General features: G+C 59.7%; 129 protein-coding genes, 1 tRNA gene, 1 other RNA gene, 1 pseudogene and 1 riboswitch (2 of these 133 running past the window's edge). Of the genes and pseudogenes, 78 read left to right on the forward strand and 54 right to left on the reverse strand.

Annotation, left to right across the window (positions count from 1 at the left end; translation table 11 throughout):
- The 5 genes from Q8M73_00990 to Q8M73_01010 all read left to right on the forward strand — a co-directional run.
- Positions 1-579: the final stretch of a sulfotransferase gene (locus tag Q8M73_00990; GenBank protein ID MDP2287127.1), read on the forward strand. The gene continues 588 nt to the left of window position 1, outside the view; the window shows 579 of its 1,167 coding nt (coding positions 589-1,167); the start codon falls outside the window, past its left edge; it ends in the stop codon at positions 577-579.
- A gap of 68 nt (positions 580-647) precedes the next feature.
- On the forward strand, positions 648-2,666 hold the full coding sequence (locus Q8M73_00995; GenBank protein MDP2287128.1) for a thioredoxin domain-containing protein: 2,019 nt from the start codon (positions 648-650) through the stop codon (positions 2,664-2,666).
- 9 nt (positions 2,667-2,675) lie between these two features.
- Entirely contained in the window at positions 2,676-3,437 is a 762-nt protein-coding gene (locus Q8M73_01000) for an isoprenyl transferase (protein ID MDP2287129.1), read from the forward strand.
- A 140-nt stretch (positions 3,438-3,577) separates the two neighbouring features.
- Complete coding sequence (locus Q8M73_01005; protein MDP2287130.1) at positions 3,578-4,906, forward strand: PhoH family protein; 1,329 nt, start codon at positions 3,578-3,580, stop codon at positions 4,904-4,906.
- Positions 4,907-5,118: 212 nt separating this feature from the next.
- Positions 5,119-5,757 carry a hypothetical protein gene (locus Q8M73_01010; GenBank protein ID MDP2287131.1) on the forward strand — a complete coding sequence of 213 codons (639 nt, stop codon included), beginning with the start codon at positions 5,119-5,121 and terminating at the stop codon, positions 5,755-5,757.
- A 23-nt stretch (positions 5,758-5,780) separates the two neighbouring features.
- Here Q8M73_01010 and Q8M73_01015 read toward each other — a convergent pair whose 3' ends face one another.
- Together Q8M73_01015 and glpX are read right to left on the reverse strand one after the other, a co-directional pair.
- Positions 5,781-7,445 carry a fumarate hydratase gene (locus tag Q8M73_01015; protein MDP2287132.1) on the reverse strand — a complete coding sequence of 555 codons (1,665 nt, stop codon included), beginning with the start codon at positions 7,443-7,445 and terminating at the stop codon, positions 5,781-5,783.
- Between the two features lie 63 nt (positions 7,446-7,508).
- Entirely contained in the window at positions 7,509-8,540 is a 1,032-nt protein-coding gene (gene glpX / locus Q8M73_01020) for a class II fructose-bisphosphatase (protein ID MDP2287133.1), read from the reverse strand.
- 79 nt (positions 8,541-8,619) lie between these two features.
- Here glpX and Q8M73_01025 point away from each other — a divergent pair, with 79 nt between their 5' ends.
- Complete coding sequence (locus Q8M73_01025) at positions 8,620-9,171, forward strand: DUF4245 domain-containing protein (GenBank protein ID MDP2287134.1); 552 nt, start codon at positions 8,620-8,622, stop codon at positions 9,169-9,171.
- On the opposite strand, the gene Q8M73_01030 is transcribed toward Q8M73_01025, so the two are convergent.
- Together Q8M73_01030 and xseA are read right to left on the reverse strand one after the other, a co-directional pair.
- Positions 9,149-9,361, reverse strand: a complete 213-nt coding sequence (locus Q8M73_01030) for an exodeoxyribonuclease VII small subunit (GenBank protein ID MDP2287135.1) — start codon at positions 9,359-9,361, stop codon at positions 9,149-9,151. The two genes, Q8M73_01025 and Q8M73_01030, sit on opposite strands and share 23 nt — an antisense overlap.
- Entirely contained in the window at positions 9,358-10,515 is a 1,158-nt protein-coding gene (xseA, locus tag Q8M73_01035; GenBank protein MDP2287136.1) for an exodeoxyribonuclease VII large subunit, read from the reverse strand. The genes Q8M73_01030 and xseA overlap by 4 nt, the downstream gene beginning before the upstream one ends.
- 67 nt (positions 10,516-10,582) lie before the next feature.
- Between xseA and Q8M73_01040 the strand changes: the two genes are divergently transcribed.
- Complete coding sequence (locus Q8M73_01040) at positions 10,583-11,542, forward strand: 4-hydroxy-3-methylbut-2-enyl diphosphate reductase (GenBank protein MDP2287137.1); 960 nt, start codon at positions 10,583-10,585, stop codon at positions 11,540-11,542.
- Here the strand turns inward: Q8M73_01040 and Q8M73_01045 are convergent.
- Positions 11,539-12,282, reverse strand: a complete 744-nt coding sequence (locus Q8M73_01045; protein MDP2287138.1) for a hypothetical protein — start codon at positions 12,280-12,282, stop codon at positions 11,539-11,541. The genes Q8M73_01040 and Q8M73_01045 overlap by 4 nt on opposite strands.
- 14 nt (positions 12,283-12,296) lie before the next feature.
- Complete coding sequence (locus Q8M73_01050) at positions 12,297-13,394, reverse strand: DNA recombination protein RmuC (protein ID MDP2287139.1); 1,098 nt, start codon at positions 13,392-13,394, stop codon at positions 12,297-12,299.
- Positions 13,395-13,450: 56 nt separating this feature from the next.
- On the opposite strand from Q8M73_01050, the gene ychF reads away from it, so the two are divergent.
- Positions 13,451-14,524: a redox-regulated ATPase YchF gene (gene ychF, locus Q8M73_01055; protein MDP2287140.1), complete on the forward strand. Its 1,074-nt coding sequence runs from the start codon at positions 13,451-13,453 to the stop codon at positions 14,522-14,524.
- Between the two features lie 3 nt (positions 14,525-14,527).
- On the opposite strand, the gene Q8M73_01060 is transcribed toward ychF, so the two are convergent.
- Positions 14,528-15,355, reverse strand: coding sequence for an SDR family oxidoreductase (locus tag Q8M73_01060; protein MDP2287141.1), 828 nt, complete (start codon positions 15,353-15,355; stop codon positions 14,528-14,530).
- A gap of 157 nt (positions 15,356-15,512) precedes the next feature.
- On the opposite strand from Q8M73_01060, the gene Q8M73_01065 reads away from it, so the two are divergent.
- Entirely contained in the window at positions 15,513-15,908 is a 396-nt protein-coding gene (locus Q8M73_01065; GenBank protein MDP2287142.1) for a VOC family protein, read from the forward strand.
- On the forward strand, positions 15,901-16,302 hold the full coding sequence (locus tag Q8M73_01070; GenBank protein ID MDP2287143.1) for an ACT domain-containing protein: 402 nt from the start codon (positions 15,901-15,903) through the stop codon (positions 16,300-16,302). The genes Q8M73_01065 and Q8M73_01070 overlap by 8 nt, the downstream gene beginning before the upstream one ends.
- Here the strand turns inward: Q8M73_01070 and Q8M73_01075 are convergent.
- Positions 16,299-16,625 (reverse strand): YnfA family protein, encoded by a 327-nt coding sequence (locus Q8M73_01075; GenBank protein MDP2287144.1) that lies wholly within the window; start codon positions 16,623-16,625, stop codon positions 16,299-16,301. The two genes, Q8M73_01070 and Q8M73_01075, sit on opposite strands and share 4 nt — an antisense overlap.
- Positions 16,622-17,062 (reverse strand): DUF3052 domain-containing protein, encoded by a 441-nt coding sequence (locus tag Q8M73_01080; GenBank protein MDP2287145.1) that lies wholly within the window; start codon positions 17,060-17,062, stop codon positions 16,622-16,624. Before Q8M73_01080 ends, Q8M73_01075 begins: the two co-directional genes overlap by 4 nt.
- Before the next feature lie 79 nt (positions 17,063-17,141).
- Here Q8M73_01080 and Q8M73_01085 point away from each other — a divergent pair, with 79 nt between their 5' ends.
- From Q8M73_01085 to typA, 3 genes are all read left to right on the forward strand, one after another.
- Positions 17,142-17,351, forward strand: a complete 210-nt coding sequence (locus tag Q8M73_01085; GenBank protein ID MDP2287146.1) for a DUF4287 domain-containing protein — start codon at positions 17,142-17,144, stop codon at positions 17,349-17,351.
- A gap of 120 nt (positions 17,352-17,471) precedes the next feature.
- Positions 17,472-17,996, forward strand: a complete 525-nt coding sequence (locus Q8M73_01090; protein ID MDP2287147.1) for a DUF1801 domain-containing protein — start codon at positions 17,472-17,474, stop codon at positions 17,994-17,996.
- A 64-nt stretch (positions 17,997-18,060) separates the two neighbouring features.
- The gene (gene typA / locus Q8M73_01095) at positions 18,061-19,920 is read left to right on the forward strand and encodes a translational GTPase TypA (GenBank protein ID MDP2287148.1); all 1,860 of its coding nucleotides are present in this window, start codon (positions 18,061-18,063) and stop codon (positions 19,918-19,920) included.
- On the opposite strand, the gene Q8M73_01100 is transcribed toward typA, so the two are convergent.
- On the reverse strand, positions 19,917-20,207 hold the full coding sequence (locus Q8M73_01100; protein MDP2287149.1) for a hypothetical protein: 291 nt from the start codon (positions 20,205-20,207) through the stop codon (positions 19,917-19,919). The two genes, typA and Q8M73_01100, sit on opposite strands and share 4 nt — an antisense overlap.
- 4 nt (positions 20,208-20,211) lie before the next feature.
- Entirely contained in the window at positions 20,212-22,341 is a 2,130-nt protein-coding gene (locus tag Q8M73_01105) for a prolyl oligopeptidase family serine peptidase (protein MDP2287150.1), read from the reverse strand.
- Positions 22,342-22,367: 26 nt separating this feature from the next.
- Between Q8M73_01105 and mshB the strand changes: the two genes are divergently transcribed.
- The 7 genes from mshB (at position 22,368) to Q8M73_01140 (ending at position 28,892) form a co-directional block, all read left to right on the forward strand.
- Positions 22,368-23,255, forward strand: coding sequence for an N-acetyl-1-D-myo-inositol-2-amino-2-deoxy-alpha-D-glucopyranoside deacetylase (gene mshB / locus Q8M73_01110; protein ID MDP2287151.1), 888 nt, complete (start codon positions 22,368-22,370; stop codon positions 23,253-23,255).
- On the forward strand, positions 23,252-23,650 hold the full coding sequence (locus tag Q8M73_01115) for a DUF6113 family protein (GenBank protein ID MDP2287152.1): 399 nt from the start codon (positions 23,252-23,254) through the stop codon (positions 23,648-23,650). Before mshB ends, Q8M73_01115 begins: the two co-directional genes overlap by 4 nt.
- A complete protein-coding gene (locus tag Q8M73_01120) occupies positions 23,643-24,143 on the forward strand; it encodes a flavin reductase family protein (protein ID MDP2287153.1) in 501 nt (166 codons plus the stop codon). Before Q8M73_01115 ends, Q8M73_01120 begins: the two co-directional genes overlap by 8 nt.
- 54 nt (positions 24,144-24,197) lie before the next feature.
- Entirely contained in the window at positions 24,198-26,051 is a 1,854-nt protein-coding gene (locus Q8M73_01125; GenBank protein ID MDP2287154.1) for a VanW family protein, read from the forward strand.
- Positions 26,052-26,118: 67 nt separating this feature from the next.
- Positions 26,119-26,445 carry a ferredoxin family protein gene (locus Q8M73_01130; protein MDP2287155.1) on the forward strand — a complete coding sequence of 109 codons (327 nt, stop codon included), beginning with the start codon at positions 26,119-26,121 and terminating at the stop codon, positions 26,443-26,445.
- Positions 26,446-26,447: 2 nt separating this feature from the next.
- Positions 26,448-27,533, forward strand: coding sequence for a succinyldiaminopimelate transaminase (gene dapC, locus Q8M73_01135; GenBank protein ID MDP2287156.1), 1,086 nt, complete (start codon positions 26,448-26,450; stop codon positions 27,531-27,533).
- Between the two features lie 75 nt (positions 27,534-27,608).
- Positions 27,609-28,892 carry a citrate synthase gene (locus Q8M73_01140; protein MDP2287157.1) on the forward strand — a complete coding sequence of 428 codons (1,284 nt, stop codon included), beginning with the start codon at positions 27,609-27,611 and terminating at the stop codon, positions 28,890-28,892.
- Positions 28,893-28,970: 78 nt separating this feature from the next.
- Here Q8M73_01140 and dapD read toward each other — a convergent pair whose 3' ends face one another.
- A complete protein-coding gene (dapD, locus tag Q8M73_01145) occupies positions 28,971-29,921 on the reverse strand; it encodes a 2,3,4,5-tetrahydropyridine-2,6-dicarboxylate N-succinyltransferase (protein ID MDP2287158.1) in 951 nt (316 codons plus the stop codon).
- Positions 29,922-29,939: 18 nt separating this feature from the next.
- Here dapD and dapE point away from each other — a divergent pair, with 18 nt between their 5' ends.
- Positions 29,940-31,001: a succinyl-diaminopimelate desuccinylase gene (gene dapE, locus Q8M73_01150; protein MDP2287159.1), complete on the forward strand. Its 1,062-nt coding sequence runs from the start codon at positions 29,940-29,942 to the stop codon at positions 30,999-31,001.
- On the opposite strand, the gene Q8M73_01155 is transcribed toward dapE, so the two are convergent.
- Positions 30,991-31,536, reverse strand: coding sequence for a YceI family protein (locus Q8M73_01155; protein ID MDP2287160.1), 546 nt, complete (start codon positions 31,534-31,536; stop codon positions 30,991-30,993). The genes dapE and Q8M73_01155 overlap by 11 nt on opposite strands.
- 105 nt (positions 31,537-31,641) lie before the next feature.
- On the opposite strand from Q8M73_01155, the gene Q8M73_01160 reads away from it, so the two are divergent.
- Positions 31,642-32,211 (forward strand): TIGR00730 family Rossman fold protein, encoded by a 570-nt coding sequence (locus tag Q8M73_01160; protein MDP2287161.1) that lies wholly within the window; start codon positions 31,642-31,644, stop codon positions 32,209-32,211.
- Here the strand turns inward: Q8M73_01160 and Q8M73_01165 are convergent.
- Positions 32,208-32,720: a hypothetical protein gene (locus tag Q8M73_01165; protein ID MDP2287162.1), complete on the reverse strand. Its 513-nt coding sequence runs from the start codon at positions 32,718-32,720 to the stop codon at positions 32,208-32,210. The two genes, Q8M73_01160 and Q8M73_01165, sit on opposite strands and share 4 nt — an antisense overlap.
- Positions 32,721-32,829: 109 nt before the next feature.
- Positions 32,830-33,708, reverse strand: a complete 879-nt coding sequence (folP, locus tag Q8M73_01170) for a dihydropteroate synthase (protein ID MDP2287163.1) — start codon at positions 33,706-33,708, stop codon at positions 32,830-32,832.
- Positions 33,709-33,776: 68 nt separating this feature from the next.
- Between folP and Q8M73_01175 the strand changes: the two genes are divergently transcribed.
- Genes Q8M73_01175 through Q8M73_01185 form a run of 3 tightly spaced genes read left to right on the forward strand, consistent with a single transcriptional unit; the run spans position 33,777 to position 34,704 of the window.
- Positions 33,777-34,010, forward strand: coding sequence for a DivIVA domain-containing protein (locus tag Q8M73_01175; protein MDP2287164.1), 234 nt, complete (start codon positions 33,777-33,779; stop codon positions 34,008-34,010).
- Entirely contained in the window at positions 34,003-34,476 is a 474-nt protein-coding gene (locus Q8M73_01180; GenBank protein ID MDP2287165.1) for an SRPBCC family protein, read from the forward strand. The genes Q8M73_01175 and Q8M73_01180 overlap by 8 nt, the downstream gene beginning before the upstream one ends.
- 60 nt (positions 34,477-34,536) lie before the next feature.
- On the forward strand, positions 34,537-34,704 hold the full coding sequence (locus Q8M73_01185; protein MDP2287166.1) for a DUF3117 domain-containing protein: 168 nt from the start codon (positions 34,537-34,539) through the stop codon (positions 34,702-34,704).
- A 57-nt stretch (positions 34,705-34,761) separates the two neighbouring features.
- Here the strand turns inward: Q8M73_01185 and Q8M73_01190 are convergent, their stop codons facing one another.
- Positions 34,762-35,307 carry an O-methyltransferase gene (locus Q8M73_01190; protein MDP2287167.1) on the reverse strand — a complete coding sequence of 182 codons (546 nt, stop codon included), beginning with the start codon at positions 35,305-35,307 and terminating at the stop codon, positions 34,762-34,764.
- A 194-nt stretch (positions 35,308-35,501) separates the two neighbouring features.
- Between Q8M73_01190 and Q8M73_01195 the strand changes: the two genes are divergently transcribed.
- Positions 35,502-36,659, forward strand: coding sequence for a trypsin-like peptidase domain-containing protein (locus Q8M73_01195; GenBank protein MDP2287168.1), 1,158 nt, complete (start codon positions 35,502-35,504; stop codon positions 36,657-36,659).
- A 19-nt stretch (positions 36,660-36,678) separates the two neighbouring features.
- Positions 36,679-36,996 carry a twin-arginine translocase TatA/TatE family subunit gene (locus Q8M73_01200; GenBank protein ID MDP2287169.1) on the forward strand — a complete coding sequence of 106 codons (318 nt, stop codon included), beginning with the start codon at positions 36,679-36,681 and terminating at the stop codon, positions 36,994-36,996.
- A gap of 6 nt (positions 36,997-37,002) precedes the next feature.
- On the opposite strand, the gene Q8M73_01205 is transcribed toward Q8M73_01200, so the two are convergent.
- The 4 genes from Q8M73_01205 to Q8M73_01220 all read right to left on the reverse strand — a co-directional run bounded on the left by Q8M73_01205 (position 37,003) and on the right by Q8M73_01220 (position 40,383).
- Positions 37,003-38,139, reverse strand: a complete 1,137-nt coding sequence (locus Q8M73_01205) for a P-loop NTPase (GenBank protein MDP2287170.1) — start codon at positions 38,137-38,139, stop codon at positions 37,003-37,005.
- 23 nt (positions 38,140-38,162) lie between these two features.
- On the reverse strand, positions 38,163-38,702 hold the full coding sequence (locus tag Q8M73_01210; protein ID MDP2287171.1) for a DUF1003 domain-containing protein: 540 nt from the start codon (positions 38,700-38,702) through the stop codon (positions 38,163-38,165).
- Entirely contained in the window at positions 38,695-39,942 is a 1,248-nt protein-coding gene (locus Q8M73_01215; protein ID MDP2287172.1) for a CBS domain-containing protein, read from the reverse strand. The genes Q8M73_01210 and Q8M73_01215 overlap by 8 nt, the downstream gene beginning before the upstream one ends.
- Positions 39,943-40,005: 63 nt before the next feature.
- Positions 40,006-40,383: an ATP-binding protein gene (locus tag Q8M73_01220; protein MDP2287173.1), complete on the reverse strand. Its 378-nt coding sequence runs from the start codon at positions 40,381-40,383 to the stop codon at positions 40,006-40,008.
- A 74-nt stretch (positions 40,384-40,457) separates the two neighbouring features.
- On the opposite strand from Q8M73_01220, the gene Q8M73_01225 reads away from it, so the two are divergent.
- Positions 40,458-41,216 (forward strand): ParA family protein, encoded by a 759-nt coding sequence (locus tag Q8M73_01225; GenBank protein ID MDP2287174.1) that lies wholly within the window; start codon positions 40,458-40,460, stop codon positions 41,214-41,216.
- Between the two features lie 178 nt (positions 41,217-41,394).
- On the opposite strand, the pseudogene Q8M73_01230 reads toward Q8M73_01225, so the two are convergent.
- Positions 41,395-42,621, reverse strand: a pseudogene (locus Q8M73_01230) (DEAD/DEAH box helicase).
- A 210-nt stretch (positions 42,622-42,831) separates the two neighbouring features.
- A complete protein-coding gene (locus Q8M73_01235; GenBank protein MDP2287175.1) occupies positions 42,832-43,053 on the reverse strand; it encodes a DUF3107 domain-containing protein in 222 nt (73 codons plus the stop codon).
- A gap of 70 nt (positions 43,054-43,123) precedes the next feature.
- On the opposite strand from Q8M73_01235, the gene Q8M73_01240 reads away from it, so the two are divergent.
- From Q8M73_01240 to Q8M73_01275, 8 genes are all read left to right on the forward strand, one after another.
- Positions 43,124-44,014: an alpha/beta hydrolase gene (locus tag Q8M73_01240; protein ID MDP2287176.1), complete on the forward strand. Its 891-nt coding sequence runs from the start codon at positions 43,124-43,126 to the stop codon at positions 44,012-44,014.
- 103 nt (positions 44,015-44,117) lie between these two features.
- Positions 44,118-45,371, forward strand: a complete 1,254-nt coding sequence (locus tag Q8M73_01245) for an ATPase, T2SS/T4P/T4SS family (protein MDP2287177.1) — start codon at positions 44,118-44,120, stop codon at positions 45,369-45,371.
- Positions 45,371-46,228, forward strand: coding sequence for a type II secretion system F family protein (locus tag Q8M73_01250; protein MDP2287178.1), 858 nt, complete (start codon positions 45,371-45,373; stop codon positions 46,226-46,228). Before Q8M73_01245 ends, Q8M73_01250 begins: the two co-directional genes overlap by 1 nt.
- On the forward strand, positions 46,225-47,130 hold the full coding sequence (locus Q8M73_01255) for a type II secretion system F family protein (GenBank protein ID MDP2287179.1): 906 nt from the start codon (positions 46,225-46,227) through the stop codon (positions 47,128-47,130). Before Q8M73_01250 ends, Q8M73_01255 begins: the two co-directional genes overlap by 4 nt.
- Before the next feature lie 13 nt (positions 47,131-47,143).
- Entirely contained in the window at positions 47,144-47,365 is a 222-nt protein-coding gene (locus Q8M73_01260; protein ID MDP2287180.1) for a hypothetical protein, read from the forward strand.
- A 24-nt stretch (positions 47,366-47,389) separates the two neighbouring features.
- On the forward strand, positions 47,390-47,761 hold the full coding sequence (locus Q8M73_01265; GenBank protein MDP2287181.1) for a TadE/TadG family type IV pilus assembly protein: 372 nt from the start codon (positions 47,390-47,392) through the stop codon (positions 47,759-47,761).
- Complete coding sequence (locus Q8M73_01270) at positions 47,758-48,201, forward strand: hypothetical protein (protein MDP2287182.1); 444 nt, start codon at positions 47,758-47,760, stop codon at positions 48,199-48,201. Before Q8M73_01265 ends, Q8M73_01270 begins: the two co-directional genes overlap by 4 nt.
- Entirely contained in the window at positions 48,198-48,641 is a 444-nt protein-coding gene (locus Q8M73_01275; GenBank protein ID MDP2287183.1) for a pilus assembly protein TadG-related protein, read from the forward strand. The genes Q8M73_01270 and Q8M73_01275 overlap by 4 nt, the downstream gene beginning before the upstream one ends.
- A gap of 19 nt (positions 48,642-48,660) precedes the next feature.
- Here the strand turns inward: Q8M73_01275 and Q8M73_01280 are convergent, their stop codons facing one another.
- Positions 48,661-49,470, reverse strand: coding sequence for a transglutaminase-like domain-containing protein (locus Q8M73_01280; GenBank protein MDP2287184.1), 810 nt, complete (start codon positions 49,468-49,470; stop codon positions 48,661-48,663).
- 100 nt (positions 49,471-49,570) lie between these two features.
- Here Q8M73_01280 and prfB point away from each other — a divergent pair, with 100 nt between their 5' ends.
- The 5 genes from prfB to ssrA all read left to right on the forward strand — a co-directional run bounded on the left by prfB (position 49,571) and on the right by ssrA (position 53,265).
- Positions 49,571-50,683 carry a peptide chain release factor 2 gene (gene prfB, locus Q8M73_01285; GenBank protein MDP2287185.1) on the forward strand — a complete coding sequence of 371 codons (1,113 nt, stop codon included), beginning with the start codon at positions 49,571-49,573 and terminating at the stop codon, positions 50,681-50,683.
- 26 nt (positions 50,684-50,709) lie between these two features.
- Entirely contained in the window at positions 50,710-51,399 is a 690-nt protein-coding gene (gene ftsE / locus Q8M73_01290) for a cell division ATP-binding protein FtsE (GenBank protein ID MDP2287186.1), read from the forward strand.
- A complete protein-coding gene (ftsX, locus tag Q8M73_01295) occupies positions 51,399-52,307 on the forward strand; it encodes a permease-like cell division protein FtsX (protein ID MDP2287187.1) in 909 nt (302 codons plus the stop codon). Before ftsE ends, ftsX begins: the two co-directional genes overlap by 1 nt.
- 19 nt (positions 52,308-52,326) lie before the next feature.
- A complete protein-coding gene (smpB, locus tag Q8M73_01300; GenBank protein ID MDP2287188.1) occupies positions 52,327-52,806 on the forward strand; it encodes an SsrA-binding protein SmpB in 480 nt (159 codons plus the stop codon).
- Positions 52,807-52,897: 91 nt separating this feature from the next.
- Positions 52,898-53,265: a transfer-messenger RNA gene (ssrA, locus tag Q8M73_01305) on the forward strand.
- Between the two features lie 411 nt (positions 53,266-53,676).
- On the opposite strand, the gene Q8M73_01310 is transcribed toward ssrA, so the two are convergent.
- From Q8M73_01310 to Q8M73_01325, 4 genes are read right to left on the reverse strand one after another with little or no spacing between them, the layout of a single operon-like run.
- Complete coding sequence (locus Q8M73_01310; GenBank protein MDP2287189.1) at positions 53,677-54,207, reverse strand: hypothetical protein; 531 nt, start codon at positions 54,205-54,207, stop codon at positions 53,677-53,679.
- A gap of 34 nt (positions 54,208-54,241) precedes the next feature.
- The gene (locus tag Q8M73_01315) at positions 54,242-54,988 is read right to left on the reverse strand and encodes a dihydrofolate reductase family protein (protein MDP2287190.1); all 747 of its coding nucleotides are present in this window, start codon (positions 54,986-54,988) and stop codon (positions 54,242-54,244) included.
- Positions 54,988-55,494, reverse strand: coding sequence for an SRPBCC family protein (locus Q8M73_01320; GenBank protein MDP2287191.1), 507 nt, complete (start codon positions 55,492-55,494; stop codon positions 54,988-54,990). The genes Q8M73_01315 and Q8M73_01320 overlap by 1 nt, the downstream gene beginning before the upstream one ends.
- Positions 55,495-55,497: 3 nt before the next feature.
- Complete coding sequence (locus Q8M73_01325) at positions 55,498-55,839, reverse strand: metalloregulator ArsR/SmtB family transcription factor (GenBank protein MDP2287192.1); 342 nt, start codon at positions 55,837-55,839, stop codon at positions 55,498-55,500.
- 132 nt (positions 55,840-55,971) lie between these two features.
- On the opposite strand from Q8M73_01325, the gene Q8M73_01330 reads away from it, so the two are divergent.
- On the forward strand, positions 55,972-56,454 hold the full coding sequence (locus Q8M73_01330) for a hypothetical protein (protein ID MDP2287193.1): 483 nt from the start codon (positions 55,972-55,974) through the stop codon (positions 56,452-56,454).
- On the opposite strand, the gene Q8M73_01335 is transcribed toward Q8M73_01330, so the two are convergent.
- Positions 56,442-57,995, reverse strand: coding sequence for an Ig-like domain repeat protein (locus tag Q8M73_01335; protein MDP2287194.1), 1,554 nt, complete (start codon positions 57,993-57,995; stop codon positions 56,442-56,444). The genes Q8M73_01330 and Q8M73_01335 overlap by 13 nt on opposite strands.
- A gap of 296 nt (positions 57,996-58,291) precedes the next feature.
- Between Q8M73_01335 and Q8M73_01340 the strand changes: the two genes are divergently transcribed.
- The 4 genes from Q8M73_01340 (at position 58,292) to Q8M73_01355 (ending at position 62,672) form a co-directional block, all read left to right on the forward strand.
- Positions 58,292-58,888: a class I SAM-dependent methyltransferase gene (locus Q8M73_01340; protein ID MDP2287195.1), complete on the forward strand. Its 597-nt coding sequence runs from the start codon at positions 58,292-58,294 to the stop codon at positions 58,886-58,888.
- A 99-nt stretch (positions 58,889-58,987) separates the two neighbouring features.
- Positions 58,988-59,455 (forward strand): VOC family protein, encoded by a 468-nt coding sequence (locus Q8M73_01345; GenBank protein ID MDP2287196.1) that lies wholly within the window; start codon positions 58,988-58,990, stop codon positions 59,453-59,455.
- 41 nt (positions 59,456-59,496) lie between these two features.
- On the forward strand, positions 59,497-60,228 hold the full coding sequence (locus tag Q8M73_01350) for an ion channel (GenBank protein MDP2287197.1): 732 nt from the start codon (positions 59,497-59,499) through the stop codon (positions 60,226-60,228).
- Entirely contained in the window at positions 60,225-62,672 is a 2,448-nt protein-coding gene (locus Q8M73_01355) for a lysylphosphatidylglycerol synthase transmembrane domain-containing protein (GenBank protein ID MDP2287198.1), read from the forward strand. Before Q8M73_01350 ends, Q8M73_01355 begins: the two co-directional genes overlap by 4 nt.
- A gap of 57 nt (positions 62,673-62,729) precedes the next feature.
- Here the strand turns inward: Q8M73_01355 and Q8M73_01360 are convergent, their stop codons facing one another.
- Entirely contained in the window at positions 62,730-64,166 is a 1,437-nt protein-coding gene (locus tag Q8M73_01360) for an MFS transporter (protein MDP2287199.1), read from the reverse strand.
- Positions 64,167-64,255: 89 nt separating this feature from the next.
- Complete coding sequence (locus Q8M73_01365; GenBank protein MDP2287200.1) at positions 64,256-64,513, reverse strand: hypothetical protein; 258 nt, start codon at positions 64,511-64,513, stop codon at positions 64,256-64,258.
- Positions 64,514-64,647: 134 nt separating this feature from the next.
- Here Q8M73_01365 and Q8M73_01370 point away from each other — a divergent pair, with 134 nt between their 5' ends.
- The gene (locus Q8M73_01370) at positions 64,648-66,867 is read left to right on the forward strand and encodes a bifunctional diguanylate cyclase/phosphodiesterase (GenBank protein MDP2287201.1); all 2,220 of its coding nucleotides are present in this window, start codon (positions 64,648-64,650) and stop codon (positions 66,865-66,867) included.
- Here Q8M73_01370 and Q8M73_01375 read toward each other — a convergent pair.
- Both Q8M73_01375 and Q8M73_01380 read right to left on the reverse strand, forming a co-directional pair.
- Positions 66,848-67,633 (reverse strand): hypothetical protein, encoded by a 786-nt coding sequence (locus tag Q8M73_01375; GenBank protein MDP2287202.1) that lies wholly within the window; start codon positions 67,631-67,633, stop codon positions 66,848-66,850. The two genes, Q8M73_01370 and Q8M73_01375, sit on opposite strands and share 20 nt — an antisense overlap.
- Positions 67,634-67,645: 12 nt before the next feature.
- Entirely contained in the window at positions 67,646-68,017 is a 372-nt protein-coding gene (locus Q8M73_01380; protein ID MDP2287203.1) for an S-adenosylmethionine decarboxylase, read from the reverse strand.
- Positions 68,018-68,330: 313 nt separating this feature from the next.
- Here Q8M73_01380 and Q8M73_01385 point away from each other — a divergent pair, with 313 nt between their 5' ends.
- Entirely contained in the window at positions 68,331-69,341 is a 1,011-nt protein-coding gene (locus Q8M73_01385) for a DUF2889 domain-containing protein (protein ID MDP2287204.1), read from the forward strand.
- Positions 69,342-69,345: 4 nt separating this feature from the next.
- On the opposite strand, the gene Q8M73_01390 is transcribed toward Q8M73_01385, so the two are convergent.
- The 3 genes from Q8M73_01390 to trmB are packed head-to-tail and all read right to left on the reverse strand — an operon-like array spanning position 69,346 to position 71,944.
- Positions 69,346-70,251 (reverse strand): acyl-CoA thioesterase II, encoded by a 906-nt coding sequence (locus tag Q8M73_01390; protein ID MDP2287205.1) that lies wholly within the window; start codon positions 70,249-70,251, stop codon positions 69,346-69,348.
- Between the two features lie 50 nt (positions 70,252-70,301).
- Positions 70,302-71,240 carry an aldo/keto reductase gene (locus Q8M73_01395; protein ID MDP2287206.1) on the reverse strand — a complete coding sequence of 313 codons (939 nt, stop codon included), beginning with the start codon at positions 71,238-71,240 and terminating at the stop codon, positions 70,302-70,304.
- A 23-nt stretch (positions 71,241-71,263) separates the two neighbouring features.
- A complete protein-coding gene (gene trmB, locus Q8M73_01400) occupies positions 71,264-71,944 on the reverse strand; it encodes a tRNA (guanosine(46)-N7)-methyltransferase TrmB (protein ID MDP2287207.1) in 681 nt (226 codons plus the stop codon).
- A 106-nt stretch (positions 71,945-72,050) separates the two neighbouring features.
- Between trmB and Q8M73_01405 the strand changes: the two genes are divergently transcribed.
- The 3 genes from Q8M73_01405 to Q8M73_01415 all read left to right on the forward strand — a co-directional run bounded on the left by Q8M73_01405 (position 72,051) and on the right by Q8M73_01415 (position 75,737).
- A complete protein-coding gene (locus tag Q8M73_01405) occupies positions 72,051-73,199 on the forward strand; it encodes an aminotransferase class I/II-fold pyridoxal phosphate-dependent enzyme (GenBank protein MDP2287208.1) in 1,149 nt (382 codons plus the stop codon).
- The gene (locus Q8M73_01410; GenBank protein ID MDP2287209.1) at positions 73,196-73,768 is read left to right on the forward strand and encodes a hypothetical protein; all 573 of its coding nucleotides are present in this window, start codon (positions 73,196-73,198) and stop codon (positions 73,766-73,768) included. The genes Q8M73_01405 and Q8M73_01410 overlap by 4 nt, the downstream gene beginning before the upstream one ends.
- A gap of 142 nt (positions 73,769-73,910) precedes the next feature.
- Positions 73,911-75,737 (forward strand): phosphoenolpyruvate carboxykinase (GTP), encoded by a 1,827-nt coding sequence (locus tag Q8M73_01415; protein ID MDP2287210.1) that lies wholly within the window; start codon positions 73,911-73,913, stop codon positions 75,735-75,737.
- A gap of 16 nt (positions 75,738-75,753) precedes the next feature.
- Here Q8M73_01415 and argF read toward each other — a convergent pair whose 3' ends face one another.
- Positions 75,754-76,782, reverse strand: a complete 1,029-nt coding sequence (gene argF / locus Q8M73_01420; GenBank protein ID MDP2287211.1) for an ornithine carbamoyltransferase — start codon at positions 76,780-76,782, stop codon at positions 75,754-75,756.
- A gap of 49 nt (positions 76,783-76,831) precedes the next feature.
- On the opposite strand from argF, the gene Q8M73_01425 reads away from it, so the two are divergent.
- From Q8M73_01425 to Q8M73_01440, 4 genes are all read left to right on the forward strand, one after another.
- Positions 76,832-77,092: a DUF3039 domain-containing protein gene (locus Q8M73_01425; GenBank protein ID MDP2287212.1), complete on the forward strand. Its 261-nt coding sequence runs from the start codon at positions 76,832-76,834 to the stop codon at positions 77,090-77,092.
- 34 nt (positions 77,093-77,126) lie between these two features.
- Positions 77,127-77,984: a transporter substrate-binding domain-containing protein gene (locus tag Q8M73_01430; protein MDP2287213.1), complete on the forward strand. Its 858-nt coding sequence runs from the start codon at positions 77,127-77,129 to the stop codon at positions 77,982-77,984.
- Between the two features lie 120 nt (positions 77,985-78,104).
- Positions 78,105-78,692, forward strand: coding sequence for a DUF308 domain-containing protein (locus Q8M73_01435; protein ID MDP2287214.1), 588 nt, complete (start codon positions 78,105-78,107; stop codon positions 78,690-78,692).
- Positions 78,693-78,743: 51 nt separating this feature from the next.
- Positions 78,744-79,391, forward strand: coding sequence for a helix-turn-helix domain-containing protein (locus Q8M73_01440; GenBank protein MDP2287215.1), 648 nt, complete (start codon positions 78,744-78,746; stop codon positions 79,389-79,391).
- A 1-nt stretch (position 79,392) separates the two neighbouring features.
- Here the strand turns inward: Q8M73_01440 and Q8M73_01445 are convergent, their stop codons facing one another.
- The gene (locus Q8M73_01445; GenBank protein ID MDP2287216.1) at positions 79,393-80,583 is read right to left on the reverse strand and encodes a D-alanyl-D-alanine carboxypeptidase; all 1,191 of its coding nucleotides are present in this window, start codon (positions 80,581-80,583) and stop codon (positions 79,393-79,395) included.
- Positions 80,584-80,768: 185 nt separating this feature from the next.
- On the opposite strand from Q8M73_01445, the gene Q8M73_01450 reads away from it, so the two are divergent.
- The 6 genes from Q8M73_01450 to Q8M73_01475 all read left to right on the forward strand — a co-directional run bounded on the left by Q8M73_01450 (position 80,769) and on the right by Q8M73_01475 (position 85,228).
- Entirely contained in the window at positions 80,769-82,592 is a 1,824-nt protein-coding gene (locus Q8M73_01450) for a glycosyl hydrolase family 18 protein (GenBank protein MDP2287217.1), read from the forward strand.
- 43 nt (positions 82,593-82,635) lie between these two features.
- Complete coding sequence (clpS, locus tag Q8M73_01455; GenBank protein ID MDP2287218.1) at positions 82,636-82,920, forward strand: ATP-dependent Clp protease adapter ClpS; 285 nt, start codon at positions 82,636-82,638, stop codon at positions 82,918-82,920.
- Entirely contained in the window at positions 82,920-83,465 is a 546-nt protein-coding gene (locus Q8M73_01460; GenBank protein ID MDP2287219.1) for a DUF2017 domain-containing protein, read from the forward strand. The genes clpS and Q8M73_01460 overlap by 1 nt, the downstream gene beginning before the upstream one ends.
- Positions 83,466-83,475: 10 nt before the next feature.
- Complete coding sequence (locus Q8M73_01465; GenBank protein ID MDP2287220.1) at positions 83,476-83,913, forward strand: M67 family metallopeptidase; 438 nt, start codon at positions 83,476-83,478, stop codon at positions 83,911-83,913.
- An 82-nt stretch (positions 83,914-83,995) separates the two neighbouring features.
- Positions 83,996-84,268 (forward strand): MoaD/ThiS family protein, encoded by a 273-nt coding sequence (locus tag Q8M73_01470; GenBank protein MDP2287221.1) that lies wholly within the window; start codon positions 83,996-83,998, stop codon positions 84,266-84,268.
- Between the two features lie 12 nt (positions 84,269-84,280).
- Complete coding sequence (locus Q8M73_01475; GenBank protein ID MDP2287222.1) at positions 84,281-85,228, forward strand: cysteine synthase; 948 nt, start codon at positions 84,281-84,283, stop codon at positions 85,226-85,228.
- A gap of 50 nt (positions 85,229-85,278) precedes the next feature.
- Here the strand turns inward: Q8M73_01475 and Q8M73_01480 are convergent, their stop codons facing one another.
- Positions 85,279-85,692: a hypothetical protein gene (locus tag Q8M73_01480; protein ID MDP2287223.1), complete on the reverse strand. Its 414-nt coding sequence runs from the start codon at positions 85,690-85,692 to the stop codon at positions 85,279-85,281.
- Between the two features lie 109 nt (positions 85,693-85,801).
- On the opposite strand from Q8M73_01480, the gene murI reads away from it, so the two are divergent.
- The 4 genes from murI (at position 85,802) to Q8M73_01500 (ending at position 88,779) form a co-directional block, all read left to right on the forward strand.
- Positions 85,802-86,596 (forward strand): glutamate racemase, encoded by a 795-nt coding sequence (murI, locus tag Q8M73_01485; GenBank protein MDP2287224.1) that lies wholly within the window; start codon positions 85,802-85,804, stop codon positions 86,594-86,596.
- 41 nt (positions 86,597-86,637) lie between these two features.
- Positions 86,638-87,375, forward strand: coding sequence for a ribonuclease PH (gene rph, locus Q8M73_01490; GenBank protein ID MDP2287225.1), 738 nt, complete (start codon positions 86,638-86,640; stop codon positions 87,373-87,375).
- 6 nt (positions 87,376-87,381) lie between these two features.
- Positions 87,382-88,002 (forward strand): RdgB/HAM1 family non-canonical purine NTP pyrophosphatase, encoded by a 621-nt coding sequence (rdgB, locus tag Q8M73_01495; protein MDP2287226.1) that lies wholly within the window; start codon positions 87,382-87,384, stop codon positions 88,000-88,002.
- Positions 88,003-88,068: 66 nt separating this feature from the next.
- Positions 88,069-88,779: a response regulator transcription factor gene (locus Q8M73_01500; protein ID MDP2287227.1), complete on the forward strand. Its 711-nt coding sequence runs from the start codon at positions 88,069-88,071 to the stop codon at positions 88,777-88,779.
- A 37-nt stretch (positions 88,780-88,816) separates the two neighbouring features.
- On the opposite strand, the gene Q8M73_01505 is transcribed toward Q8M73_01500, so the two are convergent.
- The 6 genes from Q8M73_01505 to Q8M73_01530 all read right to left on the reverse strand — a co-directional run bounded on the left by Q8M73_01505 (position 88,817) and on the right by Q8M73_01530 (position 94,170).
- On the reverse strand, positions 88,817-90,334 hold the full coding sequence (locus Q8M73_01505) for a GAF domain-containing protein (GenBank protein ID MDP2287228.1): 1,518 nt from the start codon (positions 90,332-90,334) through the stop codon (positions 88,817-88,819).
- A 36-nt stretch (positions 90,335-90,370) separates the two neighbouring features.
- Positions 90,371-90,451 (reverse strand) — tRNA-Leu (locus Q8M73_01510).
- Between the two features lie 551 nt (positions 90,452-91,002).
- Positions 91,003-91,467: a thioredoxin-dependent thiol peroxidase gene (gene bcp / locus Q8M73_01515; GenBank protein MDP2287229.1), complete on the reverse strand. Its 465-nt coding sequence runs from the start codon at positions 91,465-91,467 to the stop codon at positions 91,003-91,005.
- Positions 91,468-91,507: 40 nt separating this feature from the next.
- Positions 91,508-92,386: a metal ABC transporter permease gene (locus Q8M73_01520; protein ID MDP2287230.1), complete on the reverse strand. Its 879-nt coding sequence runs from the start codon at positions 92,384-92,386 to the stop codon at positions 91,508-91,510.
- On the reverse strand, positions 92,387-93,172 hold the full coding sequence (locus tag Q8M73_01525; protein MDP2287231.1) for a metal ABC transporter ATP-binding protein: 786 nt from the start codon (positions 93,170-93,172) through the stop codon (positions 92,387-92,389).
- Entirely contained in the window at positions 93,169-94,170 is a 1,002-nt protein-coding gene (locus Q8M73_01530; protein ID MDP2287232.1) for a metal ABC transporter substrate-binding protein, read from the reverse strand. Before Q8M73_01530 ends, Q8M73_01525 begins: the two co-directional genes overlap by 4 nt.
- 110 nt (positions 94,171-94,280) lie before the next feature.
- On the opposite strand from Q8M73_01530, the gene Q8M73_01535 reads away from it, so the two are divergent.
- The 3 genes from Q8M73_01535 (at position 94,281) to Q8M73_01545 (ending at position 96,290) form a co-directional block, all read left to right on the forward strand.
- Positions 94,281-94,550, forward strand: a complete 270-nt coding sequence (locus Q8M73_01535) for a hypothetical protein (GenBank protein ID MDP2287233.1) — start codon at positions 94,281-94,283, stop codon at positions 94,548-94,550.
- A gap of 71 nt (positions 94,551-94,621) precedes the next feature.
- A riboswitch (SAM riboswitch) is annotated at positions 94,622-94,744 on the forward strand.
- Positions 94,738-96,018, forward strand: a complete 1,281-nt coding sequence (gene thrC / locus Q8M73_01540; protein MDP2287234.1) for a threonine synthase — start codon at positions 94,738-94,740, stop codon at positions 96,016-96,018. (Overlaps the previous riboswitch by 7 nt.)
- The gene (locus Q8M73_01545) at positions 96,015-96,290 is read left to right on the forward strand and encodes a MoaD/ThiS family protein (protein MDP2287235.1); all 276 of its coding nucleotides are present in this window, start codon (positions 96,015-96,017) and stop codon (positions 96,288-96,290) included. The genes thrC and Q8M73_01545 overlap by 4 nt, the downstream gene beginning before the upstream one ends.
- On the opposite strand, the gene Q8M73_01550 is transcribed toward Q8M73_01545, so the two are convergent.
- The 8 genes from Q8M73_01550 to Q8M73_01585 all read right to left on the reverse strand — a co-directional run bounded on the left by Q8M73_01550 (position 96,291) and on the right by Q8M73_01585 (position 101,735).
- Positions 96,291-96,809, reverse strand: a complete 519-nt coding sequence (locus Q8M73_01550) for a copper resistance protein CopC (GenBank protein MDP2287236.1) — start codon at positions 96,807-96,809, stop codon at positions 96,291-96,293.
- Positions 96,802-97,449 (reverse strand): copper resistance protein CopC, encoded by a 648-nt coding sequence (locus Q8M73_01555; GenBank protein ID MDP2287237.1) that lies wholly within the window; start codon positions 97,447-97,449, stop codon positions 96,802-96,804. Before Q8M73_01555 ends, Q8M73_01550 begins: the two co-directional genes overlap by 8 nt.
- A gap of 14 nt (positions 97,450-97,463) precedes the next feature.
- Positions 97,464-98,192 (reverse strand): DUF1775 domain-containing protein, encoded by a 729-nt coding sequence (locus tag Q8M73_01560; GenBank protein MDP2287238.1) that lies wholly within the window; start codon positions 98,190-98,192, stop codon positions 97,464-97,466.
- Positions 98,193-98,254: 62 nt separating this feature from the next.
- Positions 98,255-98,794 (reverse strand): hypothetical protein, encoded by a 540-nt coding sequence (locus tag Q8M73_01565; protein ID MDP2287239.1) that lies wholly within the window; start codon positions 98,792-98,794, stop codon positions 98,255-98,257.
- A 34-nt stretch (positions 98,795-98,828) separates the two neighbouring features.
- Positions 98,829-99,278 carry a Fur family transcriptional regulator gene (locus tag Q8M73_01570; GenBank protein ID MDP2287240.1) on the reverse strand — a complete coding sequence of 150 codons (450 nt, stop codon included), beginning with the start codon at positions 99,276-99,278 and terminating at the stop codon, positions 98,829-98,831.
- A 266-nt stretch (positions 99,279-99,544) separates the two neighbouring features.
- Positions 99,545-100,036, reverse strand: coding sequence for a molybdopterin-binding protein (locus Q8M73_01575; protein MDP2287241.1), 492 nt, complete (start codon positions 100,034-100,036; stop codon positions 99,545-99,547).
- Positions 100,033-100,509, reverse strand: coding sequence for a cyclic pyranopterin monophosphate synthase MoaC (moaC, locus tag Q8M73_01580; GenBank protein ID MDP2287242.1), 477 nt, complete (start codon positions 100,507-100,509; stop codon positions 100,033-100,035). The genes Q8M73_01575 and moaC overlap by 4 nt, the downstream gene beginning before the upstream one ends.
- Positions 100,506-101,735 (reverse strand): molybdopterin molybdotransferase MoeA, encoded by a 1,230-nt coding sequence (locus Q8M73_01585; protein MDP2287243.1) that lies wholly within the window; start codon positions 101,733-101,735, stop codon positions 100,506-100,508. Before Q8M73_01585 ends, moaC begins: the two co-directional genes overlap by 4 nt.
- A 55-nt stretch (positions 101,736-101,790) precedes the next feature.
- Here Q8M73_01585 and Q8M73_01590 point away from each other — a divergent pair, with 55 nt between their 5' ends.
- Entirely contained in the window at positions 101,791-102,051 is a 261-nt protein-coding gene (locus Q8M73_01590) for a MoaD/ThiS family protein (GenBank protein ID MDP2287244.1), read from the forward strand.
- A gap of 4 nt (positions 102,052-102,055) precedes the next feature.
- On the opposite strand, the gene moaA is transcribed toward Q8M73_01590, so the two are convergent.
- Positions 102,056-103,078, reverse strand: coding sequence for a GTP 3',8-cyclase MoaA (moaA, locus tag Q8M73_01595; GenBank protein ID MDP2287245.1), 1,023 nt, complete (start codon positions 103,076-103,078; stop codon positions 102,056-102,058).
- On the reverse strand, positions 103,060-103,500 hold the full coding sequence (locus tag Q8M73_01600) for a molybdenum cofactor biosynthesis protein MoaE (GenBank protein ID MDP2287246.1): 441 nt from the start codon (positions 103,498-103,500) through the stop codon (positions 103,060-103,062). Before Q8M73_01600 ends, moaA begins: the two co-directional genes overlap by 19 nt.
- Before the next feature lie 59 nt (positions 103,501-103,559).
- On the opposite strand from Q8M73_01600, the gene Q8M73_01605 reads away from it, so the two are divergent.
- The 9 genes from Q8M73_01605 to Q8M73_01645 form a co-directional block, all read left to right on the forward strand.
- A complete protein-coding gene (locus Q8M73_01605) occupies positions 103,560-103,700 on the forward strand; it encodes a hypothetical protein (GenBank protein MDP2287247.1) in 141 nt (46 codons plus the stop codon).
- Between the two features lie 45 nt (positions 103,701-103,745).
- Positions 103,746-105,068 carry an adenosylmethionine--8-amino-7-oxononanoate transaminase gene (locus tag Q8M73_01610; GenBank protein MDP2287248.1) on the forward strand — a complete coding sequence of 441 codons (1,323 nt, stop codon included), beginning with the start codon at positions 103,746-103,748 and terminating at the stop codon, positions 105,066-105,068.
- The gene (locus Q8M73_01615; protein ID MDP2287249.1) at positions 105,065-106,192 is read left to right on the forward strand and encodes an 8-amino-7-oxononanoate synthase; all 1,128 of its coding nucleotides are present in this window, start codon (positions 105,065-105,067) and stop codon (positions 106,190-106,192) included. The genes Q8M73_01610 and Q8M73_01615 overlap by 4 nt, the downstream gene beginning before the upstream one ends.
- Complete coding sequence (gene bioD / locus Q8M73_01620; GenBank protein MDP2287250.1) at positions 106,189-106,932, forward strand: dethiobiotin synthase; 744 nt, start codon at positions 106,189-106,191, stop codon at positions 106,930-106,932. Before Q8M73_01615 ends, bioD begins: the two co-directional genes overlap by 4 nt.
- A 19-nt stretch (positions 106,933-106,951) precedes the next feature.
- On the forward strand, positions 106,952-107,965 hold the full coding sequence (gene bioB, locus Q8M73_01625; protein MDP2287251.1) for a biotin synthase BioB: 1,014 nt from the start codon (positions 106,952-106,954) through the stop codon (positions 107,963-107,965).
- Between the two features lie 195 nt (positions 107,966-108,160).
- Entirely contained in the window at positions 108,161-109,432 is a 1,272-nt protein-coding gene (locus Q8M73_01630; GenBank protein MDP2287252.1) for a cytochrome P450, read from the forward strand.
- 70 nt (positions 109,433-109,502) lie between these two features.
- Positions 109,503-109,895 carry a TOBE domain-containing protein gene (locus Q8M73_01635; GenBank protein ID MDP2287253.1) on the forward strand — a complete coding sequence of 131 codons (393 nt, stop codon included), beginning with the start codon at positions 109,503-109,505 and terminating at the stop codon, positions 109,893-109,895.
- Positions 109,892-110,677: a molybdate ABC transporter substrate-binding protein gene (modA, locus tag Q8M73_01640; GenBank protein MDP2287254.1), complete on the forward strand. Its 786-nt coding sequence runs from the start codon at positions 109,892-109,894 to the stop codon at positions 110,675-110,677. The genes Q8M73_01635 and modA overlap by 4 nt, the downstream gene beginning before the upstream one ends.
- On the forward strand, positions 110,674-111,064 hold the 5' end (the start) of the coding sequence (locus Q8M73_01645) for an ABC transporter permease (protein ID MDP2287255.1). Its footprint extends 413 nt past the window's final position; 391 of the gene's 804 nt are visible here — the first part of the coding sequence; the start codon lies at positions 110,674-110,676; its stop codon lies beyond the right edge, outside the window. The genes modA and Q8M73_01645 overlap by 4 nt, the downstream gene beginning before the upstream one ends.

Below are 111,064 nucleotides of genomic sequence, written 5' to 3' on the forward strand. Positions count from 1 at the left end.
CAGGATGGCTACACCGGGCAGCGTCTGTGGATCGACAGCACACCGCTGAACATCGCCAACGCGGACCGGATCGCCCGGCTGCTGCCCGAGGCGCGATTTGTTCACATGGTCCGCGACGGACGGGACACCGCCGTGTCCATCACCCGGCAGCGCTGGGGACCAAACGAGCCCTTCGAGGCACTGAGGTGGTGGAGCGATCGCCTGGTGCATGCCTGGGAAGGATCCCGAGACCTGCCTCCCAGCTCCCTGCTGACCCTGCGACTGGAGGATCTTGTCGTCCACGATCGCGAGGCGAGCCTGGGCCGACTCAGCGACTTCCTCGGTCTGAGTGTGGCCGAGCGCATGCGCTCGTTCTTCGATACGCGCATGCCCGCCGACAAGGTGCGGGTCGGCTCATGGCGAAGCGCTGTGCCCGACCCGAACGCGTTCCAGCGAGAGTACGAACGACTCGTGGCGAGGATGCTTCACGCAGGGGTCCCAGCCGCGCTCCTGAGTGCGGGGGACGACCTCGGCGAGGAACCGCGCCCGTCCCCGCCAGCCTGCATGCACGAGGCGCCCCGCTCATCAGGACAGTCCTAGCCCAGGATCCCCGCAGTCGCGGGCCTACTGCCTCAGCCGGATCCAGTGATCCGCGAGAGGATGATGAGGTGCCCAACAGACTCGCGGCTGCGACCTCGCCCTATCTCCAGCAGCACGCGGAGAATCCGGTCGACTGGCAGGAGTGGTCACCTGAGGCATTCGACGAGGCTCGTCGTCGCGATGTGCCGGTGTTCCTGTCGGTGGGCTACTCGGCCTGCCACTGGTGCCACGTCATGGCGCATGAATCCTTTGAAGACGTCGATGTCGCCAAGGTCATCAATGATCGATTTGTAGCGATCAAAGTCGACCGCGAGGAGAGGCCAGATGTTGATGCGGTGTATATGCAGGCAACCCTGGCGTTGACTGGCAGTGGGGGCTGGCCGATGACGGTCTTCCTTGACCATGACCAGCAGCCATTCTTCGCCGGCACCTACTTTCCGCGGCACGCTCGAAGTGGGATGCCTGGGTTTGTTGATGTGCTGACGGCCCTCGATGAGGCGTGGACTCAGCGACGAAGTGATGTGCTTGATGTTGCTGGCCGCGTCGTCAGCGCGCTGCAGCAGCGGGTTGCGCCCTCTGGACAGGAGTTTCCCGGTTCGCAGGTGCTGACCGATGCCGTCACCCGACTGCGATCTGACTTCGATCTCGCCTACGGCGGATTCGGTGGGGCGCCGAAGTTCCCCCCATCAATGATTCTTGAGTTTCTCTTGCGCGAGGCTGCGCGAACGAACAACGCTGAGGCCTTGCTGATGGCCGAGCACACCCTTGACGCAATGGCACGTGGCGGCATGTACGACCAACTCGCTGGCGGTTTCGCTCGTTACTCAGTTGATGCGGCCTGGGCCGTACCTCACTTCGAGAAGATGCTGTACGACAACGCCCTGCTCCTGCGCGTCTATCTGCATTGGTATCGACTGACAGGTTCGGTCACCGCTGAACGCATTGTTCGAGAGACCGCAGAGTTCATGATCAATGAACTGATGACACCAGAAGGCGGCTTTGCATCGGCGCTTGACGCAGATACCGAAGGCGAAGAAGGCCGCTTCTATGTGTGGAAGCCAGTCGAATTGAACGCGGTGCTTGGCCAGGACGACGCAGCGTGGGTTGCGCAGCTCTTGCATGTCACAACGAGCGGAAACTTCGAGCATGACTCGTCGACTCTGCAGTTGCTCTCCGACCCAGACGATAGCGAGCGATGGCAGCGTCTTCGCGAACAATTGCGAGCCCATCGAGACAAGCGCGAGCGTCCTGGTCGCGACGACAAAGTGGTTGCCTCCTGGAACGGGCTGGCGATTGCGGCCTTGGCTGAAGCCGGAGCACTTCTGGAGGAATCCTCATGGGTTGAGGCTGCCTACAGCGCTGCGGACCTTCTCCTTGCGGTTCACCTGGGGGCGCATGGGGATGATCGTTTGAGTCGCACCTCACGCGATGGCATCGCAGGTGAGAACTACGGCGTGCTCGACGATTACGGCGGCGTTGCTGAAGGATTTCTCGCGCTATACCAAGTCAGCGGAGACGACACCTGGCTGACTTTGGCCGGAATGCTGCTCGATGTTGCAATCCAGCATTTTCGCGACGATCAGGGCGGCTTCTTCGATACGTCAGATGATGCGGCAGCCTTGGTCAATCGCCCGCGGGATCCAGCAGACGGTGCCGAACCTTCTGGCTGGTTCTCGGTCGCGAATGCCTGTGTGACCTACGCCGCGATCACAGGTGTTGCCCAATACCGTGAGATCGCTGAGCTCGCCTTGGCGATCGTGAGTGATCTCGCGCCACGCGCGCCGCGAGCCTGTGGTTGGGGATTGGCAGCAGTTTCGGCCCTGCTGGACGGACCCGTGGAGATCGCGATCATTGGTGATCCCCAGGATCCACGAACCCGTGGATTACGTCGGATCGCTCTTGCTGCAACAGCGCCAGGGGCAGTGATCGCCCTTGGTGAAGAGGGAAGCCAGACTCCGCTTCTGCGTGATCGAACCCTGATCGACGGCAGGCCCGCGGCATACGTCTGTCGTGGTTTCACATGCGATCTGCCCACGACGGAAATAGGGGTCCTCGCAAGTCAGGTGGGCACGCGTCTCGGGGAGTAGCCTGCGCCTGTGGGGTTATCAGACATCGTCTATGGCATCTATGAGCGGCACCTCAGGTCGCAGATAGAGGCCGATCAGGTACCTCGACATGTCGGCGTGATCCTTGACGGCAATCGTCGTTGGGCTGAAGCCCAGGGCTCGTCCTCCTCAGTTGGCCATCGAGCTGGAGCGGCCAAGATCGAGGAGTTCCTGGGCTGGTGCGAGGACGCCGGTGTTGAGCTCATCACCCTCTGGCTGCTGTCAACAGACAACTTGAACCGACCTGCTGGTGAGCTCACCGCGTTGATGGGCATCATCGAAGAAACCGTCACTGATCTGATGGCCCGGGCCAGATGGCGACTGCACCCAGTGGGCGCTTTGGATTTGCTGCCTGACAGCACAGCCCGACTTCTGAAAGAAGCCGAAGAGGCCACGTGCGATGCCTCCGGTCCGATGGTGAACATTGCGGTCGGCTACGGCGGTCGTCGCGAGGTTGTTGATGCCGTGCGCTCGCTGCTTCAAGAGCACTCTGGGCAGGGAACTTCCTTGGATGAGTTGGCACAGTTCATTGATGTCGAGCACATTGCCGAGCATCTTTACACCAAGGGTCAGCCGGATCCGGACCTTGTGATCAGAACCTCTGGCGAGCAACGGCTCTCGGGATTCCTGCTTTGGCAAAGCGCCCACTCGGAGTTCTATTTCTGCGAGGCCTACTGGCCAGACTTCAGACACGTGGACTTCTTGCGTGCGCTTCGTGCCTACGGTGATCGGCATCGGCGCTTCGGCGCCTGACGTTTACCTCGCCGAAACCTAGCGAACGGCGTGGCGTCTCCTGATCCAGACTCATCAGTTCTAGCGTCGTAGGCACGCGTTCGCAACCGCGGACGTGTTACCGCGCCGGGCCACGGTGGTGGCCCGTTATGGAGGCCTTCGTGCCCGTGTCTTCTCGCTCAGATGTGAACGCTGACTCCCGCACCTACGTTCTGGACACTTCTGTCCTGCTCTCTGATCCGACCGCGCTGCGGTCATTTGCGGAGCATGCGGTCGTCCTTCCACTCGTGGTGATCAAGGAACTTGAAGACAAACGGCACGACCCGGTCCTGGGCTATAACGCCCGCACAGTGCTGCGAGCCCTTGAGGCACTGCGCAAAGAGCCTGGCGCGGATCTGCGCAAGGGAATTGTCGTCAATTCGCACGGCGGAACAGTGCGCATTGAGATCAATCACGTTGATACTTCACACCTGCCTGATGCAATCCGCGCCGAGCGCAGCAATGACACGCGCATCCTGTCGGTAGCCGAAGGCCTCCGCCGTGATGGTCACCATGTGGTGGTCGTGTCCAAGGACCTCCCGATGCGCCTGCTTGCCCATGGCGCCCTTGGGATTCCCGCGGAGGAGTACCGAAATGAGCAGGTCCAGGATTCGGGCTACACCGGCTTGGTCGAGATCGAGGCCAATCGTGAGGATGTCGATGATCTGTACCAGCACGGCAGCATCGAGCTGTTCGATCACGACCTGCCTGTCAACACCGGCGTAGTCCTGGTCTCACCGACCTCTTCAGGCTTAGCCCGAGTCACAGTCGACAAGCGCCTGGAGCAGGTCCGTGGCGACCTGGAGGCCTTCGGGATTCATGGCCGATCAGCCGAGCAGCGCATTGCGCTGTCGCATCTGCTCGATCCTGAGATCGGCGTGGTCTCGCTTGGCGGCGCGGCGGGTACCGGCAAGTCTGTGCTGGCATTGGCGGCTGCATTGGAACTGGTGTTGGAGCGCCGGGAAGCCAAGAGGATCGTGGTCTTCCGCCCGGTGTTCGCTGTCGGTGGTCAGGAGATCGGATTCCTGCCCGGCACGGAGGCCGAAAAAATGTCCCCGTTCTCTGCCGCCACAAAGGATGCTCTCGATGCAATTGCCAGCGAGAACATCATCGACGAGATCACGGATCGCGGAATTCTGGAAGTGCTGCCGCTTACCTACGTGCGTGGCCGCACACTGACCGACACGATTGTCATCTTGGACGAAGCGCAGAACCTTGAGCGCTCCACCATCCTCACGGCGATCTCGCGTCTGGGCAAGAACAGCCGGGTCTTCCTGACACACGACGTGGCTCAGCGCGACAACTTGCGAGTGGGTCGGCACGATGGCATCGCTGCTGTTGTTGAACGACTCAAGGGCGAGTCCCTATTTGCGCACGTCACCTTGACCAAGTCAGAGCGCAGTCCGATTGCGGCTCTGGCGACACGACTGATTGACGACGGAATTCTCTAAAGTCGAACTTGAGGGTGGTGGACACCCTGTGGATAGACATGTGATGCCCGCCACCTGAGAGTGTTTGCCATGCGCGACTCGCCCGGTATTTCATGAGGCATTGAGTTATCCACAGGTTGGACGTGAGAAGCACCACGTCGAGTGTGGGTGACAGATCGGGCAACACAAGGCACCGTATTGTGAGGTATCCGACTGCGGAGGAGGTGATGTGCGTGCGCAAGGTCAGCCTTGTTGTATTCGCCGTCGCTTTGTCTGCTGTTGTTGCCAGCCCGGTATTTGCTGCGGGCGATCCGCCGCCCGTCCTGCACGGCGAGGCCGCAAAGCCGACTGTTGCTGTACCAACGCAAGCACCGGTTCCTGCTCCGGTTGCCACTGTTGCAGCAACGCCGACTCCAAGCGCAGCACCAAGCAGCGCAGCCCCAGCGCCGGCACCGGTAATTGATGAAGCCAGTCAGCGTGCCCTCGAGATCACCTACGCAAAGGGCGATGCGAAAGCGACCGACATGCACGGTGTGCAGGACAGTCTTTACCGCGGCAAGTGGTTCAACGCCAAGGATGAGGACAGGCGCCGATGCATCGTCAAGCGTGAGACCGGTGGCAATTACGAGTCAGTCAGTTCCGGCGGCACCTACCGCGGGGCCTATCAAATGAATCGGGCGCTGGCTGTTGGCGCAACTTGGATGATGCAGGCGGAAGTTCAAAAGGAACTGGGTGACGAGCCGGCGGCCTTGGTGCCAGAGCTACGCAAGGCACCCACCCAAAGTTGGAACCGCTACTGGCAGGACCGCGCTTTCTGGACTATCTGGCGCAATGGCGCCGGTGCCGGGCACTGGCGCGGAGCGGGCTGCTAGTTACTCCTACTTCTGCGCTCCAGTTACTTCGGAGCTCCAACCGGAATCCGGCTGATCAATGGTTTCATCGTCTCGGCAAAGAAATCGTTGCCCTTGTCATCGACAACGACGAAGGCCGGGAAGTCCACAATCTCGATCTTCCAGACCGCTTCCATTCCCAACTCAGGAAAGTCCAGCACCTCAACCTTGGTGATGTTGTCCTGAGCAAGCCTTGCCGCTGGTCCACCGATTGATCCGAGGTAGAAGCCGCCATTGGCCTGGCAGGCGTTGGTGACAGCTTGGCTGCGGTTGCCCTTGGCCAGCATGACCAGCGAGCCTCCGGCCTTTTGGAACTGGTCGACATAGCTGTCCATCCGGCCAGCAGTGGTGGGACCGAAAGAGCCTGAGGCGTAGCCCTCAGGGGTCTTGGCTGGCCCCGCGTAGTAGACCGCGTGATTGCGGAAGTACTCCGGCATCGGCTCGCCTCGATCCAGCATTGCCTTGATGCGTGCGTGCGCCAAGTCACGAGCCACGATGAGGGACCCCGTCAGGGATACCCGAGTTTTTACTGGGAGCTTTGACAGCTGCTCGCGAATGTCGGACATCGGCTGGCTGAGGTCGATGGCGACGACGTCGTCGTCGAGATGCTCATCGGTCACCTCCGGCAGGTACTTGGCAGGCTCGCGCTCGAGTTGTTCAAGGAAGACGCCCTCGGCGGTGATCTTGGCCTTGGCCTGGCGGTCAGCTGAACAGGAGACTGCGATGGCGACTGGAAGTGAAGCACCGTGCCGTGGCAGGCGAATGACTCGCACGTCATGACAGAAGTACTTGCCGCCAAATTGGGCGCCAATGCCGAACTCCTGTGTCTGCTTCCAGATCTCCTGTTCCATCTCCAAGTCACGGAAGCCGTGGCCGTCGGGGGATCCGTGCACTGGTAGACCATCGAGGTAGCGAGCACTGGCGTACTTCGCGGTCTTCAGCGCGTACTCCGCGCTGGTTCCGCCGACGACAACGGCCAAGTGGTACGGCGGGCAGGCAGCCGTACCCAGGCTGCGCAGGCTCTCATCAAGAAATGCGCGGAACGATGAGGGATTCAACAGCGCCGCGGTCTGCTGGTAGAGGTAGCTCTTGTTCGCGCTGCCGCCACCCTTGGCCATGAAGAGGAACTCGTACTCGGCTTCGTGACCGGCATGCGTGTTGGCATAGATCTCGATCTGCGCCGGCAGGTTTGTGCCGGTGTTGCGCTCTTCCCACATGTTCAGGGGCGCCATCTGCGAGTAGCGCAGGTTCAACTTCTCGTAGGCGTCGAAGATGCCGTGGGCCAGGTGCTCCTCGTCCTGGCCAGTGGTCCATACGTGCTGGCCTTTCTTGGCACTGACGATTGCGGTGCCGGTGTCCTGACACATGGGCAGTACTCCGCCAGCCGAGATGTTGGCGTTCTTCAGTAGGTCCAGTGCGACGAAGCGATCATTTGGGCTTGCCTCGGGATCGTCCAAAATGGTCGCCAGTTGCGCCAGATGCCCGGGGCGCAAGAGGTGCGAGATATCGCGCAGGGCCTCGTAGGCAAGCAATCGCAGGGCTGAGGGCTCGACTTGCAGGATTGTGCGTCCAGCGACGGTCGTCGTGCTCACTCCCTCGGTCGTGACAAGTCGATAGGGGGTGTGGTCCTCGCCGAGTGGAAGCAGTTCCTGGTAGTGAAATTCAGCCATGCTTGCAGCGTAGACGCGGTACTGCTCTGGGTCATCAGGAATGCAGAGTGACCCCTGACACCGTCAGTCGAGGTCAGGCTGGCCAGTACCGGGACTTTCAAAGTCCACTGCCGAGTACTGGCTGAGCTTGGCCAGACTGTGCTCGCTCTTGACTTCACGAATGGTGCCGCTCTTTCCGCGCATTACGATCGAATGCGTTGATGGACCGGCAGGCAGATAGCGGACTCCGCGAAGCAGTTCGCCATCGGTGATACCGGTGGCGCAGAAGAAGATGTTCTCGCCGGTGACGAGGTCATCGGTGCGCAGCACGCGGTTGAGATCGTGTCCGGCATCCAGCGCCTTGCGTCGCTCGTCGTCATCAAGTGGCCAGAGCTTGGCCTGAATCTCGCCCCCCATGCAGACAATGGCGCATGCAGTGATGATGCCTTCGGGAGTGCCACCGATACCGGCAAGCATGTCGACCCCAGTGCCTGCACGCGCGGCCATGATGGCACCAGCGACGTCACCGTCGGAGATGAACTTGATGCGGGCACCTGCATCGCGGACGTCGGCTATCAACTGCTTGTGACGCGGACGATCCAGGATGCAGACCGTGAGATCGGCGACCTGCTCTCCCTTCGCGCGAGCCAGTTGCCCAAGGTTCCAGGCGATGGGGGCGCCGATGTCGATGATTCCGGCACCTTCTGGTCCCACGACCAGCTTGTCCATATAGAAGACCGCGCTTGGGTCATACATGGCGCCGCGCTCAGCCACCGCGATGACCGATATGGCATTGGGCATGCCATTGGCCGCCAAGGTGGTGCCATCGATCGGATCCACCGCGACGTCTGCCTCGGCTCCGTGACCATCGCCTACACGCTCGCCGTTGAAAAGCATGGGGGCGTCGTCCTTCTCGCCCTCGCCAATGACCACGACACCGTTCATGGCGACGCTGCCAATCAGGGCTCGCATGGCGTTGACGGCAGCGCCGTCAGCGCCGTTCTTGTCTCCGCGTCCCACCCAGCGGGCCGCTGCCATGGCTGCGGCCTCGGTCACCCGTACGAGCTCGAGTGCGAGGTTGCGGTCGGGTACTTCTTGTCTGCTTGCCGTCGTCATGGCTGCGCCTCCTGCACGGAGCCTAATGAGCGAGCGGCCCTGGTGATCAACGCACACATGAATAGGTCATCATGAGTAGGTGACGACGACCACGCCAACTCCGACTGGGCGTCCGAATGCTCGGATGTTGCAGACCGTTGGAGACATGGTTCGTTCCATAGTTGTGGTGCTGGCCGCTGTAGCAGTGATCTTGATCCTCACTCACCGGGCTTCGCCGGATCCGGTTCGAGAGGTGTCGATCATCGATCCCCTGACCTTGGCCAACATCAGTGCTGACTATCCGATTCTGGTGCCTGAAGGCCAAGACGGCTATCGCCTGACCAGTGCTCGCTGGGAGACCACCGAGCCGGGTGTTTGGCATCTGGGTTACGTCACACCTGAGACCAACTACGTGCAGGTGGAGCAGTCAGCAAGCAAAGAGCTTGACTTCGTCAGCGATCAACTGGGTGGCACGACAAGGGCTGGCACGAAACTCATTGATGGTGACGAGTGGAACGCCTATGCCGGCTCAGGCAAGGCCGCACTCGTGCGCACCAGCGATGGCGTGACCACTGCGGTGACAGGCACGGCCCCAATGGCTGAGCTGATCGCCGTTGCTGATTCGCTCGCTACTCCTGCTGAGACTCGCTAGCGCCTTCGAGTTGCTCGCGAGCCGTGCTCAGCCACTTCTGGCAATGAGCCGCAAGGAGTTCTCCTCGTTCCCAAAGGGCCAGTGACGCCTCAAGAGTGTGTCCACCAGCTTCGAGTGCCTGCACTACTTCAGCGAGTTCATCGCGCGCCTGCTCAAAGGAGAGAGTGGAGACGTCGGCTGGCTTACTCATGATTCCTCCGCTGGGGTCTGACGTACCTCGACATTGAAACTGCCCTTTGCCACTCGTATGCGGAGTTCCTGGCCGGCTGTCACTTCGTTTGCATCTCGAATGATCTCGATCCTGGCACTGGTGACAATCGCATAACCGCGATCCAGGGTTGCTGCAGGTGAAAGCGCGCGAACGCGGGCCGCAAGATGCTCCACATCTCGACCGGCGCTTTCGATCTGATTGGCCACTCGCGTACGGACGCGACGCAGCAGGTCTTCAGCGAGCGAACTCTCGCGGTCGAGTCGAGTGCGCAGAACCGACGAAGACCGCGCCTGCAAAGCGCTGACGATTCCAAATTGCTCCTGCCATGACGGCACGATGCGCTTGGCGGCGTCGGTTGGAGTAGAGGCGCGGAAGTCGGCGACCAGATCCAGCAGAGGTGCGTCCTGTTCGTGGCCAATCGCAGAGACCACCGGAGTGATACAGGCAGCAACTGCGCGTACCAGCGACTCATTGCTGAAGGGCAGGAGATCTTCAACACTGCCGCCTCCGCGAGCAATGACGATCACATCGACGTCTGCGATGGCGTCAAGGTCTTGCACCGCCTCGGTGACTGCAGCGACCGCCTGCGCTCCTTGCACCGCTACCTCGCGCACTTCAAAGGGGATGCCTGGCCAGCGATCCGCAACATTGACCAGCACGTCATGCATGGCTGCGCTGTTGCGCCCACACACCAGGCCGATACGACGGGGCAGGAAAGGCAAGGGCTTCTTGCGCTCAGGGGAGAAGACGCCTTCGGCCGCAAGGAGTGCGCGCAGACGTTCGAGTTGTTCAAGCAGAGTGCCAAGGCCGACAGGGCGGATCTCTTTGGCGCGGAACTGCAGACTGCCTCGCCCTGTCCAGTACTCCGGTTTGGCGTGGACCAGGATTCGCTGGCCTTGTTCCAGAGGCGGAGTAACCCCGCCAATCAGCGCGGCGTCAGCCACGACCGTAAGTGACATATCAACGTCTGGATCGCGCAGAACCAAGTAGATGTTGCGTGCTCCGGGTCGAGGGCGCAGCTCGGCGATCTGGCCATCAATCCACACGCCGCCGAGTCGACCTATCCACTCGCCAACCATCCGCGAGACTGTCCGGACCGGAGCTGGCTGCTCTGGGGAGGATTCGAAGGCCATTGCCGCAGCGTATGCGCCCATCAGCAGCGAATGTGTACCCAGCAGCGGACACACCTACGATGGGAGCATGTCAAGCCAAAAGCGGGTCCTGCTGGCTGCGCCGCGAGGCTATTGCGCAGGCGTAGACCGCGCAGTGACCACGGTCGAAAATGCGCTGCACACCTATGGTGCGCCGGTCTATGTCCGTAAAGAGATCGTGCACAACCAATACGTCGTCCAGTCTCTGCGTGATCGCGGCGCCATTTTTGTTGAAGAACTCGATGAGGTGCCTGAGGGTGGCACAGTGGTGTTCTCCGCGCACGGGGTTGCCCCCACGGTGCACGTGGATGCAGCAGAACGCGGTTTGAAGGCAATCGATGCGACCTGTCCCTTGGTCACCAAGGTTCATGCCGAGGCACGCCGCTTTGCTGCCGAAGGATACGAGATTCTCTTGATCGGTCATGAAGGTCATGAAGAGGTTGTCGGCACAACGGGCGAAGCGCCCGAGGTGATCACGCTGGTCCAGGACCCTGCTGCTGCGGCCAGTATTGAAGTATCCAAGCCAGACAAATTGATCTGGCTTTCGCAGACGACTCTGTCAGTTGACGAGACTCTCGAGACTGTTGGAGTTCTGCAATCGCGTTTTCCCGGTTTGGAGAGTCCGCCCAGCGACGACATCTGTTATGCGACGCAGAACCGCCAAGCCGCAGTGAAAGCGATATCGCCGGACTGCGATGTTGTCATCGTGGTTGGTTCGGGTAACTCATCGAATTCCGTGCGCTTGGTTGAAGTTGCTCTCGAGGCAGGTGCGAACGCGTCGTACCGCGTTGATGGGGCTCATGAGCTTCTGCCCGAGTGGTTCAACGATGTAGCTGTTGTGGGCTTGACCAGTGGAGCGTCAGTGCCCGAGATCTTGGTGCGCGATGTGCTGAGTTGGCTCGCTGAGCGCGGGTTCAACGATGTCGAGGAAGTGACCACCACGGTCGAGAAGCTGGTGTTCGCGCTGCCGCCAGAGCTGCGCCGCGACATGAAGGCTGTTCAGTCTTAACGACGTGAACGAACGACAGCAATAGCCAGGCAAACCAAGGTAGTGCCGATTACCCAGAACCAGTTGTCGGCCAAGGTGAAGAAGCTGTTATTGACCCAGGCAAGAACCGCGCCGCCCGCGCGACTCTGACCGAGTTGCCCGACAGTGATCGCTGCGATACCGAAGGCAATTGGTGGGGCGATCACACTCACAGTGACTTCACTTGCGCGAACGCGCACTGCGCAGTAGATCGAACTCAGCAAGAACCCAACACCGGTGATCCAGCCCAGACCTGCGCCACTGACTATGGAATCAATCAGGCCAGCGATCAGGGTTGCTCCGATGACGATGACATAGACAGCAGAAGGAGTCAGCCCTGGTTCTTGGCGTTGGCGTTGAGCCATTTCAGCCAGCTCCTCTGGTATCTGGCCTGGAGATGCGACGATGACCGGCGCAGCCCTTGGTGCAATCGGATCAGCTTCAGCGGCAACAGCGACCGGCGACTCGGACTGCAGGGTCATGGTGCGCAGTTGGGCGGCCTCAGACGCACTCAGGGCGACCAAGGTGTCGGAATCGGCAGCTGCGCCTCTGCTGCGAAACAAGCGTCCGGTGCCGCTGCTCGTTGCCGGCAGCCTTGGAGCTTCGGGCTCAGGAGTGGGCTCAAGCGGGGGGGTGGGCTCGGATGCAGCCTCGGCCGGGCGAAACAGAGCCCGGAAGTCATCGTCCTGGGCTGGATCGTTGAACCCAGGGCTGCCTGTCACGGTTCTTACGGTACTCAACCGACGTCCATATTCAGTTCAGGTGCGCTCAGTGGTCGCGTTGTGGTGTGCAGCATCGTCGGCGGTACCAGTGGGGTGTCGCTCGTGCCGAGATCACTGAACTGTCGAGCAGTCACAAGAACTCGGGACTCAAAGGAGCCAACGGCCTTGTTGTAATGGCCAACGGCCGCGTCCAAGGAGGTGCCGACTCGAGCGAAGTGCGCCGCCATGGTGGCCAGGCGATGGTGCAATTCGACACCGAGCACGCGGATCTCCTCGGCGTGCTCGGCCAGGCTCTCTTGCCGCCAAGTCAAGGAGACGGTGCGCAGAAGCGCGAACAAGGTGGTGGGAGTTGCCGGTACGACCGAGCGCTCGAAGGCGTAGTCGAGTAAGTCAGGCCGTGCCTGCAGTGCGGTTTCGAGCAATGCCTCGGAGGGTAGAAACATCACCACAAACTCAGCAGTGCTCGGTACGAGGCGTTGGTAGTCGCGAGACTTCAGCGAGTCCACATGGCGAACGAGCGCATCGGCATGCTGCTGCAGTCGCAACTGCACCGTGGCCTCATCGACCGCCTGCTCGGCTTCAAGAAAGGCCGCCAGCGGCACCTTGGCATCAATGACCACGCAGCGGCCACCTGCCAATTGGATGATCATGTCTGGACGGCCCACAGTGTCCGCGGAACCGAAGCTGGCTTGCTCGACGAAGTCGACGCGATTCAGTAGTCCGGATGACTCGACCAGGCGACGCAATTGCATTTCACCCCATCGACCGCGTGCGCCGGAACGGCTGAGTACCTCGGCCAATCGCGAGGCCTCCCGGCGGACATCGTCAGTAGAGCGCTGCAGGACCTGCACCTGGCTCTCCCAGGTAGTGGTCAAGGTGGTGCGAAGTTCAGTCTGCGCCTGCACGTTCATGCGCTCGTGCCGCTCAACTTGAGCAGCCAGCGCCTGCAGAGATTCAGTGACAGGTGACAGGGCTTGATTGACGCCAGCTTCCTGATTGAGCTGGTGCTGAGCGCGCTGCCGCATCAACGCCGCGGTGATCGCAGCGCCGACGAAGGCGCCGATTGCCAGGAGGAACAGGACCGATACGAGGGGAAGATCGCTTGTCGCCATGGCCGGACCATGGCACGCCCATCTGACATTTCGGCGGTCTGACAGGATGACCCGCCGTGGCCCTCACCATCGGAATCGTCGGACTGCCCAATGTCGGCAAGTCAACGCTCTTTAATGCCCTGACCAAGAACGACGTGCTCGCGGCGAACTACCCGTTCGCAACGATTGAGCCCAACACTGGAGTGGTGGGGGTTCCCGATCCACGCTTGGAGGTGCTCGCGGGCATTTTCGGCTCCGAAAAGATCCTGCCCGCCACCGTGACCTTTGTCGACATCGCCGGCATCGTGAAGGGTGCGAGTGAGGGTGCAGGCCTTGGCAACAAGTTCTTGGCGAACATCCGTGAGTCAGATGCCATCTGCCAGGTGCTGCGAGCATTCATCGACGAGGACGTTGTCCACGTTGAGGGTCGGGTGTCACCCGAAGAGGACATGGCCACCATCAACACTGAGCTGATCCTGGCCGACATGCAGACTCTGGAGAAGGCAATCCCTCGTCTTCAGAAGGAAGCTCGCACCGACAAATCGCGCAGTGTGATTGTGCAGGCCGCTGAAGAAGCGATGGTCATCCTTGACGAAGGCAGCACGCTGTTTCAGTCCAAGGTTGACGTAGAGCCCTTGCGCGAGCTGTTCCTCATGACTGCCAAGCCTTTCGTCTATGTCATCAATGTTGATGAAGACGAACTGGGTGACGAAGAGTTCAAGGAGCGGATGCGACGCCTTGTGGCGCCGGCAGAAGCCGTGTTCCTTGACGCCAAGTTGGAAGCCGAACTCAGTGAGCTCGAAGACGATGAGGCGATGGAACTGCTCAGCTCGGTTGGGCAGGAAGAGTCCGGTCTCAATGCGCTTGCGCGCGTTGGCTTCGCAACACTAGGACTGCAGACCTATCTGACTGCGGGGCCCAAGGAGTCACGTGCCTGGACGATCCCCAAGGGTGCAACGGCACCGGAAGCAGCAGGCGTGATTCACACCGACTTCCAAAAGGGATTCATCAAGGCTGAGATCGTCTCCTTTGAAGACCTCGTTGCAACTGGGTCGATGGCTGAGGCAAAGGCCAAGGGCAAAGTGCGGATGGAAGGCAAGGACTACGTCATGGTCGACGGCGACGTGGTGGAGTTCCGCTTCAACGTCTGAGTCCTAGTCGTTCGGGTCAGTCGTGTACCGGTGCATCGTCATTGCGATGGTCTGAGTGGTTCCCGCATCTACCGCCAGTTCAGTAGCCGTGATCCAACGGGATTCGTCAGATGCGAAGAACGAGACAGCCCAGGCGATGTCCCAGGGGTTTCCTTCAGTGCCAAGCATTCCCGCGCGGCGACGCAATTGACGGAAATCCTCTCCACCACCTGAACCCATTGGACTGTAGATGTGTCCAGGGAGGATGGTGTTGACCCGGATGCCCTCGCGTCCGTGCATGAGGGCAAGGTCACGGGTCATTGCCTGCACGGCACCTTTGGATGCCCCGTATGCGGAAGACCCCGTGGCCCGGATGCCCGCAATCGATGAGATGTTGACGATGGATCCGCCACCGGCCTCCTGCAATGCAGGAAGAGCCGCGCGAGTCATGTGCACAACGCCAAACATGTTGACCTCAATCACCTGTCGCCAGGCAGCAAGATCACCATCAAGGATTTGGCCGCCGTTGCCGACAATGGCGGCGTTGTTGACGAGTGTTGTGAGCGAACCGTAGGTATCCACGATCTGACGAACAGCTTCAACACAGGATTCTGGATCGGTGACATCTGCCTGAAGGACAGTCGCTTCGCCGCCGACTTCCTTGATCAAGTCGAAGGTGTGTTGAGCGCGGTCGGGGGAGAAGTCCAAAATGCCGACCTTCGCACCCTGAGCGGCGAGCAGGATCGCAGTGGTTGCTCCGAGCCCGAGAAACTCTCCTTCACCCCCACCGCCTGTGACGACAGCGACTGACCCAGCAAGCCGTTGGGGATTGACTTTCGTGGGCAGAATCATGAGCCACCTCTCGCGCCAGCATTGTGATCATTGAATTGTCTGCTTGCGGGGCCGCTTGGACGGTAGCAGCGGGCGTGCCAAGAGGTGCGGCAAATTGTGCGAATGCAACAGATTTTGAGGTTGCTGTTGCAAATAGGATTTGTGGATCAAATCTCGCATGCACCTCCACGCTGTCACTGTCCTTGTCGATGACTACGACTCGGCCATACGTCACTACGTCGACGATCTTGGCTTTGTCCTGCTTGAGGATTCTGCGCTCAGTCCGTCAAAGCGCTGGGTGCGGGTGGCTCCGAGCGCTGACAGTGGCAGCTGCTTGCTGCTGGCGCAGGCCTCGAATGCCGAGCAGCAGGCAATGATCGGTCGTCAAGGCGCAGGCCGCGTGCAGTTCTTCCTTCACGTTGCTGACTTCGATGCTGAGTTCGCCAGAATGCGCGAATGCGGGATCGAGTTCATCGGCGAACCTCGAATTGAGGAGTACGGGAAGGTGATTGTGTTTTCCGATCGCTATGGAACCCTGTGGGATCTCGTGCAGCCGTTTGACCAGCATGACTGAACTGGCTGAACTTCCAGGCGAACTGTTTGTCTACAAGTTCGCTTCACTGGCGACGGTGCCGTTCGACTCGTTGGTTGCTATCGGGCAGTCCACCTTCTGGAATCTCGCAGCGACTCCGGATGAAGTCTCACTTGTGGCACCGGCGCTTGTGGTTGGCGACGATGTGCCTGTTGTTGGTCCTTGGATCGGCTTTCGGGTCTTGGGCAATCTGGACTTCGCGCTGACCGGAATCCTGGCAGCGCTCACCTTGCCATTGGCTGCTGCCGGGGTCAGTGTGTTCTCGGTGTCGACCTATGACACGGACTATCTCCTGGTGAAGTCGGCAACCCGGTCGGCAGCAATCGCAGCCTGGATGGATGCAGGTATTTCATGTGAGAGCTCCCAACCGGACTAGCGTGGGCCGTACATGATGACGCCGACGCCGACGAGGCAGATGGCAGCACCAATCAAGTCATAGCGATCGGGAGTGAAGCGATCGAAGACAATCGCCCAGGCCAGCGACCCGGCAATGAAGACACCGCCATAGGCGGCGAGCACCCGGCCGAAGTTGGGATCTGGTTGCAGTGATGCCATGAAGCCGTAGAAACCAAGCGACACCACACCAAGGCCTACCCAGATAAGGCCCTTGCCTTCCCGCACTCCCTGCCAGATCAACCAGGCGCCACCAATCTCGGTGATGGCTGCGAGCACGAACAGCGCTATGGACCGAGCAATCATGCTGGCCCGATTCGGAGTTCTTTGCGGATGACACATCTCAATGCCGACCAGGTGGCGTCGATCGCGCAGGTCTTCACGTCGACCGGGCCCGTTGGCAGCACCACTTCACGTATGACGTCCTCAGTGATGCTCGTCGGTCGTCCGCTGGTTTTCTTGGGCCGGGCCAGCCACAAGGCGCGGTTGGGGAACGCGGCCTTGTGAAGTCGGAGGATCTCTGTCTCCAGTGCCGCGCGCTGTTCGTAGAAGGCGAGCACCAGATCTGTTGACGCTGAGATTTGCTTGGCCAGTGGTACACCAGCGGGAATCGGATCAAGGAGTGAAGTGACATCCGCGGGGGCGTGGAGCGCGGCAACACGGGAGCCTGACTTGATGCCGAGTTTCGTCGCCAGCGGAGCAACTGAATAGCCGGCCATGATGAAAGTCAGGCTATCGGGCAATACTGCGCCTGCCGTGAACGCGAAGGGAAATGCTGCCCGAATCCTTGGCTAGTGCCGTGAGGTGCGCAAGAATTCCGCCGTGGCTGAAAAGGTGCAGGGGCCCAAGTCCTACTTCCCGTCGATTGAGAAGAAGTACGGACAGCCGATCGACTACTGGATGACACAGTTGGACTCAGTAAAGGATCACAAGCACATGGATCAAGTGAACTGGCTCAAGAGGGAGTTCGGCATGGGCCACGGGCATGCCAATGCAGTCGTGGCTGTCTACCGGCAGGAACGCGGGCTCTAGGAGATCTCATGCTTGCTCGCAATGCGTATTCTCGCGACTTCGTCAACGCTCACAAGGTGAGTGTCGACGCCCTGGTGCAGGGGTTCCGCGACCTCGTGAAGTACTTGCAGTAGGAGCACGATGACTGTCGCTGAAGTCGATGCATACATCGAGGCGTTCGACGCGCCGCAGCAGAAAGCACTCAATGCGCTGCGAGATGTGATCCTGCAATACCTGCCCGATGCTGAGCAGGGGATGTCGTACTCGATGCCTGCCTTTCGCGTGAAGGGCAAGGTCATTGCCGGCATGGCTGGCTACAAGGCCTTCGTCTCGTACTACCCGCACAGCGGGTCTGTCATCGAGCAGGTGCCGGAGGCAGCCAAATATGAGGGAACCCCGGGATCCCTGCATTTCCCGCTCAACAAGGCGATCCCTAAAAGGCTGGTGAAGCAGCTCATCGAGGTCAAGCTCGCCATGACGTTCACAGCCCCGGCTGATTTCTGGCTTGAGCAGGGCTTGGGTGCGCCAGCCCGACGGGCACTGGCTAGCGCGGGGATTCATGGCATGAAGGAATTGCGCAAGGCCGACTTGGGGGAGATTGCCGAACTTCACGGGATCGGGCCCAATGCCCTTGAGGTGCTGACCAAACTGAAGCAAGGCAAGTAGCGATTCGTTGAGGGGCGAGCTCGTGGATTCGTCGCTCAGCGCTGCATACCCGTAAGGTCTCTGGGTGCAGAGCAGAGAAGATCTTCGTAACGTCGCCATCATCGCCCACGTCGACCACGGCAAGACCACCCTTGTGGATGCGATGCTGTGGCAGTCCGGTGCCTTCCGCGAAAACCAGGATGTCAACGACCGAGTCATGGACTCGATGGACCTTGAGCGCGAAAAGGGCATCACGATCCTCGCGAAGAACACCTCGGTTCACTACACCGGAGACGGCGCCCCTGAGGGCGGTGTCACCTTCAACATCATCGACACCCCCGGTCACGCGGACTTCGGCGGCGAGGTCGAGCGTGGTTTGGAAATGGTCGACGGTGTCGTGCTGCTTGTGGACGCGTCCGAAGGACCGCTGCCTCAGACCCGCTTTGTGCTGCGCAAGGCGCTTGAGAAGCGACTGCCAGTCGTGCTGGTCATCAACAAGGTCGATCGCCCTGACGCGCGCATTGGCGCAGTTGTGGACGAGGCCTATGAGCTCTTCCTCGATCTTGACGCTACCGAAGAGCAGATCGACTTCCCCATCATCTACACCAGCGCCAAGGCTGGACGCGCCTCGCTTACTCGTCCAGAAGATGGCGGCATGCCAGAGGAAGAAAACCTTGAGCCGCTGTTCAAGCAGCTCCTGGCCACCGTTCCGGCTCCTAAGTACGACCCGGAGAAGCCGCTGCAAGCTCATGTGACCAACCTTGACGCTTCTCCCTACCTCGGCCGCCTGGCCTTGTGCCGGGTGCATCAGGGCTACATCAAGAAGGGCCAGCAGGTCGCTTGGATGAAGACCGATGGCACCACTGAGCGCGCCAAGGTTGTCGAACTACTGATGACCAAGAACCTCACGCGGGTTCCAGTCGACAGCGCCGGACCAGGCGACATCATCGCCGTAGCTGGCATTCCTGAGATCACCATTGGTGAGACTCTGGCCGACCCAGAGAACCCCGTTGCCCTTCCGGTGATCACTGTTGACGAGCCATCGATTTCGATGACGATCGGCATCAATACCGCTCCGCTTTCGGGCAAGAGCGGCAAGAAGCTCACTGCCAGCATGGTCAAGCAGCGCCTCGAAGCCGAACTGGTCGGCAACGTGTCCATTCGCATGCAGGCCACTGAGCGCCCCGACACCTGGGAGATCCAGGGCCGTGGCGAGCTGCAGTTGGCGATCCTCGTGGAAATGATGCGTCGCGAGGACTTCGAACTGACCGTGGGAAAGCCACAGGTCGTCACCAAGATCATCGACGGCAAGATCAACGAACCAATGGAGAAGCTCAGCATCGACATTCCTGAGGACTATCTCGGTGTTGTCACACAGCTGATGGCTTTGCGCAAGGGCCGCATGGAGCAGATGGTCAATCACGGAACCGGCTGGGTCCGCATGGACTACATCGTGCCTGCACGAGGCCTCATTGGCTTCCGTACCGAGTTCCTCACCGAGACTCGTGGCACTGGCTTGCTCCACCACATCTTTGATCGCTACGAGCCATGGCACGGTGAGTTGCGGACGCGACCAACCGGCTCACTTGTGGCTGACCGCAGTGGTCCCACCACGGGCTTCGCGCTTGCCAACCTGCAGGAGCGCGGCACGCTGTTTGTCGGACCAGGTACGGAGGTCTATGAAGGCATGGTCGTCGGCGAGAACTCCCGCTCTGAGGACATGGATGTGAATCCGACCAAGGAGAAGAAGCTGACGAACATGCGTCAGTCGTCAAGCGATGTCCTGGTGCCGCTGATTCCGCACAAGGCCTTGTCACTTGAACAGGCACTTGAGTTCTGCCGTGAAGATGAGTGCGTAGAGATCACCCCTGCCAACGTGCGCATTCGCAAGGTGCTGCTGACCCAGGCTGATCGCTCTAAGGCTGGTCGCAAGCCCAAGGGCTAAGCCTTCGAGTACTCCACGATGCGTTCCACATCCCACATGTGATGGTGGGCGTCGTGTGATGCCGCTCGAATGACGTCGGCCGTAGTCATCCGACCCACGGTGGCGTGGTTCAGCACGACATGCCCGGTCAGTGCTGCGTTGACGGATTCCTGACACAACTCTGCTGCTGTGCTGAATCGTCTCGGAGAATCTGCGACAAGGCCCATCGCCTCTTCAGATGTGATCGACCAGTCGAACCCACATTGCTGGCACGGATCTCCGTATCGTGCTGGAGCCCAAGACTCCACGGTGTTATGCCGTGAGGTGCTCGCGGAAGAAGTCGATCTCCAGCCGAAGAAGATTCTCGGCAACAATCTCTTGCGGGGTCATATGTGTGACTCCCGTGAGCGGCACCACAGCGTGTGGCCTGCCGGCAGCCAGCAGGGCGCTTGAGAGTTGCAAGGTGTGGGCTACATGCACGTTGTCATCTGCAAGCCCATGCAGCATCAGCAGTGGGCGAGTCAGCTGATGAGCTCGCAGCAGCAGTGACGTGCGGTCATACGCACCGGGGTTGGTGTCTGGATGCCCGAGATAGCGCTCGGTGTACGCGGTGTCGTACAGCTTCCAATCGGTCACGGGTGCACCGGCGACCGCTGCCTTGAACACATCTGGTCGATCAAGCACCGCGAGTGCTGCCAGATAGCCGCCGAAGGACCAGCCTCGAATACCAACGCGAGTGCTGTCGAGATCCTCATGACCGGCTACCAGTGCTTCAAGGGCCTGCACTTGATCTGCGAGTGGGTACGTGGCCAGGTCATCGAGCACCGCCCGCTCCCACTTCGGTCCGCGGCCTGGACTGCCGTGTCCGTCTGCAACGATCACAGCAAAGCCTTGATCAGCGATCCACTGTTCGGTCGTGAACGCTGCCGCATTGCGCATGACGCGCTGTCCATGCGGACCGCCGTACGGCGACATGATCACGGGCAGCTTGCCGCTGCCGGTCACGTGACCTTTGGGCCAAAGGATGCACGCCTGAAGCCGGTCCTGGCCTACTTCGGCGTATTCCAAATGCAGGTCGACCTTCGGAATCTCTGCGAAGTTGCCCACCTCATGTGTGAGGGCTCCATATGTCACACGAAAGGCCGTGCGCGCGGCAAGAGGATCAGCCTCAGTTATGACGGCTGTGGATCCCTCGAAGGACCCACTTGACCATTTCTGCTCGTCTGTGAGGGCAGCAACCTCTCCGGTGGCATAGGTGAGGCGGTAGATGGCAAGACAGGCAGCGGCAGGCGAGGCGCTGAAGATCGCGCCAACTGAGTCGTGTGAGACCAGCCCGCGCAGCTGCAAGCTCACGGGAGTGATGAAGGCGCCGGCCTTGCACAGTCGGTAGGTATCCGTTGCGTCGTCGGCGACGATCTCCAGCAGCTCGTTGGATTCATTGATAGCCGGCACACCCGGCATCACATCGATCCACGCAGGGTCCGTGCGCGATTGAATCTCGATCAACTCATGAGTCTGGAGATCAACGCGGCAGATGCTGACCGTGCGTTGGTCCCTACTGAGCAGCTCAACGATGGTGCCAGTACTGCCCGGATTCACTGACGCGAGATAGGGGTAGGTGTCTGCATCCCAACTGAGCTGTATCGATGCACCCGATGGGCTGATCAACCACAACTCGGTGGTCGCATTAGTGGTGCCGGCTGCCGGATAGCGCATGGCATGCGCGGCTTGCGTTGGATGCGCGGGATCTGAGATCCACCATTCCAGAACGGCAGAGTCATCGGCTCGTTCAACCAGCAAAGTCCCTGGCTGCTCGTTCAACCACCAATGCCCACGGTAACGAGACAGTTCTTCAGCGGCGATGTAGTCCGCCAGACCCCAAGTCTCGTTGGGAGAGGTGGATACGGCGACGCATGTTGCACCGGCTTCGAGCTTGGCAAGGTCAACGACATACAGCGAGCCCTCGTGGACGTAGGCCGCGAATTTTCCCGCTCCATCGATGCGTGGATCGACGACTGGTCCGGGTGAGGGCAAGGTCGTCAGTTCTCCGCTGCTCAGGTCAACGAGATACGGCACACCGGATACCGGGAAGACTGCGTGTGTGCCCGTCGCATTCACGCTGAACGCTGTGATTCCCCCGGTGACTTCGCGCATCCGCTCACGTCGGGTGCGCTCGGCCTCGGGAAGATCGGCCTCGCTGTCAAAGGGCAGGTCAAGACGAACATCGACAATGCATCGCTCACTGAGTTTCTGCCCAAGTTCAACGCTCCATAGCGATCCTGCGGCGTCTGATCCCGACGCGCTGCGAATGAACAGCACGCGCGACTGGGTGATGTGGAAATTGCGAGGACGACCAAGTTGGAATCCACGGGTGCGAGCACGCTGGCGCGGATAGGACTCGATTTCGCTCTGGGCTTGCGGGGAGGGTGCACTGTTTGTCACAAGCCTCATGCTGCCGCATGTACCGTCTGCATGTGACTCGCAGACTCCTCTTGGTCCATGCGCATCCTGATGACGAGTGCATTGGCACCGGAGGCAGCATGGCCAAGTACGCCGCCGAGGGTGCTGAGGTGACTCTCGTGACGTGCACCCTGGGTGAGGAGGGCGAAATCCTGATTCCCGATGTCGCTCATCTGGCCGCAGACAAGGAAGATCGGCTGGGCGAGCACCGCCAGCAGGAGTTGGCGGCGTCCATGGCTGCCCTGGGCATCACGGATTGGCGCCTGCTGGGTGGTCCTGGTCACTTCCGCGATTCGGGGATGATCGGCACGCCCCCAAATGACAACCCGGCCAGTTTCTGGCGAGCGGACCTGCTCGAGGCGGCACTTGAGTTGGTCAAGGTAATCCGCGAGGTTCGACCGCAGGTGGTCGTGACCTATGACGACTTCGGCGGCTACGGGCACCCAGATCACCTTCAGGCCCACCGCGTGACCCATTACGCCGTGGCCTTGGCCAGCATTGCTGGCTTCCATCCTGAGCTAGGCGAGGCGTGGCGGATTTCCAAGTTCTACTGGACGGCGATGTCACGCCGCAATGTGCGGGCGGGGATCATCGCGCTACGCGCGGCTGGTCACACCGATGGCTTTGCTGAGATGGATCCGGACGACCTGCCGCCTTTCGTCACCGATGACGATCTGATTACCACTGAGATCGATGCGAGCGACTATGTCATCCGCAAATTCGATGCCCTTCGTGCGCATGCGACCCAAATCAGCACCTCAGGAGGCTTTCTCGCGCTCGCTGACAGCGCAGGACTTGAGATGTTTGCTCACGAGTACTTTCGTCTGGTTGCCGGCGATCCAGGCGAGTTGGTCGACGGCCGCGAGCGAGACTTGTTCGCCGGAGTCGATGCGTGATCCGCACGCTTCAGTTTGTAGGGGTCTTCCTGGTGGGCCTGCTTGTTGGTGTGATCGGAGCCTTCATCCAAGCCGATCGAATCATCGTTTCTGTCCCATGGGGTCTGCTGGTCATCCCTTGGGGAATGGTGTTCGTCGTTCTCGTGCTGGTCGCGGTGATCAGAGGGGCAACCTGGCTCGTGGAAAGCCGTTGGGGTGGTTCGGTGCTGCTCAGCGGATGGATCATCGCCACGATCGTGATGGCAGCAGAGTCACCTTCAGGTGATGTGGCCTTGTCCGGTGGCGGACGCCAGTGGGTGTATCTGCTTGGGGGCGTCATCTTGGGCACTGCTGCAGCAACATTCCCAGTGATCCACGAACGGGTGGAGCCCGGATTCGAGCCCATCAATGCGTGAGCTGGAGCTCCACGCACAATCCTTACGAACGGTGGCTGGTCGCTACGCCACGGGAGTGGCTGTCGTTTCTGCTGTCGCAGGTGGCGTGGATCATGCGATGACCACCAACTCCTTCGCATCCTTGTCGCTGGACCCACTGCTGGTGCTGTTCTGCGTTGAGCGGTCCTCGCGCTTCCATGAGGCCCTGAAGCTCACAGACAGCTTTGCGGTATCCGTGCTCCCAGAGAGCGCCGTTCACTTCGCCCGCTGGTTCTCGCTGCGAGGCCGGCCCCTTACCGACCAATTCGCCGACGTTCCGCACGAGCGCAGCGAGCGGGGAGTGCCATTGGTCACAGGCGCGCTTGGCTGGATCGAATGCGAGATTGATTCGATGGTCAGCGCCGGAGACCATGACATCGTCATCGGGGCTGTCCACAAGCTCAGGATTGCCGAGGAAGAAGCAGTACCCCTGCTGTTCTGGAAGGGCCGCTTTCTCGGCTTGCCGAGTTCCTGATCAGTCGTCGCTTACGATCGGACCACTATCCATTGAGTCCCGGAGGTTACGTTCGTGAGTGAGCAGAGCCACTGGCAGTGGCCAGTGGGGTCTACTCGCCGGTGGATCCTGATCGGACTTGGGACGGTTGGCGTACTTCTCGCCGCCTATGTCGGTGCCGTGCTGCTAGCGGGTTCAGGCATCTCTCGTGGCACTTCGGTCCTGGGTGTTGAAATCGGCGGCATGTCCACGGCGGAGGCCACGGCCGCATTGGACAAGGGCCTGGCCACTTACCAGACGACGCCAATCAACGTGAAGAGCGCTAAGCGGAACTTCGCTGTGCTGCCCGCAGACGCGGGGCTGAGGTTGAACACTTCCGCGACGGTGGCGCAAGCCTCATCACGCACTTGGAACCCACTTGCGATCTTCACCGGCTTGTTCGCAACTCGCGAGATTCAGCCGGTCGTTGACGTTGATCAGGACAGCTTGACCGCACAGGTCGACGCGATTGCAACAGTGATTGACAGTCCACCGGTGGAACCGATGATCGACATGAAGGGCTTGAGGCCCGTTGCGATTCCCGGCGAGGCTGGTCGCGAGATCGACGATGCTGCAGCAGCCTCGGCAATCGTCAATGCATTCGCTTCAGGTGCTACTTCCGTGACCGTGGCACCGGTTGCTGCAAATCCCACAGTGTCTGATGACTCACTCGCTGCGGCGAAAGACGTTGCTGCGCAAGCGGTGAGCGCCCCCGTGCTCGTGCAGGTTGACGGCATTTCGGCGCGACTGGGACCGCGAGCAATCGCACGCTCGTTGACTTTTGCTGCGCAGGGCGGTGAGTTGCAGCCGATCCTGGATGGTGCCGTGCTGCACAAGGCGATTGCCGAGCAGATCGCTACTGTCGAGACGCCTGGGCGTGACGCGACCTTCGTCATTGAGAACGGCTCACCTGTCATCGTGCCGAGCAAGGTCGGCAAAGGAGTTTCCGATGAAGAGCTCTCCACAGCGGTCGGCGAGGTCATTGACAGAAATCCTCCTGATCGCACCGCCACTGTGACCGTCGGCGTTCGCGAACCGCAGCTCACCACTGAACAAGCACAGCAGCTTGGAGTGAAGGAACGTCTTTCGACCTTCACTCAGGCCTTTCCCTACGCCGCATACCGCAAGCAGAACATTGGCGAAGCGGCGCGCCGCATCAATGGCACCGTCGTGATGCCGGGCGAGACCTATTCAATGAACGAGACCATCAAGGAACGCACAGCGGAGAACGGCTACACCGTTGGCTTCGTGATCGGGCCAGGCGGCGTCTTCGCCGAAGAACTCGGCGGCGGAGTGTCAACTGCAGTGACAGCGACTTGGACGGCGGCCTTCTATGCCGGCATGGAGCCGGTGCAGGTTATTGCCCACTCCATCTTCATCTCGCGCTACAAGGCGGGTCTGGAAGCCACGGTCGCTTGGGGAATCTTTGACATGAAGTTCAAGAATCCCTATCCCAACGCCGTCTATCTCCAGGCTTCAGCCGGTTCGACTTCGATCACCGTCTCGATCTGGGGCACCCCTGAATACAGTGACATCAAGGCTGAGTCAGGGCCACGCACCAACATCGTGCCGTTCAAGACGATCTACGACCAGTCCCCGACCTGCCTGGGACAAGGCGGCATGGAGGGCTTCGATATCGATGTCGATCGGGTCTTCTACAAGGATGGTGTTGAAGTGAAGCGCGAGACGATCCACACCAAGTACAAGCCCTCGCCAGCGGTGATCTGTGGCAAGGAGAAGAAGCCCGGCACCACCTTCAAGCCAAGCCCTTCGCCGAGCGCCTCAGGGTCAAAGAAGCCCACCAAGAGCCCGAGCCCGACGCCCGGAACAGGAGATGGTGCGCCGGCAATTCCGGGAGTTACGTCACGTTCTGGCCCTTTGAGCCGGTAGTCGGTTCGAAGCACTCTGCGGGTTGTGTAAGTTTGGCTGCGCTCACCCCGTTGAACTGGAGGCTTAGGTGACCTACGTCATCGCACTGCCATGTGTCGATCTCAAGGACAAGGCATGCATTGAAGAATGTCCGGTTGACTGCATTTATGAAGGCGATCGGATGCTCTACATCCAAGCCGATGAATGCGTTGACTGTGGTGCCTGTGAGCCTGTGTGTCCGGTAGAGGCCATCTACTACGAGGACGATGTGCCCGAGGAATGGACCGCATATACCCAGGCCAATGTCGACTTCTTCGTTGAACTTGGTTCGCCAGGAGGTGCCGCAAAACTTGGCCCTCAGACCTTTGATGTCCCGATGGTGACTGCCCTGCCTCCTCAGGAGCACGAAGAATAGACATGGGAAGGGCTCATAAGCTCCCGGACTTCCCTTGGGATCTCTTGGCCCCTTATTCGCGTCAAGCCGCTACTCATCCGCTTGGGATCGTTGATCTGTCAGTAGGAACTCCCGTTGATCCAACGCCCGCAATAATCCAGCAGGCCTTGATCGATGCAGCAAATGCCCCGGGCTATCCCACTGCGCACGGCACTCTTGAGGTGCGGGCCTCCTGTGCCGCGTGGATGCAACGAATTCTTGGCGCAGACGTGGACCCGCAGTCGATTCTTCCGACGATCGGTTCCAAAGAAGCCGTTGCCTGGCTGCCAACCCTGCTTGGGCTGGGCGCCGATGATCACATTGTCATTCCACGCGTGGCCTATCCCACGTACGCGGTCGGTGGAGCGCTCAGTGGGGCGAGAGTCACGGCTACCGACCAACCCGAGTCGATCTTCGACGCCGCGTTGATTTGGCTCAACACCCCAGCCAACCCCACTGGTCACGTCCTGAGCGCTGAACGCATGAAGTCCATCGTCGATCACGCGCGAAAGATCGGCGCCATCGTCGCAAGCGATGAGTGCTACTACGAACTGGCGTGGGATGCCCAACCTGTGTCAGTCCTGCACCCTTCGGTATGCGGACCCAGTCATGACGGCGTACTGGCCCTGCATTCTCTATCGAAGCGATCCAATTTCGCTGGCTACCGGTTTGGCTTCATCGCGGGTGACCCGGCATTGGTGAAGCAATTGCTGGAAGTGCGCAAGCACGGGGGGTTGATGGTCCCGGCGCCAGTGCAGCATGCGGCTGCTGTCGCCTATGCGGATGATGCCCATGTGCTCGTGCAGCATGAGCGTTATGGCAGGCGACGCCAGATGCTCAAAGCCGCCCTCATCGAAGCCGGATTTGTGGTTGACGACAGCGCTGCGGGCTTGTATCTCTGGACCACTCGTGGTGAGCCCTGCTGGCAGACCGTTGCCTGGTTTGCTGAGCGCGGGGTGCTCGTCACTCCTGGCGACTTTTATGGCCAAGCAGGTGCCCATCATGTGAGAATTGCACTGACTGCCACCGACGAGGCGATAGCCCAAGTCCCAGCCCGGTTGGCCTTGTGACTCTCCCCACTGTGCACCGGGATAGCGCAGCATGAACAGCAGTCTGTAGTGTCGGCTCGCCGAGAAGGAGAAGACGTGTCTGAATACGCAGTGAAGTACCCAGGTGGCGAGCTCGACCTCCCAGAGGTCACGTCAACCGTAGGTGAACCTGGTTTGAACATCGCCCCCTTCATGAAGACCACAGGTCATGTGACCTTTGACATCGGATTCCTCAATACCGCAGCCTGTTCGTCGGCCATCACCTTCATTGATGGCGATGCCGGCATCCTGCGTTATCGCGGATATCCGATCGAGCAGCTCGCCGAACAGTCAACGTTCCTGGAGACCGCCTACCTCCTCATCTACGGAGAACTGCCTACGGCGGCGGCGCTTGCTGAATTTGAAGCCGAGATCAACAAGTACCTCGTCGTGCCTGAGGGCCTCAAGGCTCTCTATGCGGGCTTCCCTCGCGATGCGCATCCGATGTCGATTCTGTCTGCGGCTGTCTCCGCTTTGTCGACCTACTACCAGGATGAATTGGACCCCTTCGAAAAGGATCAGGTCGAAATCTCAACCTTCCGACTTCTTGGTGCGCTTCCCACCATCGCCGCGTACGCCTACAAGCATTCCCTTGGCGAGAAGTTCGTTGATCCCGATCCATCACTTGGGTACGTCGCAAACTTCCTGACGATGACTTTCGGCACTGCTGGTGAGGACTACACCCTCAACCCAGCCGTTGTCAGCGCGGTTGACACGCTCCTGCTGCTGCATGCAGATCACGAGCAGAACTGCTCAACGTCGACTGTGCGCATGGTCGGCTCGGCCAACGCCAATGTCTACGCATCCGTGTCAGCCGGAGTGAACGCGCTCTTTGGTCCATTGCACGGCGGTGCCAACCAAGCTGTCATGGAGATGCTGCAGGAGATCGCAGACTCCGGCGGTGATGTTGCTGAGTTCGTGCGCAAGGTCAAGAACCGTGAAGACGGTGTGAAGCTCATGGGCTTTGGCCACCGTGTCTACAAGAGCTATGACCCTCGCGCTGCGATCGTCAAAGGCCATGTCGATTCGGTGCTCGCTGCGCTGGGTGTTCATGACCCACTGCTCAGCATTGCCCGCCAGCTGGAAGAGACCGCTCTGGCAGACGACTTCTTCGTCTCGCGCAAGCTCTACCCGAATGTGGACTTCTATACCGGAATCCTCTACAAGGCGATGGGCTTCCCCACGGACATGTTCACAGTGATGTTCGCCCTTGGGCGTCTCCCGGGGTGGGTTTCGCAGTGGCGCGAAATGATTGAGGACACCGACACCAAGATCGGTCGGCCCCGTCAGGTCTACATCGGCTCCGATGTCCGCGACTACACGCCACTAGCTGCCCGCTAGGTAGCAGCCTCAAGAACTTCCTAAAGAAGAAGACCGCCCAATGGGCGGTCTTCTTCATGTATGGCCAAAGGTGCTTCCTCAGTCGTTGGCGTGCAGTGCGGCGTTCAGCCCGCCCCACGAGCCGGTGCGAGAGACCACCTCGATTGCTCCCGACTGCGAATTGCGGCGGAAGAGCAGATTGTCAGCACCCGAGACCTCGCGGGCCTTGGCAACAGATCCATCAGGCATGGTCACCTTGGAGCCCGCAGTGACGTAGAGCCCGGCCTCCACAATGGAGTTGTTGCCCAGGCTCAACCCGACCCCGGCATTAGCGCCTATCAGGCTGCCCGCGCCGATGGTGACGACTTCCTTGCCGCCGCCAGACAGAGTGCCCATGATTGACGCGCCACCACCGACATCGGATCCTTCGCCAACGATGACACCCGCAGACACTCGTCCTTCAATCATCGACGTGCCTAGAGTTCCCGCGTTGAAGTTGATGAAGCCTTCATGCATGACCGTCGTGCCGGATCCGACGTGGGCTCCAAGGCGGACCCGATCAGCATCGGCGATGCGCACTCCGCTGGGTACGACGTAGTCGACCATGCGTGGAAACTTGTCGACTCCATAGACAGTGACGTGCTGGCCCTTGGTGCGCGCGCGCAAACGTGTCTCATTCAGACGATCAACGGGGACGGGGCCCAGCGAGGTCCAGGCCACGTTGTTCAATAGTCCGAAGACGCCATCGAGGTTGATGGTCCGCGGGCGCACGAGTCGGTGTGACAGCAGGTGCAGCCGAAGAAACACATCAGCGGTGTTCACTGGTGGGGCGGCAAGATCGGCAATTGTCGTCAGGATCGTCTGAACGTGTACGCCACGAATTGCATCGTCATTGATCGCGCTTGCCAGGCCGCTCACATCGGTGGGTAGCGCCGTCAATGCTGGCGCTGGGTACCAGACGTCCAGGATCTCGTCGCCGACCACGGTGGCAAGGCCTATGGCCGACGCAGGACCAGTGACGGCGGACAGATCAACAGTTGAGGATGACATGGCGACTACCGTATCCGTGTGCCCGCCTTGGATCTGTCAACAGATGTCGTCGCCCTTGCCGCTGCGATCATCGACGTGCCTTCACAGTCGCATGATGAAGCAGAACTCGCGGATCTTGTTGAGTCGGCCCTTGCTGATTGCGCACATCTGAATCTTCTCCGTCTTGGCAACACCATTGTGGCTCGCACTGAACTGGGGCGATCAGATCGAGTGCTGATTGGCGGGCACCTGGACACGGTGCCAAGCGCCGGAAGGCTGCAGCATCGTTTCGAAGGCGATCGTCTTTATGGGCTTGGCGCTTGCGATATGAAGGGTGGGCTGGCGATTGCGCTGGCCCTGGCCGCCAATGTGTCCGAGCCGGTGCGCGACGTGACGTACGTGTTCTATGAGTGTGAAGAAGTTGCCTCGCAGTTCAATGGTCTGCAGAAGGTCGTGAACGCAAGACCTGAGTTGCTTGACGCATCGCTTGCAATCTTGATGGAGCCATCCAATGCCGGGATCGAGGCAGGGTGCCAAGGCACCTTGCGAGCAGAGATTCGGCTCAGCGGTATTCGCTCGCACAGCGCTCGTTCCTGGATGGGCGTCAACGCCGTGCATGCGGCAGGAGAAGTGCTCGCCCGCTTGCAGAACTACCAGGCTCGTGAGCCAGATGTGGACGGCCTTCGCTTTCACGAAGGCCTGAATGCTGTCGGCATCAAGGGCGGAATCGCCGGTAACGTGATTCCCGACGAATGCGTCGTGACCGTCAACTATCGCTTCGCGCCGGATCGCTCATTGGACGAGGCAAAGGGCCATGTGGAGTCAGTGTTCGAAGGCTTTGATGTGCAGTTCGTCGACGAGGCCGATGCGGCCCGGCCAGGCCTGGATCTGCCGGCTGCTGCTGCGTTCGTTGACGCGATAGGCGTTACCCCACAGCCAAAATACGGCTGGACGGATGTCGCGCGCTTCACCGCGCTCGGAACCCCGGCCCTGAATTTTGGACCGGGGGATCCGAGCATCGCCCACGCAGTGGATGAGTGGGTGTCGGTTGCGCAGTTGCGCAGTTGCCATGAGCGACTGCTGCGGTGGCTTACTGCTTGACGGCCTCAACGTCGAGATTGAGCTTGACCTTCTCGCCGACAAGTACGCCGCCGGCCTCAAGCGCGACATTCCACACCAGGCCGAAGTCCTTACGGGTGATCTCGGTCTGGCCTTCGAAGCCGATACGGGTGCCGCCCCATGGATCCTTGCTCACACCGATCAGTTCAAACTCGACGTCAATGCTCTTTGTGACACTGCCGATGGTGAGGTCACCGGTGACGACGAAGGTGTCAGATCCCTTGATGTTGACCCCAGTCGACTTGAAACTCAGCGTCGGGTTGGCCTCCACGTTCAAGAAGTCAGCACTCTTCAGATGCGCGTCGCGGTCAGCGTTCTGGGTGGTCAGGCTTGCGGACTGCACAAGCAGCTCGGCTGAGGAGCTCTCGGGAACTTCGCCGTCCAGCGTGAAGGAGCCGGTGAACTCAGTGAAGTTGCCTCGGACCTTGGCCACCATTGCGTGGCGGGCTGAGAATCCAATGGTCGTGTGCGTCGGGTCGATGACCCAGGTTCCGGTGGTTGCGCTGAAGTCTGTCATGACTGCCTTTCAAGGTTGGCGGAGAAAGTTGAACGTTCAAGCAATTAGTTGAAGGTACAACTAAAAATGGATTCCTGCAAATCGGCCTGCCCATAGGCTTGAGGAATGCCCTCCGTCTGCGTGTATTGCGCCTCAAGCCCGCAGATTCCAGACCAATATGTCCAGTTGGCGGCCGAGGTGGGTCGTGAGATCGCCGCACGATCGTGGACTTTGGTTTCAGGTGGTGGGTCCCAATCGATGATGGGGGCGGTGGCTCAGGCAACTCGCCGTGGTGGTGCTCGCACGATTGGGGTGATTCCGCAGGCTCTAGTCGACTATGAGGTTGCCGACCACGATTCTGATGAATTGATCGTGACGTCAACAATGCGCGAGCGCAAGGCGATCATGGACGACCGAGCCGACGCCTTCCTGGCCTTGCCTGGTGGCATCGGCACTCTGGAGGAGCTGATGGAGGTGTGGACCTCTCGGCACCTGCGCATGCATGACAAACCGGTGGTGGTCCTTGACCCTTGGGGTGATTTTGCGCTGCTGCGCGCACAAGTCGCCCACTGGCAGGGACTTGGTTTTGTGAAGGAGCATGCAGTGGCCCAGTTAGTGTGGACGACCTCAGTTCACCAGGCTTGTGACGCGATCGAGTCCTCCTGGGCCACTGCTGATTTCTTTGCTCAGCCCTAAGAGCCTGATGTCTTTGCAGCCAGTGGTGTGCCTGTGCGAATGGTCTCTGCCGTGATTGATGTCCCGCTCTTGATGCCATGAATGTTGGCGGTGTCTCCCACCTTCAGTTCAGCAATCGTCGCAGCCTTGCCTGCAACCAGAATCTGGGTCGTGCTGCTCACAGCGAAGTTCGCGCTGTAGCCATCTGCAGCCTTGACCGTGATTGAGGCTGAACTCACTGCGGTCACGGTTCCTGAGATGCCAACTCGCGTCTGAAATGACCCATCGGCAAGTTTCACCACGAGTTCACTGTGCACTGGCGCTCCGCGCCCTCCTCGCTCTGGACCGCCAGGCCCACCGTGGCCTCGATTGCCTCGCGGGCCTTCATGTGCATTCTGTGCTGAACTCGCACTCTGATCCTTGCTCGATACAGCATTCGCGGACTGTGCAATGCCGACCGCTCCCACGCTGGCGAGTGCGCCAAGTGCGAGTCCTGCAGCAACACGGGTGAGGTGCTTGTTGCGGTTCATGTGAACTCCTATTCCTTGTGCAGTCGAGAGATCTGCTCCGGGAGAAGAAGAACAATGCAATGTTGGGAGAGCGCTGCGGACGTGTATGGAGGCCGTAAAACCTCAGGTACTAGGCGAGTCCGCGCCGGGCCAAGCGCGGTCGCTGCGCTCCAGCGATTGCTCTTTCCATGTCCAGAGTTTGTCGCGTTACCGAAACATCATGCACGCGATACATCCGAGCACCGAGCAGCGAAGAGATTGCCGTTGTGGCCAGAGTGCCGAACAGGCGATCATTAGGGTCGGTGAGCCCTAGCGCCTCGCCTACAAAGTCCTTTCGCGACAACGAGACCAACACTGGCCAGCCTGTCTCGACCATCTCAGCCAGTCGGCGAGTCGCCTCCAGTGAATGTGCGGTGTTCTTGCCGAAGTCATGGCCAGGATCAATCAGGATCCGATCTGGCCGAACGCCAAGTTCGACGGCACGCTCGGCAAGGCCACAGGTGTAGTCAACGATCGTTGCCATCACGTCGGTGTACTGAATGCGATGCGGCCGAGTGCGGGGTTGCTGGCCTCCAGCGTGCGTGCAGACGAGTCCGACGTCATACTCCGCTGCGACCTCGGCAAGAGCAGGGTCGACTCCGCCCCATGCGTCGTTGAGAAGATCGGCGCCCTCCTGGCAGACAGCTCGTCCCACTTCTGCGCGCCAGGTATCAACGCTGATGACAACATCCGGAAAGGCTGAGCGCACCTGGCCGACAAATGCCGCCGTCCGCTGAATCTCTTCGAAGGGGTCAACTTCCTCGCCTGGCCCGGCTTTCACTCCGCCGATATCAATGACTTGGGCCCCAGCCTCGACGGCCGTAGTGACAGCTGCCATTGCGTCATGGTCGGCGAAGGTTGAGCCGCCCTTGAAGAAGGAGTCCTTGGTGCGATTGACGATCGCCATGATTGCGCGGTCCTGGATATCGATGTGCTGAGCGCCCAGAATGAGTGGGCCAGGATTCGGCATGAGACCAGCCTGACATCTCAGCCTTGGCCAGGCGTCCATGGGTCTCCCACTCGTGGTGAGATAGTCCTATGACCGCCGTGTTTCTTGCCATCGCTGTGATCGTTGGGATCGCGCTGCTCCTTGTTGGTCGCCAAGGTGGGCTGCCGGAAGCTGTCGTTGATCTTCGGCCAGAAGGTGACGCCCAGGATCCGCGTTTCGATGTGGTGCTTCGCGGATATCGAATGGACGAGGTCGATGCCGCAATCCAAGAACTGCGAGCCGAGAACGAACGATTACGACAGGAGCACACACGCTTTGAGTGAAGTACGAGCCAGCGTTGATATTCAGGCGCCAGTAGATGTGGTCTTTGCGGCGTTCACTGATTGGCCCTCGCAAGGGGAGTGGATGCTTGGCACCCGAGTCGATGTCGTCGTGGGCGACGGTCGATCGCTCGGCTCAGAACTGAGCGCATTCACTGGAGTTCATCTGGGGTTTCCCCTTGGGTTTCTCGACACCATGACCATCACACGCTGGGATGCCCCGTATCGAGTTGACGTTGTGCACACCGGACGTTTTGTGCGCGGCACGGGCGTGATGGAGGTCGTGGCTCTGTCCGACGGTCGTTCGCGATTTCTGTGGAGTGAAGATCTTGACCTGCCGCTTGGCTTCGTCGGCAAGCTGGGTTGGCCTGTAGTGCGCCCGGCTTTCGTCGCCGGAGTGAACCATTCGCTGCGCAAACTTGGCGCGCTGATTGAGCAAGGAATCCTGCCAAAGGCCCCAAAACCCTGACCGGTGGTGCGCTGGCGCACTCGAAGCGGAATAATGGGTCCCCAGACGAAAGGGGACGCGATGGCCGCGATGAAGCCACGAACGGGCGATGGCCCGCTCGAGGTCACCAAGGAGGGGCGTGGCTATGTCATGCGCGTACCACTTGAGGGCGGTGGTCGGCTCGTAGTAGAGCTCAACGCCGAAGAAGCCAAGAATCTCGGTAACAGCCTGCTTGCAGTCTTTGCCTGAATCAACAAAAGAAAAGGGCTGAGGATTTCCTCAGCCCTTTTGCTTTGCCCGGTGCAGTTACTCAGCGACCTTGATGGCTATCAGCAAGCCCGAACCCACCGTGAGCAGGGCTGGGATCCAGTTGTCATCGTCGCGAAGAGCGTGTGCCACATCGCGCAAGGCCACGGCCTCAGGGTTGCGGCTCGACGAATCGCCGATACTTCCCTCGGTCAGCATGCTGTCGAAGGCCACCAGACCTCCGTCGCGCAGGAGCCGCTTGGCAAGGACGAGGGCGGCCGGGTACTCGGTTCGATCGCCATCGATGAACACCAGGTCGTAGGCGCCCTCTGTGAGGCGTGGGAGCACGTCGAGCGCGCGTCCTGTGATGAGGCGGGCCCGAATATGGTCGTACCCGAGATTGTTCAAGGTCTCGCGAGCAAGTCGCTGAACCTCGGCTTCATTGTCAATTGACGTGAGCACGCCCTCGGCTGACATTCCGGACAGAAGTGCAGCGCCCGAGACACCGGCGCCGGTGCCTACCTCAACAACGCTCTCAGCGTTGATTGCCTTGGCCAGCACGCGCAAGGTGTGCGCTGTTGACGGCGCGACGGGACTGCATCCCAATTCGCCAGCCTTGTCGCGAGCAGCGCGAATCTGCTCGGATTCATCGAGCCATTCATCGGCGTAGTTCCAAGATGCCTTCGATGGCAGGGGGGACGATGTGATGGCGCACCTCCACGGGTGTGAGAATTGGCTGCAGCCTAACGCGTCTACGCTCGAAGCTGTCTGACCAACCATCGAGCGAGGAGTCTGCACCCATGTCGACCGAGTCTGGCACCCAACCGGTTGCAGAGTCCCTTCCCGAGCCCCCGACCTTCGTGCCGATCGTGGCCAAGCGTGGACTCGGCGTGGCCGGCACCGTGCTCGTTGCAGCTCTCACGGCTGCAGTCGTCGGCCTTGGCGCAGGCGTCGGGGGCTACTTCATTGGGACTCAGGCCGACAACACGACGACTTCCACAGCCTCGTCCATTGCTCTGCCACAGGCCCCGGCTGAACTCTCGCCGCCAGCTGCGGGTTCAGTGGCTGAAGTCGTGGCTGCCGTGCTGCCATCAGTGGTCTCGATAGTGGTTGAAGGAGAATCCAGATCTGGAAGTGGCTCCGGCTTTGTACTGCGCTCAGATGGGTACATCCTCACCAACAACCATGTTGTTGGACTCCTCGGCGATGGCGGCAAGTTGGGCGTCGTCTTCAACGATGGCACCAAGGCATCTGGCGAGGTCGTGGGGACGAACCCGGCTTATGACCTCGCGGTTGTCAAAGTCAGTCGCAAAGACCTTCCGTCAGTCACACTTGGCAATTCAGATGCCGTGCACGTCGGGGATTCAGTTATCGCCATCGGCGCTCCGCTTGGGCTCGCAGGCACGGTGACCGCGGGAATCGTCAGCGCCATCAATCGGCCGGTGACCACCGGGGGTGACGGTGAAGCCTCGTTCATCAATGCCATCCAAACTGACGCAGCCATCAATCCAGGAAATTCAGGTGGACCGCTGTTGAACTCCAGCGGACAGGTGACCGGCATCAATTCAGCGATCGCCACGATGGCGTCCACTGGAGACAGTGGCAGCATTGGGCTTGGCTTTGCTATTCCGGTGAACTCGGCCAAGCGCATAGCTGAGGAAATCATCGCCACGGGTGACTCGCGCACGCCAGTGATTGGTGTTTCTCTTGACATCAACTTCTCAGGGGTCGGTGCGAAGCTCAGCAAGGTCACGGCATCCAGCGCGGCTGCGGCTGCTGGTCTGGAAGTGGGTGACGTCATCACCGCCGTCAATGGGCGAGCTATTCGCGATGCGACCGAGCTTGTTGTGGCGATTCGCGACAATGCTCCGGGTGAGAAGATCACCGTCTCGTATGAGCGCGACAGTGATCCGAGGACTGCGACCGTCACTCTTGGCTCGGCATCAGGCAAGGGCTGAGCAGGGTTAGGCTAGAAACGTGTTCGATATTGGCATTGGCGAGATTCTCATGCTTGGGGTCATCGGTCTGCTGATTTTCGGGCCTGATCGACTTCCCAAAGCTGCAGCTGACGGCGCCAGATTCCTCAAGCAGATTCGTACGATGGCGTCCACTGCCAAGCAGGATCTCGCTGATTCAGCCGGGCTGGATATCAACGAGGCGATGGACACAGTGAAGGGTCTGGCTGACCTTCATCCAAAACGGCTGGCCAGCACGATCATGCGCGAAGAGCCAGCGACCAAGCCGGCGCCGAAAAGCTCAGATTCGCGCCCCAGTTTCGACCCCGACGCCACCTAGACGCTTTTAGCGCCCTGCAGGCGTCAGACCCAGTGACATTCCTGCAAGACCGCGTGGCCGCATGCCAAGGCGTTCGGCAATCGCGCGCAGAGCGATCGATGCCGGCGCATCGGGATGGCTGAGCACCAGTGGTCGACCATCGTCGCCGCCCTCGCGGAGCGCGACATCGAACGGGATCTGACCAAGAAGTGGAACTTCAGTGCCGAGCACCTTGCCGATCTGATGAGCCACGAGCTGTCCGCCACCGGCACCGAAGAGATCAATCGGCTCTCCGCAGTGGGGGCAGGGAAAACTGCTCATGTTCTCGATGACGCCGACGACCTTTTGGTGTGTCTGTTCGGCCAAGGTGCCGGCACGCACTGCAACGTCGGCAGCAGCCATCTGAGGTGTGGTCACGATGACAAGTTCCGCCCCAGGCAGCAACTGCGCGGTGGAGATGGCGATATCGCCGGTGCCTGGTGGCAGGTCCAGCAGCAGAACCTCCAAGTCCCCCCACCACACATCTGCAAGAAATTGCTCGAGGGCCCGATGCAGCATCGGACCTCTGAAAGCCACGGGCTGGGTGACGCCACCGGGCTTGAATGCCAGCATCGAAATCACCCGGACGCCGTAGCCGGTGGGCGGCATGATCATGCCTTCGACCATCGTCGGTGCGTCGAGTGCATCAAGCATGCGTGGGATCGAGTGTCCGTAGACATCTGCGTCAACCAGGCCAACGGACAATCCCATGTCGACCATGGCGGCTGCCAGGTTTGCCGTCACAGATGACTTGCCGACTCCACCCTTGCCCGAAGCGATGGCGTAGACGCGGGTGGTGGAACCGGGCTTGTTGAAGATGATCTCGCGGGCATCGGCGCCGCGAAGCAGAGTCTTCAGGCCGGCCCGTTGTTCGTCGCTCATCACGTCGAGTTCAACTGCAACACTGGTGACGCCGGCAATGGCGGAAACAGCGAGTGTCACGCGCTCGGTGATGGTGTCCTTCATAGGACAGCCGGAAACCGTCAGGAAGATGCCGATCTTGGTGGCACCGCTGGAATCGGCCTCTACAGACTTGACCATGCCGAGCTCGGTGATGGGACGGTGGATCTCCGGGTCCTGCACAGTGGCAAGGGCAGCGTGAATCGCCTCAAGATTGGGTTGCATAGACATGATGCTAGGCGGGTCGATCAGCGCTCGCGCTTGCGGTCCCGCGGCTTGGGTCGCTCTTCGAGGTCCATGGAGTCGATGTGATCGCGCAAATCCGAGACCATGTCGCGCAGTTCGCCTCTGATGTAGTCACGAGTGGCCACCTCGCCCAAAGCCAGGCGCAAGGCGGCGATCTCGCGCGCCAGGTAGTCGCTGTCGGCTAGGAGCCGCTCAGTTCGCAGTCGGTCTTCCTGGTACTGCACCCGGTCGCGGTCGGACTGACGATTCTGAGCCAGCAGGATCAGAGGAGCCGCGTATGAGGCCTGCAAGGACAGCAGCAAGGTCAAGAAGATGAAGGGGAATGGGTCGACATGCCAGTCCTCTGGCCCGATCGTGTTGATCAGCACCCATAGAGCGATCGCCACGGACATCCAGGCGATGAATCTCCACGAGCCGATGTATCGAGCGACCTTTTCTGACACTGCCCCGAAGCGCTCCGGGTCGTAGTTGCCGCGCAGCGACATTCCGCGCTCCATCGGCTGATCGATGCCGCGAATCTTGCGCGAGGGACGGCTAACCATGCTCATCCCCGTCGTTCTCGCGCCAATCCTCAGGCAGCATGTGGTCGATCACGTCGTCAACGGTCACAGCACCCAGCAGATGGCCGTTCTGATCCACCACGGGCAGCGCAACAAGGTTGTAGGCAGCAAATGTGCGCGTGACCTCACTGAGCGGGGCCTCAGGGTGTACTGGCACCAAGTCGGAGTCGACCAGCGAGGACACCAGGGTTGCTGGCGGCTCGCGCAGCAGTCGCTGAAAATGACATGTCCCGAGATAGCGCCCGGTGGGCGTCTCAGTTGGACTTCGTGTGACGTACACCTGTGAGGCCAAGGCCGGTGAAACATCGGGGTTGCGGATCTGTGCCAGTGCATCAGCGACCGTGGCGTCGGGAGAAAGCACAACTGGCTCGGTGGTCATCATGCCGCCGGCGCTGAGTTCGTCGTAGGAGAGCAGACGCCGGATGTCCTCGGCCTCTTCGGGCTCCATGCGGCGCAGAAGGTCCGCCGCGCGCTCGGGCGGCAGCTCCGACAGCAAGTCAGCCGCATCGTCTGGATCCATGTCCTCCAGCACATCGGCGGCGCGTTCGACATCGAGTAGCTGTACGAGTTCTACGCGGTCGTCCTCGGGGAGCTCTTCCAGGACGTCTGCGAGGCGATCGTCATCAAGTTCGCGCGCGACCTCCAGGCGTCGCTTGGACGACAGTTCGTGCAGAAGTGCTGCGATGTCTGCGGCTCGCAGAGTGCCGATGCTGGCGATCATCGCGCTTGCACCCTGATCGACATTCGACAGCGACAGTCCGCTGACTTCCTGCCAGCTGACGACTTTGCGTTCACCACGGCGACGGAAGCCGCTGGATCCGAGCTGGATGAAGAGTTGGGTCACGCTCCAGTCATGGGTGCGATCGAGCTCCACGCCCACGTCGACGATTGACACCTGCTCACCAGTGGCAAGCAGATCGACATTGCGATCCAGCAGCTCTGCCGTCAGGAGGGTCTCATTGGGACGCTTCTCGAATCGGCGCAGATTCACCACGCCCGTCACAATGATTTGGTTCGCATCGATCGAAGTGACCTTGGAGATCGGCACGAAGATCCTTCGGCGGGCCTGAACCTCAACGACGAGACCAGTCAGTCGCGGTGCAGCAGTCGTGCGCAGGACGATGATGCTGTCGCGCACCTTGCCGAGCTGTTCGCCATTGGGGTCGAATACCCGTACCCCCGCTAGGCGGGCGAGGAATACCCGCGTTGCGCTTGTCGTCACCCAGACAGGTTACCGTCGAAAGCACTGCGGCCTGTTCAGGCGCGGACCCGCACTTGGCGCGGCTTACGAGCTGACACGAGCAATGCGCGCCCAGACGAGGGTCTGATCTGCAGTGGTCTGCCAGCCCCAACTCTGCGCTAGCGAGTCGACCATGCGCAGTCCTCTACCCGCGATTCGCAGTTCAAGGGCCCAAGCGCGCGGAGGCATGGCCAGGCTGACACTTCCCCGTTGCTGCACGCTGATGCTCAGCCACTGCGTCGAGCAACTTCCACTCAGGGTCACTGGTCCCTTGCCATCGCGAATGGCATTCGTGCACAACTCATTGGCCATGATGACGATCGATTCAGGATCGACTCCCTGTGCCACACACCAAGCCTCGAGCGCGTTGCGGGCGGGTCGCAGCGCCGAGGGCTCATGTTCCAGCTCGTGCACAAAACGCATGCTTTTCAGAGTAGCCACTGTCCGCGGGTGGAGGGATCAATGCCGAGCCTGCAGCGTGGCGACACAATATGGCCATGGCCCGGGTCCTTGCATTTGCAAATCAGAAGGGCGGAGTCGGAAAGACCACTTCAGTCGTGACCGTGGCAGCAGCGATGGCCGAGATGGGTCGGCGTGTTCTCGTCGTTGATCTCGATGCCCAAGCGTGCGCGACTTTCAGTCTGGGCATCGATCCCGAGGATCTTCAACGTGATGTCCGTGGAGTGCTCGTCAACGGAGCCGAAGCGACTCAAGCGCTGATCCGGACCGACGATGGAGTTGATCTGCTGCCTGCAAGCATCGGACTCGCCGACGCTGATGCGGCGCTGGCTTCGACCAAAGGTCGCGAGCTCGCAGTGCGCAACGCGCTCAAGCCACTGCAGTCTGAATACGACTGGATTCTTCTGGATTGCGCGCCGTCACTTGGCATCGTCACCATCGGCGCCTTGATCGCGGCCAATGCCGTCGCCATCCCGCTGCAATGCGAAACGCTCTCTCATCGTGGGGTGGGCCAGTTGCTGCAGACCATTGAAGAAGTGCGCAACTACGTCAATCCGAAATTGAAGATCGCCGGCATCATTCCGACGCAATACGACGGGCGAACCCTGCATGCGCGGGCAGTGCTCAGCGATCTGCCCGAGCGATATCACGTCAATGTCCTGCCGGCGATTCACCGATCCATCAGGTTCGCCGAGGCGCCAGCAGTTGGTCGCACGGTCCTTTCGACGGCACCAAACAGCGTTGGTGCGCGTGACTACCGAGCGCTAGCCCAGGCTCTGGTGGATCAGGCGAACTGAATCACTCGGGCTTTACTGCAGGCTTGCCGCTGCGCGTACGTCGGCGTTGACGGGCCTTGCTCTCAGCCTTGAGTGCGGGATCGTCAGTTTTCGCAGTTGCGGCCGGCTTTGAGTGGCTGCGCTGCTCATGCTTGCGTGGCTTGTCCTGATGCTGCGAGCGAGAAGGCTGACTGGATTGCTTCGGCTTCTTGCCTGTCTCGCCAATGTCTTCCACATTCTCTGCGCCCAGACCTTCGCGAGTGCGCCCGGCCTTGGGCAAGGTGCCAGTGGTGCCAGCCGGAATGTTCAGACCAGTGAAGATGTGATCGCTCGTTGAGTAGGTCTCGATCGGATCCTTGAACGGCAGTTTCAAAGCGCGATCAATCATCTGCCAGCGAGCGATGTCTTCCCAGTCAACCAAGGTGACGGCAACGCCGGAATTGCCGGCACGACCTGTGCGCCCAATTCGATGCAGGTAGGTCTTCTCATCGTCAGGGCATTCGAAGTTGATGACGTGAGTGACGTTGTCCACGTCGATGCCCCGTGCAGCCACATCGGTGGCCACGAGGATGTCGACCTTGCCATTGCGGAAGGCGCGCAGGGCTTGCTCGCGCGCTCCTTGGCCAAGGTCACCGTGCACACTGCCGACAGCAAATCCACGCTCGGTGAGGTCGTCGGCGATCTTCTGAGCTTTGCGCTTTGTGCGGGTGAAGATCATCGCCAATTGACGGCTCTCGGCCTGCAGGATCCGCGCAACGATTTCAATCTTGTCCAGGGGATGAGCGCGCCAGACATGCTGCTCGATGGCGTCAACTGTCGCGCTCTCGTCGCCTGGATCGCTTGCGCGAATGTGCGTGGGTTGTGTCATGTACCGGCGCGCGAGATTGACGATCTGGCCCGGCATCGTTGCCGAGAACAGCATGGTCTGTCGCTTTGCGGGCACAGCAGAAACGATGCGCTCAACGTCAGGCAGGAAGCCCATGTCGAGCATCTCGTCAGCCTCGTCAAGTACGAGAACACGCACGGCGCTCAGATCAAGGTCGCGCCGGTTGGAAAGGTCGATGATTCGTCCGGGGGTACCGACGACGACGTCAATGCCGTTCTTCAACGCTTCGATCTGCGGCTCATAGGCACGGCCGCCGTACACAGCGAGCACGCGAACACCGCGCAGGCGCCCAGCGCGCTCGAGGTCGGTGGCAACCTGAAGTCCGAGCTCACGCGTGGGACAGATGACCAAGGCCTGTGGGCGATCGCGGTCACCTTCGAGATCAACGCGCTGCAGCAGCGGGATGCCAAAGCCGAGTGTCTTGCCCGTGCCGGTCTTGGCCTGACCGATGATGTCGCGACCTTCAAAGGCCATGGACAGGCACATCTCCTGAATCGGAAATGCGCGCTCTATTCCATCCTCAAGGAGCGCAGCGACGATCGTGGGATCCGTACCGAGCTCTGCAAACGTGGGTGCATGTGTCGGATCAACAGTTGATGAGGTACTCAGGGTGACTCCCAGGGTCTACTCGTGTGACGGAAGACCAATTGCCCTTATCGACACGATGAATGCCAAGTGTAGCCATGCGGGCTCCAGGAGCCCTTGGCTGAGCGGGAGTGCTGGTAGGGCTCGATTTCTCAGGCCATGGCTCTAGTGGCCGAAGCCGACCTTGCGGCTGGTGCCCGGCCCGATTTCTATGTAGGCGATCTTCTCAGCCGGAACGAGAACGGTGCGTCCCTTGTCATCGGTCAACTTGAGCACTCCACCGCTGGCAATGGCCGCGTCAACGAGCTTGGCAACATCGGCGGGCTTGTCTTCGCTGTCGAGGGCGATCTCGCGTGATGAGTAGGTGACGCCGATCTTGATCTCCATGTATTGCCCCTCTTGTTCAGTGCTCAGGTGCACATCGTGTCAGTCTGGACATTCTCGCTAACCTTGCGGGGTGTCAGCATTACTGCCGCCGTGGCCAGCAACGGACGTATTCCTCCAAGGGCGAACCTTGAGCGTGCGGCATGCCCCAAGCGCGAAGGCCGGTGCCGCGACCGCCGTCTATGTCCATGGGCTCGGTGGCGCATCGACAAACTGGACCGACCTCATGGGCTTGCTCCAGGGCGAAGTGGAGGGCTGGGCCCCTGACCTCAATGGCTTCGGCCAGTCGCCACCGCCTCGAGACGGCGACTATTCCCCGCTCGGCCATGCCAAGGCAGTGGCGCAATTCATTGATGAGGAACTCGGCGGCCGCGAAGTCCACCTCTTTGGCAACTCACTTGGCGGAGCCGCGTCCCTGCAATTGGCAGCCCGACGCCCTGAACTCGTCAAGTCCCTCACACTCATCTCTCCAGCCTTGCCAGAGGTTCGGCCCAATAGGACGAACATCGTTCTGCCATTGTTGGGAATCCCGGGCCTGGGTGAGTCGCTGTCCGCACGCTCGGCCAAGGTCGATGTGGCAACGCGAGTGCAGACGACCTTCAAGACATGCTTCGCCGATCCAAGCTGCGTTCCGCCGGAGCGATTTGAGGAAGCAGTGGAAGCCGCGACTGCCTATGGAGCCTTGCCCTATTCGAGCGATGCATTTCTGCAGTCGCTACGTGGTCTGCTGAAGACCTATTTGGATCCGGGCCCTCGGCGACCATGGAAGCTCGCAGAGCTTGTGCAGGCCAAGACCTTGCTGATCTATGGCCGTCAGGATCTGCTCGTCAATCCGCACGGTGCAGTGAAGAGCACCAAGCATTTCAAGCACGCGCAGGTGATGGTGCTATCGGACTCAGGACATGTATCGCAGTTGGAGCATCCGCAGATCGTCGCGGATGCATGGATCAAGCGTTTCGGCTAATCCGTTATCCCCAACGTGCAGGTTATGCACAGCTTGTCTTCTTCAGCTTCGTCTGAATGTTCTCTCGACCTACCGTTGATGAAGTTGTCCAACGGGGGGTCAGATGCCATCGCTAGCGCAGGTGCGCGAAGACATGGAAGCTCGGGTTCGCCTGGCGATTCAGGATTCAGGTTTGGATCCGATGACACGACCGACGGAGTTTCGAGACTTTCTTGATGACCTGGCTTCCGAGGTCTGGATCCATCACGGAGGACAGGCCGGGTCCGATGAGCACATTGGTATCGCTCGCGATCTACATCAGGCGATTGCCGGCTTCGGGCCGCTTCAGCAGTTCTTTGATGACCCCACGGTAGAAGAAGTCTGGCTGAATGAACCCGGGCGCATCTTCATCGCTCGCAACGGAAAGTCAGAACTGACAACAGTTGTTCTGTCTGACCGTGAGGTGCGTGATCTCGTCGAACGCATGCTGCGCGCATCCGGACGTCGCATTGATATTTCAAGCCCGTTCGTCGATGCCATCCTGCCCGATGGCAGTCGTCTGCATGTGGTGATACCAGACATCACACGCCGTCATTGGTCAGTCAACATCCGACGATTCGTGCTCCGTCCCTCTCGGGTGCACGATCTTGTCCGCCTAGGCAGTTTGAGTGACCAGGCCGCTGTCTTTCTCCACGCGGCCGTTGCCTCGGGGCTGAACATCGTGGTTGCCGGTGGAACACAGGCAGGTAAGACAACTTTGCTCAATGCCCTGCTCGGCTCACTTGACACTGGCGAACGCATCGTGAGTTGCGAGGAGGTCTTCGAACTGCGCCTTGCCCATGTGGATTGGGTCGCGATGCAAACTCGCGATGTGAGTCTTGATGGCACCGGCGAAGTCTCACTTCGAAGGTTGATTCGGGAGGCTTTACGGATGCGTCCGACGCGGATCGTCGTCGGTGAGGTGCGCCAAGGTGAAGCTCTTGACTTGCTCATAGCGATGAACAGCGGCATGCCCGCAATGGCAACTGTTCACGCCAACAGTGCTCGGGATGCAGTGTTGAAACTCTGCACCTTGCCGCTTCTGTCCGGACAGAACATTCCCGCGGATTTCGTAGTCCCCACTGTTGCCAGTTCTGTTGATCTTGTGATTCACGCGGCAAGCCAGCGCGATGGCAGGCGGCGCATCACAGAGATTGTTGGCCTGTCGGGACGCATCGAGAATGGCGTAGTCGAACTGGCCGAGATCTTCGCGACCGGGAGATCCGGTCTGGAGCGACGCTCCGGCTTTCCCCCTCATGCTGATCGATTTGCAAATGCTGGCTTCGACCTTGCGGCACTGCTTGCCCCATCGCCAGCGCACTCTGAGCGAGCAGCCTGATGGGCGCCCTTGTCGGGCTCGGCATGGCAGTCGGAGTCATCTTCATGCTCACCTCATTGCGTAGGCATCCGCAATCGCAGCGCGCGACTTCTCGGACTCTTGGCCTGGATCGCTTGGCTCAGCAATCAGGTATTGCGCAACTCAGTGGTTCGCGCCTCCTGCTCGTGTGTATTTCGGTCGGCCTCGTTTGCCTCGTGCTCACCTTGCTCGTGACCGCCCTGCCAGTCGTGGCTCTACTGGCGGGTACAGCGAGCGCAAGCATGCCCATCGCGCTGATCAAGCGCAGGGTTCGGATCCGTCAGCGCGAGCTCAGAAAGGTGTGGCCCGATGCCATTGATGCCTTGCTGGCCTCGGTCCGCGCGGGCTATTCCTTGCCGGAGTCAGTCTGTGCTTTGGCAGACGAAGGTCCCAGTGCGCTGAGGGCCGCTTTCGCCGAATTCGCGGGCAATTATCGAGTGGCCGGATCCTTCGAAGAGTCACTTCATGTCTTGACAGACGAACTCGCCGACCCGATTGCCGATCGAGTCGCAGCGGCGCTCGTTGTCGCGCATCACGTTGGTGGTCACGATTTGGGCAGCGTGCTGCGCACGCTGAGCTCCTTGCTGCGCGAGGACGCTCGCGTACGAGGGGAGCTGGAGGCAAGGCAAAGCTGGACGATCAACGCCGCGCGCCTCGCCGTTGCGGCGCCGTGGCTCACCCTGGCAATGCTTGCTACCCGCCCTGCGGCCTTGCACTCATATCGCAGTCTTCAGGGCGCCGTCGTACTGCTCTGTGCAGCGGCACTGTCGATCCTGGCGTACCGAATCATGATCTGGATCGGTCGGCTGCCGGACGAACGTCGATTGGTGGACTCGTGAATTCGGTTGCTGCTGGCGCGGTACTGGGCCTGCTCGCCGCGCTTGGATTTGCCTTGGTGGTCTCACGCGCGCTTGCGTTTCGACCCCCCTCGATGCTTGAGCGCATTGCTCCCTTTGTGCCGACGACACCGCACCTGCGTGCTCGTGTGCGAAGGGCGCCTGGCGTCGGGCAAGTCCTAGTCGCACTCGTGCGCCCCATGCTGGAGTTTCGTGGGCCCAAGGCATCGCTCGAGCACAGACTTGCGCGCGCAGGCTTGCCGAGTGGTGATCGATATCGCTTCGAGCAGGCCGGAGCTATCGGTATGTGCTCTGCTGCCGGTGCCGTGGTGGGCTTCATCTGCGCTGCTCGCGGTGCCTCTCCCATCTGTCTGCCACTGTTCCTTGTCTCGGGCGCAATTGCAGGTGTGATCTGGGCAGATCGTCGCCTCGCGCAGCACATTGGACGACGCCAAGAGCAGATAGCCCGGGAATTGCCGGCGGTGGCTGAGCTCCTGGCTTTCGCGGCAGCAGCCGGTGAATCACCAGCGGCCGCGATCCAACGAGTGTGTCGGACTCTTGGTGGCGAACTCACCGCGGAGCTTCAGCGCAGTCTTGGCGACGTGCGAGGCGGTCAAGCCCTCGATCTGGCCTTGCGTGATCTGGCTCTTCGAGTCGGCAGCCCTGAGGTGGAGCGGTTCATCGATGCATTTGTCATCGCAATGGAGCGCGGCTCGCCCTTGGCTGATGTCCTGCGTGCGCAGGCATCTGACGTGCGAGCTGCCGATCGTCGCGCTCTGATGGAGAAGGCCGGACGCAAAGAAGTGGCGATGCTCATTCCAGTGGTCTTTTTGATCCTGCCGACGGTGGTGTTGATCGCGGTGTTTCCAGGTGTGCAAGGCCTCCAGCTCGTCGTTCGTTCCTAGTGAAGGAGAAATCATGCTGAGCAAACTGCCCCACAGGTGGCGGAAGTCGCTGTCCCCAATGCGCCACTGGGCGAGAGGGCTGAGGTCAAGAAGTGGTGACCGCGGAGATGTTCCGGGCTGGGTGCTGGTGGCCGTGATGACCGCAGGCTTGGTGACAGCGATCTGGTTGGTTGCCGACGATGCGTTGACGTCGGTCTTTGATCGAGCCATGTCGAGCATCTCTGGCCATTCATAGCCCATGGCGAGACTTCCCAAGCGCATGAGTGGCGAACGTGGAAATGCGGTCGTCGAATTCGCGCTCGTCGCCCCAATGCTCATTGCTGTTGCACTCGCCGTAATGCAGCTGGCACTCACATTTCATGTCCGCTCGACACTCACGGCCGCTGCGGCCGAGGGGGCACGAGTCGCAGCATTGGCCGGTTCGCAACTCTCTACAGGCGAGCGGCGAGCGCGTGAACTCCTTGACGGCAATCTCGCTGCCAGTGTGGTGACCAGCGTTCATGCGACGCGCGTTGTTGAGCACGGCATTGTGATGACAAGAATCCAAATAGGGGCGCGGCTGCCCTTGCTAGGAATGCTGGGCCCGGAGTCGATGTCCGTCACCGCCCATGCCCTGCAGGAGCACACGTGAAGCGTGAGCTATCAACCGACAACGGATCGGCCATCTTGGAATTCCTGATCATTGGGGTGCTAGTACTGGTTCCGTTGCTCTACGTCCTACTGACAGCGCTGCGTATTGAATCCGCAGTGATGGCCTCAACTCAAGCTGTGCGCGAAGCTGGCCGGGCATTCATGATGTCGGACTCACTGCTCGAGGCAAAGCAGAATGCACAGACGGCTGCTCGGTTGGCAATGTCGGATCAGGGCTTTGAACTTCCGACAACCGCGCTGAGCATCACTTGCAGCGGAAGCTGCCTGTCGCCATCGTCTTCGACTCATGTGCGACTTGAGTGGCTCGTGGACCTGCCTTGGCTCCCAACCGCACTTGGAAGTCAGGAGTTGGGTTACCCCATCACGGTTGACTCCGAATTGCGAATGGACAGTTATCGATCGGATGTGGGCATTTCGTGACGTCCTTTCGCGCGAAGGATCGCGAAGCAGGCAGCACATTGATTCTGGGGATTGGACTCGTCGGCATCTGCTTGCTTGCGGTGGCCGTTGCGACAGACGCGGGCAATGTCTTTCTCCAGCACAGGCAACTGTTCGCGCTTGCCGATGCAGCTGCGCTGGCAGGGGCTCAGGCGATCGACTTGCAGGAGTACTACGCCAAGGGCGCCCAAGAAGCCACGCGCTTGGAAGCGGCAACAGTCGTTGCTCGCGCCCGCGCCTACGTTCAACGGGAGCAGGAGGCTGTCAGCATTCCCGGCTTGCATATCGATTCTGTTCGCAGCAACGGAGATGACGTGGTGGTGGAGCTCAGCGCCCCCGTGCGCCTCGCCTTCTTCACACTCATCGGAGACGACGTCATACGCGTGTCTTCAAAGGCACGGCTTGACTTCCGCGGCGACTAGCCAGAGGCCTGTGCCTGCTCTAGGTGATGGACAGATGCTGGTGCACGTCGTCACTGGGCAGCATGCCGTCGATAGTGGCAGTGACGGTGGAGTAGAGCAGGTCAGCCTGCCCACCGTACGTTGAGAGAAATGCCGTGTCTCCAGCATCGCGACCTGTGCAGATCCGCACGAAACTCGAGCGGGGCGCCAATAGCGTGGCATCGCTCACGAGCCAGGTGTCGTCCACGGCAGCCTCGACTACGGCGTGGAAATCCATGGGATGAAGCCCGGGGGAGTAGACGGCGGCCAGTCGCGCTGGCACATCCAGTGCTCGAAGCATGGCGATCACCAGGTGCGCATAGTCCCGGCAGACTCCCTGCCTCTTGAGCATCGTCTCCACCGATCCGTCGGTCGGCCCGCTGCTGCCCTCGACGTAGCTCAGGCGCGTGCCGACCCACGACGAAACGCCTTCGAGCAACTCACGAGCATCTGTGATGCCGGCGAACTCTGCCTGGGCAATGGGTGCCAGGCGATCTGATTCGGCGTACCGACTTGGTCGGCGGTACACAATCCGCTCAGCATCTGTGACTTTGCGAACGCGCGCTCTGCCCGTCACGGTCGCCTGATAGTTGACTTCAACTCGGCCTGGCGTCGGGTAGCAGACGTGGACTCGTCCCAAGCCCGCGATGTCGATCTCCTCAACAGCTACCGGAACACCGTCGCTGGTGATCTGCAGGGTCTCTGTGAGGTCGAGAAACTCATTTGACGGAGCCACCTGGAGGCTCAAGCGCACTGGCTCCAGAACAGACAAAGCCAATTCGCAGGACACGCGTCGAATTGGCTCACTCACGAAGCGAAGTATCCAGTACTGCGGAGCGTCCGCTGACCGTGGAAGGTCACCAAGGTGATCCTGTACCCGACTCATGCCCCGGCGCGTAGTGTTCTCACCCGTGACTTCTATCGAATCTGCCGAGCGCCTAGCGGAACTGGCGAACACTCTTGGCAGCATCGAGACTGTCTTGGATCTGCCCGCCTTACGCACGAGCATCGCCGCGCTTGAAGCCGAAGCCTCCGTGCCCGATCTGTGGGATGACCAAGAGAAGGCGCAAGCCATCACTTCGCGACTGTCATTTCAACAAGGAGAACTTCGCAAGGTCGAAGCCCTTCGCCAGCGTTTGGACGACGTGCCCATCCTGCTTGAGCTCGCTGAGGATGAGGGCGATGAGGCGTCGACAGAAGAAGCCCTGAAGGAACTTGAATCGCTGCAGAAGGCGATTGCTGAGCTCGAAGTGCGAACGCTGCTCTCGGGTGAATACGACGCACGCGATGCTCTCGTGACGATCAGGGCAGAGGCGGGCGGCGTTGACGCCGCGGACTGGGCCGAGATGCTGTTGCGCATGTACACGCGCTACTGCGAACGCCACAACTGGTCCTACGAGATCTATGACACCTCGTACGCCGAAGAGGCTGGCATCAAGTCAGCCACGTTCGCAGTGAAGGCGCCCTACGCCTACGGCACACTCTCAGTCGAGCAGGGCACGCACCGGCTGGTTCGCATCTCGCCCTTCGACAACCAGGGACGTCGCCAGACCTCCTTCGCTGGTGTCGAAGTCATTCCTGTCGTTGCGCCGGCCGAAACAGCCGAGATCCCAGACGACGACCTGCGCGTAGACGTCTATCGCTCCAGTGGCCCCGGCGGTCAGGGAGTCAACACCACAGACTCCGCAGTCCGCCTGACCCACATTCCAACGGGCATCGTGGTGTCCTGCCAGAACGAGCGCTCCCAGATCCAGAACAAGGCCACCGCGATGGTCGTCCTGCAGGCCAAGCTGCTTGAGCGCCAGCGTCAGGAGGATCGCGCCAAGATGGACGCCCTCAAGGGCGACAACTCCGGTTCGTGGGGAAATCAGATGCGTTCCTATGTTCTGCACCCCTACCAAATGGTCAAGGACCTGCGTACTGAGACCGAAACCGGCAACACGGCGGCTGTCCTTGACGGCGAGATCGATGACTTCGTGGAGTCCGGTATTCGGTGGCGCAAGCAGCAAGCATCCGCGGCGTAATCGCCAATGCCACTTACACTCTCTAAGTGATTCTTTTCGACCACGTGACCAAGCTGTATCCGACCCAGCAGCGTCCGGCCCTGGAGGAAGTCTCCGTAGAGATAGAAAAGGGAGAATTCGTCTTTCTCGTGGGTCCTTCGGGCTCGGGCAAGTCGACCTTTCTGCGGCTCATCCTGCGCGAGGAGCGTCCTACTCAGGGCTCGGTCTGGGTTGCCGGCAAGGAGCTCGGCCACCTGTCGAATTGGAAGATCCCCTACTTCCGCCGTCAGATCGGCACCGTGTTCCAGGATTTCCGCCTGCTGCCGAACAAGACGGTCACCGAGAATGTGGCCTTTGCCCTGGAAGTCATCGGCAAGCCCAAGGCCCACATCAACAAGGTGGTGCCTGAGGTGCTTGAGGTCGTCGGGCTTGAGGGCAAGGAGAACCGCCGTCCAGATGAGCTCTCCGGTGGCGAGCAGCAGCGCGTTGCAATCGCCCGAGCTTTCGTCAACCGCCCCATGCTCCTGATTGCCGACGAACCAACGGGCAACCTCGACCCCGGTACCTCGGTTGGCATCATGCAGTTGCTGGACCGACTCAATCGGCTGGGCACCACCGTGGTGATGTCCACCCATGACAGCGCCATCGTTGACCAGATGCGTCGCCGCGTCATCGAGCTCGAGGGCGGTCATCTCGTTCGCGACCAGTCACGTGGCGTGTACGGATACGCCCAGTAATGCGCGCAACGTTCGTCGCTAGCGAGGTCGGCCATGGGCTTCGCCGCAATCTGACGATGACCTTGGCCGTGGTGATCACTGTCGCCGTTTCACTCGGACTTTTCGGCGGCGCCTTGCTGCTTCGCGCGCAGGTGTCCACGATGAAGGACTTCTGGTACGACAAGGTCGAGGTCTCGATCTTCCTGTGCAGCAGGGGCAGTGACGCCGCATCGTGTTCTGGCGGCGCAGTAACTGACGCGCAGCGCGATCAGATCAAGACCGACCTTGAATCACTGAAGCCACTCGTCGACACGATCTTCTATGAGTCGCAGGCCGATGCCTACAAGCATTTCCAAGAGCAGTTCGCGAACTCGCCGATCGCTGACAATGTGCGCCAAAGCGCATTGCCTGAGTCATTTCGCGTGAAGCTCTCTGACCCCACAAAGTATGAGGTCGTCGCCTCTGCATTCGCCGGACGTCCAGGTGTTGAGCAGGTCAATGATCAACGGCAGATCCTCGACAAGTTCTTCCGATTACTGGGTGGCCTGCAGGCGATCGCCCTTGCGATTGCCGTTCTGATGCTTGTCGTCACTGTTCTGCTCATCGTCAACACCATGCGTGTGGCCGCATTCAGCAGACGACGCGAAACCAGCATCATGAGGCTGGTGGGTGCATCCAACTTCTATATCCAGTTGCCGTTCCTGCTCGAAGCGGCGTTCGCTGCGGCGGCCGGTGCCATTCTGGCAATTCTTGCGCTCGTATTGACCAAGGGCATTCTGGTTGACGAGGTCATCGCTCCGTCCTTCCAGTTCACGTCATTTGTTGGCTGGGACGCGGTCATGTGGATCGCGCCAGTCATGCTCATCACAGGCATCCTGCTTGCAGGTTCTGCGGCATTCTTTACGCTGCGCAAGTACCTCCGAGTCTGACCAGGAACGAGAAACAGCCATGGCCCGCGAACAAGGGCGAAAGTTAGTCGCGCAGAACAAGAAGGCGCGGCACGACTACGCAATCGAAGATGTCTTCGAGGCAGGCATGGTGTTGACCGGCACCGAAGTGAAATCGCTTCGCGCAGGCCGCGCCAGCCTGACCGACGGCTTCGCCAGTATCGAAGATGGCGAGCTGTGGCTGCGCGGCGTGCACATTCCCGAATACTCCTTGGGCACGTGGACCAACCATGAACCGCGTCGTGCCCGCAAGTTGCTGATGCGTAAAGAAGAGATTCGACGCATCGTGAACAAGACGAAGGAATCAGGGCTGACCCTGATTCCACTTTCGCTCTATTTCAAGGATGGCTACGCCAAGGTTGAGATCGCGCTGGCACGCGGACGTAAGTCCTATGACAAGCGGCAGGCAATCGCCGAACGTGAGTCCAAGCGCGAAGCCACCAAGGCGATTGGCCGAGTGGCCAAGGGCCGGTTCGACTAGTCGAGATTCCTGCACTGGAAGTTCGTCATGTTGACACCTGGGATTACCATGGACGTGAGCTCCGGCTCGTTGCTGCTGTACAACTCAATATGGGGGTGACAGGTTTCGACGGACAGATGTTTTGACCGGTGAAGCGTGTCGAGAATCAAGGTGATCTCGTTAAGAATCCTTGAAAAATATAACTGCCAATAAAACGCAGTCTGCAGACGCTTACGCCCTCGCGGCATAAGTACATATCTGCCGTCAGCCCGATGTGTCCCCGAATCGGATGCTGACGTCGCTAGGGGACTCACCAAATGTGCCGGTCACGGGTGCAGGAGGAAAGCCAAACAGTGACTGGACCGCCCGGAGTAGTGCCGCACGAAGCACCGGGGTCAAGACAGCGATAGCGCGGCTACACACGTAGAAGAACGGAAAGGGCCTGCCTGGACCCGGGTTCGATTCCCGGCACCTCCACAAAGGCTTGCTCGCACTCCGGTGTTGGGTATGCCGACAATTGCCCGCCAAGGGTTTGCTCTTGGCGGGTTTTGTCACGTCTAGGGGTTGAATTCCGTTCACGACCACGACCACGAGAACGTGAGGCGCGAGTTGCTCGTGGTGAGCAATTCACGCGGCCCGATGCGTCAGCAGTCGGCCTCGATAATTGTCGAGTTCAGGGCGGCCCGACCCTCCGGATATGGAATTCGACCCATTCTGATACGCCTTCTCGTCAGATCAAGACGAATAGGGCATTCAGCGGCTATCTCTCGGCAGATCGTCAACTACGGCTCTCGATCGCGTCAGCCAAGCTCGCTAGGACGTCCGTACATGCAATTGCTTTGCCGGCGTTCACCGTGCGAGTCGCTGCCTCAGCGCGAATGGGTCAGGCAGTTACGGGGTTCGAGCGGCCTCTTGGTCCACGCCTTCATCGAGGTGATCGGCGGACATCATCATCAGTTCGAGCAGCGCCTTGACGTCCAGATTGCCCAGGCGCTTGGCCTCGAGCTCCAAGCTGGAGTTCGTCTCGGTGTCGGTCAGGGTGATGTTCAGAGTGACGACGGTCTGCTGGAGTTCTACGTGCAGGGTGCGACGCTCGAACTTGATCATCGGCTGGAGCTTGTCCCAACCGCCGAAGTCGCTCTGCTTGTCACGGCCTAGGACGTAGACCGTCGTCGGTGAGATGGCCAGCACGAAGGACTGAGGGAGCTCCTTGAGGTTGGAGAAGATCTTGCCGCCCGCGTAGGCGCCAGCCATGGCGGCCACGCCTTGGAAGTCGCTGCCGAATCCAATGGCGCTTCCGGCGGCGATACCTACGGCTGCGGCCTTCGTCACTCCGCGTGGATAGACGAGGGCCACATCGAGGATCTCGTCGTTGGGGATGAGGGCCTGGACTGCTGCACGGGCCTTGTCTTCACGGGACATGGGCTCTCCGATCTGGGCTGAGGGTGGGCCAAACTTAGGCCACGGGGTCGCCCTCGGCGACCACGGACCCGCTCGGAGCGCATCCGTGCGCACATATTCCCCGGTACCTGTACCCGCACCCCTGAATGGGACACCGTCGACTAGACGTCGGCCTGGCTGAACTCCTACTTGGAGAACTGAAGACGTTCGCAACCTCTTCTTTCAGATCCACCGATCGCAGCTGTGTCAGGGCCACGCGGGCATCATCCACACCCTCGAACAGGCGGATTCCTGAGCCGAACAGCACAGGTGACAGCGCAATTGAGAACTCGTCTACCGAGCCCGCGTTGAGGTACTCCAAGATTGATTCGCCGCCACCCGCGACGCGGACGTCCCGATCGCCTGCGGCCTCGCGAGCCTGATTGAGGGTGCTCTCAATGCCGTCGTTGACGAAATGGTAGGTGGTCCCACCCGCTCGCTCCCAAGGGTCACGCTTCTCGTGCGTCAAAACAAAGACCGGCGTGTGGAACGGCGCATCCCCAGGCCAGGAGTGCTCGCCAGTTTCGAACATGCGCTTGCCCATCACGCTTGCGCCGGTGCGCTCAAATGTCTCCTGAGCGATGTTGTTGTCGAGCCCTTCCTCGCCGCCTTCGCCCAACTTGAGGTTCTCTCGGAAGAACTTCTGCGGGAATGCCCACTGCTGCAATTCCATCCACTGCTGTCCCATCAATTCGTGGGGGGACTCAGGGGCGATAAAGCCGTCAAGTGACATCGAAACGCTGAAGAACACCTTTGCGCTCATCAGTCCTCAACTCCCTCGCGGATCATGTGGGTGACGTAGGCATCCAGATTGGCCAGAGTCTGCTGGCCTCCTTCGACTGCGTGGTACTTCTCGACGGCCTCGTCGCGCAGCTCCTTGGTTGGGAACACTGTGCGCATTTCGATATGCGTCGCCTCACCGTCGGGTGTGAACGTCAGAACCGACACGAATGCGTTCGGGTCGTCGCGGTACTCGCCGTGCAGCATCTCGATCCGCTCCGGCCGCTTGATCAGAGTCCAGGAGATCCACTCCTGATAGTCAGTCCCGTCCGGTCCGTGCATGACGAACTCCCACTCCGAGCCGACACGGAAATCAAATGCCCGTGTGGTGGTGGTGAAGCCCTCCGGTCCCCACCATTGCGAAAGGTGCCGAACCTCAGTGAACGCCTCGAACACCAGATCGCAAGGGGCGTTGATAATCCGGGAGATGACAAGCTCGCGGTCGGTCGTGTCTTCCTGCACTGTCGTGTCACGTTCTGGGGATGCCATCTGTCACGGCTCCTTGCTTGGCTGCTTGAGTTCCTGCACGTACGCGTCCAACTGGTCCAAACTCTCGTTCCAGAACTGCTCGAATCCGCCAGTCCACTCGTGAACCGGTTGCATACCGCGGGCGTTCAGCCCGTAGAGGCGCTGCTTGCCTGCCTTGCGGTCGTGCACGAGCCCGACCTCTTTGAGTACCCGCAGGTGTTTGGATGCCCCAGGTTGCGTCAGCCCGAGCTCCAAGGCCAGCTCGGTGACCGGTCGCTCGCCTGTGCGCAGCAACGCCAGAATCTGTCGGCGCTGCGGCTCGGCGATCGCGTTGAAGACGTCCGAAGTCGTAGCCGCCCGTGCCATGGGCGAAATCATATGCCGATATCGGAATGTGTCAAAGGCGAACGAGCTCTTGCATGCCACCACCAATGTTTGAGCCGGCCAGCAGCGAGTCGAATCTGAAATTCAGAGTCCTTGTCAGCACAATCGGCGCCTATGGAGACCCTGGCCGCATTTCATATTGCCTTCATCGTCCTGCCATTCCTGATGGCGTTGCTGCTTCGCCGGCACACGCAGCCATATGTCACTCGCTTGTTTGACTCCTTCTTGTTCATCGGAGTCGGCGTGCAGGGCATTCTGGACGGCCTGCAGCAGATGACCGGTGGGGAAGAGGTAGCGCAGTATGTGGGCTGGGCCTACAGCCCCTTTGTCGGTGAATTGGGAACGATGAATTTTGCGTTCGGAGTGCTGGGGCTGATCGCTCCCTGGGCCAGTCGCGGATGGAAGATCGCCACTGCCTTGGGCTACGGCATGTTCCTTGCCTGGGCTGCAGTAGGACACATCTCGGACGCGATTTCCGGTGACGACTCAATTGGCAATATCGGTCCCACGTTGTGGTCAGACGTTGTGATTGCCGCAGCATTGCTCGTGCTGGGACTCCTCACACGTGATCGCGAGCGCCCACATCATGCACGGTAGGTGAAGTACTGATTGAGCTTCAACCACGACTGAGGGATGCCAGCAGCGCGCGCTGCGATTGTGCAGCTGCCGTGCTTGCGCACGATGAAGACCACAGCGCCGAGTGGAGTTGTCTGGATCCGGCATCGAGAGATGCCTGAAGTGACAACCCAGGAGACTGGCTGCCCGGTGTTGGTGACCAAGCCTGGGTCTGCGAGGCGGTACCAGCGCTTGTATGCCAAGCGGCTGAAGCCGGGCGCCTTGGGCTGGATGGTCTGGATGCCGGCTGCCAGAGCAATGGTGTTGCTCTGCACTGCCGGGCGGAAGCTGCCATTGCCGGTTGTCGTGGCGTTGAGGGCACATGTTCCGGCACCGGCTTTTGCCTGGATCGTGGTCCCGCTGAGCGTGCAGGACCCGGCAATGCCGAGCGTGACGGGCAGCCCAGAGGTCGCGCGGGCGCTGAGGGTGACTGATCTGCCGTTGCGCAGTACAAATCCGGCTCCGGGCGCCCATGCGGTGCTGGAACCTGATGGAGTCAGGGTGATGCGATCGCTCTGGGCTGGCTGCCCGATGACGATGGTCTGCGAGGCAGTGCCGTCAACGGTCGCACCCGTCCTTGAGTAATTGGCCTTGAGGGTGACCGTGCCCGATCCCGCAGGTGTCCATGTCGTCGAGGCTCTTCCGTTGCTCAGGGAGCGGACGTCAATCACTGTCGTGCCGATGTAGAAGGTCACGGTTCCCGTTGACGTCTCCGGGCTCACACCAACGGAGATCGGAATGGCGGTGCCAGCAACTCCACTTGTCGCTGCAGTCAGCGTGACATTGGATCCTGAAGTCGACACCGCAGTCGATGTCGTGGCGCTAGCTGAGGCCAGAGTGTTGGAGTCCGGCGTGTAGCTGGCTTTGAGGCCGAAGGTCTGAGCTGTGCTCGGCAGTTGGATGCTGATCGTCGCCTTGCCCTGGCTTGACAGTGCCTTGGTCTCGATCGGTGTGCCATCACTTGTCTGGAAGGTGACGGTTCCTGCAGGTACATAGGAGCCCGATGTCTTGACGGTTGCGGTGTAGTCCTGCACCGAGGAGGTCTTGGCCATCGCGGGACCTTCGACCACCGTCGTTGTTGCTGCCTTCGCGATGCTCACTGTCACAGCGTTGGACGTGACAGTCTCGCTTCCATCAGTAGCCCGGTAGACCGAGTAGAGAGCAGCGGAGCCTGCCGCGACGGGAGTCCACGTGACTGGGTCAGAAACACCCTTGCTCGAAACCGAAGTCGAGCCGATGAGGGTGCCGGAGTTCAAGAAGTAGGAGAGCAGACCTGGCGGAATGTCAGAGGCGCCATCGGCGACCGAAGCCTTCAACGGAATGCCAAAACCAACTGTGCCGCCGCTTGGCTGGAAAGTGATCGTTGTTGCGGCACTGGCTGCGGGAGCCAGCGTGACGGCACCAGTGGCGATTGTGGCCACGGCAACTGCTCCGGCTACCGCGCGCACGACGCGTGTGCGCAAAGTGCCGTTCGCCGCCGAAGAATTGTGCGGTTGCCGATCTGCATCGAGGAGTGCGTTCATGGCTGCACCATAAGCGCGCAAATCGGACTCAACTGCTTTCGTGATCAGATCTTTATAAAGCACACACTCGCCAACCTTGCCCTCACCAGAATTTTGCGACTTTGCAAAAGCATTGGTATGTAAGGACTATTGGCTGTGAAGAGGTTACGACCGCTCGAGTTTGTGGAAAGAACTCGTATTCAGATTCACAGGATTCTCTAAGGATTGCCAGCAACAACTGCCAACTCAATTCGCATGCCGCCGCAACTCCGTAGCGCTTGCAAACTGGCCGTGCGGGCCGGACCTACTCTTGACGCATGAAGTCCTCGCCGCGGTGGTTCACGGATACACCTGAGGGAAATTCGCAGCGCTATGTCGAGCGCTTTCGCCAGCTTGTCGCAAGCGGTGCCGATCTCGATGGTGAGGCACGGCTCATCGATGCGATGGTCAGTCGCAACTCTCGCATTCTTGACGCGGGCTGCGGTTCGGGTCGAACTTCAGCCGCTTTGTTCGCCCGAGGCCACTTCGTGGTTGGCGTCGATATCGATTCGACTCTGGTGGCTGCCGCCCGCCAGGATCATGCGGGACCAAACTGGGTAATGGCTGATCTCGTGGATTTTGATTTGCCCGCAGCTGGCCACGTCGAGCCATTCGACATGATCGTCTCGGCGGGCAATGTTCTGTCCTATGTCGAAGTAGGTACAGAAGTTCGAGTGCTTGAACGATTCCGGGCGCACCTGGCGCCTGCAGGTCGGGTGGTCGTCGGCTTTCAGACTGAGCGGTACGCAGTTGCAGACTTTGACGAGCATGTCGTTCAAGCAGGACTTGTGCTTGAGCAGCGGTTTTCGACGTGGGATCTGCAACCTTGGAACGAACATGCCGACTTCGCGGTCTCAGTCCTGCGTCATTCCTGAGTGGTCTTGCGCATTGGATCTTGGGCCTCCGAGGGCCGCGGCATTGCTACGGTTGAGGCTTGAACGTCTGAAGTCTTCGACGCAGAATCAGGAGCACCCATGGAGGTCAAGGAACTCGGTCATCTCGTCCTGTACGTGAGTGATTTGGATGCATCGGCTCACTTCTATGGCGAAGTACTGGGTTGGCGGATGATCTTTGGTGGCGAGCGCGAGGGAGTTCGCTTTTCGGCGGCTGCTTTCTCTGCGCCCTCCAACCGCACTCATCACGAGTTGCTCTTGATTGAAGTAGGCAAGGATTCGGCGGCCATCCCTGCCGGTCGCAGGGTTGGGATGTATCACTTCGGGCTCAAAGTCGGTGACACCGACGACGACTTACGGGCTGCGCTGGCCACGTTGAAGGAGCACAACGTGCAAATCGTTGGGGCTAGTGATCACACTGTGACGCACAGCCTTTATGTGCTGGATCCAGATGGGAACGAAGTCGAGCTCTACATTGATGTTGCAGGTATCGATTGGAAGAGCGATCCCTCTTTGGCCATGGCAGGAATCAAGCCGCTAGTCCTGTGACCCTCCATTAGTTCGTCGCTGCTGCGCGCTACGTTTCTGCTATGGAGGTTAAGCGTCGCCGTTTCGCCTTGTTCGACGATGCGTCGCCCCAACTCGACCGATTCGGACTCCTGCTGGTTCTGGTCGTTGCATCGATCGTCATGCTGTCGCTCGTTGATCTTTACCATCCGGCCGATGCCCTCCCCGAGCGACTGGTTCCTGTCGGGGCCACGGTACTTGTCGGAGCAACCTTGCTTCTGGCAGCTCGAGCGTCGGGGGTGGCCAAACGCTGGCAGCGCATAGGCGAAGTGGCCGTCGGAATCGGCATTGCCTCGCTTGCCATAGTCGCGCTGTTCAGCAACTCGTCGGGACCGGACCTGAACGAGGATTCCACAGCTCCCGTGTTGATGATGCTCCTGGCAGTTCTCACCCCATTGGTGGTCGTACGTCGATTGATCCAGCACAGACGGGTTTCGCGTGGCACCATGTTCGGCGCTATCTCGGCGTATCTCTTGTTGCCGATTGCCTTCTTCTACTTGTTTATCTCTGTCAACGCGTTTCAAAGCCAGCCGTTCTTCGGCGTTGAACAGCCATCTCAGGTGTACATGTACTTCAGCCTGACTTCGCTGACCACACTTGGCTACGGCGACTACACAGCGCAAACAGATCTCGGCCGACTGCTGAGCACAGGTGAGGCGATGATTGGCCAGATCTATCTCGTTGCATTCGTCGCAATGCTGGTCGGACTCTTTGCCGCACAGTGGCGAGAGTCACGAGCAGGCGATCAGTCTTGAACAAGCCCAAACAAGCCCTTGAAGTCGTGCTGTTCCGCGTGTTCTCATCATCACCCGATGCCGTTCCGCAGAGACGGCCGACCGATGTGCTGCTGCTCGTGGGTGGATTCCTTGGCCTAGGAGCCTTGGCCTGGCAAGCACCCGGTCCGACTTCGCTGGACGTAGCCATCGCGGAAGTTGTCAGAAATTCGCCCGGAACGTTCAGTTGGTTGTGGCAGCTGCTCTATGCGCTGATGCTTCTCTGGGTTGCGTACCTGGTGGTTCTACCGCTTGCAGCGAAGGGGCGCCGCAGACTTCTACTGGACTATGTGCTGGCAGGCCTACTGGCCTTTGGCGGTGCAGTTGGTATCAGTTTGCTATCAGGTACCGAGTGGTCCAGCGCTCTTGAGGCATTTCTTGGCGCGGATCCGCCACCTGCCTATATGGCTATTCGCTTGTCAGTGCTGACAGCCGTAGTCGTGGCGGCATCGCCATATGTGACCCAGCCACTTCGTCGCGTCGGTCGAGCAGTCATTGCTCTGGGTGCTCTGGCGAGCATCGCTCTAGGTCTGGCATATCCGATCGACGTCCTCGCGGGCCTGCTCATGGGCATGGTCGCGGCAGCGATCGTGCACTTGCTGCGCGGCTCGCCTGGTGGACTCCTCACCTTCGATGAAGTCTGCGTCGCGTTGTCGGATATTGGCGTTGAAGTCGACAGTCAGAGCATGGCCATGGCCCAAGCGCAGATTCCTGGGGAGCAGTTGCTGCGGGCCTATAGCGACAGGGGTGACCCGCTGGTCGTCAAGGTATACGGGCGCGATGCCTGGGATGCGCAATTCGTCGGTTCCCTTTGGAACTCGATGACGACGCGCGGCGAATACCTGCAGGTCACAGCTGGGCGACGCGAGCGCGTCGAACACGAATCCTTTGCTCTGTTGCTTGCGGAACGAGCCGGGGTGTCAGTGTTGCCTCTTGTCGCAGCCGGCGAATCCGTCGAAGGCGATGCCCTGCTCGTCACTGACGGTGCGGCGATGTTCTTCGAGTCAATTCCCGCCGATCAAATCGATGCCGCAATGCTGGCCGACGCGTGGACATTGCTCGCTGATCTTCATGCCACCGGCATCGCCCATCGTCGCATCGACAGCGAGCGTCTTGTGATGCGGGACAACGGATCCCTTGCGTTGACTGACTTCGCCCAGGCGCGAACGACCGCTGGCAGCGGTGACCTTCTCATCGACCGTGCTCGACTTCTTGTCACCCTTGCGCTCAAGGTGGGGATTCCCGCAGCAATAACGAGTGCGACTGCCGCGCTTGGGTCTGCCGGTTTGGGTGAAGCCTTGTCGTATGTGCAATCGCCCGTGCTGACAAGGGATATGCGTCGCGAGATTGACTCTGGGAGCTGGACTCTGGACGAACTCACCGGGGCAGCAGTTGCTGCCACCGGCGATGAGTTGCCGCCGATGGAGCAGATTCGGCGAGTCACCACGCGTTCGCTCCTGAAGTTCGGGCTTATCGCGCTCTTCGTCTTTTGGCTGCTCAGCTTGATCAGCGGAGTGGATTTCTCCGAGGTTCTGGACGCACTGGAAACTGCAAACCTGTGGTGGCTGCTCGCCGCTCTGCTGCTGTCGCCGGTGATCCAAGTCGCATTTGCCTTCTCCACGCTTGGTTCGACCATGACTCGCCTGCGTTATGGACCAGTGCTGTTGCTGCAGTACGCAATCCAATTCATCGCTGTCGCACTTCCAGCAACTGCCGCTCGCCTGGCGTTGGAAGTGCGCTTCTTCCGAAAGTTCGGCATTGCCCCTGGGCCGGCGATCACGATGGGAGTGATCGATAGCGTCAGTGGATTTGTTGTGCAGATCGGCCTGATCATCTTCATCCTGCTCTCAGGCCTCCCGGGGTTGACCATGCATCCCAATTCTGAGTCTTCCTCCAGTGATACAACGAGTACGGAGTCCTCGTCCCCGAGTTTGCTGGCATTGGTTGCGGTGATCGCGCTCGTCGCCCTGGTGATCTCAGTCGTGCTTCCCAAGCGCCGAGCGCGTCTGAAGGAACTGTTGCGTCGGGGTCGCTTGGCAGTTGTCGCCGAAGTGCGCAACGCATCGAGCTCGCTGGTTGTCTTGCGCAAGCCCAGCAAAATCGCATCGATGCTCGGAGGGAATCTAGGAGCGCAGATCCTGCAAGCGATCGTGCTCGGGCTGTGCTTGCTGTCCTTCGGTGAGTCAGCAGACTTGTCGCAATTGATCCTGATCAATACCGCTGTCAGTCTTTTTGCTGGCTTGATGCCTGTCCCTGGCGGGGTTGGGGTCGCAGAGGCTGGCTACACCTTCGGCTTGCAGGCCATCGGCATTCCGAGCTCAATTGCGATCTCCACCGCCTTGGCCTTTCGACTCGTCACCTTCTACTTGCCGCCAATATGGGGCTCCATCTCGACCCGTTGGCTCCGCCAGCATGAGTACATCTGATCGCCTCTGGCTAGGAGGCGCCCGAGTGCCGCGACTGCGGGTGAGTTCATCGTTTTATTACCCGGCATCGATTTCGGACGCAAGTTCGCCTTTGCCATCGAGGGCTTGACCACGCGTTTCTATTCGGAAGAACCACGTGACGACTGCGCCAACCAAGGTCAGAACTGCGATGACCGCCAGGCTTGGCGACAGGCCGAACCAGACCGTGGCAAGGGGCAGGAAGAAGGTTCCGATCACTGCGCCGACTTTGCCCGAAGCTGCAGCGATCCCGTGGCCAGTTGCTCGTAGGAGAGTCGGGTAGACCTCGGCCGCGAGGAGATAGGTCGTGGCATTGGGGCCGGCGTTCATCATTGTGTTGAACGAGATGAAGGCAAGAAGGATCAGCCACTCGGGACCGGCCTGGCCTGTGTAGGCAAGCACGCCCAGCGACAGGAACATTCCTACAAAGCCAACCAGCTGCAGGCGAATACGACCGGTGCGCTCCACGAGCAAGATGTTGATGGCAAAGCCGACGATCAAGAAGACATCCGTGAACGCTGCCTGCTGTGTTGCGATGATGTCGTCCTTGATGAACTGAGTGTCTGAAGTCGCGGCGGTGCCGTTCGTCAACCCCATCAGAATGGTTGGGGTGAAGAGGCCGACGCCATAGAGCGCGATGTCCATCAGAAACCATGGAATGGCGGTGAACAGCAACGCTCGCCGCCACACTGGCTTCAACAGTTCGCGGGCTCCTGCGCGTGGCTGAGGCCCCCTGTCATACACCTCGGCGAAAAGTAGGTCTTCTTCAGTGACGTTCGGCAGTTCGCCGGTGAGCCATTCCGTGTCCTTCTCGGCCTGGTCCAGATCCCCTTGATTGGCCTGCCACCGCGGACTCTCCGGAACTCGAAGGCGGAGCACAGCGACGATGATCGCCGGCACAACTCCGCTCAGCAGCATCACCCGCCAAGCGCCGACTTCTGGATAAATCGACAAGATGACGAAGCCCATTACAGCTCCGGACACCATCCCGAGTGCTTGAAATGAAAATGCACCGGTCATCCACTTGCCGCGATTCTTGGCCGGCATGACCTCAGCGATCATCGATGCGCTCAACGGGTACTCGGCACCCACGGCCATGCCTTGAAGAAACCGGAACGCAACCAGCGACCACACATTCCAGGAGAGCGCAGAGGCGATCGCGGTGACGACGAACAGCACGATGTCGATCTTCAGCATTCGTTGTCTGCCGATCTTGTCGGCCAGACGACCTGAGAACAATGCTCCCGGAACAGCGCCCACAACTGCAGCACCTACAGCGAGGGACTTCTGCCAGGGATCAAGTCCCATGTCCAAGACGATTAGTGGTCCGGCCACGCTCATGATGAATAGGTCGTAGCCGTCCAAGCCGATGCCCGATGCGGCGAGCACCCAAGCCCCCAAGCGACGGCGACCCACCGGCGTGGAATCCAGAGTGCGACCGATGGCGTGCTGGCGGGCTGAAACTGGTACTTGCATCGCTCCTACCTCTACGTGGCTGGCATGGTAGAGCGAAGATCTGGCGCGAAGGTGTACGACAAGTGAGGCAGGGGCAACGCGAATTGGAACTACTTCAGCGAATTGCGCCCCGTCGGCAGGTGTCGCCATGAGGCAATTCCGAGCGTGGATACCGCAGACATGATCGACAGCACGCTGCAGAAGGAGCCGATCGAAAGAAATGATGCGAATGAGCCGATCGAGCCGACTGAGAAGGCCGAGTTGACTGACCCGATACTCATGAAGGAGTTCTTTGACCCGATACTCAATACGGAGTTCCTCGAAGCAATGCTCCACGGTGAATTGCTGGCGATCTCGGCTTCAGTCATGCCGCTCCTCGGTCAAAATGTGGCGTGCGAGCATCATGCCGCATGTCCTGGGAGTTGAAAGCACGATCGCAAATGGCCTCTTGACTCCTGAGCGTGGCTAGGATTTGCCCATCGGCTGGGAAGGGAGGTGACCAGTGAAACTTCCACGCAAGCAACTTGAGCGCGTTCGTTCCGCATTGGGTTTCTTCCGCTGGGCGATTGTGGGAGCAGCGCTCGTTGCCGTAATGCTGGGCCACAATTCGGTTTCACCTGAAGTTCTCCTTCCGATCACCACGGTTCTGTTCTCCTCCATTGCGGTCGAGTTGATACTGGCAATGGTCCTGATGTCGCATCGACGCAAGCCGATATTTGCTCTCCTCATGACTCTGCTGCTTTGGGCTACTGGATCTTCGATGACGAGTGCGGCGCCGAGTCATTTTACTTTTCCCTCCCCGAGTGAGACTTTCTTTCTCGCCTCCTATTTAGCGCTTGCGGCCTTTATCGTCCTGGACGCGCAATCGCGACTGGCGCGCAGCATCAATTCCTGGCTCGACGCAGCAATCGTGTGCGGAGGCATGGCCAGTGTCGCGGGTGTATTCCTCATGTCGCCACTGGGTCAAAGTGTCCCCGACGACAGTTCGGTGTTCATTGCCTTGTTGTTTCCCATTCTTGACTTCGCGCTCATCATGCTTGTTGTCGCGCAGGCGCTGCTTGGCGCTCGAACGTGGTCCTTGCGCACGTTCGCTTTGATTTTGTCCTGTCTTGCACTGCTCATTGCCGATTCGACACTCGTCACAAATGTTGACGGTGACGCGTATAACTTCCCGGTAATCCTGGATGTGCTCTGGGGTCTTTGGGCAATGTTGCTCATCGAGGTCGGCCTGCGTCCGACAAAGCAACGCGCGCGAAACGACCTCACTTTGCACTGGATTCTTGTCGTGTTCAGCCTCGTAGGCGCCGTGGTGCTTCTCGCAGTTAGACCTGAAGGGCCGCTGGGTCAGGCCCTTGCGGTGACGGCAACAATTACCACGCTCGCTGCCGGAGCCCGGCTCGTTACAGCCTTAAGGGATTCGCAGGCCACCACTGATGCCTTCAGGTTGGCGCTCACCGATGATCTCACCGACCTGCCAAACCGTCGTGCTGTGAAACAGATTCTTGATAACTCGATTGCCAAGCGTGGCAAGCTCGGATTGATGCTCCTTGATCTAGACGGCTTCAAGGATGTGAATGACACCCTTGGTCACACAGCTGGGGATCAGTTGCTTATTGAAGCCGCATGGCGCATGCGGAACGCGGTGAATTCCACTTGCACCGTGGCCCGCATGGGTGGCGATGAGTTCGCAATCATCAGTCCATCGTCTGATGCCCTTGAGTTACTCGAGACTGCCAATCTCGTGCATGAAGCGCTAATGGATGTGGTGCATGTCGATGGCGTCGATCTCACGCTGAGTGCTTCAGTTGGAATCACCTTGCAGGAATCGACAGACACCAACGCGATCGATCTCTTCCGCCGGGCTGACATCGCGATGTATCAGGCCAAACTCGTTCGCAGCACCACGGAGTTCTACGACTCTGAGAAGGATGAGTTCTCGCGCCAGCGTCTGCGCATGGGTGAAGAACTGCGCCGGAGCCTTCGTGAGCACCAACTCGAAGTCTGGTATCAGCCCAAGGTCGATGTGGTCACTTGGGAGAACATGGGTGTGGAGGCCCTCATCCGCTGGCGCCATCCTGAGCACGGACTCTTGGCACCGCAGGCCTTTCTTGGGGTAGCTCGCCGCTCTGGCTTGATGGCTGATCTGACGACGTACATATTCCGTCAGTGCCTGGCGGATTATGAGGATTGGCGAAGCCAAGGCATCGAATTCGGTATTTCGATCAATATTGCTCCTCAGGAGATGCTCAGTCGGCGCATCCTTCCTGAGATGTATTCCATCCTTGAAGACTCCAATGTGCCCCCAGATGCCATCACCCTGGAAGTAACCGAAGAATCCTTCATGGCCGATCCTGATCGGGCGCACGCGGTCATTACCGAGGCGCACTTCCGTGGCCTTCGGATTTCCATTGACGACTTCGGAACCGGATTCTCGTCACTGTCATACCTACGGGATCTGCCGATCCACGAGATCAAGCTCGATCGATCTCTCGTGGTTCCTTGCCTCACCGATCAGCGCAGCCGGCTCATTGTCGAATCCACCATTTCCATGGCCCATGCTCTGGGTCTGAAGGTGGTGGCTGAGGGCGTGGAGAATGCGCAGAGCGCTGCACTCATGGCGAGCCTGGGTGCAGATCTACTGCAGGGATTCCACTATTCGCCGGCCATCGCCCAAGAGCATGTGGCGAGTTGGCTCATGACCACTACCCTGCAACCCGGCTGAACGCACTCGCCTCTTCGCGCATCGCTGCACGCTGCGCAGGTGTGCGCAAACGGAGGCTTTCCCGAGATGGCAGAGCCATTCCTTCGAGGCCTTCACCGAGGGTCAAAGTGCGGTACACGACTGGATTGGCCTTTCGGAGCAGCGTCAGTGACTTCGTGATGTCCATGTACAAGGGGCGGGTGGCTTCCGAGCCCAAGTAGGCGCCAGCCTCGACTCCAGGAAACGACGAGAAGTGTACGTCCATGAAGGAGAGCACACGACGGGCCCGCTCATCCAGCATCGCTGTGAGGGACGGAATGGCATTTGCGCGAGAAGTGGACATCACCGCATGGAGCAGCGCCATCGTGACCATTGGCGCCTGTGTGCGGTACTCGGCGCGGACGCCAAGAGTTGCAATGTCCCAGGTGCGTTCAGGGGCGATACCTACGGCTCGGGCTAGCCTGGCGCTGTCGGCATACCAAGGTGAATCGTTCACATCGTTCAGGGTCTTAAGGCCTTGAGCGCCAGGCGTGATGATCCGGCAGACGCCCACGGTGTAGCCGTTGTCGTCTGTCACGCTCACCAGGAACGAAGAATCGTCGTAGGGGCCGTACTCACCATTGAGCTCCTCGATGGTGTTGCCGTAGGCCTGCAGGAATACGGCCCGCTCGCAATCCAGAGCCGACTCAAGGAGTTCGCCGATCGGATCAACGTGAAGGGTCCACGACTGGCGACGCACCTTTGCGGCGTGATCAGCAATGTTTGAGATCGTTGCGATGGGGCTCATGACGGATTCTCCTTAGTATTCGCGATACGCGATTTGTAGAGGTCGTAATTTCTGCTGCGTGAAGTCAACTGCTGCCTGCGGCGTGAAGTATTTGCAGGTGTAGATATCTACGCTGAAGAACAGTCGAGGCTGATCCCACGCGTAGAAATGCGCGCCCGAGGTTTCCCAATGAATCCAGCCGGCCCAGCCGTACATGTCAGAACGGTGAGTAACTGGCTTGATCAGGGCAACCATGTTGAGCACCTCGGAAAGCTCGCTGAGGTACTCCTCGATTTCTGGGGCCGTGATGGGCGAAACCACCAGCCCCTCAATCACCATGCGCTGCCGATGGATCTCGGGAGCGAGATCGGCCATGGCAATTTCAGGCGACGTTTTGGCGTTCATAGGCGACAAGGTAACGGCAATTACCCCACAACGAGAAGTCACCCTCGGTTCGCGAGGCGCACTCGAGGCATGAAGTTTCTTCACCTTACCCCTTGCATTGCAGCAACTTCTAGGACCTCCTCTCAAGTATCGCAGCAACTTCTAGTGTTTCCTTTGAAATTCTGGAGCCTGCAGGAACAACGAGGGTCAAATGCGTCCCGATGCGGACGAAAGTTGCCGGAATGCCCGCCCGGCTGTCAGAGTTGGTTGAAACTGGAGAAGTGATAGCCCTCGCCGGTACTCACCGCAGACCGGACGCTTGGAAGGAAGCCACATGACCATCACCGTGCCAGCTGACCTGTTCCCCAAAGGTCCTGCGGTTGCGGCTCCCAGGCGTCGACCGGGTTCAGTGCGCCGTACCTCGACCATCGACAGCGTTTGGCCCGAAGGCATGGAGGCCAATCGCACGGTGGTGGGACGTTCCCGAGACTTGTTCACCCCCCTTGGGGGCGCGGAGCCGACAGTGCTGGCCCTGGACGAGCTGTTCGCAACCGTTGCGCCAGATCGCGGAATCGTGGCAATGCGGACACAGCCCCCCAGGGCAGCCGTTCAGCAACTCGTCGGTGTGCAAGGAGGGACAGGTTCGCGTGGCCGAGTAGTTGCTGCTGTCCCTGACGAGGTCGCGGCAGGAACACCTTTGTATCTCCTGCTTGACGATCTCTCAGGCGCGACGCTGGTCGGCAGCGTGGCCTTTCGCTTCTGGGAATCGCAGGAAGTTCAAGACGAGCGCATGCGCCAGATGAAGAAGATGGTAGGCGTGCGAGTCATGGAAGGGATCTGCGCCGGATTCCAGCCAGGCTCATCGGCATTGAATGCAGACGGTACGAACAACACGATGGGCGATACCAAGCCCGTCGCATCGATCAACAATGCACAGGACCCGTGGGCCTGGCATGAGCTGACTGATCCACAGGAGACTTCCCACCGCAGATCACGCCGAATTGACGTTTGGCTAGAAGACGACCTGCTGCATATCGAGGCCTTCTTTCAGGATTCGTTCACGACTCCGGATGGGCATCGTGAAGCAGTGCATGAGTACGTTGTGTCAGCGACGGCCAACCCGGTGACAGGCGAAGTGGTCAGCATCGGAGCGGATCCGCGCGTGCTGCCGCACTATGAGTGTCCGCTTGCCACGGTTGCGGTCTCGCGCATGGTTGGACTGCCGCTGCGCGAATTCCGCAGCACTGTCAACGAGAAACTTCCCGGCATCGACGGCTGTACGCACATGAACGACACCCTTCGTTCCCTTGCTGAAGTGCCGGTGCTCGTCACGCACTTGATGTAGTCGGTCAGGCCTTCTTGCGAGGGGCTCGCATCAATCCCTCTTGCACGACCGAAGCGATCAACGTGCCATCGGGCTCGTAGAAAAGTCCGCGAGCCAGGCCGTGGCCACCTCGGGCTACGGGTGTGTCTTGCGCAAAGAGCAGCCACTGGTCAGTTCTGATCGGGGCGTGGAACCACATCGCGTGGTCGATTGACGCCATCTGCAATTGGTCCTGCAGGTGAATGTTCGGGCTCAACGCAGTTGGCACCATGGTGAGATCAGACAGGTAGGTCAGGGCACAAGCCTGAATGAGTGGATCATCTGGAAGCTCTTGGCGGATGCGCACCCAGGCCATCCGCTCGTAACGGCCGTCCGCCATTTCCACGGCCTTCTCCTGGTCGAACAGGCGCAGGTCGATCCACTTGCGTGAAGTCTCCTGATCGTCAGTTCGAGGATCGCTTCCACTGTGCGGGCCTTGGCCCATCATCATTTCCGGAGAGCCCTCTTCCGGCGGGGGAGCAGCAGGCATCTGGAACTGGTGCTCGGGGCCGGGATCGATGGTGGAGAACGATGCGGTCATCAGAAAGATCGTTTCGCCATTTTGCACCGCTCGTACGATGCGCGAAGAGAACGAGCCGCCTTCACGCACGCGCTCAACAAGGTAGGTAATGCGGTCATCGCTCTTGCCCGGGCGCAGGAAGTAGCCATGCAAAGAGTGCACGCGTCGTTCAGGATCATCGACCGTCATGCCTGCAGCCATCACGGACTGCGCGGCAACCTGGCCACCGTAGGTTCTCAGCGCTCCACCCACGCGGCTGTGTCCTGTGAAGATGTCGCGATCAATGCGACGCAGCATCAAGCGATTGGTGAAATCCGCGTTCACAACCGGGACCGGTTCACTCAGATCACGAGTCGCGGGTGAGGAGGTCACAGGTCAATACTAGTGATCGTTCCGTTCACTCATGACCCTGCGCAGGGCGCTCACACCTCCGATGCGCTGGTCAATTCTGCAAGCTCAGCGTCGCTGAGATCCAAGGTTGCCATCGGAAGCAATTCAGAGAGTTGTTCCAGATTGCGAGCACTCGCGATTGGCGCAGCAACTGTTGGTTGCGCCAGGAGCCACGCGAGCGCGACGGCTGAGAGCGGCACATTGTGGTTCGCGGCGACGGCATCCATGGCGGCAAGCACAGCGATTCCTCGATCATCAAGCATCTTGGATGCCCCGCGCGCACGGGGGCTGTCGATGCGTTCGGCGCCTGGGCGGTACTTGCCCGTCAGGAAGCCGCTTGCGAGTCCAAAGTACGGAGCGTGAGCCATCCCTTCCTTGGCCACAACCTGGCGCACGCCATCCTCATAGTCAGCGCGCTTCATCAGGTTGTACTCGTTCTGCAGGACGCGGTACTTCGCGAATCCGTTGGCCTCGCTTATGTCGAGGGCTTCCTGCAGGCGAGCGGAGTCGAAATTGGAGGCACCGAGGTAGCGCACTTTGCCGGCTTTCACGAGCACGTCATAGGCCCCGAGAGTCTCCAACTGCGGAGTCTCACGATCATCCTGGTGGGAGTAGTAGAGATCAATGTGATCGGTTTGAAGGCGACGAAGGGAATCCTCCGAGGCCAAAGCGATGTTGTCGGCCGACAGACCCTTCCTGCTTGCCAGGCTTCCGACCTTGGTAGCGATGACCATCTGGTCGCGGTTACCGCGAGCTTTCATCCAGTTGCCGATGATTGTCTCGGATTCGCCGCCCTCAAAGCCCGGCAACCATCCGTTATAGGCGTCGGCGGTGTCAATGAAGTTGCCGCCGGCAGCTGCATAGGCATCCAGGATGTCGAAGGAGGTCGCTTCATCAGCGGTCCAACTGAAGACATTGCCACCAAGGCATAGCGGGTAGACGTCAAGTTCGGTGTCAGCAAGTTTGGCCATGCCTAGCATCGTGCCGCATATCTCTACAGCGTGTGAGCGATATCGGATCGCATGTATCGAAAGTCGGATATTTCACGCCCTTGTTCTCGCCCCAAAGACTCGTACTTGGTCACGGGGCGCCAATGTGGGCGATCCACTCTTCCGCCATACCACTGTGAACTCGCGCCGAGAACTGCTTCGATGTGGTCGGCATACGGCGACCAGTCAGTGGCCAGGTCCCAGGTTCCCCTCGGTCGGACGCGGTCAGCTATCAGGCGCACTCGCTCGGGCTGCACCAATCGCCGCTTCTGATGTCGGGCCTTGGGCCAGGGATCTGGAAAGAAACTGCGAACGGCAGCCAGTGAGCCGGAAGTGAGATTGTGCTCAAGCACATGCATGGCGTCACCGGCGATCACTCGAATGTTTGAAAGTCCTTCGTCGTGGATTCGACTGACGAGATCGCCAACGCCTGGCGTGTGCACGTCAACGGCGAGGAATCCAAGCTCGGGCTCTTGCGCGGCCATCTGAGCAGTAGTGATGCCAGTTCCGAATCCGATCTCGAGCACCACAGGTAGGCCCTCAAATAAGGCCTCCAGATCGAGTACTCCGGTTGGGGTCAGGAGATACGGGCTGTCCTGTGTCAGCCCGCGCGCTTGACGATTGGTGATGCGTCCGCGCCGAGGCTTGTAGGTCCGAACGGGCGGGTGGCCCGAATGCGTTGTCACTGGACTCCAAGACTTCTCATGTGTTCTAAGGCTTGCACATGCCGACTGAGGCAACGTCATCCGCACACGGACTCAGGCCCAGCCGCGGATATGCGATCCTGAGCGGGTGTCTGAAGTGTCATTGGAATCTCTGGACCAACTACGGCAGCGTCGCAGTGCCAAGTGGCAGGCTTTCGGACCAGATGTCATCCCAGCTTGGGTTGCCGAGATGGATTTTGCGATAGCGCCGCCCATCGCCGAGGCTCTTCATGCCGCGATAGATCGCTCGGACACGGGTTACGCGTGGCCCGAAGCCGTAGGCGAAGCACTGGCGGTGTTTGGCGCTACCCGCTGGGGCTGGCTGCTCGATGCGGCAAACGTCATTCCGGTCGCAGACGTGCTCACTGGTGTCGGCCAGACATTGATCGCCGTCACAGATCCAGGCGATGCCGTTGTCATCAACAGCCCGGTCTATCCACCGTTCTTCACGACGGTGAGCGAAGTTGCGCACCGGATAGTCCTGGACGTACCCCTTGTGTGGAATGGCGCCCGCCATGTGCTGGATTTTGAGGGTTTGGCGCGGGCATTTGCGCGCCCTGAGGTGACGGCCTACTTGTTGTGCAGCCCCCAGAATCCAACGGGCTTGGTCTTCAGCAGGGCTGATCTCGAGCTTGTGGCAGCACTTGCCGCTGCGCATGGAGTTGTCGTAGTCGCGGACGAGATTCATGCGCCCTTGGCATACCCGGGAGCCGAGTTCTGGCCGTACTTGGCGGTAAGCGGGCAACGCCCGGCAGTCTCAGTCATCTCGGCGTCGAAAGCCTGGAATATCGCCGGGCTCAAGTGCGCACAGCTTGTGACGAACGCCCCGGAGTTGGCTGCCCGCTTGCGCACTCGTATTCCGCAGGAAGTGCAACACGGAGCAGGCCACCTTGGATCAATTGCTGCCGTTGTTGCCTATACGCAGGGTCAGCCTTGGCTGGATTCAGTCGTCGCGTACCTGAGTCAGCAGGCGGATTTGCTGGGTGAGCTTCTCGCGATGCATATGCCGTTGGTTCGCTTCGAGCGGCCGATGGCCTCGTATCTGGCTTGGCTCGATTGTCGCGAATTGAATTTGGGGGAGGACCCCGCCGCGTATTTTCTTGAGCATGCGCGGGTCGCTCTGAACTCCGGGCCGACTTTTGGCCCGGGTGGAGTGGGTTTCGTGCGACTGAACTTTGCCAACTCTCCCGAATTGCTGACCGAGATCATCACGCGGATGGGCTCAGCGCTTCGATGAAGCCGTGGACTCGTGTGTTCGGGGCCGGTCGATCCCTGCTTGCGATCATCGTGTCCCTTTGCTCTGTGCTTGTGGCCTGTGCAGTCGCGATGCCAGCAGCTGCTGATAGCGGTCGCACCCTGGCTCTGGGCGACTCGGTGATGCTGGGGGCCCGCGAGGCTCTACACGAAGTGGGAGTGCAAAAGATAGATGCCAAAGTGAGCAGACAGGCAAGCACTGCAGCAGGCCTCCTGCGCGAGCGCGGATCTGGATTGCAGAGGCGCGTGGTGATTCACCTCGGCACGAACGGATCATTCACAAAAGAGATCTGTCGATCCATCATGAAGGCCGTCGGTCCGGATCGACGCGTGTTCCTAGTCAATATCAAAGTGCCTCGGCGCTGGGAGGAGTCCAACAACAAGGCAATCGATCGATGTGCTGCCATCCATGCCGACCAGGTCACGTTGGTCGATTGGCATAGGGCATCCACGCGCCACCCCCAGTGGCTGTACTCCGATGGGCTTCATCTGCGGCCCCTTGGAGCACGCGGATATGCCAGGCTCATTGCGGATGCGATCCTTGCGACGTGAGCCATCCCACGTTTGTGACGTCCTAGCCGGATTACCCCTGTGCAGTTAGTCACAAGAATCGCTTGGAAGGGCTTTTGGGGGTGTGCTTGCCCAAAAAGTGGAGCATCCTTAGTTCCGTTCCGTTACTCAATGAGGAGTGTTCATGTCGGTCCCTGGTCTTGAGAATCCGCCAACGCGAAACAAGCAATTGCTTGAGTGGGTTGAAGATATGGCAGCGCTCACCCAGCCAGCCCGCGTCGAATGGTGCGATGGCTCGCGGGAAGAATGGGATCGACTCACCGAGGAGATGGTGAACGCCGGAACCTTCATCCGGCTGAACCCGGAAATCCGCCCAAACTCCTTCTTGGCTCGCTCGAGCCCAAGCGATGTTGCTCGCGTTGAGGACCGCACCTTCATCTGCTCCCAACAGGAGCGCGATGCCGGACCAACGAACAACTGGGCAGACCCGACGCAGATGCGAGCGAAGATGACCGACCTCTTCGCCGGCTCAATGCGTGGCCGCACCATGTATGTCATCCCGTTCTCCATGGGTCCTTTGGGTTCGCGCATCGCGCAGCTCGGTGTGGAGATTACTGACTCGCCTTATGTTGTTGCCAGCATGCGCATCATGACTCGCATGGGTCAGGCCGCACTTGATGTCATTGGCGAGCATGGCGATTTCGTTCCTGCAATCCACTCCGTTGGCTACCCGTTGATTGACGCAGCCGGAAACGAACGTCCCGATGTTGCTTGGCCTTGCAATGACACCAAGTACATCGTTCACTACCCAGAGACTCGCGAGATCTGGTCATACGGGTCCGGATACGGCGGTAATGCACTGCTTGGCAAGAAGTGCTTCGCGTTGCGCATTGCATCTGCAATGGCCCGCGATGAAGGCTGGCTCGCAGAGCACATGCTCATCTTGAAGCTGACATCGCCGAAGGGCAGCGTGCGCTACATCTCCGCAGCGTTCCCGTCGGCTTGTGGCAAGACCAACCTGGCGATGCTTGAGCCAACTGTTCCTGGCTGGAAGGTTGAGACCGTCGGTGACGACATTGCGTGGATGCGCTTTGGTGACGACGGTCGTCTGTACGCAATCAATCCCGAGGCCGGCTTCTTCGGCGTTGCGCCAGGCACCGGCATGGATACCAATGCCAATGCTGTGCGCAGCCTGGATGCCAACTGCATCTTCACCAACGTCGCACTGACAGATGATGGCGATATCTGGTGGGAAGGCCTGACTCCTGAAGCGCCAGCGCACCTCATCGACTGGAAGGGCAACGACTGGACTCCTGAGTCCGGTGACCCATCGAGCCACCCGAACGCCCGCTTTGCCGCGCCTGCAAACCAGTGCCCATCAATTGCCCCGAACTGGGAAGACCCGGCCGGTGTGCCGATTGACGCCATGCTCTTCGGCGGTCGTCGTGCCACCAACGTCCCACTGGTCACCGAGTCCTTTAACTGGCAGCACGGTGTATTCGTCGGTTCGACGGTTTCAAGTGAGATGACTGCCGCAGCAGTCGGCGGTATGGGTCAGCTTCGACGTGATCCCTTCGCCATGCTGCCGTTCTGTGGCTACAACATGGCCGACTACTGGGGCCACTGGCTGAAGGTCGGAGCATTCACCACGCCAGACAAGTTGCCTCGCATCTACTCTGTCAACTGGTTCCGCAAGGACTCTGATGGCAAGTTCATTTGGCCTGGCTATGGCGAGAACTCACGGGTGCTTGAGTGGGTCGTGCGCCGCCTTGATGGCGACGCGGAGGCAGTGACCACGCCGATTGGTTTGGTTCCGGCTGCTGGAGACCTCAATGTCGATGGGCTGGACATCAGCTCAGAGAAGCTCGCTGAGTTGTTTGCAATCGATCCCAACACCTGGCTCGCCGAGGCAGACCTTACCGAGGAGTACTACCTGCAGTTCGGTGATCGAGTACCTGAAGCCCTGCATCTGGAGCTCGCGGGACTGCGCGACCGACTCAACAAGGCGTAATTAAGCCCGGTTTCGTTCAGGCCATTGTGGCGACAAGCAAGGCCTTGATCGAGTGCATGCGATTTTCGGCTTGATCAAACACGATGCTTGCTGGTGATTCGAAGACGTAATCGGTTACTTCGACTCCGTCAAGCAGGCCGAATTGATCGGCGATCTGTCGACCCACGCTCGTGTTCTGGTCGTGGTAGGCAGGCAGGCAGTGCATGAACTTGGCCTGCGGGTTGTTGGTGAGCTGCATGAGTGATGAATCAACGCGATAGGGGCGCAAGAGTTCAACGCGCTGTAGCCAGACATCCTTCTCTTCTCCCATGGATACCCAGACGTCGGTATGGACGAAGTCAACGCCTGATAGCCCTTCGGCGGTGTTGTCAGTGAGAGTGATGGTGGCTCCGCTGAGGGCTGCTCGAGTCTTGGCTAGTTCTTGAATCTCAGCTTCTGGCCACAGACTGCGTGGGGCCACGATGCGCACGTCAGCACCCATGATGGCGCCCATCACCAGCAGTGAGTTGCCCATGTTGTAGCGGGCATCTCCAACATAGGCATATCGAAGCGGACCCTCTGGAGCGTGATGCTCCTGCATGGTCATGAAATCGGCGAGCATCTGCGTGGGATGCCAACGGTCGGTCAGGCCATTGAAGACTGGCACTGACGACGCCTCAGCCAGTGCGAGCACAGTTGCATGTTCTGCGCCGCGGTACTCGATACCGTCAAACCAGCGATCAAGAACTCGCGCCGTGTCTGCGATGGACTCCTTATGTCCAATCTGTGAGCTGGCGGGATCCAGGATGGAAACCTGACCGCCCTGATCTTTCATCGCAATCTCAAACGCAAGGCGCGTTCTCGTGGACGTTTTCTCGAAGATAAGCGCGAGGTGTTTGCCAACCAGGCGCTGGCGTTCAGTGCCAAAGTTGCGTTCAGCCTTCAGCTGGACGGCAAGATCAAGAAGACCCTGCAATTCTGCAGCCGTAAAGTCTGACTCTTGAAGGAAGTCGCGATCAAGGAGTGTCACCAGCCGAACGCTAGCGGCAGTGAGGCGCAACTCCATAAATCGGGTCATCGGGTCCTGTGGGCAACTGCGGCTTACACTTTCTGCCATGAGCACGCCGCTGGATTCACCGAGCCTTTCGGGTGACACGCTTCTTGAAGAGTCGACTCGACTGAGCAATGACGATGGTGACCACGAGCGATTTGCCCATTTCGTGGAGAAAGCAAAGATTGTTGAAAGCGCAGTCACCGGCGAACCGGTCAAGGCACTGTGCGGCAAGGTGTGGATTCCGGGCCGCGATCCCTCACGCTTTCCGATTTGCCCAGACTGCAAGAAGATCCATGAGTCCCTGCCACGCGGTGGCGATTAATATCCCGCGCGCTCATCGTTCGCGTTCCACAGGCATGCGACTTTCGCTCCTCTGCCTTGCGATCGGGCTGGGTATCGCCGGGTGTGCGTCGCCTCAGCCGGCAGGGCTCCCACCTGAGCCGGTGACGGCGACCGGGCTTGCCCCCGGCATAGGAGACTGCTCTTTTGCGAATCTGACGACTCTTGACTCCGGGCGTCTAGCCGTCGCGCATGCCAAGCCCAAGCCCCCTTACTACACACAGCGTTCATTGACCGGGCCAATTGGCTTTGATGTCGATATTGCCAACGAGCTGGGTGAGGGACTCGGCTTTGAGGCAAGCCAACTCGGCTGGAGCAAACTGGATCGAGTATTCGATCGCGATGGGCATCCGAATTTCGATATTGCGATTGCCCAACTTCAGAAGCAGAAATTCAGCGCCAGCCTGGAATTCTCTGGCCCCTACTTCACTGAAACTCAAGTGCTGTTGGCGCTTCCCGACACGCCTATCACCAAAGTGACCTCAACTTCTGAGCTCGTCAAGTCGACACTTGGAGTTGTGCTGGGTTCCACGAGCCAGGCTTACGTGAGGGATGAATTGGGTCTGGATCCGGTGGCCTATCTATCGAATGCGGTGATCAAGGCAGCGATTCGCGATCGCCACATCGCAGGCATGGTTGTGCCGGTTGAAGATGTGCCGAGCATCCTTGCGACATCAAGTGAGCCCTTGGTTGTCGTGGGCCAGTTCCCTCCTGCCAGCACTGCGTTGACGTATCACGTCGCGCTTCCGATTGGCGACCCCTTGCTGGAGTGCGTTGATGCAGTGCTGGAGAAGATGAACAAATTGGGACAACTCGACGCCCTCCGTGCAAAGTGGTTTACCGACGGAGTCAGTCGCACGATCCGGTTGGTCTAAGTCGCGGCAGCGCCTCTAATCCCAAGGAGCGTTGGGCGTGGGGCGAGCCCATCCTCCTCGTGGCGCCCCTACGATTCCGTTAGGTGCGCTGAGCGCCTTTTGAACAAATATGGAGGATGTATGTCCACGGTGGATACAGGAACCGCTGAGGCCAGCGAGATTATCGAGGTCGTCAGCCGTAGCTGGTGGGTGCTGCTGTTCGTCGGTCTGGTCAGCATTGTCGTTGGAGTCTTTGCCGTATTGCAGCCAGAGACCGCAATCAAGACCTTGGCGCTGCTCTTTGCGATCTGGCTCGTCATCTCGGGTCTATGGCAATTCGTGCGCGGATTCAGCAGCGGCTTAGGTGGTGGCACTCGCGCCCTGCTCATCATCACAGGTGTGTTGTCCTTGCTCATTGGCTTCTATGCACTGCGTGCATGGTGGGAGACCGACAGTGCGCTGATCGCTGGTTGGATCCTTGCGATCTTCATCGGCATCGGCTTCTTGTTCCGGGGCTTCGCCGATCTCTTCATGGGAATTGAGCGCAAGGGCCAAGCAGGTCGGGGTTGGTTGATCTTCTCAGGAATCGTCATCATCATTGGCGGGTTTGTCGTGCTCACGGTTCCAATGACCATCGTGGCTCTTGCCTGGGTGGTAGGCATCTGGCTGATTGTGATTGGCATCTTTGAGATCATCGGTGCATTCATGGTGAAGAAGGCCGCTGCATAGCTTGAATTGTGAATGGCCCGCGGCTTTGCCGCGGGCCATTACATTTGTGTCATGGCCGCCGAGACTTCGCAGACTCTGGGCCGTGGCCTGCGCATTCTCGAAGTAGTCGCTGACGCCCCTGATGGGCTGACTGTCACTGAGATTTCTCAGACCTTGGGCATTGGCCGCACGGTCATTTATCGCCTCGTTGTCACCCTTGAGCAGCATGCCTTTCTTCGAAGGTCAGCCGACGGCAAATGCCGTCTTGGCCTGGCGCTGCTCTCCATGGGTCGCCAAGTGCAACCGGTAGTACGTGATGTGGCGCTACCAGCATTGAGGCTCTTGGCTGACGCAGTTGGCGCGACGGCACATCTCACCATTGTTGATGGCCTTGAAGCTGTGGCAGCGGTTGTCGTGGAGCCCAGCCGTTCAGATGTGCATGTTGCGTATCGCGTTGGTTCGCGTCATCCGCTTGAAGCCGGAGCGGCTGGCCGGGCCATCTTGGCCGCGCGCACTGCGGCTGGCCGTCCCTTGGATCCGCCGTGGATTCTGGCGACGAACGATGGACCCCAAGGCGCCTATGGCATTGCCGCGCCGATCAACTCAGTTCCAGGCCTGGAAGCAAGCGTGGGGGTGGTGTCATTGCGAGAATTGCCAGAGCAAGAAGTAGGTCCTCGTGTAGCGCGTGCCGCTGGCGAGATTTCACGAGCGCTTCGCTGATCTACCAGCATCCAGTGACGGTCGCTGCCAGCCCATCAACAGCCTGCCTGGTCTTCAATGGGCTGACTCCCTGCGGGCGATCGTTGACCAGAAACGAGAAGATTTTTGCGCGCCCATCGACACCATGGGTGACTCCGGAAAGTGCGATGGTGTCGAACAGAGTCCCAGTCTTTGCTCTAATTGCCCCTCGAGCGCATGCGCTGGGCTTACTGCTGTAGCGATGAAAGCGATCATCAAGGGTGCCATCTACACCCGAGGTTGGCATAGAGCCAGGATCAAACATCACGGCGTATCGCGAAGGATCCGTTGTGCTGGCAAGACGAAGCAGAGCTGCAAGAGACAGTGCAGTGAGTCGATCTTTGCGTGAAAGGCCGCTGCCGTCGGCCAGAGTCAAGGCTCTGCGGTCGATGCCCAGGATGTCAAAATTTGCGAGCGCCGCTTGCTCAGCTCCGGACCAGGTGGCTGCATGTCCAGTGGCCAAAGCGACATGTCGGTACAGCAACTCCGCAACATTGTTCTCGGAATCCAGAAGCATGAGATGCACTGCGTCGGCAACGGTGTGCGGACTTATTGACGTCAGGGCAGGCGTGCCAGCGGGCACGTCGATCTCAGTACCTGGAGTCACATTCAATCCTTGAGTTCGCAGTTGATCTATGAAGGTGTCACGCGCGTGCGCAACCGGGCTGCGGCTGTAATCGCCGAGCTTGGCCAATGCGCTGACGGGTGCCACGACGTACGGCACGTAGCCCTTCGTCCAACCAGGGCCGTTGCTGGCCCGTGGAAGCAGATTGACATCGGTGTCCACGACCAGCGGCTGTGCGTGATCGAGCAAGGCAGCAGTCTGATCAGCAAGGCTTCGCAGATTGCGAGCTGTCAGCAGTGGGTCGGCACCACCCTGCAAAGTGATGTGTCCTGGTTGGGTGCCGTTGAACACAGCAGTCGTGAATGTTTGGGTGGGACTCATCGTGGACAGCGCATTCACAGCAGTGACGATCTTCATATTCGAAGCGGGAAGCATCGGCGTATCTGCATCGCGTGAGGCGATGATGCGTTGAGATTCAGCGTCCATGACTACGAGCGCTACATCCTTGCCAATGGCTTTGTTATGCAATCGTTGTGAAATGCGACTGTTGACGCGTGATTCTGCAGGTGATTGCGCTTCAGTCAGAACAGCGCTGGCGGCCGGTGGCATGCTGATTACACTGGCGGCTGTGAGAAGGCTGATTGCAGTCAATAGCACAAGACCGGATTGGTGAATCTGAAACGCACGCCGCATGGAGCCATCATGCGACACGACCAAGGCAACTCAGCAATTCGGCTCTCGGAATGTGATGACGCACAATGGAGTCTCATCGTTTCCGACATTGGAGATCTGCTGTGCGACGACTAGTTGCCATTGCGCGCGTAGCCATGTTGGCCAGCGTGCTGCTCGCCACTGGTCTGGCTATGCCCGCTGCTCAGGCACAGGGAAGTCCCAAGATCGTGACGGGCTGGATGCCTTATTGGATGACCAGTCCATCGGCACCTCAGGGAGTGACCAACGCAGTCGCCAACGCCGACATCCTGACCGATGTCTCACCTTTCTGGTTCTCCGCGGTGTCCGGCGGCACGGCCGGGGTCAAGGTGGTCTTCAATCCGAACTTCGGCCAAGCTGAGGCCAACTCTGCCTGGGCCATAGCTCAGTTGCGTGCCGCCGGACTGTCGATCCTTCCCAGCATCGCCGATGGCTCAGGCAAGGGGCGAATGGCTGCGACATTGGCCGACCCTGCAAAACGGGCGCAGCACGTGGCTGACATCGTCAATCTGGTGACATCTCGTGGATTCGATGGCATCGACCTTGACTATGAGCAGTTCGCTTTCGCAGATGGACGATCAACGTGGACAGCAACCCAGCCGAACTGGACTGCGTTCATCAATGAGCTCAGTGCCGCCCTGCACGCACAGGGCAAGAGACTCTCAGTGACAATTCCTGGACCTTGCTCAACCAACAATGCCTGTGGCGGCACCAACGGCTACTGGGTGTACAACATCGGCGGCATATCCGCTGCCTCAGATGTCATTCGCATCATGACCTACGACTTCCACTACAACGCTCCTGGTCCGATTGCTCCCATCGGCTGGGTGACAACGTCGATGCAGTACGCCACCACGCAGGCACCTGCCAATAAATTGGTGGTGGGTGTGCCGGCCTACGGACGTTCGTGGACCAAGAAGACCGGCAACAGTTTTCAACTCACGGGCATCTGCCCCAAGGCGGGCAGTTCTGGAAGTGCCAAGACGGCCTACAACTCATTGACTTCGATGGCTTCGACGACGGCAGCAGCGATCCCGGCCCTGCTCACCTCGCTGGGCAAGACCGAGGCTGACGTGCAGTGGGATCAAGCATCTGCTGAGAACTGGATTGAATACGACAAGGCAGTGACGTGGACTGACGGCACTGGCGCATCACAGACCTGCACAGCGCGACGGGTGATGTGGTGGGTTGGACCGCAAGCGGCCCTCATACGCACGCAGTTGGTGGGCCAGCTTGGTCTTGCGGCGTCGGGTTTTTGGACGATCGGTGGCGATAGCCCTGCCATGTGGCCGTTGCTGCGCACCTACGCTCAGCAGTTGGCTCCCGCTGCCACTGCTGTAGTGCTGGTCGCACCTTCCAAGGCCGACTTCAACAGCTCAGCGCTCATCACGGCCACGGCCAACTCCCAAGGAGCTCCAGTGACTGGCGTTGATGCGGCCTTGCAGTTCCAGGCGGGCGGCAAGGGAGCGTGGGTCCAGATTGCAACTGCGCCGCTGGCTGCTGACGGCACAGTCGGATTCACTCCGACGTTCACCGCAGCAGGCAATTGGCGAGTCTTTGTGCCAGCTGCTGCAGGGCGCGGTGAACAGGCAAGTGATCCGGCTCGTGTCGATGTTGCCAGTTGGGTGCGCGCCAATCCGAAGAAGGCTCAAGTCGGTCCCAAGGCGAGGATCGTCGTGCGCGTTGTCGCCTTGCCAGCGCAAGCCGATCAGCGAGTCATCATTCAAGAGCAGCGCGGCTCAGCCTGGGTCCGGGTTGCCAGGGGGACAACCAACGCCGCAGGTGTTGCAAAGGTCTCCTTCATCGCGCCCAAGCAGAGGGGCGAACGTACGTATCGTGCAACTGCCGCAGCGACGGCTCAACTGAGTGCGGGCGCATCGCAACCCTTCTTTGTGAGCGTGAAGTAGCACTGCGTGCTTTGCCAGATTGACCGTACGCAAGACTTGTCGTATGTCCATCGCGCCGGCTGAGGTGGAGCAGACCGAGACTCTGCACGAGCCAGATCGGCCTTGGATCACGATCGTGTGGAACGACCCGGTCAACCTGATGTCGTATGTGACGTACGTCTTCATGACCTACTTTCACTACGACCGTGAGAAGGCCGAGAAGCTCATGCTCGATGTTCATGAGGAGGGTCGTGCTGTGGTGTCCAATGGCTCGCGCGAATCGATGGAGCGCGATGTCACAGCGATGCATGGCTTTGGGTTATGGGCCACCTTGCAAAAGGACGATTAGTGTCGGGCGGATTCATGTTGGAGCCCAATGGGCGCGTTCTGTTGCGGCTGGAGCCCGTTGAGCGGATGCTCTTGCTGTCACTTTGCGAACAGATGATTGATCTGGTCTCGCCCGGCGATTCCGATCCTGATGCCGATCCGCTCGCGGTAGCGGTGGGCATTGATGCGGCCGCGTTCACACCGCTAGACCCGGTGCTTCTGCGCCTGTTCCCGGAGGCCTACGCCCAGGATGCGGCTGCCTCCTCGGATTTTCGTCGATTCACCGAACGCGATCTGCGTCAGACAAAGAAGAATCACGCTCAAACCGTGCAGGACTGTCTGGAGCGATCTGGCGAGAAAGTGCTGTTTCCACTGTCACTTGGCCCAAGCTGGCTTGGGTTCATGAACGATGTTCGCTTGGCCCTTGGTGAGCGCATCGGAATCGATGACGATTTTCACGAAGAAGTGGCCGAACTTCCAGAGGACGATCCTCGCCTTGCGATGGTCGGGGTCTATGACTGGCTGACGTATCTCCAGGACTCGCTCGTTCAAATCATGCTCCCGTAAGGTCTGTGCTGTGCTCCGCATTCGTCAGAATCTTGTTGATCGCATCGTGGAACATGCGCGCGCGGACCACCCGGACGAGGCGTGTGGCGTCATTGCTGGCCCGGAGGGCTCTGACAGTCCGGAGCGCTTTATTCCGATGGTCAATGCAGCGCGGTCACCAACCTTCTATGAGTTCGACTCTGGGGATCTGTTTCGCCTGTACAAGGAGATGGCCGAGCGAGACGAAGACCCGATCGTGGTCTATCACTCGCACACTGCGACCGAGGCCTACCCTTCGCGGACAGATATCGCTTTGGCATCCGAGCCTGGAGCCCACTACGTACTGATCTCGACCCGTGAGACGGGAAATGCCCAAGGCCCCTATGAATTGCGGTCCTATCGCATCGTCGATGGTGAGGTAACCGAGGAAGCCATCGAAATCATCGATCTGCAAAGCCTTGGCAGCTGACAAATCTCAGGTAGTCAGCTGGAATAGCCCGCCATACTCTGTGGTTGAACGGAAAACTATTGTCTTTCGCTGAGGAGAACCAGTGGCCACCGAAGTACGGGTACCGACGATCCTTCGTGAATTCACTGGTGGCGAGAAGGCTGTCACCGCTGAAGGCCCGACCCTCGAGGCAATCATTGCCAACCTCGATGCGAACTATCCCGGTATCGGCGGACGCCTGATCGACTCCAGTGGCCTTCGTCGCTTTGTGAACGTCTACCTCAATGACGAGGATGTCCGTTTTCTCGATGGCCTGAACACCGCAGTGACTGATCGCGACGCCATCACGATCCTGCCAGCAGTAGCTGGCGGCTGAAGTCTCACGACCTTGAGATTCGATTCCCTTCTGGATTCGGTAGGCCACACCCCGCTTGTTGGCCTGCCTCGCCTATCGCCTTCTCCTGCAGTGCGCCTATGGGCAAAACTCGAAGACCGCAATCCCACAGGGTCGGTGAAGGATCGTGCGGCCCTTTCCATGATCCGCCAGGCCGAGGCCGAAGGTCGGATCAAGCCAGGCATGACCTTGCTTGAGCCAACTTCGGGCAACACGGGAATTTCGCTGGCGATGGTCGCAAAGCAGCACGGCTACAAGCTCATCTGCGTGATGCCCGAGAACACCTCAATCGAACGCACGCAGCTACTCACGATGTGGGGCGCCGAAGTCATTACCTCGCCTGCGGCAGGGGGCTCGAACGAGGCTGTGCGGGTCGCCAAGGGGCTGGCTGCTGAGAATCCCGACTGGGTGATGCTCTACCAGTACGGAAATGAAGCCAATGCTCAAGCGCACTTCGACACAACTGGCCCTGAACTCCTTGACGACCTGCCTACGATCACGCATTTTGTCGCCGGCCTTGGGACCACCGGAACGTTGATGGGGGTAGGCCGCTATTTCCGCGAGAAGAAGCCAGACGTGCAGATCATCGCTGCCGAGCCTCGCTACGGCGAGTTGGTGTACGGACTGCGCAACCTTGAAGAGGGCTTCATTCCCGAGCTCTATGACTCGTCTGTGTTGACGAGTCGCTTTTCCGTAGGCCCACTTGATGCGCTTCGTCGTACGCGCGAGCTTCTAGAGATCGAAGGAATTTTCGCCGGGATCTCAACTGGCGCAATCCTGCATGCTGCCCTCGGTGTCGCCGCCAAAGTCGTGCAGGCAGGCCAGGAAGCAGATATCGCCTTCATCGTGTGTGACGGTGGCTGGAAGTACCTCTCGACGGGCGCCTACGAAGGCACTTTGGACGAAGCCGAAGCCGCTATCGACGGCCAGCTCTGGGCCTAAGCAAGACTGGCGTCAATCCGTCAGGATCGACGCACCAGCGTGTGGCGCGTTCACGCGTTCTGCTTGAACCACACAGTCGCTGACTTGGTGTTGACCACGAGCAGGATCACCAGGCTGATGAAGATCGCAAACCAGCCGTATGGCAGGCGGAAGAAGCCAAAGACGATGTTGATGACCATGAAGACGCTGATGATCGTGTGCGCGGTGGCGGATCCGATCAACGTCATCTTGGTGAGCCAGAAGTAGATCAGTCCCAAGAAGATCGACATTGCTCCGTACATGATGAGCGTGAACGTGGGAATGGTGTGCGTGACGCCGTAGACATCATCCATGGTCGGGTTGTCCCCGAAGCTGGAAATGATCGCAATGAAGCCGATCGTCAGATTCCAGAGGGCGGCGATGAGCGTCAGAATTGCGACGACCAAGACGCCGATGGGTCGGCGCACGGTGGCTGTTCCAGACATGGTGTCCCTTTGTGAAGGTGCTCAATTCAACATCGTGAGCACGTCGTCGACATCAGCCTAGGGATCACTCGCCCGATTGTGCGGAACTTGGCCGTAGTCTTGAGTGGTTATGGCAGACGCTCCGATCGGCATCGTTGACTCAGGAGTCGGGGGTCTCACTGTTGCCCGTGCCATCCTCGATCAACTGCCGCATGAGCCCATCCTCTATGTCGGTGACACCGAGCGAGGGCCTTATGGTCCGCGGCCGATTGCTGAAGTGCGCCAGTTTGCCCTTGAGATCATGGACCGGCTCGTCGCTGACGGCGTCAAACTGCTCGTCATTGCATGCAACTCAGCAAGTGCCGCGACCCTGCGTGATGCGCGTGAACGCTACGACGTGCCAGTCGTCGAGGTTGTTCATCCGGCAGTGCGCCGTGCTGTTGCAGCGACGCGCAATGGACGCATTGGTGTCATCGGGACCGAGATGACCATCACCTCGCGGGCATATGAAGATGCTTTCGCTGCCGCACCTCAGTTGCAGATCGTTTCAGCGGCTTGCCCTGAGTTCGTTCAGTTTGTGGAAGCGGGTGTGACCTCGGGTGCGCATCTGCTCGATGTCGCGCATGCCTACCTGGATCCACTGCATGAGGCCGATGTCGACACTCTCGTCCTTGGATGCACGCACTATCCACTCCTCACGGGTGTGCTGTCGTACGTGATGGGCGAATCTGTCACCTTGGTCTCGAGTGCTGAAGAGACGGCCAAGGACGTGTATCGGACTCTCGTGGCACATGAGTTGGTGCGCGATCCCAACCTGGGCGAGCCTGTCCACCGCTTCGTTGCCACCGGAGATCCGGCTGCATTCGAACGTCTGGGCAGGCGTTTCCTGGGTCCAGAGATTGGCTTAGTCGGTCACTTCGGCTAGCTCAAACTCTCGCCCGAACCCGGGCAATAGAGTTGCGTCTCATGACTTCTGTGACCCCTCGCTCTGACGGCCGTGCCGACGATCAACTCCGCCCCATCACCTTTGAGCGTGGTTGGTTGGAGCAGGCCGAGGGATCAACCCTCATCTCCTTCGGACGCACGCGCGTGCTGTGCACAGCCTCCTTCTCGCCGGGTGTGCCTCGCTGGCTGAAGGGCAGTGGCAAGGGCTGGGTCACTGCCGAGTACGCGATGCTCCCGCGCGCGACAAATGAACGCAACGACCGAGAATCAGTCAAGGGCAAGCTGGGCGGCCGCACTCAGGAGATTTCGCGGCTGATCGGACGCAGCATTCGTGCCGTGGTCGACATGTCCAAGCTTGGTGAGAACACGATCCTGATCGACTGTGATGTTCTGCAGGCCGATGGTGGAACGCGCACTGCGGCAATCACAGGCGCCTACGTCGCGCTCATTGATTCGATCAACTGGGGCATCGAGCACGGTCACCTGAAATCTGATCCGATGATCGATTCGGTAGCAGCGGTCAGCGTTGGCATTATCGATGGCGTGCCGCGCCTTGATCTTCACTACGACGATGATGTGCGGGCCGAAACCGACATGAATGTGGTGATGACCGGTGACGGTCGCTTCGTTGAAGTGCAAGGCACGGCCGAAGGCGAGCCCTTTGATCGCGCGCTCCTTGACCAGTTGCTCAACCTTGCCACCGACGGATGTCGGGAACTGACGGTCATGCAGCATGCAGCACTCGCGACGAACCTTTAGGCAGTCATGTCAGTTCGGCTCGTACTCGCCAGCAGAAACAGCCACAAGATCATCGAGATGCGCCGCATCCTGACTGAACTTGGGCTGGACATTGAGCTGGTTGGAACTGATGAGTTTCCGGACCTCCCAGACGTTGAAGAAACCGGAAGCTCGTTTGCCGCCAATGCGATCCTGAAGGCTCGTGAAGTATGCGAATACACCGGACTGCCGGCGATCGGTGATGATTCCGGTCTCTCGGTTGACGCGCTGAACGGCATGCCAGGCATCTATTCAGCCCGCTGGGCCGGCACGCATGGACGTGATCAGGACAACTTGAAGCTGTTGATTGCCCAGCTCGATCATGTACCCGCGGGCCGCCGAGGGGCCGCATTCCATTGCGCGGTGGCAGTTGCAACGCCAGAAGGTGACGAACGCATTGTTGAGGGCGTGGTTGAAGGGTCACTCATCGGTGAGCCTCGGGGAGCCAATGGTTTTGGCTACGACCCGATATTTGTTCCAACTGGATTCGAGATCACCACGGCCGAGATGAGCGACGGGGACAAGGACTCGATCAGCCATCGAGGTCGCGCGCTGCGTGCAATCGCACCGGTGCTTGCCGAGTTGTTTCCGGCTGCTCTCCGGCGCTAGATCGATTTCTCGCGGAGGGGCGCGTTAGGGACTTTGGTCACTGATGCAGGAGCTTGGTGGTCCTGCATGATGGAATGGGATTCAGCTCTGGAGGGAGTACGCGTGGTCAGCGCCGAAGAACAAGCACCAAAAGCGCAGGTCATTCGCGTGTTCTTGCTGGACGACCATGAAATCGTGCGCAGAGGCGTTCGCGATCTGCTTGAAGCCGAAGTCGATATCGAAGTAGTAGGCGAAGCATCCACCGCCGAACAGGCCTTGCGCCGCGTGCCTGCCCTGAGTGCAGACGTAGCAGTTCTGGACGTTCGGCTTCCCGATGGCAACGGTGTCACGGTATGCCGAGAGTTGCGCTCGCAGATGCCTGAGTTGAAGTGCCTGATGCTGACTTCTTTCGCTGACGACGAGGCTATGTTGGACGCGATCTTGGCCGGCGCATCGGGCTACGTACTGAAGCAAATCCGTGGCACCGACCTTGTTCAAGCAGTACGAACCGTTGCGGCTGGCGGCTCACTGCTTGATGAGCGTACGACGACAAGCGTTGTTGAGCGTGTTCAGCACAAGACGGAATCCGCAGATCCATTGATGCGCCTCACCGAGCGCGAGAAGGAAATCCTTGCCCTCATCGGAGAGGGTCTGACGAATCGACAAATCGGCGAGCGGTTGTTCCTCGCTGAGAAGACTGTGAAGAACTACGTGTCAGGGTTGCTGTCGAAGTTGGGTATGCAACGACGAACACAGGTCGCTGTGCTCGCCACAGAAATGCGCGGCGCAGTCGAGTAGAACGAGTCGTCGTGGCATGTGCTGCGAAGACCGAACGTCAGTTCTCGTTGCCGGCTGCTTCGGCGCCGGAAATCGGTACGCACCAAAGCAGTTGAGTGCCGCCAGACTCCGGGACGCTTGTGATGCAGGTCCCGCCCAGCGCAGCCGCACGTGCAGCGAGATTCGCCAGTCCACTGCGACGTGCCGTTGGCGGAATTCCGATGCCATTGTCGACGACACACACCTGCAATTCCACAGGTGTGGCGGTGATCGTCACCTGCACATGACTGGCCGCTGCGTGCCGAGCCACATTGGACAGGCCTTCTACAAGTACTGCTTCCACTTGCGTGGTCACATAGTCGGTAGCCATGGCGTCGACTGGCCCTTCGAACAGCACGGTCGGCATGGCACCCAGGGACTCTGATGCGGCCTGTGCGACTTCCAGAGTGCGCGTACGCAAACTGGGCGCAGTTTGGCCTTCCTGTGCATGTTCCTGCAAGGAGTAGATGGCAGTGCGGATCTCTCGGATGGTGGTGTCCAATTCATCGACAACACGATGAATGCGCTCAGAGGCGACCGGGCTGTCAACGAGACGGACCGTGGATTCAAGGGCCATCCCTGACGCGTACAGCCGCTGGATGACCAAGTCGTGCAAGTCGCGCGCAATCCTGTCGCGGTCTTCGGACAGTGCAACTCTTTCAGCACTGCTCCGGGCTTCGGCAACTCTGAGGGCAAGAGTGGCTTGCTCGGCAAATCGTCCGATGAGGGCAGACATTGCTGCCAGGTCCGCTGGAGTGCTTTCAGCTGCAAGCACGATGCCGATCAGCACGTCTGGGGCTCCGCCTCGCGTGATTTCGGCTTGCGCAATTGCTGGTGGGCTGCTGCCAGTGTCGGTGGTGGTGAGCGGGTCCTCGCCTGCCAGGATCGCAAAGGTCTGGGTTGTCGGTGCCACTGCCTGCAGATGGGCGCCGATGATCTCCCGGGCAGAGACCTGGGTTTGGGGCGACAGCAGTTCAGTCGTCATGGCGGCAGCAGCGGTGAGCCAGCGCTCGCGCAGGATCCCCGCCTCGTGCAGGCGAGCATTCGCGATGGCCATTCCGGCGGTCCCGGCCAAGGCGACGACCAAGCGCTCGTCGTCCTCGTTGAATTCTCCGCCGCGTTTCTCGGTCAGATACAGGTTGCCGAACACTTCGTCGCGCACCCGGATCGGGACGCCTAGGAAGGTGCGCATGGGCGGATGGTTTGGGGGAAAGCCGAAGGAATCCGCACTGCGAGTGAGGTCGTCAAGGCGCAAAGGGAAGGGTTCATGGATGAGCACGCCCAGCACGCCCTGCCCGCTTGGGAAGTCACCAACCGCGGCAATCTCCTCTTCGCTCATTCCTACGGTGATGAACTCGGAAAGCCGATGAGATGTGGGGGAGGAGAGCACCCCCAGGGCGCCGTACTTGGCATCAACCAACTTGGTCGCTGCTGACACGATCTGTCGCAGGACGGCGTCCAGATTCGATTCGCTGCCGACCGAGATGATGGCGTCAATCAACTCCCCTGGGAGTTGATGAGTGGGAGACCGGTCCATTTGGACTTCCTGCCCCTCTCACGAGTCGTTCATCGGTGCGGAAGGCGGGACTTGAACCCGCACGCCCTAGAGCACGGCGTCCTAAGCGCCGCGTGTCTGCCATTCCACCACTTCCGCGTGGGTAATGGAGTCTAAGTCAGCGTGGATTGCTGGGCAGATTTGAGGTTGCGCGGTTGGCTATTTGACGGCAGTACGTCGGAGTTTGTGAATGGCAGTTCGGGCACAGAAATCGCAGATTCTGTGGACGGCAATCGCGAGAGTTGCCATTGAGATGGTCGATTTCAAGAGTCAATGCGTTGCCGTTCCATTCTGGGCCAGTGCTGCATCCAGAGCATGCGAGTGGAGTGCCCAGTTCAATTAGCGCGCGTCGCAGGAGGTACGTCTTGCGGCGAGGAGAGTCTGCTGGGAGCAGAACAAGTACTTCCTCGGCCCGAAGGCGAGGTCTGTAGATACCTCGGCTATGCGCCTGACCTGTGAAATGTGACGTGTCCAGACCTAAGCCCTTGATCCGGTTGCTTACGTGGTGATGCGAGCCGCCGGCTTGCCGTATTCCGAGTTCTCGTAGGACTCCAGCGATCGACTTTGATCGTATGACTGCCTCTGACAATGCACAGTCGTCATATCTCCTGATATTTGGCATGCTCGAAGATAATCCGAGCCTCTGACAGCTAGCTCAGTTGCAGGTCGCGCATCAACTTGGCGACGTGACCAGTGGCTTTCACGTTGTACAGCGCGTGCTCGATCTTGCCGGTAGGGCTGATGATGAAGGTCGATCGAATGACGCCGACCACCGTCTTTCCGTAGAGCTTCTTCTCACCGAAGGCTCCGTACTTCTTGAGGATCTCCTTCTCAGGATCAGACAGCAGGATGATCTTGAGGTCATCGCGCTCCCTGAACTTCGCAAGCTTCTCCGGCTTGTCTGGTGAGATGCCAATCACGACGTAGTCACTCTTGTCGAAGACCTTGAGATTGTCTGTGAAGTCACAGGCTTGCTTCGTGCATCCAGGAGTCAACGCCGCCGGATAGAAATACACAACCACGCGCTTGCCCTTGAATTGCGACAGGCGAACAGTCTCCCCTTTGTCATCCTTGAGCGCGAATGCTGGAGCATTGTCCTTGGGTTGCAGAGCCATGGTCGAACTGTATTCGCCCGGTGTCGGAAGTAAGAGACATTCAGCGAACGACTGGTGCGAGTGCGCTGGCGTCGGTGTGGGCGTCGAGCCCGGCTGAACGGCGGAGCCCTCGAGTGCCTGTGATGGCGAGGACGATCACAAAGAGCCCCGCTCCGACGAGCACGATCATCGTGCCGGACGGTACGCCTGCGTAGTAGCTGAGATACATGCCAGCCAAGCCGCAGATGAGTCCAATCACGGTGCTGTACGTCAGCATCCGCCCGAATGAATCGGTGAGCATGCGGGCAATCACTGCTGGGATCACAAGCATCGCCGCCACGAGGGTTACGCCGATGATGGTCAGGGTTGCAAGGATTGCCAGCGAAAGAACGATCATGAGCATTGCTTCAATGCGCGCGACATTGACTCCTGAAACCGCAGCGACCTCTGGGTCGAAGGTGCTGAACAGCAGCGCGCGGTAGCGCAGGAAAACGAAAGCACCGGTCAGGATGCAGACGGCAATCAGTCCATAGATTTGCTGCGGACTTATCCCAAGGATGCTGCCAAAGAGCGCGTTCTCGAACGATGGTCCGCTCGTGCCGAACTTTGCAAAGAGTGCAACACCGAGGGCGAAGGATGCAGTCGTGATCACACCGATCGCGGCATCTGCGCCAAGGCGGCTCCGCTTGGTCACCGCGGTGATTGCGAGTGCCGAAGCAATGCCCCACAGACCTGCGCCCAGGATGTAGAAGTTGGCCACGAAGAGTTGTGATGCCGCGAATCCACCGAAGATCGAGTGCGAGAGACCGTGGCCGATGTAGCTCATCCCGCGCAAGACGATGTAGACACCGATGAAGCCAAGAAGCGCTCCAGAGAGCGCTGCCACCAGCAGTCCCTTCTGGAAGAAGGCGTATTGGAGCGGTTCAAGGAGTGTGTCCATCTAGACCGTGCCTCCGATCGCACCGATGTGCGGTCCTTCTTCGACAACGATGCGCATACCGAGGTGCTCCAGCACTTCCATGCGCGCACCAAAAGTTCGCTCAAGCACGTCGGGATTCATGACGTCATTGGGTGTGCCGGAGGCGATGATGCCCTTGTTCACACAGACCAGATGAGGCAGATGCGCGGCAATTCCGTTGAGGTCGTGTGTGGTCAGCACGATTGCGACACCCTCTTCATGCAGATCGGCAAGGAGGTGGAGTACGTCATGGCGGGTCGAAACATCCACGCCGCTCGTTGGCTCATCCAGCAGCATGATCTGGGGTTGACGCAGCAGAGCGCGGGCCAGGAACATGCGTTGCTGCTGTCCGCCGGACAGCTCGCGAATATGGCGCTCGGCCAAGTCGCCGATCCCAAGTCGCTCGAGGACGTCGGCGACCTGAGACTTCTCCGGCTTGCTGGCCCAGGGAAGTTGGTTCGCTGCCTTGCGTGACATAAGTACGCACTCGCGAACGGTGACGGGAAAGTTCCAACTCACCGTTTCCAACTGCGGCACATAGGCCATGCGCAAGCCATTGGCCTGAGTGATGCGGCCCTTCATCGGCTTCAAGGTGCCAAGCAGCAAACGCAGGAGCGTGGTCTTGCCAGCTCCCGATGGGCCCACGATTCCGGTGAACTGGTCCTCGTGAACATGGAAGTTCACGTCGCTCAGAACGGGATGGTGGGAATAGCCGGCATCAACTCCGTCCAGTTGGATGAGCTCGGGACCCTCGCCGATACCTGTCACTGTGGGTAGACGGCAGTATCGGGAGCAGTGGGAGTTGTGCTGACTGCTGCGAGGTTCGCCGTAGTGCCACCCAGACCCTTGATCATCGTCATGTAGTCATACTTCATGAGCCCAATCCAAGAATGATCGGCCTCGCCTGGAGCGCCGGGAAGATCGTCATCTCGCAAGGTGTCCTCGTACCTGGCTCCGCTTGCGCGACCAATTTCTTCAAGCACTTTTGAAGGAAAGACTTCAGAGCCGAAAATTGTTGGAACCTTCTGGCTCTTGACCTGATCAATCAGTTCTGCAACCTCGGCTGGCGTTGGGTCAGCGAAGTCCTTTGGCTGCACTGCGCCAATGACCTGCCAGCCGAAATTCTTCGCGAAGTAGGCATAGGCGTCGTGGTAGGTCAACAGTTTGAGATTGCCCGCAGGGACAGTCTTTTGATCGGCGCGGATCGCATCTGCCAGCGCAGTTGCCTGTTTCTCGAAGGCTTGGTAATTGGCTTGGTAGTAGCCGGCGTTACTCGGGTCGCGCTTGGAGAGCTCGTCGCGAATGACTCCTGCGTACTTGATTGCGTACAGCGGATCAGTCCACAGGTGCGGATTGGGCTTGCCTTCCTCCTTAGGGAAGGAGAAGTCGTAGATGTAGTCAGACTCCGGCAGGGTCATGGTGCCAAGTTCAATCAGATCTGCACCTGACTTCATGTTCTCCCGCGCGAGGTCCGCGGTGGGATCTTCAAGTTTCAGGCCGTTGATGAAGATGATGTCGGCCTTGCTCAGTAGTTCGGCAACTTGAGGGGCTGGCTCGTAAGTGTGGCTGTTGGTTCCCTCCGGAACGATGCCTTCTACCCGCACCTTGTCGCCACCGATGCTTGACGCGATGGAGGTGAGGGGAGAGACCGTCGTTGCCACGAGCAGGGTGTCTGATGCAGTGGCTTGATCGTCACTGGAGGAACAAGCGGCGAGCAGCAGGGCAGCCGATGTGAGTACCGGCAAGATCAGCAGTTGTCGGCGCATTCGGGCACTCTAATGTCCCCGAAGAGTAATAGCAAAGAACTTGCAAGTAATCTCAACTGCGAATAAGGCAGCAATTCCAGCTGCGGGCATGAGCAGCGTAGGCTGCGCAGGTGGCCACAGATTCTGTTGAGACCCATGATCCAGCGATCCTTGCGCTCATTGCTGAGGTCACCGCTGCACGCAACGATCTCCTTGCCTCAGTAGCGGAGCTCCAAAGTGAGCTCACGCCGGGCGCTTTTGCCAGGCGGGGGCTCGGCGTTGTCGCCGGTGCCTTTGTCGACGAGAACGGCGACGTGCGACCCAAACGCATCGCAGTTGTGGCAGGGACCTTGGCAAGCGCGGTTGCGCTGAAGGTGCTTGGCCGCATCCGCCGTTCCTAGTCAGCGCAGCTGGCAAGGCCCCCATTTGGTGTGACAAGTCCCACCGGCTAAAGTTCTCCTCACAACTGAATACCTCATCCAGAGGGGCAGAGGGATACGGCCCGTTGAAGCCCCGGCAACCTATTTGAATACTCGTTCGCGAGGCCTTCAAAGTTCGGTGCCAACTCCGACCTGTACACCAGGACAGATGAGCCAGAGAGGCCTCGCGAAGATGACAGCAACATTGGGTACCGACCCAGAACTCGGTTCTGCCCTAGCCCTGAAGTGTCGTGAATGCGGCGCGCTGTACCCACTTGACGCCAGTTATGCCTGCTTCGAGTGTTTCGGCCCGCTGGAAGTCGCCTACCAGGAACGAAGCATCACGCGCGAAGAGATTGAAGCCGGCCCGCTATCCATGTGGCGCTACGAGGGTTTGCTCCCCGTGGTTCCCGGCGCAGGTCATCGACCCGGGCTGCAGCCAGGGTTCACCAAGCTCGTTCGCGCCGACAATCTCGCCGCAGCTCTGGGGGCCAAAGCGGTATGGGTCAAGGACGATTCAGGCAATCCCACCCATTCGTTCAAGGACCGAGTCGTCGCGGTGGCCTTGGAGAACGCACGTCGTCTGGGCTTTGAGACCATCGCTTGCGCATCGACCGGCAACCTCGCGAACGCTGTTGCTGCTGCGGCATCCCGCGCGGGATTGAAGTCGGTGGTGTTCGTGCCCTCGAATCTCGAAGCAGGCAAGATCGTCACGACCGCGGTCTATGGCGGAGTGCTCGTAGCGATCGGCGGCAACTATGACGATGTCAATCGCCTTTGTACCGAAGTGGCGGCATCGCGCGACTGGGGATTTGTCAACGTCAATCTGCGTCCTTACTACGCAGAGGGCAGCAAGACAGTTGGCTACGAAACCGCTGAGCAGCTTGGTTGGCGCTTGCCGGACGCTGTTGTGTCACCTATTGCGTCTGGCTCACTGCTGACCAAAGTCGACAAGGCATTCCGTGAGTTCGTTGACCTAGGGCTGGTGTCGGACCATCCAACGCAGATCTTTGGCGCGCAGGCCACTGGGTGCTCGCCGGTATCGCAGGCTTTCCAAGCCGGCCAAGAGTTCATCAAGCCAGTGAAGCCCGACACCATTGCGAAGTCGCTGGCAATCGGCAACCCAGCCGACGGGCCATACGCCCTCGATGTTGTGCGCCGCACCAAGGGCGCGATTTCAGACGTCACCGATGACGAGATCGTCGAGGGCATCAAGTTGCTTGCCGAGACCGAAGGCATCTTCGCCGAGACTGCTGGCGGCGTTGTGGTCGGTACCTACCGCAAGTTGTTGCGCGAAGGCTTGATCGATCCCGCCGCTGAGGTTGTCCTGCTCAATACTGGCGATGGACTGAAGACCTTGGATGCTGTCGCACCCACCAGTGGTCCCACCATCACCGTCTCCCCGTCATTCGACGAATTCGAAGCTGCTTACACGGAGGTCATCAAATGAGTGCCACAGTCCGCATCCCCACAATCCTGCGCACCTACACGGCTGGAGCAGCTGAGGTAACGGCTGAAGGCACGACTTTGCAGGAGGTCATCACCAGCCTTGAAGGTCAGTTCCCTGGCATCGCGGCACGAGTCCTCGATGACAACGGACAGCTTCGTCGTTTCGTCAATGTGTACGTCAACGACGACGATGTCCGCTTCATCGAGGGACTCGCATCACCTACCGCTGATGGCGCTCAGATTTCGATTATCCCGGCTGTTGCCGGCGGCTGATCAGCGCCTGCGCTTCACCAGGACGTAGATCGCCGCGATCGATCCGGCGAGCAAGATAGCGGCGATCGCCATCGCCCACGGTGAAAAAGAGGACTCCATCGAAGAGTCTTCAATTGGTGTGGGTTCAACTGAAGGCTGCGCAGCTGAATTGCCGAAGCTGAACGTTATTGCACCTGTCACGGGATGCCCATCTGCCGAAACCACGCGGTAGGCGACTTGGTACGTGCCCGCTGGCAGGGTCGCCGGCCATTCGATCTCCAAGGATGTATCGGTGGGCTTGATCTTGCTGCTGTAGACGTTTGCACCCAACTCGTCATTGATCGAGACGGTGTCCAGACTCGGAAGCAGAGGTTCGTCGAACCTGAACTCCACAGATCTAGGAGCTGATACGAGTTGTGCGCCATCGGCCGGGGTGGATGACACCAACTGGGTGTGGGCTTGGGCGCTGTTCGCACCCAAGCCACCCAGAGCAACAATGATGAGCGCGATGCTCGCGATGCGCGTTCGAGTACTAGCCAAGACTGACCGCTCCGTTCGTCACGATCACTGAACCGGCTTTACCGATCAATGTGGCCCGCATCGTCCACTTGCCAGTTGTGGGAAGGATGCCGGACGCCTTGGCTTGCTTGCCGTTCCCGGAGATTGGCCAGGTGAATGGCCCGTCGAATGCCGGATTGGACCATTCCACTTCACCGCTCGTTGCGGAGGTGCTGAACACGACGTTGAGTGGTCCACTGCGGCTTCCATTGAGCACTGTGGTGATCTTGGGAGTGGTCGAAATCGACTTCGGCATTCCGGCTGGTGTGGGCTCGCCGACAATGAATGCGAGAGCACCTGTGATGGTGTGACCATCGTCAGATCGAGCCTTCCACTGAACTGAGTTTGCACCGACTGACAATGGAGTTGTTGGCGTCACCGTGATCGTGGCCCCGATGGCTTTGAAGCTCGAGGCGATCGGTTCAGCCTTGGCATTGAGCAGGCTGACTTCTTCCACATCGACGGGTTCGCTGAAAGTCAGCGAGACGGTCTTCGGAGCCGTGGCGATGACGGCACCATTGCGCGGTGTGCTGGATTTCAAGTCTGCATGGGCTGATGCTGATGGTGGGTTCACAAGAAGCACGAGTGAACCCACCATTGCAGCCACGAGGGCTTTTCGCATTGAAATCAGCCCTCTCATGCCACGACTGTGACAGAAGGAGCAGGGGAGGCAAGGGCCGCGGACGATCCTGCAATTGGCAGGTCAATCCAGGCTTCGGCGCCGGCCGTGGAGTTGCCTACCCGCTTGCCATTGAGCTTCGCCACGACCTCGGTTCCCTCAGGTACCTTGATTGAAGTCGTCTTCAGCGTGAACTTTCCTTCTGGTCCCACCACAATTGCGTGCTTGGTGAGAGGAACTGCACCGCTGAACAGATCGACGCTCTCGCCTTCGTATCCGGGAAGTGCGCCGGTGATCGTGGCTTCCTCACCGGATCTTGACACCCTGATTTCGGCGTCGCATGTCTGCACAGTCTTGAAGTAGAAGGTCTGTGAAGCCACACCCGCGGGCAATTTCGGCCAAGTGAGGCGCAGTCCAAAGTCGTCGAACTGTTCGTCGGGCAGCACTCCGGTCGTCCACGAGACCGTGTCGGCTGTGGCGCTTGTCGTCCACCCGGCTTTCTGCTGAGCCTTCACACCAGTGACTCCCGTTGGAATCGTGACGGTGATCGAATTTGTGGCATCACCATCACACCCGTGTCCTGGCCGGAAGAAGATCACGGCACTCTTTCCCGCTGTCTGCGCTGCCCCGCGAAGATCAAGCCCCATGTGAGCGCTTGCCGAATTGGCAGCACCTATGGCTGTTGCGGCAACGATTGAACTTGCGAGTATTGAGCGAAGCGCATTCTTGTACAAACGTGATTGCATGAATAGTCCTTTGAAAGTAGTCAGAAATTGTGAGCCAGCACGTGTTGCGCTGACGAAATGCCTTACTGACGACGTTCTGGTGGGCCCCTTCGTGCAATAGCGAATTCGATGGTGAGTCGTGCAAGGAGAGTGGGTGCATCATCGAAATTCTCGACGCGCCAAGGCAGCACCAGAGCAAATGGTTGCAAGGCAGCAATCAAGATGGTGCGCATGTAGGACAGCCAGCGCAGAAGGAGTGAGTCTCCTCGCGCAAGCAGGATGGCCAGAATCGCGGCAGCGACAAGGTGTGACGCTGTCATTCCCAGACTCGGCAGCAGCGATGCATGTTGCGACGAATGTGCTGCTGCGGTGACGAGCAGAACGTGCATGAGGCTCTGCACTCCGAGAGCGTAGATCAAGAACCACAGCGTGCCGCGAGGTCTTTCCAACGCGATGATTCCCAGTCCCACACTGATGGGGGTCAGCAGGAGAAATGCATTAGCATCCGGCAGTTGACCGTGAGCAATTGCATGCGCCGTGGCTGTCAAGACCACCATGGCAAAGCCAAGCACGAGCCCACGAACTATGCGCAACTGTCTGCTGACTCGGATGCGCGGACTCACGAATCGATCCTAGAGCGGTGTCAGATTCGTGCCTCTAGTGGGCGTGAGCGACCTGAGTCGGCTCAAGGAGTTGCGCGAGCTCAGTGCAATTGCGACAGGTGCCATGAATCGAGAGGTGACCCATGTCGACATCGAAGCCATGCTGGGCGTGGACCTGCACGCGCAACTCATTGGCAACGCCTTCGCCGATGCACTCTGACTGGCCGCAGATGTTGCATACCAAGTGGATGTGCTCGGAGTCATTGACGATGTAGTAACTCGGAGCCCCATGGCCCAGATGCGTGTGAGCGACAAGCCCGGCATCTTCAAGCACTTCCAAAGCCCGATAGATCGTTGACAGGTTCACACCCTGAAATGACTTGTTGACTTCAGTCAGGATTTCTTCAGAGGTGGAGTGATGGAGCCGCTCGACGGTTTCAATCACCAACTGCCGTTGCGGAGTGATGCGGATGTCGTGCTCGCGAAGTTGCTCTCCCCAGTTCACGTGAGGCAGCCTTTCAAAACAAGAATTGTGCGGTGGATGTGTTGGGGTGGGATGCGCCCACAGTGCGCTCAGACTCCAATGTGAGCAGAGCGCGGGATTGCCGTGGTAGTTGGGCTATGCCCGACAGGCATGCGCGGGCGGACAGTCGCCACGCACTGCAGGGAGCCGGAATCCGCACATCATGTCGTCATCCTAATTGACACCTGTTCGCAAATGCGATGGGTGCGCTCCGAGCACGATTCGTGCCGGAAATATCAAGAGACCCCTCAGGGACTGGGCGAGCTCGGGTGATCAGCACCTCGGAGCTGATCGATTGCGTGACTGAGGATTGGGCGCAGCACCTCAAGGGCATCACTGACCGCGCCAGGAGAGCCGGGCAGGTTGATGATCAACGTTCGGCCATTGGTTCCGGCAATGCCGCGGGAGAGCAGGGCTGTGGGAATTCCGCGTCTGGCTCCATCTGCGCGCAGTGCCTCTGGTATGCCGGGTGCGTGCCGCTCGATGAGTCGAGCGGTGACCTCTGGAGTCGCGTCCGTTGGGCTAAGTCCGGTGCCGCCGGTAGTGATGATGAGTTCGTAGCCCTGCGCAAGGCCGGCCCGCAAGGCACCTTCGACGGGTTCGCCATCGGCCACGACCACTGGTCCGTCGACCTCGAACTCCATGCTCCTCAAGCCATTGACCAAGGCAATGCCCGAGAGGTCTGAGCGAGTGCCTTCGGCGGCCCTTGTCGAAATCGTGATGGCAAGTGCGCGAGTCATGGTCGAATCCAGGTGCCCGAGCGCCCGCCCTCCTTGGAATCAACCTGCAGTGCATCGATGTATGCCAAGCGATCCACGCCCTTGATCATGTCGATCATCGTCAAGGCAGAGACGCTGGCAGCGGTGAGCGCCTCCATCTCAACGCCCGTGCGATCGGCGGTTCGGACAGTGGCCGAGACATCGACTGACTCCTCGCCGATCACGAGATCAACCTCGACACCGTGAATCGCTATGGGATGGCACAACGGAATGAGTTCGTGGGCGCGCTTGGCGGCCATGATGCCGGCCACTCGAGCCACGGCCAGCGCATCACCTTTGGGCAGCTGACCATCCCTTAGCAGAGCGATTGTCGACTTCGCCATGCGAACACGGGCTGACGCTGTCGCTTTGCGCACTGCGATGGACTTCTCTGTCACGTCAACCATTCGGGCATGACCCTCATCATCAAGGTGTGTGAGTTTGTCCGTGGTCAACGCGTTTCCCTTCGCAGATCAATGAAGGCAAGTGTGTCACCCGCACGTACCTGCTCAATTTCTGCAGGCACGATCAGCAGGCACTCAGCCTGTGCAAGCCCACCCAGAATGTGCGAACCCTGCGCCCCTATAGGCGAGGCAGATGTTGAAGTGATGAATTGTGCTCGCACGAATTGCATCTTGTCCTTTGGAGAACTGAACTCGGTACCAGCAGTTACCGTTCCGCTGCTGAATTCGGCGACCTTGCGCCCCTGAAGGTGGCGCACGACGGGACGAACGAATACCTCGAAGGAGACGAGGGCGCTGGCGGGATTGCCTGGAAGAGTGATGATCGGGGTGGCTGTCGAACCGATGTGCCCGAAGCCCTGGGGCATACCTGGCTGCATCGCAACGCGCTCGAATGTCACCGTGCCCAGCCTGCTCAGCACCTCTTTCACGGTGTCGTATACGCCCATGCTCACTCCGCCAGTGGTGATGATGAGGTCGACATTCTTCGCGGCATCTTCCAAGGCTTGGCCAAGCACAACTGCGTCATCTTCAACGATTGATGTTCGGAAGACGTGCGCACCGATCTCGCGCAGGCTGATCTCAAGCATGACGCCATTGACGTCACTGATCTGGCCTGGCGCTAAAGGCTGCCCAGGTTCAACCAACTCACTGCCGGTGGAAATCAAGGCGACGCGAGGGTTTGGCTGAACAAGAACCGAGGCACGACCTACGGCTGCAGCAAGCGCAATAGTTCGCGCAGACATGACCTGGCCTTCAGTCAGAACTCGCTCTCCTGGCTGAACATCCTCACCGATCTGCCGAATGTGGCCGCCGGCAGCGGCGTGCACTTCAACAATGGGCATGCCGCCATCTGTGTGCTCGACTCTGACGACTCCATCTGCACCTGTTGGCACGGGAGCCCCAGTCATGATGCGTGCCGCGGTACCCGAGGTGATTTCCAGTGTTGGCCAGGATCCGGCTGGAATGTCCTCGATGACGGTCAGTCGAACGGGTTGCGTCTGCGTTGCGTCAATGACGTCCTGCGAGACAACGGCATAGCCATCCATCGATGAGTTCGCGAAGGAAGGCAAGGCCCATGATGCGAGAACATCCTCGGCAAGCACGCAGCCGTCGACCTCGGCGAGCGCAAGCGTGGTGGCAGCAAGAGGTGCAGTGCCAGTCAGAAGTGACGTCAGATATTCCTGCGGAGTCCGCATCTCATCAGCGTAGTCGGGCACGGCGAGCGCCTTGCAGGCTCGTCGCGGGACTGTTGATGCCACTAACGTGCCAGACGTGAGTCAAGGACAGGGAGTCGTGCGAGTGCGACTCTTCGCTGCAGCCAAATCCGCCGCGGGAACATCTGAAGTCGAACTTGAGGCCGGAACTATCGCCACGATCAGCGCCGCATTGGTCGCGCAATATCCCGCCTTGGCTGCTGTCCTGCCGGCTTGTTCGTTTCTGATTGATGGCTTGCAAGCCGGGCAAGAACCAAGCCGTACGAGAGTTGAAGCTGGTTCGGTGGTGGATGTGCTGCCACCATTTGCGGGCGGCTGAGGAGTCAGCCTCCGATTGCTGACATTGGCCGTGCAGGCTGCAAGAACAAGGGATCCCCAATGCCATGGCCGCGCTGTTTGGCGAGCACTGAGAGTCCCAAGACGTGAGCAATGGCCGATGTTTGCTGATCTTCAGTGAGCTCGGGATCGCGCAGAATGCTGCGGAGATCTGATTCAGATCTCGCAAACAGGCAATTGCGCACTTGCCCATCGGCGGTCACGCGCAATCGGTCGCAGCTCCCGCAGAAGGGTTGGGTCACACTTGCGATGATGCCGACCGTGGCCGGTCCGCCATTGACGAGGTACTCCTCCGCGGGTGCGCTGCCTCTGTTGTCTAGTGCTTCGAGGTGGAATTCAGCGCTCAGCGCTTCAATGGTCTGTGCAGCGGTCACCATCGTCGCGCGCGACCATATCCCGCCTGCGTCCAATGGCATCTGCTCGATGAACCGGAGTGACCATCCAGCAGCAATCGCGTGGCGAAGCAGACCGTTGGCCTCGGATTCGTTGACGCCGTTCAGCAGGACCGTGTTGATCTTGATCGGCCTGATGCCCGCCAATTCGGCTGCGGCAATCCCGGCGAGAACATCATCGAGACGATCGCGTTTGGTGACTTCGGCGAAGCGTTTGCGATCCAGGGTGTCCAAGCTGACGTTGATGCGCTGCAGCCCCGCCTCGCGCAGAGGCGCTGCCAGCTCGGCCAGCAGCAGCCCGTTCGTCGTCAGTGAGATGGCGGGCGCGTTCGGCAGGTGCGCAATATCGCGCACAATCTCCACGACTTCGGGATGCAGCAGCGGTTCACCACCGGTCAGGCGAACAGAAGTGATGCCTCGGGCCACTGCCACGCCAACGATGCGCACAAGCTCTTGGCGCGAAAGGAGATTTGCGTTGGGCGTCCAGGATGCGAAGTCCTCCGGCATGCAGTAGGTGCAGCGAAGATTGCACTTGTCTGTCAGCGAGATCCGAAGATCGCGATGCTCACGCCCGAAGCTGTCGATGAGATGCGAGGCGGTCACAGGCAGTTCACCCATTCCGATGTTCCATCGTCAAAGATCTGCAGTTTCCATATAGGCAGTGAAGATTTGATCTCTTCCACCAAAGCGCTGCAAGCAGAAAGCGCCTCGCCGCGATGCGCGGATCCCACCACAATCCCCAGCGCTATTTCGCCGATCGATAGTCGTCCCACGCGATGAACAGCTGCGAGGCGTACTCCGGCGAATTGTTCGGTGATCGTCTTGGAAATGAGGTCGAGCACGTCGGCAGCGCTGGGATGTGCCTCGTACTCGAGGGAACGCACCGCACGACCATGATCGTGGTTGCGCACACGGCCGATGAAATTCACTGATGCACCGATCTCGTCGGTCAGTACTGCTGATTCAAGATCCGCCATCACGATGGGCTCTGTAGTGACCTTGGTGAAGGAAAGCTGCTCCGTGATCGACTTGCTGCTCATCTGCCTCCTTCCCACATGTGAGTCCCTTGACGCCCTCGCACGCATGGCATGCTCAAGCCGTGGGCTCCCGTGACCAAGACAAGCAATGGTCTGTAGTCATTCTCGCTGGTGGCAAAGGCTCGCGCATCAGTGGGCGCGACAAGGCTGGCATGACTTTTGGCGGCGTCTACGCCCTGGGCTGGATTCTTGCGGCGCCCTGATCCACGGTGTGAGTCTGACTCGTTGACCTGCAATCATCACTTTCGATGACTTCCTTTCAGGCTCCAGATTCAGAGGCGGCGTTGCTGGCTTTCGATGCGGCGCATATCTGGCATCCCTACGCAAGCATCCCCGGGCTTGCGCCTCTCGTCGTGGATTCCGCCGAAGGGGTCCACCTCACGCTGCTTGATGGTCGGCATCTAGTCGATGCCATGTCCTCGTGGTGGGCGGCGATACATGGCTATCGCCATCCGGTTCTTGACGCTGCGGTGGTGCAGCAGCTCGGCAAGATGAGCCACGTGATGTTTGGGGGGCTCACTCACGCTCCCGCTGTGCACCTTGCTGAACGACTGATCCAGATCACCCCGGCACCTTTGAACCGGGTGTTCTTCAGCGACTCAGGTTCTGTTGCAGTCGAAGTGGCCGCCAAGATGGCCTTGCAGTACTGGGTTTCCTGCGACTTGCCTGGCAAGCACCGACTGATGACGTGGCGCGGCGGTTATCACGGCGACACCTTGCACCCGATGAGTGTTTGCGATCCCGAATCAGGAATGCATGCGCTGTGGCACGACACCCTTCCCCAGCAGGTCTTCGTCGATGCTCCGCCGGGAGGCTTCGAAGCGGCACCCCTTGCGACCTACATCGAAATGTGGGACGAGGAGCTGGCCTTGCACGCCAATGAGATTGCCGCGATCATCGTTGAGCCAGTTGTCCAAGGAGCTGGTGGCATGACATTCCACAGTCCCAGCTATCTCAAAGCCCTTCGTGAGCTTGCCGATCGGCACAACGTGCTGCTGATCTTCGATGAGATTGCAACTGGCTTTGGTCGAACTGGTGCCTTGTTCGCTGCGGACCACGCGGGCGTAAGCCCCGACATCATGTGCTTGGGCAAGGCGATGACTGGCGGATACTTGTCGATGGCCGCCACCCTGTGCACAGCCCAGGTTGCATCAGGAATCGCCGCTGGCCAGGTGCCGGTACTGGCGCACGGACCGACTTTCATGGCCAATCCGCTGGCTGCCGCAGTGTCCTTGGCGTCAATAGACCTGCTATTGAGGGGCGATTGGCGTTCAGACGTTGCACGCATCGAGCTCGGACTCAGCATGGGGCTCAGCTCTTTGGCGAATCATCCTGCGGTGAAGGATGTGCGAGTGCTGGGTGCGATTGGTGTCGTGCAGCTCAAGAACCCTGTCGATGTTGCGGCCGCGACCCAGGCTGCAGTTGGGGCAGGTGTGTGGATTCGACCCTTCAGCGATTTGATCTACACCATGCCTCCGTACATCTCATCAGATGAACACGTGGCTCAGATCTGCACTGCGATTGCAGCTGCAGTCGACAGCCAGCTCGCCACTCATTGGGGCACGCAATGAACTCACCTGACCCCCTTGCCTGGTTGGAGCACAAGAGCCTGATTCGCAGGCGGGCCGGTCTGCAGCGGGAACTCGCGCCGCGCTCTGAACAATCGCCGTGGGTGGACTTCGCCTCGAACGACTACTTGAAGCTGTCTGTGAATCCACGTGTGGTCGCAGCCGCGATCGGTGCTGCGACTCAGTGGGGAACGGGCGCCACTGGATCCAGGTTGGTCACCGGCACGATCGAGCTGCACACCGAGCTTGAGGGCGCACTTGCTGAACTCACGGGGGCCTCGAGTGCGCTTGTGTTTTCTTCCGGTTATCTGGCGAATCTGGCTGCAATCACCGCATTGGCTGGGCGCGACTGCGTAATCGTGGCCGACGGCGGCAACCATGCCTCGCTCATCGATGGCTGCAAATTGGCGAACTCTCGCTTGGTCACCATTGAGCACAGCGATCTCTCAGCAGCCGAGGATGCCTTGGCCAATCGATCGGAAACTCGAGCAATCCTCGTTATCGATGCAATCAACTCGGTATTCGGTGACCTCCTGCCATTAGCCAGATGGCATGCCATTGCTCGCAAGCATGGAGCGATCCTCGTGGTCGATGACGCGCATGGCATAGGCGTGCGAGGCAATGGTCGTGGTTCGGCTTGGGAGGCCGGAATTGCGGCGGAATCCGATGTCGTGGTCACGGTGACGCTCTCGAAATCCATTGGCTCACAGGGCGGAGCAGTGCTTGGGGATCAACGGGTCATCGATCACGTGCTCAACACCGCTCGCCCGTTCATCTTCGACACCGGGCTCAACCCACCGGCTGTCGGCGCGGCGCTGGAGGCTGTGCGGATTATTCGCGCGGAGCCTGAACTGTCTCGGACACTGCTTGAGCGTGCTGCAGCGATTGCTGACGCATTGAAGATCCAGACTTCTGATGCGGCGATCCTGTCGTGGACCGTCGGTGGCGCTCAAGAGGCCCTTGACTTGGCTGCTGGCCTGAGCGGATTGGGAGTACGTGTGGGTTGCTTTCGGCCGCCGTCTGTAGCGATCGGCTCGGCGGGACTGCGTATCACCGCAAACGCTGCACACACCGACGCCGATGTTGAACTCCTTGCGCGCAGCCTGAGTTCCCTGGTCTCGAAATGAAACTGGTCCTTGTCTCTGGCTCGGGGACCGGTTCCGGCAAGACCATCACTACTTCCGCCTTGGCCGCGTGTGCGCTCGCACAGGGACAGCGCGTGGCAGTGATCAAGCCAGTGCAAACAGGTGTCGGCAACGGCGAGACCAGTGATGTGCAGGTCGTGACGAGATTGACTGGGCTCAACGACGTCCACGAGCTGTTCAGCTTTGCTGAACCCCTGGCTCCCGGCACTGCCGCGCGTCGCCTTGGAGTTGCCGGACCGTCGATCTCTTCGCTGGCCGATGCAATCCTTGACCTCAAGAATCGAGATCTGATGATCGTCGAGGGCGCCGGCGGTGCACTTGTGCACCTCAACGCCGAGGGCAAGACCCTGCTCGATCTGGCTGTCGAACTTGGCTCTGGGCTCGGCGCTCCCGACAGCCTTGATGTAGTGCTGACAGCTTCGAGCTCGCTTGGAACCCTGCATTCCACAGCGGCCACCGCCATGGCTGTGCGCGCCAGCGGGCTGGACGTCGCTCACCTGGTCATCACGGATTGGCCACTTTCGGAGCCTGATCTGGCTCAGCTGTGCAACTTGGATGATCTGCCGCGATATAGCGGGTCGCCCATCAGTGGGATGCTTCCCGTAGGCATGGGGACCTTGGATCAAGCCCAGTTTCTGCAGCAGTCGCAGGCTTGGCTCGCCCCGGCGCTTGGCGGAGTCTTCAATACGGCAGAATTCCCCACGCTGGCTTCACGCCCATGAAATCAAGGAGAGTCTGGCTTTGACCACTGTTGAATCCCCCGAGGACTTCCTTGCTCGCGCTCGCGCCCAGGTGCTGGATCTGGGAGTTGGGCTGAATCAGGATGACGTCTTGCGTGTGCTTCAGCTTGGAGACGAGTGGGTTCCCGATGTCCTGGCCCTTGCCCACGACGTACGCATGCAGTGGTGCGGACCTACAGTCGAAGTCGAAGGCATCGTCAGCCTGAAGACCGGCGGCTGCCCTGAGGATTGCCACTTCTGCTCGCAGTCAGGTCAGTTCCAGTCTCCTGTACGGGCAGTGTGGTTGGACATTCCGAGCTTGGTCGAGGCAGCGAAGGAAACGGCGAAGACCGGCGCAACGGAATTCTGCATCGTCGCTGCCGTCCGTGGTCCTGATGAGCGCTTGATGGAGCAGATCGGCAAGGCAGTTGAGGCAATCAACGCGGCCGTGGAAATCAACATTGCCTGCTCTCTTGGAATGCTGAGCCCCGAGCAGGCACGTCAGCTCTCTGAGTGGGGTGTGCACCGCTACAACCACAATCTGGAAACTGCACGTAGTTACTTCACAAATGTTGTGACCACGCACACTTGGGATGAGCGTTGGGAAACGCTGCGGCTGGTTCATGCCGAAGGCATGGAAGTCTGCTGCGGCGGAATCGTCGGGCTCGGTGAGACTCTCGAGCAGCGTGCGGAATTCGCAGCGCAGTTGGCTGAGCTCAACCCTGCCGAAGTGCCATTGAATTTCTTGAACCCCCGCCCCGGAACGCCTTTTGGAGATCTGCCACTGATGGAGGGCAAGGACGCACTTCGCACCATTGCGGCCTTCCGCCTGGCGCTGCCCAAGACCATCCTGCGCTTTGCCGGTGGTCGTGAGCTGACTCTTGGAGATCTCGGTGCTCAGCAGGGCATGCTCGGTGGCATCAACGCAGTCATTGTGGGCAACTACCTCACGACTCTGGGCCGCCCAGCTGCTGCAGACATCGACATGCTGCTTGAGCTCAATATGCCGATCAAGTCCTTGACTAAGACTCTCTGATCTCGTCATGTCCGACCTCATGCAGACGTATTGCACGCAGTGCGGCGAAGAGTCTGTCGAGATGCACGCCGATTGCGCCTTGGAAGCCGTGCTCTCACCGCCGCGCTATTGCGGTGATTGCGGTCGGCGCATGAAGGTCCAAGTGACGCCTCTGCATTGGCGAGCCCGTTGCAGTGTGCACGGAGAAATCTCGGGATGACTGCTGTCGGTGTTTGCCCCGTTACGCATGGCCAAGTCGACTTCTTCGATCCGGCATTCATCGATTCCCCCGATGCTGTGCTCGCCGAGCTGCGCGAGACCTCCCCGGTCTTCTTCGACGAGATTACGGGCTGCTGGCTTGTCAGCCGACATGCTGATATTCGCTCGGTCCTGAGTCGGCCTGAAGTGTTCCGACCAGAGAACGCACTCACAGCTGTCACGACAATTGATCCATCAGCGCTTCGAATCCTGGCGCGGGTGGGATTCGAACTACCTGCCACTCTTGCCAACAACGGCGGCGCCAGTCATGCAGACTTACGCGCCTTGGTGCGCCAATTCTTCGCACCCGCCGCAATTGCAATAGCGCTGCCCATGATTCGAGAGCTCGCAGTCCAATCGGCTGCTCTGGTCAGACAGGATCTTGATGCCAGCGATGAAGCAGACCTCGTTGCACTGGTGACGCGTGACCTCCCAGCTCGCGTGCTGATCGGACTGCTGCATCTGGAAGACATCGACTTGCCAACCCTGAAGCGCTGGAGCACTGACTCACTTGAATTGTTCTGGGGAAACCCAGATGTCGAGCGCCAACGTGAACTTGTCGTTCAGGCCGCTGAGTTCTACTCCTGGCTTCGTGATCGCATCACCTCAGCAGATCCGTCTGGCCCGAGCCTGTTCTCAGTGCTGGCGGCGCACCGCACGTCGGACGGTCAGCCATTGCGTGTGCAGGAGTCAATCGGCATCTGCTACTTCTTGCTCGTTGCTGGTCAGGAAACCACAACACAATTTCTCTCCACTGTGCTGCGCAAGCTCATTGGACAGCCCGATCTCTGGCGTCGTTTGGCAAATGCGGGTGCCTACCCCGATGAATTGATCGCTTCGGAATGCGTGGAAGAGGTACTGCGACTGGAGACCCCCGTCGTGACCTGGCGGCGCATCACGACCCAGCCGGTGGTACTGGATGGGCAGTTGCTGCCCGCAAATGCCGAGGTTCTGCTGATGCTCGCGGGCAGCGGCTCTGACCCCGAAGTGTTCGAGGATCCCGAGCGATTCCTGCCTGGCCGCGATTCGGCGCGACAGCATTTGGCCTTCGGATTTGGGCGGCATTACTGCTTGGGTGCCACCTTGGCGCGAATGGAAGCGCAAGAAGTCCTGTTGATTCTGGCCCGTGAGCTGCCCGACATTCAACTGGTCGAAGCCCAGCCGCCGATGCTTGGACTGCTCTCCTTCAGGGCGCCCTTGCGGCTGTTGGTCAAGGCGTTGCAAGACTAAGCTGCAACATCTCGCACGTGCAGCAACTTTTCTATACCTTCGCTGCATCTGCTGGGTAGAATCCTGATTCATGTCGTATCTGCGCATTTCTGAAGTGGCCGGGCTACTGGGTGTCAGCGCCGACACAGTGCGCCGGTGGCTGGATTCGGGCCGGCTTGAACAAGCGGCCAATGTTGATGGACCTCGAGCCGTTGATGGAGCAAGCCTGGCGGCATTCATGGTCTCCCAGGCTCCATTGGTTCCAGCCCTGCGACAGTCGGCTCGCAACAGATTTCCCGGCATCGTGCTTCGCGTGGAGCGCGATGGTGTGATGGCCCTGGTGGAGATTCAGGCCGGGCCCCATCGGGTGACCTCGTTGATGAGTCGGGAATCTGCAGATGAACTCCAGCTTGCGCCGGGCGTGCTCGTCGCAGCGGTCATCAAATCAACCAATGTGGTCGTCGAGCTCGAAGACAAGAAGTGAAGTGGAGGTTGGGCCTGCTGGCAGGTATCGCGGCCTCAATGACTGCAGTGCTCGGTCTGACCCCCTCCCACGCTGAACCGACGCCTGTTCCCGCATCGGCACCAACCGGCGCGATCACAGTCTCGGCGGCGGCATCACTCACCGATGTATTTCCTGTGATCGCCAATGCCTTCATGAAGAAGTACCCCGGGACGTCAGTGCAGTTCAACTTCGCTGGCAGCTCCACGCTCGTGCAACAAATCATCGCGGGTGCCCCAGTTGATGTGCTCGCAACAGCGTCTGAGCCGACGATGTCGACTGCAGTAGCTGCTGGACGCGTCCGATCGCCGTTGCTCTTTGCCAAGAACAGGCTGGCGATTGCTTTGCCAAATGGCAATCCAGCAAATATCTCGGGACTTTCGAGTCTGAGTCGCGATGGGGTCCTAGTAGCGCAATGTGTTGTGAGCGTTCCCTGTGGTGCGGCAACTCGCAATCTGCTGGCAAGGAACGGCGTCACAGTGAAGCCAGTCACTCTCGAACTTGATGTGCGCTCGGTATTGGGCAAGGTGATGTCCGGTGAAGTTGATGCTGGCATCGTCTTTGTCACCGACGTGAGATCTGTTGGCTCCAAGGTCGCCTCGATCGCCCTTGCGAACAACGTGAACGTCACTACGACCTACCCGATCGCTTTGGTCAAGGGCGCAGCCAATCCAACGACGGCTCAGGCGTTTGTGAACTATGTGGCCTTCACTCCATCTGCGCAGGGCATCCTGCGCACTTATGGCTTCGCCAAGCCCTGGTGAAGCCATCTGCGCGTCCACGAGCTCCGTGGTTTCTGGTGCTACCCGCAATCGTGGCTCTGCTCTTTCTGGTTGCGCCCTTGTTCGCGCTCTTGACTCGCGCACCCTGGGGATCCTTCCTAGAGATCTTCAGCTCACAAGTTGCCCGCGATGCGCTTCGCCTTTCGATGGTCACGGCGACGCTTGCAACACTGCTTGCCACCGTGCTCGGAGTGCCGCTGGCCTGGCTGATCGCCCGCAGCGGGCTGCCTGGCACAGGTATTGCACGAAGCCTTGTGTTGGTGCCATTGCTCATCCCACCCGTGGTGTCTGGCGTTGCACTGCTCAATGCCTTTGGCAGGAGAGGCGCCTTCGGTCAATTTCTCTATGAGCAGTTCGGTATCCAACTGC

The sequence above is a fragment of the Actinomycetota bacterium genome, from assembly GCA_030684515.1.
GTDB lineage: Bacteria > Actinomycetota > Actinomycetes > S36-B12 > S36-B12 > UBA11398.

Coding starts and splice junctions, on each gene's coding strand:
- Q8M73_01030 (MDP2287135.1), bottom strand. CDS start 9,361: ATGAGTAAGCCAGCCGACGTCTCCACTCTCTCCTTTGAGCAGGCGCGC.
- Q8M73_01610 (MDP2287248.1), top strand. CDS start 103,746: ATGACTTCCTTTCAGGCTCCAGATTCAGAGGCGGCGTTGCTGGCTTTC.
- Q8M73_01050 (MDP2287139.1), bottom strand. CDS start 13,394: ATGGCGACAAGCGATCTTCCCCTCGTATCGGTCCTGTTCCTCCTGGCA.
- Q8M73_01265 (MDP2287181.1), top strand. CDS start 47,390: ATGAGTGGCGAACGTGGAAATGCGGTCGTCGAATTCGCGCTCGTCGCC.
- bcp (MDP2287229.1), bottom strand. CDS start 91,467: ATGGCTCTGCAACCCAAGGACAATGCTCCAGCATTCGCGCTCAAGGAT.
- Q8M73_01250 (MDP2287178.1), top strand. CDS start 45,371: ATGGGCGCCCTTGTCGGGCTCGGCATGGCAGTCGGAGTCATCTTCATG.
- smpB (MDP2287188.1), top strand. CDS start 52,327: ATGGCCCGCGAACAAGGGCGAAAGTTAGTCGCGCAGAACAAGAAGGCG.
- argF (MDP2287211.1), bottom strand. CDS start 76,782: ATGGAGTTGCGCCTCACTGCCGCTAGCGTTCGGCTGGTGACACTCCTT.
- Q8M73_01210 (MDP2287171.1), bottom strand. CDS start 38,702: ATGGTTAGCCGTCCCTCGCGCAAGATTCGCGGCATCGATCAGCCGATG.
- Q8M73_01060 (MDP2287141.1), bottom strand. CDS start 15,355: ATGATTCTGCCCACGAAAGTCAATCCCCAACGGCTTGCTGGGTCAGTC.
- Q8M73_01330 (MDP2287193.1), top strand. CDS start 55,972: ATGGAGACCCTGGCCGCATTTCATATTGCCTTCATCGTCCTGCCATTC.
- Q8M73_01065 (MDP2287142.1), top strand. CDS start 15,513: ATGCACCTCCACGCTGTCACTGTCCTTGTCGATGACTACGACTCGGCC.
- Q8M73_01480 (MDP2287223.1), bottom strand. CDS start 85,692: ATGTCTGGAACAGCCACCGTGCGCCGACCCATCGGCGTCTTGGTCGTC.
- rph (MDP2287225.1), top strand. CDS start 86,638: ATGACTTCTGTGACCCCTCGCTCTGACGGCCGTGCCGACGATCAACTC.
- moaA (MDP2287245.1), bottom strand. CDS start 103,078: ATGGGTGAACTGCCTGTGACCGCCTCGCATCTCATCGACAGCTTCGGG.
- Q8M73_01075 (MDP2287144.1), bottom strand. CDS start 16,625: ATGATTGCTCGGTCCATAGCGCTGTTCGTGCTCGCAGCCATCACCGAG.
- Q8M73_01195 (MDP2287168.1), top strand. CDS start 35,502: ATGTCGACCGAGTCTGGCACCCAACCGGTTGCAGAGTCCCTTCCCGAG.
- Q8M73_01175 (MDP2287164.1), top strand. CDS start 33,777: ATGACCGCCGTGTTTCTTGCCATCGCTGTGATCGTTGGGATCGCGCTG.
- thrC (MDP2287234.1), top strand. CDS start 94,738: ATGAGCCAGAGAGGCCTCGCGAAGATGACAGCAACATTGGGTACCGAC.
- Q8M73_01545 (MDP2287235.1), top strand. CDS start 96,015: ATGAGTGCCACAGTCCGCATCCCCACAATCCTGCGCACCTACACGGCT.
- bioD (MDP2287250.1), top strand. CDS start 106,189: ATGAAACTGGTCCTTGTCTCTGGCTCGGGGACCGGTTCCGGCAAGACC.
- Q8M73_01440 (MDP2287215.1), top strand. CDS start 78,744: ATGGCCGCCGAGACTTCGCAGACTCTGGGCCGTGGCCTGCGCATTCTC.
- Q8M73_01425 (MDP2287212.1), top strand. CDS start 76,832: ATGAGCACGCCGCTGGATTCACCGAGCCTTTCGGGTGACACGCTTCTT.
- Q8M73_01530 (MDP2287232.1), bottom strand. CDS start 94,170: ATGCGCCGACAACTGCTGATCTTGCCGGTACTCACATCGGCTGCCCTG.
- Q8M73_01155 (MDP2287160.1), bottom strand. CDS start 31,536: ATGACAGACTTCAGCGCAACCACCGGAACCTGGGTCATCGACCCGACG.
- Q8M73_01575 (MDP2287241.1), bottom strand. CDS start 100,036: ATGACTCGCGCACTTGCCATCACGATTTCGACAAGGGCCGCCGAAGGC.
- Q8M73_01385 (MDP2287204.1), top strand. CDS start 68,331: ATGACCATCACCGTGCCAGCTGACCTGTTCCCCAAAGGTCCTGCGGTT.
- Q8M73_01235 (MDP2287175.1), bottom strand. CDS start 43,053: ATGGAGATCAAGATCGGCGTCACCTACTCATCACGCGAGATCGCCCTC.
- Q8M73_01165 (MDP2287162.1), bottom strand. CDS start 32,720: ATGAACCGCAACAAGCACCTCACCCGTGTTGCTGCAGGACTCGCACTT.
- Q8M73_01160 (MDP2287161.1), top strand. CDS start 31,642: ATGCCCTCCGTCTGCGTGTATTGCGCCTCAAGCCCGCAGATTCCAGAC.
- Q8M73_01185 (MDP2287166.1), top strand. CDS start 34,537: ATGGCCGCGATGAAGCCACGAACGGGCGATGGCCCGCTCGAGGTCACC.
- Q8M73_01260 (MDP2287180.1), top strand. CDS start 47,144: ATGCTGAGCAAACTGCCCCACAGGTGGCGGAAGTCGCTGTCCCCAATG.
- Q8M73_01320 (MDP2287191.1), bottom strand. CDS start 55,494: ATGGCATCCCCAGAACGTGACACGACAGTGCAGGAAGACACGACCGAC.
- Q8M73_01120 (MDP2287153.1), top strand. CDS start 23,643: ATGCGTGAGCTGGAGCTCCACGCACAATCCTTACGAACGGTGGCTGGT.
- Q8M73_01435 (MDP2287214.1), top strand. CDS start 78,105: ATGTCCACGGTGGATACAGGAACCGCTGAGGCCAGCGAGATTATCGAG.
- Q8M73_01375 (MDP2287202.1), bottom strand. CDS start 67,633: ATGAGCCCCATCGCAACGATCTCAAACATTGCTGATCACGCCGCAAAG.
- Q8M73_01315 (MDP2287190.1), bottom strand. CDS start 54,988: ATGAGCGCAAAGGTGTTCTTCAGCGTTTCGATGTCACTTGACGGCTTT.
- Q8M73_01205 (MDP2287170.1), bottom strand. CDS start 38,139: ATGCAACCCAATCTTGAGGCGATTCACGCTGCCCTTGCCACTGTGCAG.
- dapC (MDP2287156.1), top strand. CDS start 26,448: ATGGGAAGGGCTCATAAGCTCCCGGACTTCCCTTGGGATCTCTTGGCC.
- Q8M73_01365 (MDP2287200.1), bottom strand. CDS start 64,513: ATGACTGAAGCCGAGATCGCCAGCAATTCACCGTGGAGCATTGCTTCG.
- Q8M73_01040 (MDP2287137.1), top strand. CDS start 10,583: ATGTCAAGCCAAAAGCGGGTCCTGCTGGCTGCGCCGCGAGGCTATTGC.
- Q8M73_01325 (MDP2287192.1), bottom strand. CDS start 55,839: ATGGCACGGGCGGCTACGACTTCGGACGTCTTCAACGCGATCGCCGAG.
- Q8M73_01560 (MDP2287238.1), bottom strand. CDS start 98,192: ATGCAATCACGTTTGTACAAGAATGCGCTTCGCTCAATACTCGCAAGT.
- folP (MDP2287163.1), bottom strand. CDS start 33,708: ATGCCGAATCCTGGCCCACTCATTCTGGGCGCTCAGCACATCGATATC.
- Q8M73_01340 (MDP2287195.1), top strand. CDS start 58,292: ATGAAGTCCTCGCCGCGGTGGTTCACGGATACACCTGAGGGAAATTCG.
- Q8M73_01015 (MDP2287132.1), bottom strand. CDS start 7,445: ATGGCTGAATTTCACTACCAGGAACTGCTTCCACTCGGCGAGGACCAC.
- ftsX (MDP2287187.1), top strand. CDS start 51,399: ATGCGCGCAACGTTCGTCGCTAGCGAGGTCGGCCATGGGCTTCGCCGC.
- dapD (MDP2287158.1), bottom strand. CDS start 29,921: ATGTCATCCTCAACTGTTGATCTGTCCGCCGTCACTGGTCCTGCGTCG.
- Q8M73_01310 (MDP2287189.1), bottom strand. CDS start 54,207: ATGTCCCGTGAAGACAAGGCCCGTGCAGCAGTCCAGGCCCTCATCCCC.
- Q8M73_01635 (MDP2287253.1), top strand. CDS start 109,503: ATGTCGTATCTGCGCATTTCTGAAGTGGCCGGGCTACTGGGTGTCAGC.
- xseA (MDP2287136.1), bottom strand. CDS start 10,515: ATGGCCTTCGAATCCTCCCCAGAGCAGCCAGCTCCGGTCCGGACAGTC.
- Q8M73_01520 (MDP2287230.1), bottom strand. CDS start 92,386: ATGGACACACTCCTTGAACCGCTCCAATACGCCTTCTTCCAGAAGGGA.
- Q8M73_01430 (MDP2287213.1), top strand. CDS start 77,127: ATGCGACTTTCGCTCCTCTGCCTTGCGATCGGGCTGGGTATCGCCGGG.
- Q8M73_01070 (MDP2287143.1), top strand. CDS start 15,901: ATGACTGAACTGGCTGAACTTCCAGGCGAACTGTTTGTCTACAAGTTC.
- Q8M73_01505 (MDP2287228.1), bottom strand. CDS start 90,334: ATGGACCGGTCTCCCACTCATCAACTCCCAGGGGAGTTGATTGACGCC.
- rdgB (MDP2287226.1), top strand. CDS start 87,382: ATGTCAGTTCGGCTCGTACTCGCCAGCAGAAACAGCCACAAGATCATC.
- Q8M73_01090 (MDP2287147.1), top strand. CDS start 17,472: ATGACTGTCGCTGAAGTCGATGCATACATCGAGGCGTTCGACGCGCCG.
- glpX (MDP2287133.1), bottom strand. CDS start 8,540: ATGACGACGGCAAGCAGACAAGAAGTACCCGACCGCAACCTCGCACTC.
- Q8M73_01615 (MDP2287249.1), top strand. CDS start 105,065: ATGAACTCACCTGACCCCCTTGCCTGGTTGGAGCACAAGAGCCTGATT.
- Q8M73_01220 (MDP2287173.1), bottom strand. CDS start 40,383: ATGCGTTTTGTGCACGAGCTGGAACATGAGCCCTCGGCGCTGCGACCC.
- Q8M73_01500 (MDP2287227.1), top strand. CDS start 88,069: ATGATGGAATGGGATTCAGCTCTGGAGGGAGTACGCGTGGTCAGCGCC.
- Q8M73_01245 (MDP2287177.1), top strand. CDS start 44,118: ATGCCATCGCTAGCGCAGGTGCGCGAAGACATGGAAGCTCGGGTTCGC.
- Q8M73_01600 (MDP2287246.1), bottom strand. CDS start 103,500: ATGAGCAGCAAGTCGATCACGGAGCAGCTTTCCTTCACCAAGGTCACT.
- Q8M73_01410 (MDP2287209.1), top strand. CDS start 73,196: ATGAAGCCGTGGACTCGTGTGTTCGGGGCCGGTCGATCCCTGCTTGCG.
- clpS (MDP2287218.1), top strand. CDS start 82,636: ATGTCCATCGCGCCGGCTGAGGTGGAGCAGACCGAGACTCTGCACGAG.
- Q8M73_01225 (MDP2287174.1), top strand. CDS start 40,458: ATGGCCCGGGTCCTTGCATTTGCAAATCAGAAGGGCGGAGTCGGAAAG.
- Q8M73_01380 (MDP2287203.1), bottom strand. CDS start 68,017: ATGAACGCCAAAACGTCGCCTGAAATTGCCATGGCCGATCTCGCTCCC.
- Q8M73_01360 (MDP2287199.1), bottom strand. CDS start 64,166: ATGCAAGTACCAGTTTCAGCCCGCCAGCACGCCATCGGTCGCACTCTG.
- Q8M73_01630 (MDP2287252.1), top strand. CDS start 108,161: ATGACTGCTGTCGGTGTTTGCCCCGTTACGCATGGCCAAGTCGACTTC.
- Q8M73_01395 (MDP2287206.1), bottom strand. CDS start 71,240: ATGGCCAAACTTGCTGACACCGAACTTGACGTCTACCCGCTATGCCTT.
- Q8M73_01555 (MDP2287237.1), bottom strand. CDS start 97,449: ATGCGAAAAGCCCTCGTGGCTGCAATGGTGGGTTCACTCGTGCTTCTT.
- Q8M73_01335 (MDP2287194.1), bottom strand. CDS start 57,995: ATGAACGCACTCCTCGATGCAGATCGGCAACCGCACAATTCTTCGGCG.
- Q8M73_01445 (MDP2287216.1), bottom strand. CDS start 80,583: ATGCCACCGGCCGCCAGCGCTGTTCTGACTGAAGCGCAATCACCTGCA.
- Q8M73_01350 (MDP2287197.1), top strand. CDS start 59,497: ATGGAGGTTAAGCGTCGCCGTTTCGCCTTGTTCGACGATGCGTCGCCC.
- murI (MDP2287224.1), top strand. CDS start 85,802: ATGGCAGACGCTCCGATCGGCATCGTTGACTCAGGAGTCGGGGGTCTC.
- Q8M73_01415 (MDP2287210.1), top strand. CDS start 73,911: ATGTCGGTCCCTGGTCTTGAGAATCCGCCAACGCGAAACAAGCAATTG.
- Q8M73_01345 (MDP2287196.1), top strand. CDS start 58,988: ATGGAGGTCAAGGAACTCGGTCATCTCGTCCTGTACGTGAGTGATTTG.